Origin of the sequence: Fluviicola taffensis DSM 16823 (genome assembly GCF_000194605.1) — a bacterium.
Taxonomy (GTDB): domain Bacteria; phylum Bacteroidota; class Bacteroidia; order Flavobacteriales_D; family Crocinitomicaceae; genus Fluviicola; species Fluviicola taffensis.
The window spans coordinates 2,768,232-2,883,574 of record NC_015321.1 but is presented as its reverse complement, the minus strand read 5'-3'; the positions used below and the strand labels follow the sequence as shown (position 1 = coordinate 2,883,574).

96 protein-coding genes, 1 tRNA gene and 3 rRNA genes (2 of these 100 cut by a window edge) are annotated in these 115,343 nt (G+C 37.1%); 44 read left to right on the top strand and 56 right to left on the bottom strand.

Translation table 11 applies throughout. The annotated features are described in order from the left end of the window. Together FLUTA_RS12540 and FLUTA_RS12535 are read right to left on the bottom strand one after the other, a co-directional pair. On the bottom strand, positions 1 to 284 hold the start of the coding sequence (locus FLUTA_RS12540; protein WP_013687253.1) for a metal ABC transporter solute-binding protein, Zn/Mn family. The gene continues 619 nt to the left of window position 1, outside the view; 284 of the gene's 903 nt are visible here — the first part of the coding sequence; its start codon is at positions 282 to 284; the stop codon falls past the left edge of the window. Then, positions 281 to 946 (bottom strand): metal-dependent transcriptional regulator, encoded by a 666-nt coding sequence (locus FLUTA_RS12535; protein ID WP_013687252.1) that lies wholly within the window; start codon positions 944 to 946, stop codon positions 281 to 283. Before FLUTA_RS12535 ends, FLUTA_RS12540 begins: the two co-directional genes overlap by 4 nt. A 131-nt stretch (positions 947 to 1,077) precedes the next feature. Here FLUTA_RS12535 and FLUTA_RS12530 point away from each other — a divergent pair, with 131 nt between their 5' ends. Beyond that, positions 1,078 to 1,497 (top strand): nucleoside-diphosphate kinase, encoded by a 420-nt coding sequence (locus FLUTA_RS12530; protein WP_013687251.1) that lies wholly within the window; start codon positions 1,078 to 1,080, stop codon positions 1,495 to 1,497. 807 nt (positions 1,498 to 2,304) lie between these two features. Here the strand turns inward: FLUTA_RS12530 and rrf are convergent. From rrf to pfkA, 5 genes are all read right to left on the bottom strand, one after another. Next, positions 2,305 to 2,418, bottom strand: a 5S ribosomal RNA gene (gene rrf, locus FLUTA_RS12525). A 123-nt stretch (positions 2,419 to 2,541) separates the two neighbouring features. Then, positions 2,542 to 5,419: ribosomal RNA gene (locus FLUTA_RS12520) — 23S ribosomal RNA — on the bottom strand. Between the two features lie 107 nt (positions 5,420 to 5,526). Continuing rightward, a tRNA-Ile gene (locus FLUTA_RS12515) sits at positions 5,527 to 5,600 on the bottom strand. A gap of 99 nt (positions 5,601 to 5,699) precedes the next feature. After that, a 16S ribosomal RNA gene (locus tag FLUTA_RS12510) occupies positions 5,700 to 7,224 on the bottom strand. The 16S, 23S and 5S rRNA genes sit together here with 1 tRNA gene alongside, the layout of an rRNA operon. A 731-nt stretch (positions 7,225 to 7,955) precedes the next feature. After that, entirely contained in the window at positions 7,956 to 8,939 is a 984-nt protein-coding gene (gene pfkA, locus FLUTA_RS12505) for a 6-phosphofructokinase (RefSeq protein WP_013687250.1), read from the bottom strand. 48 nt (positions 8,940 to 8,987) lie between these two features. On the opposite strand from pfkA, the gene FLUTA_RS12500 reads away from it, so the two are divergent. The 4 genes from FLUTA_RS12500 (at position 8,988) to FLUTA_RS12485 (ending at position 13,099) form a co-directional block, all read left to right on the top strand. Further along, positions 8,988 to 9,593 carry an RNA polymerase sigma factor gene (locus tag FLUTA_RS12500; RefSeq protein WP_083800556.1) on the top strand — a complete coding sequence of 202 codons (606 nt, stop codon included), beginning with the start codon at positions 8,988 to 8,990 and terminating at the stop codon, positions 9,591 to 9,593. Further along, positions 9,583 to 10,629, top strand: coding sequence for a tetratricopeptide repeat protein (locus FLUTA_RS12495; RefSeq protein WP_013687248.1), 1,047 nt, complete (start codon positions 9,583 to 9,585; stop codon positions 10,627 to 10,629). The genes FLUTA_RS12500 and FLUTA_RS12495 overlap by 11 nt, the downstream gene beginning before the upstream one ends. A gap of 72 nt (positions 10,630 to 10,701) precedes the next feature. After that, positions 10,702 to 12,603, top strand: coding sequence for a hypothetical protein (locus tag FLUTA_RS12490; RefSeq protein ID WP_013687247.1), 1,902 nt, complete (start codon positions 10,702 to 10,704; stop codon positions 12,601 to 12,603). A gap of 85 nt (positions 12,604 to 12,688) precedes the next feature. Continuing rightward, positions 12,689 to 13,099, top strand: coding sequence for an OsmC family peroxiredoxin (locus tag FLUTA_RS12485; RefSeq protein WP_013687246.1), 411 nt, complete (start codon positions 12,689 to 12,691; stop codon positions 13,097 to 13,099). A gap of 40 nt (positions 13,100 to 13,139) precedes the next feature. Here the strand turns inward: FLUTA_RS12485 and FLUTA_RS12480 are convergent, their stop codons facing one another. Next, positions 13,140 to 14,276 (bottom strand): 3-hydroxyacyl-CoA dehydrogenase NAD-binding domain-containing protein, encoded by a 1,137-nt coding sequence (locus tag FLUTA_RS12480; RefSeq protein ID WP_043024298.1) that lies wholly within the window; start codon positions 14,274 to 14,276, stop codon positions 13,140 to 13,142. 18 nt (positions 14,277 to 14,294) lie between these two features. Continuing rightward, on the bottom strand, positions 14,295 to 15,068 hold the full coding sequence (locus tag FLUTA_RS12475; RefSeq protein ID WP_013687244.1) for an enoyl-CoA hydratase-related protein: 774 nt from the start codon (positions 15,066 to 15,068) through the stop codon (positions 14,295 to 14,297). Between the two features lie 495 nt (positions 15,069 to 15,563). Between FLUTA_RS12475 and FLUTA_RS20825 the strand changes: the two genes are divergently transcribed. Together FLUTA_RS20825 and FLUTA_RS12465 are read left to right on the top strand one after the other, a co-directional pair. Then, positions 15,564 to 16,529 carry a hypothetical protein gene (locus FLUTA_RS20825; RefSeq protein WP_245545445.1) on the top strand — a complete coding sequence of 322 codons (966 nt, stop codon included), beginning with the start codon at positions 15,564 to 15,566 and terminating at the stop codon, positions 16,527 to 16,529. Between the two features lie 229 nt (positions 16,530 to 16,758). Beyond that, the gene (locus FLUTA_RS12465) at positions 16,759 to 17,853 is read left to right on the top strand and encodes a hypothetical protein (protein WP_013687242.1); all 1,095 of its coding nucleotides are present in this window, start codon (positions 16,759 to 16,761) and stop codon (positions 17,851 to 17,853) included. A 1-nt stretch (position 17,854) separates the two neighbouring features. Here FLUTA_RS12465 and FLUTA_RS12460 read toward each other — a convergent pair whose 3' ends face one another. The 5 genes from FLUTA_RS12460 to FLUTA_RS12440 all read right to left on the bottom strand — a co-directional run bounded on the left by FLUTA_RS12460 (position 17,855) and on the right by FLUTA_RS12440 (position 24,154). Further along, the gene (locus FLUTA_RS12460) at positions 17,855 to 18,865 is read right to left on the bottom strand and encodes a helix-turn-helix transcriptional regulator (protein ID WP_013687241.1); all 1,011 of its coding nucleotides are present in this window, start codon (positions 18,863 to 18,865) and stop codon (positions 17,855 to 17,857) included. A gap of 34 nt (positions 18,866 to 18,899) precedes the next feature. Then, on the bottom strand, positions 18,900 to 20,690 hold the full coding sequence (locus FLUTA_RS12455; protein ID WP_013687240.1) for a sensor histidine kinase: 1,791 nt from the start codon (positions 20,688 to 20,690) through the stop codon (positions 18,900 to 18,902). 156 nt (positions 20,691 to 20,846) lie between these two features. After that, entirely contained in the window at positions 20,847 to 22,274 is a 1,428-nt protein-coding gene (locus FLUTA_RS12450; RefSeq protein ID WP_043024296.1) for a hypothetical protein, read from the bottom strand. Between the two features lie 48 nt (positions 22,275 to 22,322). Then, positions 22,323 to 23,402 carry a cytochrome-c peroxidase gene (locus FLUTA_RS12445; RefSeq protein ID WP_013687238.1) on the bottom strand — a complete coding sequence of 360 codons (1,080 nt, stop codon included), beginning with the start codon at positions 23,400 to 23,402 and terminating at the stop codon, positions 22,323 to 22,325. Beyond that, the gene (locus FLUTA_RS12440) at positions 23,399 to 24,154 is read right to left on the bottom strand and encodes an MbnP family protein (RefSeq protein ID WP_013687237.1); all 756 of its coding nucleotides are present in this window, start codon (positions 24,152 to 24,154) and stop codon (positions 23,399 to 23,401) included. Before FLUTA_RS12440 ends, FLUTA_RS12445 begins: the two co-directional genes overlap by 4 nt. 116 nt (positions 24,155 to 24,270) lie before the next feature. Here FLUTA_RS12440 and FLUTA_RS12435 point away from each other — a divergent pair, with 116 nt between their 5' ends. Then, entirely contained in the window at positions 24,271 to 27,408 is a 3,138-nt protein-coding gene (locus FLUTA_RS12435) for a UvrD-helicase domain-containing protein (protein ID WP_169312084.1), read from the top strand. Positions 27,409 to 27,474: 66 nt separating this feature from the next. Here the strand turns inward: FLUTA_RS12435 and FLUTA_RS12430 are convergent, their stop codons facing one another. From FLUTA_RS12430 to pyrH, 3 genes are read right to left on the bottom strand one after another with little or no spacing between them, the layout of a single operon-like run. After that, on the bottom strand, positions 27,475 to 27,837 hold the full coding sequence (locus FLUTA_RS12430; protein ID WP_043023803.1) for a hypothetical protein: 363 nt from the start codon (positions 27,835 to 27,837) through the stop codon (positions 27,475 to 27,477). A gap of 1 nt (position 27,838) precedes the next feature. Next, complete coding sequence (gene frr, locus FLUTA_RS12425; protein ID WP_013687234.1) at positions 27,839 to 28,402, bottom strand: ribosome recycling factor; 564 nt, start codon at positions 28,400 to 28,402, stop codon at positions 27,839 to 27,841. Positions 28,403 to 28,428: 26 nt separating this feature from the next. Beyond that, positions 28,429 to 29,136: a UMP kinase gene (pyrH, locus tag FLUTA_RS12420; protein ID WP_013687233.1), complete on the bottom strand. Its 708-nt coding sequence runs from the start codon at positions 29,134 to 29,136 to the stop codon at positions 28,429 to 28,431. A gap of 109 nt (positions 29,137 to 29,245) precedes the next feature. Between pyrH and FLUTA_RS12415 the strand changes: the two genes are divergently transcribed. Next, positions 29,246 to 29,662, top strand: coding sequence for a putative signal transducing protein (locus tag FLUTA_RS12415; RefSeq protein WP_013687232.1), 417 nt, complete (start codon positions 29,246 to 29,248; stop codon positions 29,660 to 29,662). Positions 29,663 to 29,812: 150 nt separating this feature from the next. On the opposite strand, the gene tsf is transcribed toward FLUTA_RS12415, so the two are convergent. The 4 genes from tsf to rplM all read right to left on the bottom strand — a co-directional run bounded on the left by tsf (position 29,813) and on the right by rplM (position 32,459). Next, positions 29,813 to 30,643, bottom strand: a complete 831-nt coding sequence (gene tsf, locus FLUTA_RS12410; RefSeq protein ID WP_013687231.1) for a translation elongation factor Ts — start codon at positions 30,641 to 30,643, stop codon at positions 29,813 to 29,815. A 67-nt stretch (positions 30,644 to 30,710) separates the two neighbouring features. After that, the gene (gene rpsB / locus FLUTA_RS12405) at positions 30,711 to 31,481 is read right to left on the bottom strand and encodes a 30S ribosomal protein S2 (protein WP_013687230.1); all 771 of its coding nucleotides are present in this window, start codon (positions 31,479 to 31,481) and stop codon (positions 30,711 to 30,713) included. 130 nt (positions 31,482 to 31,611) lie between these two features. Next, positions 31,612 to 31,998 carry a 30S ribosomal protein S9 gene (gene rpsI / locus FLUTA_RS12400; RefSeq protein ID WP_013687229.1) on the bottom strand — a complete coding sequence of 129 codons (387 nt, stop codon included), beginning with the start codon at positions 31,996 to 31,998 and terminating at the stop codon, positions 31,612 to 31,614. Positions 31,999 to 32,003: 5 nt separating this feature from the next. Further along, positions 32,004 to 32,459: a 50S ribosomal protein L13 gene (gene rplM / locus FLUTA_RS12395; protein WP_013687228.1), complete on the bottom strand. Its 456-nt coding sequence runs from the start codon at positions 32,457 to 32,459 to the stop codon at positions 32,004 to 32,006. 381 nt (positions 32,460 to 32,840) lie between these two features. On the opposite strand from rplM, the gene FLUTA_RS12390 reads away from it, so the two are divergent. The 4 genes from FLUTA_RS12390 to FLUTA_RS12375 all read left to right on the top strand — a co-directional run bounded on the left by FLUTA_RS12390 (position 32,841) and on the right by FLUTA_RS12375 (position 35,923). Then, the gene (locus tag FLUTA_RS12390; protein ID WP_013687227.1) at positions 32,841 to 33,494 is read left to right on the top strand and encodes a T9SS type A sorting domain-containing protein; all 654 of its coding nucleotides are present in this window, start codon (positions 32,841 to 32,843) and stop codon (positions 33,492 to 33,494) included. Positions 33,495 to 33,529: 35 nt separating this feature from the next. Then, on the top strand, positions 33,530 to 33,967 hold the full coding sequence (locus FLUTA_RS12385) for a hypothetical protein (protein ID WP_013687226.1): 438 nt from the start codon (positions 33,530 to 33,532) through the stop codon (positions 33,965 to 33,967). A 77-nt stretch (positions 33,968 to 34,044) separates the two neighbouring features. Then, positions 34,045 to 34,584: an RNA polymerase sigma factor gene (locus FLUTA_RS12380; protein WP_013687225.1), complete on the top strand. Its 540-nt coding sequence runs from the start codon at positions 34,045 to 34,047 to the stop codon at positions 34,582 to 34,584. Beyond that, positions 34,571 to 35,923 (top strand): hypothetical protein, encoded by a 1,353-nt coding sequence (locus FLUTA_RS12375; protein ID WP_013687224.1) that lies wholly within the window; start codon positions 34,571 to 34,573, stop codon positions 35,921 to 35,923. The genes FLUTA_RS12380 and FLUTA_RS12375 overlap by 14 nt, the downstream gene beginning before the upstream one ends. Before the next feature lie 15 nt (positions 35,924 to 35,938). On the opposite strand, the gene dinB is transcribed toward FLUTA_RS12375, so the two are convergent. Beyond that, positions 35,939 to 37,033, bottom strand: a complete 1,095-nt coding sequence (gene dinB, locus FLUTA_RS12370) for a DNA polymerase IV (RefSeq protein ID WP_043023800.1) — start codon at positions 37,031 to 37,033, stop codon at positions 35,939 to 35,941. A gap of 64 nt (positions 37,034 to 37,097) precedes the next feature. Between dinB and FLUTA_RS12365 the strand changes: the two genes are divergently transcribed. Beyond that, positions 37,098 to 38,165: a DUF2891 domain-containing protein gene (locus tag FLUTA_RS12365; protein ID WP_013687222.1), complete on the top strand. Its 1,068-nt coding sequence runs from the start codon at positions 37,098 to 37,100 to the stop codon at positions 38,163 to 38,165. A gap of 47 nt (positions 38,166 to 38,212) precedes the next feature. Here the strand turns inward: FLUTA_RS12365 and FLUTA_RS12360 are convergent, their stop codons facing one another. The 6 genes from FLUTA_RS12360 to FLUTA_RS12335 form a co-directional block, all read right to left on the bottom strand. After that, positions 38,213 to 38,986 carry an enoyl-CoA hydratase/isomerase family protein gene (locus tag FLUTA_RS12360; RefSeq protein ID WP_013687221.1) on the bottom strand — a complete coding sequence of 258 codons (774 nt, stop codon included), beginning with the start codon at positions 38,984 to 38,986 and terminating at the stop codon, positions 38,213 to 38,215. A gap of 12 nt (positions 38,987 to 38,998) precedes the next feature. Further along, positions 38,999 to 39,565, bottom strand: a complete 567-nt coding sequence (locus tag FLUTA_RS12355; RefSeq protein ID WP_013687220.1) for an RNA recognition motif domain-containing protein — start codon at positions 39,563 to 39,565, stop codon at positions 38,999 to 39,001. Between the two features lie 124 nt (positions 39,566 to 39,689). Beyond that, the gene (locus FLUTA_RS12350; RefSeq protein ID WP_013687219.1) at positions 39,690 to 40,664 is read right to left on the bottom strand and encodes a coiled-coil domain-containing protein; all 975 of its coding nucleotides are present in this window, start codon (positions 40,662 to 40,664) and stop codon (positions 39,690 to 39,692) included. Between the two features lie 98 nt (positions 40,665 to 40,762). Continuing rightward, entirely contained in the window at positions 40,763 to 42,322 is a 1,560-nt protein-coding gene (locus FLUTA_RS12345) for an aldehyde dehydrogenase (NADP(+)) (protein ID WP_013687218.1), read from the bottom strand. A gap of 3 nt (positions 42,323 to 42,325) precedes the next feature. Beyond that, positions 42,326 to 42,577, bottom strand: coding sequence for a phosphoribosylformylglycinamidine synthase subunit PurS (gene purS / locus FLUTA_RS12340; RefSeq protein WP_013687217.1), 252 nt, complete (start codon positions 42,575 to 42,577; stop codon positions 42,326 to 42,328). Then, the gene (locus FLUTA_RS12335; protein WP_013687216.1) at positions 42,574 to 43,476 is read right to left on the bottom strand and encodes a CDP-alcohol phosphatidyltransferase family protein; all 903 of its coding nucleotides are present in this window, start codon (positions 43,474 to 43,476) and stop codon (positions 42,574 to 42,576) included. Before FLUTA_RS12335 ends, purS begins: the two co-directional genes overlap by 4 nt. Before the next feature lie 138 nt (positions 43,477 to 43,614). Between FLUTA_RS12335 and FLUTA_RS12330 the strand changes: the two genes are divergently transcribed. Together FLUTA_RS12330 and porU2 are read left to right on the top strand one after the other, a co-directional pair. Continuing rightward, positions 43,615 to 44,718, top strand: a complete 1,104-nt coding sequence (locus tag FLUTA_RS12330; RefSeq protein WP_013687215.1) for a putative type IX sorting system protein PorV2 — start codon at positions 43,615 to 43,617, stop codon at positions 44,716 to 44,718. 9 nt (positions 44,719 to 44,727) lie between these two features. Further along, on the top strand, positions 44,728 to 49,926 hold the full coding sequence (gene porU2 / locus FLUTA_RS12325; RefSeq protein WP_013687214.1) for a putative type IX secretion system sortase PorU2: 5,199 nt from the start codon (positions 44,728 to 44,730) through the stop codon (positions 49,924 to 49,926). 178 nt (positions 49,927 to 50,104) lie between these two features. Here porU2 and FLUTA_RS12320 read toward each other — a convergent pair whose 3' ends face one another. From FLUTA_RS12320 to FLUTA_RS12290, 7 genes are all read right to left on the bottom strand, one after another. After that, a complete protein-coding gene (locus tag FLUTA_RS12320; RefSeq protein WP_013687213.1) occupies positions 50,105 to 51,664 on the bottom strand; it encodes an NHL repeat-containing protein in 1,560 nt (519 codons plus the stop codon). Positions 51,665 to 51,694: 30 nt separating this feature from the next. Beyond that, positions 51,695 to 52,945, bottom strand: coding sequence for a PP2C family protein-serine/threonine phosphatase (locus FLUTA_RS12315; RefSeq protein WP_013687212.1), 1,251 nt, complete (start codon positions 52,943 to 52,945; stop codon positions 51,695 to 51,697). Then, positions 52,942 to 53,865 (bottom strand): UDP-3-O-(3-hydroxymyristoyl)glucosamine N-acyltransferase, encoded by a 924-nt coding sequence (locus tag FLUTA_RS12310; protein WP_013687211.1) that lies wholly within the window; start codon positions 53,863 to 53,865, stop codon positions 52,942 to 52,944. The genes FLUTA_RS12315 and FLUTA_RS12310 overlap by 4 nt, the downstream gene beginning before the upstream one ends. 86 nt (positions 53,866 to 53,951) lie before the next feature. Then, on the bottom strand, positions 53,952 to 56,042 hold the full coding sequence (locus FLUTA_RS12305; protein ID WP_083800598.1) for an alpha-ketoacid dehydrogenase subunit alpha/beta: 2,091 nt from the start codon (positions 56,040 to 56,042) through the stop codon (positions 53,952 to 53,954). Between the two features lie 95 nt (positions 56,043 to 56,137). Further along, entirely contained in the window at positions 56,138 to 57,181 is a 1,044-nt protein-coding gene (locus tag FLUTA_RS12300) for a Fic family protein (RefSeq protein ID WP_013687209.1), read from the bottom strand. Positions 57,182 to 57,275: 94 nt separating this feature from the next. Next, positions 57,276 to 59,408 carry a S9 family peptidase gene (locus tag FLUTA_RS12295; protein ID WP_013687208.1) on the bottom strand — a complete coding sequence of 711 codons (2,133 nt, stop codon included), beginning with the start codon at positions 59,406 to 59,408 and terminating at the stop codon, positions 57,276 to 57,278. Positions 59,409 to 59,410: 2 nt separating this feature from the next. Continuing rightward, entirely contained in the window at positions 59,411 to 60,085 is a 675-nt protein-coding gene (locus FLUTA_RS12290) for a DUF2461 domain-containing protein (RefSeq protein WP_013687207.1), read from the bottom strand. 141 nt (positions 60,086 to 60,226) lie between these two features. Here FLUTA_RS12290 and FLUTA_RS12285 point away from each other — a divergent pair, with 141 nt between their 5' ends. The 7 genes from FLUTA_RS12285 (at position 60,227) to FLUTA_RS12255 (ending at position 67,852) form a co-directional block, all read left to right on the top strand. After that, positions 60,227 to 60,703, top strand: coding sequence for a hypothetical protein (locus FLUTA_RS12285; RefSeq protein WP_013687206.1), 477 nt, complete (start codon positions 60,227 to 60,229; stop codon positions 60,701 to 60,703). A 1-nt stretch (position 60,704) separates the two neighbouring features. Beyond that, positions 60,705 to 61,112 (top strand): hotdog fold thioesterase, encoded by a 408-nt coding sequence (locus tag FLUTA_RS12280; RefSeq protein WP_013687205.1) that lies wholly within the window; start codon positions 60,705 to 60,707, stop codon positions 61,110 to 61,112. Between the two features lie 75 nt (positions 61,113 to 61,187). Beyond that, positions 61,188 to 61,637, top strand: a complete 450-nt coding sequence (locus tag FLUTA_RS12275; RefSeq protein ID WP_013687204.1) for a MarR family winged helix-turn-helix transcriptional regulator — start codon at positions 61,188 to 61,190, stop codon at positions 61,635 to 61,637. Between the two features lie 63 nt (positions 61,638 to 61,700). After that, a complete protein-coding gene (locus tag FLUTA_RS12270) occupies positions 61,701 to 64,106 on the top strand; it encodes a 3-hydroxyacyl-CoA dehydrogenase/enoyl-CoA hydratase family protein (protein ID WP_013687203.1) in 2,406 nt (801 codons plus the stop codon). A 97-nt stretch (positions 64,107 to 64,203) separates the two neighbouring features. Beyond that, the gene (locus FLUTA_RS12265; RefSeq protein ID WP_013687202.1) at positions 64,204 to 65,385 is read left to right on the top strand and encodes an acetyl-CoA C-acyltransferase; all 1,182 of its coding nucleotides are present in this window, start codon (positions 64,204 to 64,206) and stop codon (positions 65,383 to 65,385) included. A 212-nt stretch (positions 65,386 to 65,597) separates the two neighbouring features. Continuing rightward, complete coding sequence (locus FLUTA_RS12260) at positions 65,598 to 66,656, top strand: AI-2E family transporter (RefSeq protein ID WP_013687200.1); 1,059 nt, start codon at positions 65,598 to 65,600, stop codon at positions 66,654 to 66,656. After that, positions 66,653 to 67,852, top strand: coding sequence for a WG repeat-containing protein (locus FLUTA_RS12255; RefSeq protein ID WP_013687199.1), 1,200 nt, complete (start codon positions 66,653 to 66,655; stop codon positions 67,850 to 67,852). The genes FLUTA_RS12260 and FLUTA_RS12255 overlap by 4 nt, the downstream gene beginning before the upstream one ends. Before the next feature lie 25 nt (positions 67,853 to 67,877). On the opposite strand, the gene FLUTA_RS12250 is transcribed toward FLUTA_RS12255, so the two are convergent. From FLUTA_RS12250 to FLUTA_RS12185, 13 genes are all read right to left on the bottom strand, one after another. Beyond that, positions 67,878 to 68,738, bottom strand: a complete 861-nt coding sequence (locus FLUTA_RS12250) for a hypothetical protein (protein WP_013687198.1) — start codon at positions 68,736 to 68,738, stop codon at positions 67,878 to 67,880. A 569-nt stretch (positions 68,739 to 69,307) separates the two neighbouring features. Next, positions 69,308 to 70,870 carry an OstA-like protein gene (locus tag FLUTA_RS12240; protein WP_169312083.1) on the bottom strand — a complete coding sequence of 521 codons (1,563 nt, stop codon included), beginning with the start codon at positions 70,868 to 70,870 and terminating at the stop codon, positions 69,308 to 69,310. 43 nt (positions 70,871 to 70,913) lie between these two features. Beyond that, complete coding sequence (locus FLUTA_RS12235) at positions 70,914 to 72,185, bottom strand: adenylosuccinate synthase (RefSeq protein ID WP_013687195.1); 1,272 nt, start codon at positions 72,183 to 72,185, stop codon at positions 70,914 to 70,916. After that, on the bottom strand, positions 72,182 to 72,535 hold the full coding sequence (locus tag FLUTA_RS12230; RefSeq protein WP_013687194.1) for an STAS domain-containing protein: 354 nt from the start codon (positions 72,533 to 72,535) through the stop codon (positions 72,182 to 72,184). Before FLUTA_RS12230 ends, FLUTA_RS12235 begins: the two co-directional genes overlap by 4 nt. Further along, entirely contained in the window at positions 72,535 to 72,990 is a 456-nt protein-coding gene (locus FLUTA_RS12225; RefSeq protein WP_013687193.1) for a Fur family transcriptional regulator, read from the bottom strand. The genes FLUTA_RS12230 and FLUTA_RS12225 overlap by 1 nt, the downstream gene beginning before the upstream one ends. 430 nt (positions 72,991 to 73,420) lie before the next feature. Further along, entirely contained in the window at positions 73,421 to 75,631 is a 2,211-nt protein-coding gene (locus tag FLUTA_RS12220) for a RelA/SpoT family protein (protein ID WP_013687192.1), read from the bottom strand. A 152-nt stretch (positions 75,632 to 75,783) separates the two neighbouring features. After that, entirely contained in the window at positions 75,784 to 76,212 is a 429-nt protein-coding gene (locus FLUTA_RS12215) for a hypothetical protein (RefSeq protein ID WP_013687191.1), read from the bottom strand. 149 nt (positions 76,213 to 76,361) lie between these two features. Beyond that, positions 76,362 to 77,642: a fumarylacetoacetase gene (gene fahA / locus FLUTA_RS12210; protein ID WP_013687190.1), complete on the bottom strand. Its 1,281-nt coding sequence runs from the start codon at positions 77,640 to 77,642 to the stop codon at positions 76,362 to 76,364. Between the two features lie 124 nt (positions 77,643 to 77,766). Then, a complete protein-coding gene (locus tag FLUTA_RS12205) occupies positions 77,767 to 78,429 on the bottom strand; it encodes an SGNH/GDSL hydrolase family protein (RefSeq protein ID WP_013687189.1) in 663 nt (220 codons plus the stop codon). A 119-nt stretch (positions 78,430 to 78,548) separates the two neighbouring features. Next, positions 78,549 to 79,325 carry a dienelactone hydrolase family protein gene (locus FLUTA_RS12200; protein WP_013687188.1) on the bottom strand — a complete coding sequence of 259 codons (777 nt, stop codon included), beginning with the start codon at positions 79,323 to 79,325 and terminating at the stop codon, positions 78,549 to 78,551. Between the two features lie 138 nt (positions 79,326 to 79,463). Beyond that, entirely contained in the window at positions 79,464 to 80,504 is a 1,041-nt protein-coding gene (locus FLUTA_RS12195) for a DUF4407 domain-containing protein (RefSeq protein WP_013687187.1), read from the bottom strand. An 81-nt stretch (positions 80,505 to 80,585) separates the two neighbouring features. Beyond that, on the bottom strand, positions 80,586 to 81,305 hold the full coding sequence (locus FLUTA_RS12190; protein WP_013687186.1) for an aspartyl/asparaginyl beta-hydroxylase domain-containing protein: 720 nt from the start codon (positions 81,303 to 81,305) through the stop codon (positions 80,586 to 80,588). Continuing rightward, positions 81,302 to 81,778, bottom strand: a complete 477-nt coding sequence (locus tag FLUTA_RS12185; RefSeq protein WP_013687185.1) for a hypothetical protein — start codon at positions 81,776 to 81,778, stop codon at positions 81,302 to 81,304. Before FLUTA_RS12185 ends, FLUTA_RS12190 begins: the two co-directional genes overlap by 4 nt. 376 nt (positions 81,779 to 82,154) lie before the next feature. On the opposite strand from FLUTA_RS12185, the gene FLUTA_RS12180 reads away from it, so the two are divergent. From FLUTA_RS12180 to FLUTA_RS12170, 3 genes are all read left to right on the top strand, one after another. Beyond that, on the top strand, positions 82,155 to 85,691 hold the full coding sequence (locus FLUTA_RS12180) for a fibronectin type III domain-containing protein (RefSeq protein WP_013687184.1): 3,537 nt from the start codon (positions 82,155 to 82,157) through the stop codon (positions 85,689 to 85,691). Between the two features lie 252 nt (positions 85,692 to 85,943). After that, positions 85,944 to 86,270, top strand: a complete 327-nt coding sequence (locus FLUTA_RS12175; RefSeq protein ID WP_013687183.1) for a hypothetical protein — start codon at positions 85,944 to 85,946, stop codon at positions 86,268 to 86,270. Between the two features lie 349 nt (positions 86,271 to 86,619). Further along, entirely contained in the window at positions 86,620 to 87,024 is a 405-nt protein-coding gene (locus FLUTA_RS12170; RefSeq protein ID WP_013687182.1) for a hypothetical protein, read from the top strand. A gap of 77 nt (positions 87,025 to 87,101) precedes the next feature. Here FLUTA_RS12170 and FLUTA_RS12165 read toward each other — a convergent pair whose 3' ends face one another. From FLUTA_RS12165 to FLUTA_RS12155, 3 genes are all read right to left on the bottom strand, one after another. Then, a complete protein-coding gene (locus tag FLUTA_RS12165) occupies positions 87,102 to 88,376 on the bottom strand; it encodes a serine hydroxymethyltransferase (RefSeq protein WP_013687181.1) in 1,275 nt (424 codons plus the stop codon). 148 nt (positions 88,377 to 88,524) lie between these two features. Next, complete coding sequence (locus FLUTA_RS12160) at positions 88,525 to 89,280, bottom strand: C40 family peptidase (RefSeq protein ID WP_013687180.1); 756 nt, start codon at positions 89,278 to 89,280, stop codon at positions 88,525 to 88,527. Further along, positions 89,277 to 89,855, bottom strand: coding sequence for a DinB family protein (locus FLUTA_RS12155; protein WP_013687179.1), 579 nt, complete (start codon positions 89,853 to 89,855; stop codon positions 89,277 to 89,279). The genes FLUTA_RS12160 and FLUTA_RS12155 overlap by 4 nt, the downstream gene beginning before the upstream one ends. A gap of 99 nt (positions 89,856 to 89,954) precedes the next feature. Between FLUTA_RS12155 and FLUTA_RS12150 the strand changes: the two genes are divergently transcribed. Together FLUTA_RS12150 and FLUTA_RS12145 are read left to right on the top strand one after the other, a co-directional pair. Continuing rightward, entirely contained in the window at positions 89,955 to 93,494 is a 3,540-nt protein-coding gene (locus tag FLUTA_RS12150; protein WP_013687178.1) for a DUF7948 domain-containing protein, read from the top strand. Between the two features lie 133 nt (positions 93,495 to 93,627). After that, entirely contained in the window at positions 93,628 to 94,191 is a 564-nt protein-coding gene (locus FLUTA_RS12145) for a hypothetical protein (RefSeq protein WP_013687177.1), read from the top strand. Between the two features lie 3 nt (positions 94,192 to 94,194). Here the strand turns inward: FLUTA_RS12145 and FLUTA_RS12140 are convergent, their stop codons facing one another. Continuing rightward, on the bottom strand, positions 94,195 to 94,617 hold the full coding sequence (locus tag FLUTA_RS12140; protein ID WP_013687176.1) for a TerB family tellurite resistance protein: 423 nt from the start codon (positions 94,615 to 94,617) through the stop codon (positions 94,195 to 94,197). A 91-nt stretch (positions 94,618 to 94,708) separates the two neighbouring features. Next, complete coding sequence (gene lpcA, locus FLUTA_RS12135) at positions 94,709 to 95,275, bottom strand: D-sedoheptulose 7-phosphate isomerase (protein ID WP_013687175.1); 567 nt, start codon at positions 95,273 to 95,275, stop codon at positions 94,709 to 94,711. A gap of 114 nt (positions 95,276 to 95,389) precedes the next feature. Between lpcA and FLUTA_RS12130 the strand changes: the two genes are divergently transcribed. Next, a complete protein-coding gene (locus FLUTA_RS12130) occupies positions 95,390 to 95,812 on the top strand; it encodes a hypothetical protein (protein WP_013687174.1) in 423 nt (140 codons plus the stop codon). A gap of 41 nt (positions 95,813 to 95,853) precedes the next feature. Here the strand turns inward: FLUTA_RS12130 and FLUTA_RS12125 are convergent, their stop codons facing one another. Beyond that, on the bottom strand, positions 95,854 to 97,020 hold the full coding sequence (locus FLUTA_RS12125) for a sensor histidine kinase (RefSeq protein ID WP_148235437.1): 1,167 nt from the start codon (positions 97,018 to 97,020) through the stop codon (positions 95,854 to 95,856). Between the two features lie 199 nt (positions 97,021 to 97,219). On the opposite strand from FLUTA_RS12125, the gene FLUTA_RS12120 reads away from it, so the two are divergent. The 3 genes from FLUTA_RS12120 (at position 97,220) to FLUTA_RS12110 (ending at position 99,998) form a co-directional block, all read left to right on the top strand. After that, positions 97,220 to 98,020, top strand: a complete 801-nt coding sequence (locus FLUTA_RS12120) for an SDR family oxidoreductase (protein WP_013687172.1) — start codon at positions 97,220 to 97,222, stop codon at positions 98,018 to 98,020. Between the two features lie 416 nt (positions 98,021 to 98,436). Then, complete coding sequence (locus tag FLUTA_RS12115; protein ID WP_043023797.1) at positions 98,437 to 98,655, top strand: T9SS type A sorting domain-containing protein; 219 nt, start codon at positions 98,437 to 98,439, stop codon at positions 98,653 to 98,655. Further along, positions 98,655 to 99,998, top strand: a complete 1,344-nt coding sequence (locus tag FLUTA_RS12110) for a hypothetical protein (protein WP_013687171.1) — start codon at positions 98,655 to 98,657, stop codon at positions 99,996 to 99,998. The genes FLUTA_RS12115 and FLUTA_RS12110 overlap by 1 nt, the downstream gene beginning before the upstream one ends. 113 nt (positions 99,999 to 100,111) lie before the next feature. On the opposite strand, the gene FLUTA_RS12105 is transcribed toward FLUTA_RS12110, so the two are convergent. Both FLUTA_RS12105 and FLUTA_RS12100 read right to left on the bottom strand, forming a co-directional pair. Beyond that, positions 100,112 to 101,068, bottom strand: a complete 957-nt coding sequence (locus FLUTA_RS12105) for a phosphoribosylaminoimidazolesuccinocarboxamide synthase (RefSeq protein WP_043024288.1) — start codon at positions 101,066 to 101,068, stop codon at positions 100,112 to 100,114. Between the two features lie 25 nt (positions 101,069 to 101,093). Continuing rightward, a complete protein-coding gene (locus tag FLUTA_RS12100) occupies positions 101,094 to 102,092 on the bottom strand; it encodes a PhoH family protein (RefSeq protein WP_013687169.1) in 999 nt (332 codons plus the stop codon). Between the two features lie 102 nt (positions 102,093 to 102,194). On the opposite strand from FLUTA_RS12100, the gene FLUTA_RS12095 reads away from it, so the two are divergent. From FLUTA_RS12095 to FLUTA_RS12040, 12 genes are all read left to right on the top strand, one after another. Continuing rightward, positions 102,195 to 103,043 (top strand): SAM hydrolase/SAM-dependent halogenase family protein, encoded by an 849-nt coding sequence (locus FLUTA_RS12095; RefSeq protein ID WP_013687168.1) that lies wholly within the window; start codon positions 102,195 to 102,197, stop codon positions 103,041 to 103,043. Between the two features lie 4 nt (positions 103,044 to 103,047). Continuing rightward, a complete protein-coding gene (locus FLUTA_RS12090; RefSeq protein ID WP_013687167.1) occupies positions 103,048 to 103,371 on the top strand; it encodes a putative quinol monooxygenase in 324 nt (107 codons plus the stop codon). A 70-nt stretch (positions 103,372 to 103,441) separates the two neighbouring features. Next, on the top strand, positions 103,442 to 104,197 hold the full coding sequence (locus FLUTA_RS12085; RefSeq protein WP_013687166.1) for an ABC transporter permease subunit: 756 nt from the start codon (positions 103,442 to 103,444) through the stop codon (positions 104,195 to 104,197). A gap of 4 nt (positions 104,198 to 104,201) precedes the next feature. Continuing rightward, the gene (locus FLUTA_RS12080) at positions 104,202 to 106,016 is read left to right on the top strand and encodes a GldG family protein (protein ID WP_013687165.1); all 1,815 of its coding nucleotides are present in this window, start codon (positions 104,202 to 104,204) and stop codon (positions 106,014 to 106,016) included. Between the two features lie 5 nt (positions 106,017 to 106,021). Further along, the gene (locus FLUTA_RS12075; protein WP_013687164.1) at positions 106,022 to 107,071 is read left to right on the top strand and encodes a hypothetical protein; all 1,050 of its coding nucleotides are present in this window, start codon (positions 106,022 to 106,024) and stop codon (positions 107,069 to 107,071) included. 93 nt (positions 107,072 to 107,164) lie between these two features. Further along, positions 107,165 to 108,283: a DNA polymerase III subunit beta gene (dnaN, locus tag FLUTA_RS12070; RefSeq protein WP_013687163.1), complete on the top strand. Its 1,119-nt coding sequence runs from the start codon at positions 107,165 to 107,167 to the stop codon at positions 108,281 to 108,283. Positions 108,284 to 108,379: 96 nt separating this feature from the next. Then, on the top strand, positions 108,380 to 109,084 hold the full coding sequence (locus FLUTA_RS12065; RefSeq protein ID WP_013687162.1) for a proline and serine-rich protein 1 family protein: 705 nt from the start codon (positions 108,380 to 108,382) through the stop codon (positions 109,082 to 109,084). A 144-nt stretch (positions 109,085 to 109,228) separates the two neighbouring features. Next, positions 109,229 to 110,176 carry a 1,2-phenylacetyl-CoA epoxidase subunit PaaA gene (gene paaA, locus FLUTA_RS12060; protein ID WP_013687160.1) on the top strand — a complete coding sequence of 316 codons (948 nt, stop codon included), beginning with the start codon at positions 109,229 to 109,231 and terminating at the stop codon, positions 110,174 to 110,176. Positions 110,177 to 110,187: 11 nt separating this feature from the next. Next, the gene (gene paaB, locus FLUTA_RS12055; protein WP_013687159.1) at positions 110,188 to 110,475 is read left to right on the top strand and encodes a 1,2-phenylacetyl-CoA epoxidase subunit PaaB; all 288 of its coding nucleotides are present in this window, start codon (positions 110,188 to 110,190) and stop codon (positions 110,473 to 110,475) included. Between the two features lie 85 nt (positions 110,476 to 110,560). Beyond that, positions 110,561 to 111,313, top strand: coding sequence for a 1,2-phenylacetyl-CoA epoxidase subunit PaaC (gene paaC, locus FLUTA_RS12050; protein WP_013687158.1), 753 nt, complete (start codon positions 110,561 to 110,563; stop codon positions 111,311 to 111,313). Further along, the gene (gene paaD / locus FLUTA_RS12045; protein ID WP_013687157.1) at positions 111,307 to 111,795 is read left to right on the top strand and encodes a 1,2-phenylacetyl-CoA epoxidase subunit PaaD; all 489 of its coding nucleotides are present in this window, start codon (positions 111,307 to 111,309) and stop codon (positions 111,793 to 111,795) included. The genes paaC and paaD overlap by 7 nt, the downstream gene beginning before the upstream one ends. A 276-nt stretch (positions 111,796 to 112,071) precedes the next feature. Beyond that, positions 112,072 to 115,343, top strand: the 5' portion of a protein-coding gene (locus tag FLUTA_RS12040) for a T9SS type B sorting domain-containing protein (protein ID WP_013687155.1). Its footprint extends 721 nt past the window's final position; only the first 3,272 of its 3,993 coding nucleotides appear in the window; its start codon is at positions 112,072 to 112,074; its stop codon lies off the right edge, out of view.

Genomic DNA, 115,343 nt, shown 5'->3' with positions numbered 1-115,343 from the left:
ATAAACAATTCTGCCATCTTTCCTTCCAAATGAAACCCAGTATAAACAACCAATTTCGCATCATTCAAAAGAACAATATCACTTGGTCTTGGGTTATAAGTATGGGGATCAACTCCAGGCCCCATTAGAGATTTCACGTCAAGCTTTTCTCCTACAACTTGTTTTACACAATCAGCCAAAATAGAAGTAGAGCAAACGATTAATTTCTCATTTTCCTTTTTCTTTTGAACCTTACAACTAAGTAATGTGAAAAAGAGAATTGCTATATAAGTAAACCCTTTCATAGAGGTTTGATAGAAATCTGTTTCGTAATTGCAGTTGAAAATTGAATTTCCTTTTGATTCATTTCAATCAGAATTGACCCATCGAAGGTTAATTTATCCAATACATGAATTTGCGTACCCAGATTTAATCCGATTTTACTTAAATATTGTAAAAACTCTGTTTGATCATCTTCCACTCCCATAATAATTGCCTTCATTCCGATTGAGGCATCTGAAAGCAAGATCCGATTTGTTACAGATTCAATTTTCCCATCTTTGTTTGGAATGGGCTCTCCATGAGGGTCCACTTTCGGAAATCCTAAAAACTCATCCAATCTATCTGTCAATTCTGTAGACTGAATATGCTCCAATTGCTCTGCGATATCATGTACTTCATCCCAACCAAAATGGAGCGTACTTACCAAAAACGTCTCCCAGAGTCTATGTTTACGAATAATTGCTAGTGCAAATGAATTCCCCAAAGTAGTCAATTCACATCCTTGATATTTTTGGTATTCTAGTAATTGTTTCTCTGAAAGTTTCTTGAGCATATCAGTAACCGACGATGCTTTTGTACACATTTTCTCCGCCAAATCATTTGTAGATATTGCGCCTGTATCTTCCTGACTTAGAGTAAATATAGCTTTCAGGTAGTTTTCTTCACTTTGCGTTAACCGGAGCATATTTAAGATTATTTTTACAAATATAAAAATATTTTTTTAGATTAGACTAAAAATTGAAATTCACACTTATTGGCAATGCTAAAATGCAGAAATAGTTGTACTTTTGCACCGAAATTCAAATCACAAATAAGATGTCAGGTAACAGAACATTTACTATGTTAAAACCAGATGCGATCGAAAATGGTCACATGGGTAAAATTATTGATATGATCATCCAAGCAGGATTTTCTATTAAAGCGATGAAATTGACTCGTTTAACTGAGGATCAAGCAAAAAAGTTTTATGAAGTGCATTCTGAACGCCCGTTTTATGGTGAGTTAGTTGAATATATGACATCTGGACCAATTGTGGCTGCAATCTTAGAAAAAGACAATGCTGTTGTTGATTTCCGTAATTTAATTGGAGCGACAGATCCTGCAGAGGCTGCAGAAGGTACAATTCGTAAGTACTATGCTGAATCTAAAGGTAGAAATGCTGTTCACGGGTCTGATTCTGATGAAAATGCTGCGATCGAAGGAAAATTTCATTTTGCTGATTCAGAGGTTTTTTAATTAATCTCTCAAAATAATTTAGATGCCCTTTCATATATGTGGAAGGGCTTTTTTATTGAATATTTTTTATCTTTTATGAATAACAATGAGTGAGCAATTGAATTTAGTTGGATAACTCTTGTGTGAGTATCTCCTAATTATCGAACCTGAAGCAAAAATTGTGAATCAATTAATCAAATTTAAGAGGTTCCAAATCAGAAACAATAAACGATTCATTAGAATCAAAACCTCCTACTAGTCTTTTCGATTTTAAATAAAAGTATTTTTCGGATAGTTAAGTTAATCCTTGGAAAAAGCAAACGTGCTATCTAAGTTAAACCTTTTTATAATCATCATAATTGGCTCTAAAACATAGATTTTTAATAATTGATCAGGAGATTGATATAAAATTTACAAATCTATCAAAAAGCATAAAAACAATACATACCACTATTTGTAGAAATATCACAACTAAATTATAAATAATATTTCCTTGGAAGAATTTCAATATCAGGATTCATTTATATTCAAATCAATTATTGTATAAAAAACTGCTAATATGTCTTATAAAACACTTTTTAGATATCCCACTAGTTAGATCTATTAATAATTTCGCTCATAAATTCCGGATAGAAGGGGGTATAAACACAAAAAGCCATTTCTTTATGGGTAATGGCTTTTATAAAAGTATCATCGTTCTGATAGTTATCAGGGTTTCTTCCATCAATTAGGCCACTGATAGTAGCTTATGATCAAGAACGAGGTATAACATTACCTACAAAAAAAGGTCACAAAAAAACCCTTACAGAAAACTGTAAGGGTTTATAAAAGTGGCATCGACTTACTCTCCCACCCTCAAAAGGGCAGTACCATCAGCGCTAACGGGCTTAACTTCTCTGTTCGGAATGGGAAGAGGTGGACCTCGTTGCTATAGACACCTAAAATCGTGGAATGATGAGTTATGAATGTTGAATTATGAGAAGTTAATCTCTGCATTCTTGATTCATCATTCTTAATTTCTTAAGATCTTGACGAATTGGCGATTGAAGTAATAAGAAAAAGAGGTATTATAAGTCTACGGGTAATTAGTACTACTCGGCTTTGACATTACTGTCTTTACACCTGTAGCCTATCAACGTGGTCGTCTTCCACGACCCTTAAAAGAAATCTCATCTTGAGGTGAGTTTCGTGCTTAGATGCTTTCAGCGCTTATCTCATCCGAACATAGCTACCCTGCGATGCAGCTGGCGCCACAACAGGTACACCAGAGGTTCGTCCACCCCGGTCCTCTCGTACTAGAGGCAGGTCCTCTCAAATTTCTAACGCCCACAACAGATAGAGACCGAACTGTCTCACGACGTTCTGAACCCAGCTCGCGTGCCACTTTAATGGGCGAACAGCCCAACCCTTGGGACCTTCTCCAGCCCCAGGATGTGACGAGCCGACATCGAGGTGCCAAACCACTCCGTCGATGTGAGCTCTTGGGAGTGATCAGCCTGTTATCCCCGGAGTACCTTTTATCCTTTGAGCGATGGCCCTTCCATACGGAACCACCGGATCACTATGCTCTAGTTTCCTACCTGGTCGACTTGTCGGTCTCTCAGTCAAGCACCCTTATGCCATTACACTCTACGCACGGTTACCAAGCGTGCTGAGGGTACCTTTAGGAGCCTCCGTTACTCTTTTGGAGGCGACCACCCCAGTCAAACTACCCACCACACAATGTCTTCCCCAGAGGAGAATTAGACATCAGATAATTCAAGGGTTGTATTTCAAGGACGACTAATCTACGCCTAGCGACGCAGCCTCAAAGTCTCCAACCTATCCTACACATGAATTACCCAATATCAATGTGAAGCTATAGTAAAGGTTCACGGGGTCTTTTCGTCCCGTTGCGGGTAATCGGCATCTTCACCGATACTACAATTTCACCGAGCTCATGGCTGAGACAGTACCCAGATCGTTACACCATTCGTGCAGGTCGGAACTTACCCGACAAGGAATTTCGCTACCTTAGGACCGTTATAGTTACGGCCGCCGTTTACTGGGGCTTCAATTCAATGCTTCGCCGAAACTAACATCTCCTCTTAACCTTCCAGCACCGGGCAGGTGTCAGGCCTTATACTTCATCTTTCGATTTTGCAAAGCCATGTGTTTTTGATAAACAGTCGCCTGGGCCTATTCACTGCGGCCACATTGCTGTGGCGTCTCTTCTCCCGAAGTTACGAGACCATTTTGCCTAGTTCCTTAGCCATGAATCACTCGAGCACCTTAGGATTCTCTCCTCGACTACCTGTGTCGGTTTACGGTACGAGTTGCTTTAACCTGAAGCTTAGAGGTTTTTCTTGGAAGCTTTTAGGGACACTATCCACTTGGCCGAAGCCGCGCGGTACTATCGGTCTTTGCCATTCTGAACGCATTTAACTATCCAAAATATAGCTACAACCTTCAACGCACTATTCCGTCAGTGCGCGGTCCTTTCAATACTCCGTCACCCCATCGCAGTTAAAGCAAGTACGGGAATATTAACCCGTTTGCCATCCACTACCCCCTTCGGGTTCGCGTTAGGTCCCGACTAACTCTGGGACGATTAGCGTCGCCCAGAAAACCTTAGTCTTTCGGTGTGCAGGTTTCTCGCCTGCATTATCGTTACTTATTCCTACATTTGCTTTTCTAGCCGCTCCAGCACACATCACCATGCACCTTCGACGCTGACTAGAATGCTCCCCTACCAGACGTAATAAATTACGAATCCATAGCTTCGGTAATACACTTAATGCCCGCTTATTATCCACGCACGATCGCTCGACTAGTGAGCTGTTACGCACTCTTTAAATGAATGGCTGCTTCCAAGCCAACATCCTAGCTGTCAATGCAACCGCACAACGTTAGTTCAACTTAGTGTATATTTGGGGACCTTAGCTGATGGTCTGGGTTCTTTCCCTCTCGGACATGGACCTTAGCACCCATGCCCTCACTGCTGTGTATATCATATAGCATTCGGAGTTTGTCAGGATTTGGTAGGCGGTGAAGCCCCCTAGTCCAATCAGTAGCTCTACCTCTATATGACTCTACCACAACGCTGCACCTAAATGCATTTCGGGGAGTACGAGCTATTTCCCAGTTTGATTGGCCTTTCACCCCTACCCACAGGTCATCCGGAAACTTTTCAACGTTTATCGGTTCGGTCCTCCATTCCATGTTACTGGAACTTCAACCTGCCCATGGGTAGATCACAAGGTTTCGCGTCTACCCCCACTGACTAAAGCGCCCTATTCAGACTCGCTTTCGCTTCGGCTCCGGTACTTAATACCTTAACCTTGCCAATGAGGAGTAACTCGTAGGATCATTATGCAAAAGGCACGCCGTCACCAATTAAGGCTCCGACCGCTTGTAGGCACACGGTTTCAGGGTCTATTTCACTCCCTTGTTCAGGGTTCTTTTCACCTTTCCCTCACGGTACTCGTTCGCTATCGGTCTCTCAGGAGTATTTAGCCTTACCGGATGGTTCCGGTTGATTCAGACAGGATTTCACATGTCCCGCCCTACTCAGGATACTACTAGGTAATTATACTATTTCGAGTACAGGCCTTTCACCTTCTATGGAGCGAATTTCCAAACGCTTCCTCTATAATATAATAGTCCACATCTTAGTCCTACAACCCCAGATCTGCCGAAACAAACCTGGTTTGGGCTATTTCCATTTCGCTCGCCGCTACTCCGGAAATCACTATTGTTTTCTCTTCCTACGCCTACTTAGATGTTTCAGTTCAGCGCGTTCGCCCACTTACGTGTAACTAGTCTTCAACTAGCTAGGTTTCCCCATTCAGAAATCTACGGATCAAATCTTATTTGCAAATCCCCGTAGCTTATCGCAGCTTATCACGTCTTTCTTCGCCTCTGAGAGCCAAGGCATCCCCCGTGTGCCCTTAGTAACTTATTAATATCTCTACTAATTATTCTTATTACTTCAATCAATTCCAATATGTCAAAGAACTTTATAGGATATATTATTTTTTCGTTAAAAAACAATATATCAAAGTTTGTTTGTAGTCCCGAGCGGATTTGAACCGCTGACCCCTACATTATCAGTGTAGTGCTCTAACCAACTGAGCTACGGGACTGTTTAGTCCCTCCTACTTTCTGACTCCTGTAAGGGGAGGACTTTTAATTTCAATAGATTAAGAAATGGAAACAACGTTTACGACTAAACGAGCCTCTAGAAAGGAGATGTTCCAGCCGCACCTTCCGGTACGGCTACCTTGTTACGACTTAACACCAGTTACTAGTTTTACCCTAGGCAGCTCCTTACGGTTACCGACTTCAGGCACCCCCAGCTTCCATTGTTTGACGGGCGGTGTGTACAAGGCCCGGGAACGTATTCACCGCGCCATGGCTGATGCGCGATTACTAGCGATTCCAGCTTCATAGAGTCGAGTTGCAGACTCCAATCCGAACTGAGATCGGCTTTCGAGATTCGCATCCTATCGCTAGGTAGCTGCCCTCTGTACCGACCATTGTAGCACGTGTGTGGCCCAGGACGTAAGGGCCGTGATGACTTGACGTCGTCCCCGCCTTCCTCACTACTTGCGTAGGCAGTTTCTTTAGAGTCCCCGACATGACTCGCTGGCAACTAAAGATAGGGGTTGCGCTCGTTGCGGGACTTAACCCAACACCTCACGGCACGAGCTGACGACAGCCATGCAGCACCTTGTAGACGGTCCGAAGACTATAATGTTTCCACTATATTCCCTCTACATTTAAGCCCTGGTAAGGTTCCTCGCGTATCATCGAATTAAACCACATGCTCCACCGCTTGTGCGGGCCCCCGTCAATTCCTTTGAGTTTCAACCTTGCGATCGTACTCCCCAGGTGCAATACTTATCACTTTCGCTTGGTCCCCAACCCCTAAAGGGCTGAGAACGAGTATTGATAGTTTACGGCGTGGACTACCAGGGTATCTAATCCTGTTTGCTCCCCACGCTTTCGTCCCTGAGCGTCAATCCAGACCTAGTGAGCTGCCTTCGCTATCGGTGTTCTATGACATATCTAAGCATTTCACCGCTACATGTCATATTCCGCCCACTTCGATCGAATTCAAGTCTTACAGTATCAATGGCAGTTCTACAGTTGAGCTGTAGGATTTCACCACTGACTTATAAGACCGCCTGCGGACCCTTTAAACCCAATGATTCCGGATAACGCTTGCACCCTCCGTATTACCGCGGCTGCTGGCACGGAGTTAGCCGGTGCTTATTCATTAGGTACCTTCAGCTCTCTACACGTAAAGAGGTTTATTCCCTAATAAAAGCAGTTTACAATCCATAGGACCGTCTTCCTGCACGCGGCATGGCTGGTTCAGGCTTGCGCCCATTGACCAATATTCCTCACTGCTGCCTCCCGTAGGAGTCTGGTCCGTGTCTCAGTACCAGTGTGGGGGACCACCCTCTCAGGCCCCCTACCCATCGTCGCCATGGTGAGCCGTTACCTCACCATCTAGCTAATGGGACGCATGCCCATCTTATACCGTAACCTTTAATTATCAAACCATGCGATTCAATAATACTATGGGGGATTAATCCGAATTTCTCCGGGCTATACCCCAGTATAAGGTAGGTTGCATACGCGTTACGCACCCGTGCGCCGGTCGTCAGCAATAAAGCAAGCTTTATCCTGCTACCCCTCGACTTGCATGTGTTAGGCCTGCCGCTAGCGTTCATCCTGAGCCAGGATCAAACTCTCCGTTGTAAAAAACTTTGAATTTGTTGATGTGCTCGTTTAATTTTTCTGTTTACGCTGTTTCCTTATTTCCTAATCTGTCAAAGAACTTTTTTGTCGTTACTAAGAGGGTCAACTCTTTATTAACTGTAAGACTTAATTTTATAACCGTTGTTAATTTTGTCTTTCTTTATATAAAAGCTAAGCTTTCGTTTTCAATTTTAAAAGCGAACCGTTGTTCTCTTTTTTATTTCCCTTTAGTGTTTCAGGGTTGCAAAGGTAAGCAAGTTTTTCTTTTTAACAAGTGTTTGTGAAAAAAAAATTAAACTTTATTTTCAAACCCTTAATCTTCCTAAACCGCTCGCTTGCTGGCTTTCCGTTGTTAAGCGGGGTGCAAAGGTAATCATCTTTTTTATACTTGCAAGCTTTTTAAAAACTTTTTTTTGATTACTCTTTTTCCTTCTTCTCAACTCCTTTTCTGGATTGCTCCATGCTTAGCGTTCTAAGCGGGGTGCAAAAGTAATCATCTTTTTTATTTTAACAAGCTTTTCTTAAAAACTTTTTTTTGATGACCTTTCTAGCTTTTCAATTCCCTCCGTTTCCGAAGTGCTTATCGTTCTAAGCGGGGGCAAAGGTACCCACTTCTTTTACTTTTACAAGCTTTTTGTAAAGTTATTTTTGAAGGAAATCCTTACGATAGACTTAACACATTGATAACTTATGTTTTAAATCGAAAACTTTTTTTTAGAAAATTATTAAGTCTACCCCTTTGTCAGTAACAATTTGAGTAATCCAATGCCTGAGTCGTCTTTTGAAACGTGATCTGTTGTTCCCTCTAATATATTGTGAAAGACTAAATCTCTTCCAATTTGACCGATCATCATTGATTTTTTTCCTTCAAAAAGTAATTCAACTGCCTTTACCCCCATTCTTGTTGCAAGAATTCGGTCGAAAGCAGATGGACTCCCACCACGTTGGATATGTCCAAGAATGGAACACTTCAAATCATAAGTTTCAAGATAAGGCTTTACCTTTTTCATGATTTCTTTTGCACCTCCCTCTTCATCGCCTTCAGCAACTATAATAATAGAACTTCGGATTCCTTTATTTTGATTTCGGATTTGATCTGCCAATAAAGGAATGTCCGTAACTGTTTCTGGAATTAGTACTGACTCAGCTCCACTAGCAATTGCCGTATTCAATGCGATATAACCAGAAGCTCTTCCCATTACTTCAATGAAAAACACTCGATGATGGCTTGAAGCAGTATCTCTAATTTTATCCACCGCCTCTACAACTGTATTCAAACAAGTATCATAACCTATCGTAAATTCTGTGCCGTGGATATCATTATCTATTGTACCAGGAATACCTATAATAGGAATATCGAATTCATTCGTTAATGTCATTCCTCCAGCAAAAGTTCCATCACCACCTATTAATATAAGTGCTTCGATTTGGAGTTTTCTTAAATTAGCAACTGCTTTTTCTCGCCATTCCTTCAATTTGAATTCCTCACTCCTTGCAGTTCCTAAGATTGTACCTCCCAAATGAATGATATTATTAACGTCTGTATAGGTTAATTCTCGAATTCGATCCTCAATCATTCCTTTATATCCATCTTCAATCCCAAATACCTGTATCCCTTTTCCGATTCCAGCTTTCACCACTGCACGAATACACGCATTCATTCCTGGTGAATCTCCACCAGAAGTCAAAACTCCAATTCTTTTCAGCTCACTCATATAGTTGTAAATTTAAGTGCTTACTTTTATATATAGTATAACTATTTTATGGAATTGTTTCATTTAATGCATCTCTATGTCATGATGTTGTTTCAACGTAGGCATAAGAAGTACAATAATCTGTCGGATTTGGATTTAATCCAGCTTTACAAGCAAGAAGAAAACTTGTTTACGATACCTCTATTATATGAACGTTACGGACATTTGGTTTTAGGAACATGCCTAAAATACCTCAAACGTTATGAAGATGCAGAAGATGCAACCATGAAAATATTCGGAGAATTGAATCAAAAAATAGAAAAACATACGATTCAACATTTCAAATCCTGGTTGTATCAAGTGACCAAAAACGAATGTTTGATCCATCTTCGGAAACAAAAAACACATCAAACACCCATTCATGAAAACTTATTGCAAGATCAAAGCCATGAAATAGATGAACAAAAGGAACGAGAAATTAAACTTACCAAACTAGAACAAGCCATTACACATTTAAAAGATGAGCAGCGTATTTGCATTGAATTGTTCTATTTACAGGATAAAAGCTATCAAGAAATTAGCGAAGAATTGAACATCCCATTAAATACAGTGAAGAGTTCAATTCAAAATGGAAAACGGAATTTAAAAATTTGGATGGAAAGTCATGAAGAATAAAGATCACATATCTCGCACGGAATTTGAGAAAATTCTTCGCGAATTCTCGGAGAAGAATCCAAATGAAAAGTTGGATGACTTTGATCGTGATGCGCTCGAAGGATGGAAAAGTTCAGGGATTCCTTTGTCTCAAATGAAACAAATTGATCGAAAATTGAATTTACCTAAAAACAACTTCACCCCTTATATTATAGGATTATCTGTAATTGTTCTTCTTGTAATTACTTTTTTTGTAGTTTCAAAAAACAACAATTCACCCAAAGACAGCAATCCACTTTTAGTAAAAGTAGAAAACACAGACCTGAAGATCCCAGAAGAAATAGACACATTGATTGTTATTCCTAGAGCAGATCAAATTACAGTACGAGAAATAAAGACTACTCAAACAGAAATCAAAAATTTGCCTGCAACGGAAAAAAAGGAAGAAAACGTTGAAATTCCTTTCCCTGAATTTGTTTTAGAACCACTTCCAGCTATGGTTGAACAAAAACCGGTCACTGTTTCGAAGCAAAAAATAGCGAAAGAAATTTACAAACACGACTTAAAAGCGATTGATTATTCTCAATATAGAAGTAAGCCGACAGTACAAATTGAACAAATAATCTTAACTGGTATTCCTGCAAATCAAGAAGATTCAAACGACGTTGTACAGGAAGAGCCACAGGTAAAGCTGGTAAATATTCCTTACATGGATTATTTGGACAAATCGTTAAATTATACAAATCGCGGAAAGTGGAAACAAGCTTTATCTCGCTTCAATGAAATCATTAAAACGTATCCAGATGATGTGAATGCCCGATTCTATGCTGCTTGGTGTTATTACAATTTAGGCCAATACAACGATGCATGTGTTAACTTTTCTGCTTGTTTACAACTTGAATTCTCTAATTTCAATGATGAAGCAGAATGGTATTTAGCCGAAAGTAGGTTAGCAAATGGAGATAAACACAGCGCAAGGGAATTATTCTCGAAAATCAAAAATCAAAAAGGCTATTACAGCAAACAAGCCGAAAAACGATTGAAAGAATTGAAATAAAGCTTTCCGCAAATAAATCTACTCTAGATAAACTCATTTTGATTAGTACATTTGCCGAACCAAAATCGGTGTATGTTTGAAGTGAGTGAATTCCAAAAGAAAATTATTTATTATGTCGGATTATCCATAATTATTATTCTTTCATACTCCCTATATTCATCTACAAACTATCCGTTTTTAAATTCAGATGATGGGCTGAATATCTTAATGGCTCATTATTATAAATTACCAGAAGATCATTATTGCTGGGGACAAGATAGAGGAGGGACAATTATTCCGTTGATTAGTCAGTTTTTTATAAAAGTATTTGGGTATTCTGCAATAAGATCCGTTTCTTTAACCAATTACTTGATTCTAATTCTAGGATACATTGGTTTTTCTTCCATTTTACAAAAACGTTCTACCAAACTATTGTTTGCGTGTATTTTATTTCTTCCATTTCAACGATTTATTGATATTACAAGATACCCAATAGGAGTTCAATATAGCTTTATCGCATTTTCGATTTATCTAATCAAAAAATTGAATTTTAGCCAACACTCATTTTTTTATTGGAAAAATCACCTCCTATTAATAGCTATTACACTTCTTTTTGGAATTTCCATTTGGGCATCTGACTTAGCCATTCCTTCTATTTCCCTTTTACTATTAGCTATACTTGCACATCATATTTATCGGACGCGATCTATGAAAATCAGACCAGAAGTTTGGTTTTATCTAATTATTGGAAGCTTTACCTGTACTCGTTTTATTGTTTATGCGAAAGCATACGCGACTCAAAAAACCGAAAATTTCTCATCGATTAATCAGTTTGATGATATCCTAAATGGACTAATCATTGTAAAAAATGCTATTTGGGACTTTCTCGCCTTTCGCGATGAGAGCTATTTCATGGGCCTATATGCTTGGTCTGTTATTATAATTGTAGGTCTTCTAATTCTATTTCTCGTTCAAAAGAAAATTAAAATTCAAAAAAATCAAGAAAAATGGCTTCTTTATTTCCTTTTTGATTTTATTGGAATACTTGGTGTTATTTTTCTTTCCCATTGGGTTTTTCTGAATGGAATGGGAAATAGGTATTTCATTGGAACCTATATTGCTTGCTCAATGATAATTCTTATTCTTTTTGAACATGTGGAGTTAAGTAAATTAAAAAAGATTGCATTTAATGTGTTTGTAGGTTTAACCGTTTTAATTGGAACTGTAAGTACAATTCATCTAAACAAATATCTCAGACCAGAAGGATTAAAACCAGCTGCAGAAACCGCCAGAGAATTTGACCGATTGGGTAAAATTGGAATAATTGCAGATTATTGGTGGGCATTTCGAGCTGCCTCTCCGAATCCTGACCAAATAAAAGCGACTCCAAATGATCTTTCACCTATTAGAAAGCAAATGATAGTTGATGATGTTCTAGCACAAAAAAAAATCTACCTCATTCGAGATGCTTGGATGGATAAATTTCCTGATACTGTTCGTCAATTTGGATTTACCTTACTTAAATCTGGTAAAGAATTCTTTTTAGGAGGAGGGCATATTTGTCGTTATAAGAGACTTCCAATTACTCAAACAATAAAAATCCCTCAATTACTTTCAGAGTATATTGCAACAGAAAACAACCAGAAAATTGTTCGACTAAAACCCGATTTGAAAAATAAAAGTGAAAAAATCATAGCATATGGTCCTTATATTACTTTGCCTCCTGGAAATTATACCGTCCGTTATCACATAAAGGCAATTGGTGAAAAATCTGATCAATATCTAGGTGTAATTAATATTGGTGCAAATAATCCTCAAGAAACACTCCTGAATGAACAAGTTTTCGAATCGGAAATGAATGATGATTACAACTACTATACTGTCAAAATAAAAACATCTCAATTTATGAGAGGTGTTGAGTTCCGGTTTATAAATAACTCGAACTTGACGAAAACACTCTCAATAGACCATATTGAATTAATCGAAGAAAACTAATTTCAATCAGTCTTCTCTTTTTTTGTGACAATTATTTCTTTCTTGATTTTGTTTATCCTTAAATTAACATCAAAACTAAAATTCCATGAAAAGAAAAGCAGAAGCCGTTTGGAACGGAACCATCAAAGAAGGAAGTGGATATATAACAACACAGAGTACTACTTTAAATAAAACTCAATATTCATTCGGTTCGCGTTTTGAGGAAGGTATTGGAACAAATCCAGAGGAATTACTCGCAGCGGCGCATGCAGGTTGTTTCACTATGAAACTAAGCGCAGACCTAACAGAAGCGGGTTATACTCCTGGAGAATTGAAAACAAGTTCAAGTATTACTTTGGACAACGGAAAAATTACACTTTCAGCATTGAAACTAACGGCAAAAATTCCTGGGATTTCTGATGAGGAATTTCAACGTATTGCAAAAGGTGCAGAAAAAAACTGTCCAGTTAGTGGGGCTTTTAGTTTTGCAATCACCTTGGAAGCTGAGTTGATATAAAATAAGTAGGGGCGAAAAATTTTTCACCCCTACTTATTTTTCATTTTGCTAATCGTTTCAACAACGGATTCGGACGATACCTGTCTTCTCCATATTCTTGAAACAAATCTTCTAATCTACTCAAAACGGTTTTCAATCCTATTTCTTCCGACCAAGCCAATAATCCTTTTGGATAATTCACTCCTTTGGTCATCGCCAAATCAATGGCTTCTCGACTCGCAATATTCAAAAACAAAGCATCGTAAGCTTCATTAATCAACATTGCCAAGATACGATCCACAATTTGTTGTCCTAATTTCTCATCCTTGTTTGGAGCTGGCAAAGCAATACCTTCCGAATAATCATAAAATCCACGGGCTGTTTTTCTTCCTAAGAACCCAGCTTCCATGTGCCTTTTTTGAGTAAAAGCGGGTTTGAAACGTGGATCATAGTAAAATGCTGCAAAAACGGTTTCGGTTACTGTATAATTGATATCGTTTCCAATGTAATCCATTAAGGTAAATGGTCCCATTCTAAATCCGGCTAATTCGGTCATTGCCCAATCGATTGTAGCAAAATCCGCAATTCCTTCTTCATAAATACGCAAAGCTTCTCCATAAAATGGTCGAGCAACTCGATTTACGATAAATCCGGGTGTGTCTTTACAAACAACTGTCACTTTATTCCAAGAATCAATGATTGATTTTGCAGTATTCAAGGTTTCAGTGTTGGTTTGAACCGCTGGAATAATTTCTACCAATGGCATTAATGGAGCTGGATTGAAAAAATGGATTCCTATTACCCGTGAAGGAACTTTTAATACGGAACCAATCGATGCAATTGACAAAGAAGAAGTGTTCGATGCGATGATACAATCTACTCCAACGATTTCTTCGATTTCTTTAAAAACAAGATGTTTTACTTCTATTTTCTCTACAATTGCTTCAATAATCAATCCTGAACCTTTGAAATCAGTTACCTGAGTAGAAAATTGCATTCTTCCTACAATAGCAGTTTTTCCAGTGTCATCTAAGCTTCCTTTTTCAATCATGCGATCAAGAATCTTCATCAAAGCGATTTTTGCTTTATCTAATTGAACCTGATTGACATCAACTAAAACAACTTCATGCCCAGATTGAGCTGCTACTTGAGCAATTCCTGCTCCCATTGTTCCGGCACCTAGTACGCCTATTTTTATATTCTTCACTTCTTAAAATTATTTCCCCTTAAAAACTGGGCTTCTTTTCTCCATAAACGCATTTACTCCCTCTGTGAAATCTGCTGAATTTCCTGCTAAAGTTTGTAATTGCTCTTCCAAAGCCAATTGTTGTGTTAGATTATTTGTGAAGCTTACATTCATTGCTCTTTTGGTCAAACCTAAACCATAGGTTGGCATAGAAGCCATATTTTCAGCCAATTTTGTCAATTCTTCTTCAAAAGAATCATCTGAAACTGCTTTATAAATCATATTCATTGCAACGGCATCTTTTGCTGAAACTTTCTCTCCAGTCATCATCAAAGCCAATGCTTTTTGTGTTCCAACTAAACGAGGCAAGAAGAAAGTTCCTCCAGAATCTGGAATTAATCCAATTTTTGAAAATGCCTGAATAAAGGATGCAGATTCTTTTGCTATCGTTAAATCACAAGCCAAAGCAATATTTGCTCCTGCACCTGCAGCAACACCATTTACTCCAGCAATAATTGGCTTTTCTATACTTCGGATTCGTTCTATAATCGGATTGTAATGATCTTTTACTATCGATTGCATTTCTGGCCCATTGGGATCCGTAGCTTCTGCTAAATCTTGTCCTGCACAAAATGCTTTTCCTTCTCCTTTAATAACAATTGCGCGAACAGAATCATCTTTTTCACATTCGTCTAAAGCATTCTGCAAAGCAAAAGCCATTTCTTTATTGAAACTATTAAAAACCTGTGGTCTACTCAATGTAAGTGTACAAACTCCATTCTTGAATTCTTGAATCAATGTCATTCTTTATTTTTTTAGCTAAGATAAGAAAAAGTGCAACTTTTGAAGACCGAATCATGACAAACGTTAGTGCGAAAGTGATTTGGGAAAAGTGCAACTTTTGAAGACCGAATCATGACAATCGTTAGTGCGAAAGTAAAGAGGGAAAAGCACAGTCTCCGGAGATGTAAAGAATGGTTTAAGATCAGCCGCAGCCCGATCAATTCGCCAGTAACTATGGATAAAACAATTCCCAGTACTCCTTGTCAAGATAATTCTTCCTGGTTGTTCGAATCTACGTTGAAATTTGAATAAGACTTTCAAAATCAGCTATTATTCTTAAAATTCAACTAAATTTGCCCACGTTATAATATACTTATGTTCAGGTTCACTATTTTCACTATTCTCACAATTCTATGCTCTGTTATCATTATTAATCAAAGAGCAATTGCCCAGTGCACTTTGTCCGGCACGAGCTTAGCAACATCATATGTGAGTAACAATTCCAATAAAGGCGAAATGTTCAACATCGTAGCAACGAATACCGTAACTATTCTTTGTTTTGATCTCAACCTGATTCTTGGCTCCAACGGGAGTTATGAAATTTACTACAAAGTTGGAAGTTATGTCGGATCTGAAAGCAATGCAGCAGCCTGGACATTAATCGGTTCCAATCCTTCTATACCATGTGTTGGTTTTGACATACCATCTCCAATGGATATCCCAATTAATATCGTTATTCCGGCAGGTCAAACCTATGGCTTCTATATTACCGCCAGTGATGTTGCGCAGACAGCCGCCATCCGTTATACCAACAATGCCGGGTATACCACCATCGCTTCCGATCCGAATATCAGCATTGCAGGAGGAATTGGAAAAGCCTATCCGTTCAGTACCAATTTTGCCAATAGAAGCTTTAACGGAACGGTGCATTATGCTCCGGGGAATGTGCTTCCTGTAGAGTTTAAGGACTTTACTGCAACCGCAATAAATCAATCGGTTTTATTGGCATGGGAAACCGAATCCGAAAAAAGTAACAACTATTTTGAGATTGAACGCTCAACAAACGGAACTCATTGGCAAAAGCTTTTCACCACAAAAGCAATTAGTGAAAGCAGTTCGCCTACATCTTATCAGGAAGTAGATGCCAATCCGCTGAAAGGAACAAGTTATTATCGATTAACCCAAACGGATCTGGATGGAAAAAGCTACCTGCTGAAGACGATTTCCTGGAATCAACAACCGCTAATAGAATTAAACAAACTTCATCTGTTCCCAAACCCAACAACAAATTTTGTAAGTGTATCTGGAGAATCTGTTGAACTGGCGGAATTGGTCGTTTTGAATCAAATCGGACAAGACATTACTTCCCAACTAAAAATCACTGCCCATTCAGGTTACACCGTGATCGATTTCAGCAATCAGCAAAAGGGCGTTTTTATACTGAAATCTAAAACTTTAGCTCAAATCCTCGTGAAGGAATAAGTCTCCGAAAAGGCAATTATTCCCTTTTAGTCAAACATTCCAAAGAATTCTATTTCTTTTTCAACCAACCTTCCTTCTTACGGATCCAATCCCTCTAAACAGCGCGAACCAGGGGTAATTGATTGATATATCAAGTGTTTAATTGTTAAAATTAAATTTTAATGTATTAAAATTCAAAAACATCAATCTAATTTTACTAACTTGCAATTAACCATTATTTATTTAGATCATGTTGAAATCCACTATTCTCTCATTCACATGCTATCTATTAATTGGTTCAAACACTTTTGCACAATGTACAGGTCTTGGATCAAATTTAGTAGCACCCTATGCAAGCAATGCTCTAGACAATGGAGTCATGTTTGACATCTCTGCCACAAATACAATTACCATTTACTGCTTTGATGTAAATCTGCCACCTCTTTCTATCGGAGACTATGAAGTTTATTACAAGGCTGGAACGTATGTAGGATCAGAAAACAGTCCAGGAAACTGGACATTTATCGGATCTGCTGGTTCCATTGTAAGTATCGGGTTGGATTTGGCAACACCTTTAACAATTCCGGTTAATGTGGTCATTCCATTAGGTGAAACCTACGGATTCTACATCACTGCATCCAATCCAATTCTCTCTACCGGAGTGTTCACCACCACGAATGCTGGTTATTCGACCGTTTCCTCAAACGGAGACATCGCGATTATGGGTGGAATCGGGATTGCTTATCCGTTCAATACCATTTCAGCGAATAGAAGTCTCAACGGAACCATTCGCTATACCCCTGGTAATGCACTTCCAGTAGAATTCATTGATTTTTCAGTCATAAAGAATGGAGAAAGTGCCATTTTGGAATGGGAAACGGAATCTGAGTATAATAGTGATTATTTTGAAATTGAACGCTCAAAAAACGGGATTGATTGGAACAGACTTTTACTAATACAAGCTACGGGGGAAATTAATTCACCAACAATCTATCAAGAGACTGATTTAGCACCTCTCGAGGGAATCAGTTATTACAGACTCAATCAATATGATATAGACGGCACAAAAACATTTTTAAAGTCTGTTTCTTTTAATTATGAATTGGAAGTCGAAAGGAATGAAATACGCGTATTCCCGAATCCAATAGCAGATCGTGTAAGAGTTTTCGGGGATCAATCCGAAATTGAAAATTTGATTGTTTTCAATTCAATTGGTCAGGACATTTCTGATAATTTGACTATCATAAAACACAACGGATATTCAGAAATTTATTTCAGGGATCAGCAGGAAGGACTTTTTATTCTGAAATCCAAAACTAATTCTGAAATCCTGATTAAAAAATAACTTATTGGTAATTTTCTACCATCAATTTAATCCTATCAATGATGTGTGTTCTCAGTAATTCAGGTTCTGCTACGACTACTTCTCCTCCGTAACTCAAAATACTGCGGATTAATTCTTCTGAGATAAAAACGGTCATCTCAAAAGTTGTCTTATTCTTTCCTTCTTTGACGATTCTTTGAGAAGCATGAAAAGGTTGTGATTCGATATATTTTGCGGCAATATTATCTGCTTTAAAAACAACTGTTTCAGGTTTCCCATTGCTTGCAGTGATTCCAATTGCATGTTCAAAAAACTGATCTGGATTAAATGAAATAGGTGATTGAAAAATCTCTTCTGATTCTTGTAAATCAAAAATTCGATCCAAAGCATATGTAATAATACCTTCTTTCACAATATCATAGCATAGTAAATACCAGCGATTCCTGTATTCTTTCAATAAAAGAGGAAGCACTTTTCGTGCTTTCCGTTTTTGGGTTTGAAAACTTTCGTAATCAAAGTAAACCACTTTTCCCGCTTTAATCGAATTTAAGATTGGATTCAAAAACTCACTTCCTCTCGAAGAAACTGGAGTTTCAAATTCTACAAAACGCTCTATCGACTTGTCATTGATATCATTCGAAATATTTACACGATCTACAATTTTATCAATCGCGAAACCAAATTGCTTAAACATTCCAACGTCCTTAAACTGACTCAATGTATTTGCTGCAAAGCGGATTGCTTCAATATCAGATTCATTCAGTGGGATTTCATCCAAAGAAAAATCTGGATCGCTATAGTAATACCCATTGTGTCTTTTGGAATATTTGATTGGCGCATCGTGTTCCATCTTCATGGCAAACATATCCTTTTCAATAGTTGAATCGCAAATATTAGCGCCATCCATACTGCCAAATAGTGCTTCTTCACAAGCCTCACGTAATTTCGCTTTTGTAGGATATGGACTATAACTATTTCGCAAAGCGCGATCAATGATTCGAAATCTCAACAAGGCATTCTTAATATGCGGCATAATTTTTCTTTGAATCTAAGGTAGAGAAAATTAATTAATTGTCTTTAGAATGTCGATCAGCAATTGTAAACTGGATGAACATTCCAAAACCATCTTCTTGATTTATGTAAGAATAATTTGCGTCTAATTGTTGGATAAATGCACCTATGATTTCAACTCCTGTTGATGATTGTTCTAAGAATGCTGTTTTTCCAGAATACCCAACTCCATTATCTTTGAATTGAAGTTCATACTGCAAACTTTTTTCTGGATTATTCTTTAACTCAATTTCAATAGTACCCTCTTCGCGATTTTTAAACGCATGTTTATACGAATTTGAAAGCAATTCACACAAGATTAATCCTACAGGAACCGCATAATCAATGGCTAAATTGATTTCCTCTACATTCACTTTTACGACAATTTTCTTGTTGTAACTTGAAAATGATTCCCCCATTTGATTGATTAATTTGTTCAAATAGCTTCCCATTTCAACATATGCAGAATCATCGTTCAAATGCAGTTGATTGTGAATCAGTGCGATGGCCCGAATACGCTCTTTCCCTTCTTCAATAATTCGTAATGCTTCGGGATCTTTTACATTTCTTGCCTGTAAATTCAAAATACTGGAAACAACTTGTAAGTTATTCTTGACCCGATGATGAATTTCCTTCAAGAGGCTTTCTTTGATTGATAATGAATTTGAAATCTCTTTGTTTTTTTGATCAATTTCAGCTTTTTGTTGATATAACAGTCTATTTGAGTCACTTTTCTGACGAATAAACAAATACGATACACTAATGATTATAACAATACAAATTAAGATTAGTACAAGAATAAATCGAAGTTGTTGATTCTTATTTTTTTCTTCATCGAGCAAATACTTTTGTGATTCCAACTGGAAATCTTTTTCTAATTCAAATACAAGGTTCTCATTTCGAAGATCCTCTAATAAATCGTCTGTCTCGTTTCTTTTAATCGAATAATAATACGAAGAATCTGAATTGTTCTTCAATTCATAATAGTACTCCAAGCATCCATAAAGCTGGTATAAATCTCTTAATTCTGTCTTTTCTTCATTCTTTAAGACGAGATCAAAATAACTCTTTGCTATATCCAATTGTCCTGAATACAAATAAACTTCACCAATACACGAATTCGAATATTGCTCCAAGTATTTCCACTTGTTTTTCTGAGCCATTTTTTTTGCAGCTTCAAACTCCACCAATGCGTTCTTGATCGAATTTTTAAAGAAATAGATTTGTCCTGCTGAATTAGAAACATTATACTCAAATGCTTCATTGTTTAATTGACCAGCTATTTTTTTGGAAGATTCTATTTCTTGAATAGCGTGATCGAAATCACCCAGTTCATTGTAACTACTCGCAAGAACTAAATGACATTGCATTAAAAAATAACGATCTATGGGGTCAGATTTATCAATCAGAATATTCACCTTACGAATTAACTTCGAATAGTCTTTATTCGCATTCTCGTAAACTAAAGTATATAAATCAAGGTATAGTTTATCTTGTGCCTTGGCCTTGAAGAAAAAAAGAAATCGCTTTGCTTTATTGATTTCAAATTTCACCCGCGCTAAATCACCATAAGCTCCGTGAAACTTGATCTTTTTCAGAGCAAGTAGGTAGCTAATTTCTGGATTTCTCAACTGTTTATAAGTACTGTCAAGTTTCCGAATTCTCAAATTTGCTTTTGAGATATCAATGATTAACTCGTTTTGTAAGGTATCAATTTCTTGATCGAAAACACGATGGTCGAATGCCTTATTTTGACCACAAACAGAAGTTGAAGCAATAATAATCAAAATGGTTATTAATTGGTTCATTCTTGTTTTTTCAAAAACTTTCTTTGCAAAAAGAATTATAGGCATGTATATCAATTTGACGATACAATGTAATCAATTAATAGTGAAACACATTAGATTTATGGCCCAATAATTTTTCGCTTTATTCGAAAATAACGGAATTTCAAAAAACAAAGATTAAACGTTCACAACACTATCTTTCTTCTTTTCATAGCCGAAAAGTTCAAAATGCTTAATCGCCTTGACTACATTTTCGGGAACATCTTGTTCCCAACTCGTAACTCCAGATCGAATTTTAGAAAGCACATCGTCAGATAAAATCTTCAATGAATCCATATCGAATTCTGAAATTGCTGCTAATTTGTTGTTATCTTTTAAAAATTGAACCAATCCATTTAAATGTTTTGGAATGGCCAATTCATCTAATGTGTATAATTCGCCTGTATCCACATTGATTGCGGGATAAACGTACATTTTTACGTTGTGACCAAATCCGATACCAAAAGCTTCCAACAATCCGCCAGGCAAATTATCGTAATAACGCTCATCAAAAATGGTATGTAGGTTATAAATTCCAGCAATTACTCCCATTTTTTGTCCGCGAGCAATTGTAGCTAAATAATCCAACATTTTGTAATGTTTCAAGTAATTTGAAATCATTACAGTATATCCTAAAGATTCCAATAATTCAGCGCGATCAATGAAATCTTTATCCGAAATTTTACCATCGGCCGTTAAATCTTTCAATGTCAACTCAAAAATCACCGACAAATTATCTTCCCGAACCCCCTCTTCTTTTAAGAACTGTTCTGTTCCGTGGGCAATCATGTCTAAATGCACTTTCGTTACTGGTCTGAATCGACCACGCATCAAAAGTATATTCTTTTTATAAAGTGCTGCTGCTGGCTGAAGTACTGTTCCTGACAAATCAAACATCGTAGCATCTGTCATTCCTCTTTTCACCAAATTCAAGGCGATTATGCGGTTGTCAACCAATCCTAAATCTGGACCAGAAACGCGCAACATATCTACTTCAACACGATCTCTTGGAATCCGGTGAACCAAGTTCGTTAGGAATTCTTCCAAATCATCTGTTGAAAAATAAGCTGCATGGATTAAATTCACACCTAAAATCCCTAAAGCTTCTTGTTGTGCTTTATGAGAATTATCATGCATTTTTACGTGCAAAATGATATCATTGAATTCACCACCTTGCACTAGCTGATAACGTAGCCCAACCCAACCATGTCCTTGGTTTGTTTTGTGGTAATTTAAAGATTCAACCGTATTACAAAAAGCAAAAAAACGTGCTACTTCCTGTTTTTTAGGAAGACGCTCACACAAAGTATTGTATTCCGTTGTAAGCATTGTAACCAAACGTTGCTCACACACATACCGAGAAGCTGCGCCATACATTGCATCTGACACTTTCATGTCATAAGCCGATTGGGTATATGCAATGGTTCCAGAGCTACCGCCTGCTTTAAAAAAGTTAGCTGCAACCTCTTGTCCCGCACCAATTTCTGCGAAACAACCATAAATGTCACTTGTTAGATTAATTTTCAAGGCTTTCTCCTCGGTCGTTAATCTTCTTTCGTCTACCATTTCTTCCATATCACTTGTACAAATGTACTAACAATTAGACTTACATCGTTAAGGGTTTAACGGTTTAAAATCAGGATTAGTTACAAAATGTTGATCTGTTAACGTTAATAAAAAGGCTTTCAACTGATTACGTTGTTCAGGATCCAATTGAACCCCGCCTTGACTAGCAAATTCTATGAGTGGATCTATCGTTGCAGAATGTTGTATTCCAGTTGAATAATGCTCAATTACATCATCCAATGTGGCAAATCGCCCATCATGCATAAAAGGTCCTGAAAGTTCAATATTACGCAAGGTAGGAACCTTAAATTTCCCATTGTCATTCGGATTATTCGTAATTGCTCCTCGTCCCAAATCGGAAAACGCAGCATCTAATCCATTGTTGGAAAATTTCTGTACCTGCATAAGTGCTCCATTGTGGCAATGAAAACAATCTGCTCCATTCAAGCTTTTAAATAAATCGAATCCTGCCCATTCGTCAGAAGTAACCGCGTTTTTTATCGCTAATTCAGAAGAATTGAGTGGAATATTATTGGCAAATTTGTACATCACATCGTATTTTGATTGCCCCGAAATCATCGTTCGAAGAAACTGAGCCAACGCTTTTGCAACATGGGTAGAATCAAATTCCACTACTCCAAAGGCTTTGTAAAACTGATTGCGGTAACCAACATTCGATTTTAAACGCACAATTGCTTCTTTCCATTGCAAATGCATTTCTACGGGATTCGGAACTGGCTCTAAAATTTGTTGTTCCAATGTTTGAGCTCTTCCATCCCAAAAAAAGCTTGTTTGCCATCCCAAATTAATGAGTGCCATCGAATTTCGGGTTCCCATTGTTCCGTTTACTCCTTGGGAAAATTGATTCACATCTGAAAATGAAGCATCGGGTGCATGGCAAGAGCCACATGAAATGGTATTATTTAGTGATAATTGCTTTTCGTAGAATAACATTCTCCCTAACAAAACTCCTTCTTCCGTCATTGGATTATCTGAAGGAATATTCATTTGAGGAAAGTGACTCGGTATTTTTAGCACATACGGAGTAGGTTCATATCCCACCTTTTCCTTCGTACAGGCTAAAAACAAAAGTATTAAAGACAATATTCCAATCAAAAATCGATTCATAATGCGCTAATAGATGCTGCGAAGTTTTGTCTCGCCTTTTCGGTTAAAGCACCTTGTGATTGTGCGCTATGAGTTGATGTCTCTGTTTTCACATCAATGGTGTTTCCTGAATTCTCAAAGAAATTTTTCAAATCAAGTTTTAACCAAGCTTCTTTTAAATTTGAATTTATTGCTGACCACGTGAGATTTGAAATTGTTTTAGCTGTATAATACGAATCGGTTCCAACATGATAAGTCAAATTAAGATCGCAATTCGTTATCCCATCCACTAGTGTATCCACTTTTGCTTCTACTTTGAAAAAGATATAGCCCGGATTCCAATCCCAGTGCATGTCATTCGCACTAGCAATATTCAGAGGATTAGAAGACGGAAAAAGACTTGGATCATTGTGGTTAATGGCACTTGGAACTCCAATTCCGAATTGAATAGATGATGGGTTCGAGACAACTTGATTGGCTTGAAAAACAAGATTACCTGTTTCCCTAAAATTGAATAGAGCTGCATCTTTCATTACACTCCCATTTGACTGAATATCTGAAAAATAAGCTTTCAACTCAACAAATTCAATTTTGAAACCATTACTCATCGTGTAAACAGAATCTAACTGCAGATTTTCGGTTCCAAACATTGGTTTTAATGAAATCCTACTTTGATTAATCACTGGTAAATCGATAGGCTCTTCCACTTTTTTCTTAGAGCAAGAGAAAAATCCAGTGCAAACAAGCAACGCAGGAATTAGAAAATGTTTCATTCAGTTGTTTTACCAAATTTAAAACAATGCGAAGAGAATTCCTAAAATACTAGAAATCACCAACGGAATTTTAGGTAAATTCGACGTATTATTGAGTAAGCTGTATGAATTCGGATGTGAGTAAACCATTATTGATAGTAAATGCCTCAGCAGGAAGTGGGAAAACCTACAACTTAGTACGCAACTATTTGCGTTTACTTTTAACCGAAGAGTTCGATAGAGCAGAAATTGGCCAAATAATGGCTATGACTTTCACCAACAAAGCAAGTATTGAAATGAAATCACGGATTATGAGTGATTTGAACAAACTGGCGCATGGGAAAGAAGAAAGTCGAGATTACTTAATCGAAACTGCCCAATTCGTAGGAGCAAGTCCTGAGTCAATTCAAAAGAAAGCACAAATTGTACTTAGTAAAATTTTACACCAGTATGAAGATTTCAATGTGATGACCATTGATAAATTCAACCTAAAATTAATTCGTTCATTTTCCAAAGACCTCGATTTACCTGATAATTTTGAAATTTCCCTAGATGATAGTTTGGTTCTTGAAAAGGCAATTGATGAACTCTTAAACAACATCGATTCTAAAAACCAAACGAAACTGTATCAATTAGCACTCAATTTTGCTAAATCCAATTTGGAGGATGAAAACGATTGGAATTTAAAGAAAATTCTTCTTTCCAAAGCAATCGTACTGACCAATGAAGGCTATTTTCAAATCATCAAAACACTTACTAAAACAAACTTTAAGAAAGAACAACTAGACCTTTGGAAAACCCAATTCAAAGCTGAAAAAGACGAATTAATGATTCGCTTGAATTCCTTGAATCGTTTGCTGTTGGAAACTGGAGTAAGTGCCGATGCTTTTGCTGGAAAAACGACCACTTTCAAAGCCATTATTTTTAACCTAAAACTAAATTCTGACTTAATCTTCTTTTTGAAAGAAAGTAAACGAACAGAGGCAAATGAGGCAAATATCTTAAAAACCATTGAAGAAGGAAAAGAAACACAATTTGCACCCGCTTATCTGGACTTCCTTCAATTTATTAGTAAAAAAAGTCCTTTTTGGATCGAATTGGATTTTAAAATTCAACAGTTTCATTTACTCGCAATCCTGAAAGAGTTGGCTTTGAGCATGGATGATATTCGAAACAAAGAATCGATTATTCGGGTAAGTGAATTCAATAAATTGGTTGCTGAATTGGTTCAGAACGAGGATGCACCATTCATTTACGAGCGATTAGGTTCTCGATTCAATCATTTTTTCTTAGATGAATTTCAAGATACTTCGCGCTTGCAATGGCTCAACATTGTTCCTTTGATCCATAATTCACTGGGTAGCAACTACTTTAATTTCATTGTTGGCGATCCCAAACAATCCATTTACCGATTTAAAAATGGAGTAGCCGAACAATTTGTTGCATTGCCAGCAATCTTCAATCCAGAAAACGAGCCATCCATTCACCAACGCTCACTCTTTTTTCAAGAAATGGGAATCGTTAAGGGACTCGATGATAATTGGAGATCAGCAGAAAAAATCGTTGCATTCAACAATCAATTCTTTCAAGAGTTATTGCACTTTATGCCAGAGAATGGACAAGAATTTTACAATCAATTGAACCAAAATCCGAAAGGAAAAAAAAACGGATATGTAGAACTCATTCTTAACAAACGAAAAGATTTAGACACCATTGAGTATACCAATAGCCAATTGCTTACTTGGATTCAGCAATGCATTTCAGATGGATATAAACCTTCCGATATTTGTATTCTTGGACGAAGAAAAAAAGATTGTAATCAATATGCGAACTTTCTAAAATCAAAAGGCTATCAAATCGTTTCTTCGGATTCCTTATTGGTAAATAGCGATTTATTTGTTCAATTGACTCTCACCTATTGCAAGTGGAAAGTCAACCGTTTTGATTCCCAGCGAGCGATGCAGTTTGCTTACTTCTACTTTGATCATTTTAAGAACGAAAACAATTTTGCCACTTACGATAGCTGTTTCAAAACACTAGATAATAACTCATCAAAGGTTTACTTTTCGGAACAACTTTTCTTTGACCAGAGTAAATTAGATGCCAATTTCTTAGATGCCAGTTTTCAAAACATCTATTCCTTATTGGTTGATTTCATGAAGCTTATCGATGTCGATCCAATTGAAAACAATTATTTGCAACAATTACTGGATTTAGCCTATCAATTTGATATGTCGAATGGTCCAGATTTGATGGAATTCATTCATTACTACGAGAAAAACGAAGAAAAATTTAGCGTTCAATTAACTGAAAATGAACAGGCTATTCAAATCATGACTGCTCATAAATCAAAAGGATTAGAATTTCCCGTTGTAATGATTCCATCCTTTAATTTTTTCAGCGGTGGCGGAAATTTTGATACTTACTTGATGGAAATCAATGAGTATGTCGTTGAAACGAAAATGAGTCAATTTGAAGCAGTCATCCCAGAAATTAAAGTAGAAGCGGAAAAAGAAAATGATGCGAAAACCATGGATGCAATCAATTTACTGTATGTTGCATTCACTCGTCCGCAAGATCGTTTGTACGGAATCAATATCAATGGATCAAAAAATAGTTTTTTCAGAAATTTTGAAGGTGTTTTCTCCAAATTATTCCCCGAAGCAGTTCAAGAAACTGAAATTCACGTGAAATTTGGTGAAGCTCCAGAAATCAAACACCAGTCAAAGAAACAAACGACTGATTTTAGTCCAGAATCAATCCAAAACTTTTTATGGTTTCCTGAAATTAGCATTCAATCTACTAAGGAACAAGAAACGGATAGTTTAACCACTGCACAACGAATTGGAAAGCAATTTCATTTCATCATGGAAAAATCAGACTCCAAGGAAACAGCATTTTACGCTTTGATGACAGGGCTTTTGAAAGGGCAAATTGAACAAGAATTTGAAGGAATATTAAAGCAATTACTTGAAGAAGCATTCAATGACAAACACTTAATAAACCTCTTCGAAAATGGAAAACATTTGAATGAACGAACATTGATTTTTGATGTAAAAACAAGATTACGCCCTGACAAATTAATTGTTTCCGAAAAACAAGCCATTGTTATTGATTTCAAAACAGGAGAAAAAAGCCAAAAACACGAAGAACAGGTTCTGGGCTATATGACAGTCTTACGTGAAATTGGCATGACTGAAATCCGAGGATATTTGTATTATACTGGAGGATTGGGATTGGTGGAGGTTTCTGGTGTAGATTTATTAAATTCCTAGTAAAAAATACGCATAGACATGTATCTATTCAACCAGTGATAATAGGCGCTTCAAGCAAAAAAATAATCACTCTTTATCCAAAAACACAACTCCTTGTTCAATGCGAAAAACCAAGGAATTATCATCCCTGTCTTCTACCAGCCAATCAATTTCTTTTTGAGTGAAATCATCCTTTATTTGAATAACATTCTTCTTGGTCACTTTGTAGGTTCCATGAGTAGTGTCTTGCCCATAAATAACAAAAGGGAGACCAGACTCTTCATCTTTATCTCCCCCTGTAAATTCATAAACTTCAGTGTGATTTACATATTCACCATTATTCAATAATATTTTTGTGTATTTCCATCTTCCTTCAAGGCGATTAACCATTCGTTGTTTTGCACAAGAAAAAAGGAGAAAAAACGATGAAATAATGAGAATGAAACGCATCTTAGATAGTCATAATATCTTTTTCTTTCAAATCAACTAATTCGTCTATCTTTTTGATAAATCCATTGGTTAGATTTTGAATCTCAGTCTCAGCATCTTTGGTCATGTCTTCCGAAAGACCGTCTGCTTTCAAGCTTTTCACCATGTCGATAGCATCTTTGCGATTATTTCTAATCCCCACTTTCGCGTGTTCAGCTTCTGCTCTTGCTTTTTTCACCAAATCGCGTCTGCGCTCTTCTGTCAAAAGTGGTATTTGAATAATCAATTGCTCCCCATTATTTTGAGGATTCAATCCCAAATTTGCATTCATAATTCCTTTTGCAATCTCGTTCAACATGTTTTTCTCAAAGGCCTGAACAGTTAAAGTTCGAGCATCCATTGAGTTCACGTTACCCACTTGATGAATAGGAGTTGGAGAACCGTAATAATCTACCAATACTCCAGAAAGCATAGAAGGCGTTGCTTTACCTGCTCTTACTTTCACCAATTCATTTTCTAAGTGATCTATTGATTTTGCATTCGATGACTTCAGTTCATCATAAATTAGTTCTAACTCTTCGGTCATAATTTATCTAATTGAATCTTTCGCTATTAATTTCTTACAATTGTTCCTACTTGCTCGCCGTCCATCAATCGTTTCAGATTTCCTGGGGAATCCATATCGAAAACAATAATGGGTAAATCATTCTCCATACACAATGTAAAAGCAGTCATATCCATCACTTTCAATCCTCTGCTATACGCATCTTCAAACGTAATTACATCGAATTTTGTTGCTGTTGGATCTTTTTCTGGATCTGCCGTATAAATTCCGTCTACACGTGTTCCTTTCAAAATCACATCTGCATTGATTTCAATTGCTCTGAGCGATGCTGCTGAATCGGTTGTGAAATAAGGGTTTCCTGTTCCTGCTCCAAAAATAACTACGCGACCTTTTTCCAAATGTCTCACAGCCCTTCTTCGAACATACGGTTCCGAAATTTCTTTCATTTCGATAGCCGATTGAAGTCTTGTTTGAAGACCAGCCGACTCAAGAGCGGCTTGAAGCGCCATGGAATTAATCATTGTTGCCAACATTCCCATGTAATCTCCATGCGTACGATCCATTCCACCTTCTTCAGCCTGAACACCTCTAAAAATGTTTCCACCTCCAATAACAATTGCAACCTCTGCTCCTAAATCATGAATTTCCTTTATTTGCTCAGCGTAAACACTAAGTCTCTGGTTATCAATTCCAAATTGTTTGTCTCCCATGAGAGATTCACCACTTAATTTGAGAAGAATGCGACGGTATTTCATATTTATAGAAAGAAGTTGCGCAAATATAGCGCGAATCTTTGAAGTTCTGAAAAGGAAATTGGATTTGTAGATGAATAATTCGCTATTTTAGAAGATAAATGCAATTTGAATGGGACTGATTACTTTCAAAACTTTTGATAATTCGATGGATGCTCACATTCTAAAAATAAAATTAGAGAGTGAAGGAATCGTTTGTTTTTTATTTGATGAGCACATCGTTTCAGTGAACCCATTGTATTCCAATTTGGTAGGAGGAATCAAATTAAAAATCAATGAAGAAGACCTCATTCATGCTAAAAATATTGTCTTGGAACTTGAACAAACTCCATATACAACAGACGATGAAAAAATAATTGCTTGCCCAAAATGTGAATCTAAACACATTGAATCAGGATACAAATCGATGAAAAGTATTGGTGCTGTTTTTTCTGCCATTACTTCTTTCCTTCTATTCATTTTTCCAGTCTACCGAAAAACAGTTTACAAGTGTCTGGATTGTGGGAATGAATTTGATCTGAAGAAATAATAACGAATTATAAATTTAGAATACGATGTCGCTCTGTGGTATAGTATATATTGAACCACAGAGAGCAGATAGAAACACATTGTATATAAAAACAAAAATCCTACCACAGTGTGATAGGATTTTCAATTATTTGTAATCTTTAGAAGCTAATTAGCTCAAAGAAAAACGTTTGAATTCAGTAACTGTCAAACCATTCTCAGTAGAATCTAAGAATTGCTCAACTGTCAATTTGTTATCACGGATGAATTCTTGGCTCAACAAAGTGTTTTCTTTGAAGAATTTAGACAAACGTCCTTGAGCAATTTTGTCAGCCATTTCAGCAGGTTTTCCTTCTTGGATAGCCAATTCTTTACCAACTTCAATTTCACGCTCAATTGTACGTGCATCAACACCATCCTTATCCAAAGCGATTGGGTTCATCGCAGCAACTTGCATTGCAACTTGACGACCAGCTTCAGCAACAGTTTCACCTCCTTTGTTCAAAGCAACCAAAGTAGCCAATTGGTTTCCTGGGTGGTTGTAAGCAACAACAGTGTCACCTTTTACAACAGCATAACCTGAAAGATCCAATTTTTCACCGATAACACCAACTTGCTCAGTAATTTTCTCCTCAACAGTTAATTTATCATCATACTTCAATCCTTTCAACTCTTCAGAAGTCGCAGGCAAATTGCTCATTGCGATATCAACCAACGATTGAACGAAATTTCTGTAAGTATCATTTTTCGCAACGAAATCTGTTTCACAGTTCAACGTTAACAAAACACCTACTTTGCTGTCTGCGCTAGTTTGAGCGAAAACCAAGCCTTCTGCAGCTTCATTTTCACCTCTTTTCGCAGCAACTTTTTGACCTTTTTTACGCAAGATATCTACAGCAGCTTCGAAATCGCCGTCTGCTTCTACTAATGCATTTTTACAGTCCATCATACCAGCACCTGTTTGCTGGCGTAATTTGTTTACATCTGACGCAGTAATTGCCATGACTATAAGTTCTTTAAATGATTATACAAATGTATGCCCTGACTGTTACGCCAGGGCTACTTTGTTATTATTCTTTTGTTTCTTCCACTTTAGCTACAACTTCTTCAGTTGCTGCAGCTGGAGCTTCATCTTTATCTTTCGTTGCAGTAGTTTTGCGATCGTCCAAACCTTCTTTGATTGATCCACAAATAGCATCTAAGATAATTGCGATTGATTTTGTAGCATCATCATTCGCTGGGATAGGAAAATCAACCAAGCGTGGGTCAGAATTCGTATCTACCATTGCAAATGTTGGGATACCCAAACGTTTCGCTTCAGCCAATGCAATATGCTCTTTCAAGATATCAACGATGAAAATCGCTGCTGGTTGACGAGTCATATCCGCGATTGAACCGAAAGTTTTCTCCAATTTGTCACGTTGACGAGTTTTGAATAAACGCTCACGCTTGTTCAATGTCTCCCAAGTACCATCCGTTTTCATTTTGTCGATAGACACCATTTTACGAATAGACTTACGTGTTGTTTGGAAATTTGTTAACATACCACCAGACCAACGCTCAGTAACATAAGGCATGTTAATTGGAGCTACACGATCAGTGATAATTTCCTTTGCTTGTTTTTTAGTAGCTACGAAAAGTACTTTTTTACCCGACTTAGCAATTTGCTTCATTGCCGCACAAGCTTGATCAAGATGTGCAATTGTCTTATTAAGGTCAATAATGTGGATACCTTTTTTCTCGTCAAAGATATACGGCGCCATTGCCGGGTTCCATTTTCTTTTTAAGTGTCCGAAGTGAACACCTGCTTCTAATAAACTATCAAAATTTACTTTAGACATAATCTTTTTTCTTTAATTGTTTACGTTCCTTAGTAGTCAGCTAACAAAGGGGTCAGTCAACTGACTGATAATACTTTGTGCTTGGATACTAAACAACCTTTCCGACAAAGCCGGAAAAATAAAATCCAAATTAACGTTTCGAGAATTGGAATTTCTTACGTGCTTTCGGTTGACCTGGTTTTTTACGCTCAACCATTCTTGGATCACGTGTCATTAAACCTTCTGCTTTCAACAACGTTTTAAAATCTGCTGAAACCTCTACCAAAGCGCGAGATACTCCTAAACGAATAGCTTCCGCTTGTCCGTTAATTCCACCACCAGCTACATTTACTTTAATGTCATACTGACCTAAAGTATCAGTCAAGTTGAACGGCTGCTCAACTTTCCCTTGCAAAATAGCTACTGGAAAGAACTCTTTGTAATCACGTTTATTAATTGTCATCTTGCCCGTACCTTTCATCAAGTACACACGAGCAACTGAAGTTTTTCTTCTTCCTAATGCGTTTACTACTTCCATATCCATTATTTATAAGCGTTTAAGTCAAATGCCTCAGGTTTTTGAGCCTCATGTTTGTGATCTGCTCCAGTGATAACTTTCACATTTCTAAACAATTCGCGACCCAAAGTATTCTTTGGCAACATCCCTTTAATTGCTTTTTCGATTACACGCTCAGGATTACGCTTCAATAATTCTTGCGCAGTCAATGAACGTTGTCCTCCTGGATATCCAGTGTATCGAACGTATTCTTTGTTCTCTAATTTCGTACCAGAGAACGACACCTTCTCTGCGTTGACAACGATCACGTTATCACCACAGTCAGCGTGCGGAGTGAAGTTAGGCTTGTGTTTTCCACGTACTAACTTCGCTACCTTACTTGCTAAACGACCAACTGTCTGGCCTTCAGCATCTACTAACAACCACTTTTTATTCGCAGTTTCCTTGTTAGCAGAGACAGTTTTGTAACTTAAAGTATCCACTACCTTTTAATTTTTAAATAAGACAATATCCCCAATTTGGGGGTGCAAAGATAGAAACTCTATTTTTTAATAACAAGGGAATTCGAAATAAATCTGAATATTAATCCATTAGATTCCATATTATTATTCATTTTCAGGAAAATCGACCATTTAATTGAAAATCGAGAAGTGAAAATTCAAAAGTTAGAAGTCTTGAATTAATAGCAATTAATTTTAAATTTGACTTGAGAATTTCCCCCCGATTTAAAATAATCTTTCCTTTTCAATTATCCTCCCAATAGCTATCAGGATTAAATTTTCAATTTCTGTTCAGGCAACCTTTCATTTTTCAGTTTTGTATTAGAGAAAACAACAAAATAATCATTCTCAAAAAAACACAATATGAAAGAACTTATATTCAACCAACTCCTTATTTTAAGCTTGATACTAATGAGTCAAAAAGCTTTTGGACAAAATCCAACAATTGACAGCTTGAAGATCATTCCAGAAAATGCAAACACAAATGATGAAATCAAAGTGATTTGCTACACAACATTTCCTTCCGGAGGATGTGAATTGGTAAATCATTCCCTTATCGCTCAAGGAAATCAACTCACATTGAGTTTGGAATACGAGTTTGGATTTTTGACCTACATTTGTCACAGTGTTGACACCATTTCATTGGGAAATTTGGATGCAAACAATTATCAGTTACATGTCAATTTAATCATCCATCCAATGGATCAAATTGTAGACAGCGATAATGTCAATTTTTCCATTGACACCCCGCTAAGCATTAACAGTCATTCAACCAAGTATTCCTTAACCGTTTTTCCAAACCCTTTTGAAAATGAATTACAAATCAAAACAGATGCAACCATTGAAAAAGTAGAACTAAGCACTTTTTCTGGTCAAAAAATAATTTTAAAAGAAATCACTGTTCCAAATGATACAATGATTGATGTATCCGAACTGAAAAACGGAATTTATCTACTCACAATAACAGATAATAAAGGAAATAAGTACACCAAAAGAATCGTCAAAAACAATCAGTAAACAAGTCTCTAAATTTCATTTTTAATCTAAAAAATATGAAAAAGTTAATATATAGCTCTCTTCTAGCACTTTTAGCGCTTGGGTCATTCACTTCTTGTAAAAAAGATGTCTGCTCTAAGCGTCAAACTAATCCATCAACAAGCACGATTGATGGAAAATGGAGCCTAGTTCGTCTTTACGGCGGAATAGCAGGAGCAAATGAAACCCATTCAATAGGTGAGATTGAGTGGACATTCAACACTCAAAACAACACTTTAACGGTTGATAATACAGCTGGAAATTCCACGTATTATTACCTGCCTTCTGGAACTTATAACTTCCAAGAAATTCCTGGTTCAACACAAAATTACTTGGTAATCGACGCAAATGAACTCGGACAATTTGTTATTTCAGGAAATCAATTGTCGATTGATGAAAACAAGAAGTCCACTGGAGAAGGTGCTTGCGGATTTTACATGGTATTGGAACGCTAAAAAGAAGTTGGAAAATTTTCAGCTAAAGTGCTTTACTTTTGAGGAAAAGGGATTCATATTAAATCCGAAAAATCGGGATGGAGGAAAACATAGAAGAATTTATCAAAGGAAATAAAAAAGCTTTTGACGGGGTTTACGAAAAATACTCCCCTTCTATGTTTGGTATTTGTATGCGTTATGCAAACTGTAGAGACGATGCGCAAGAAATTCTGCAAGAAACATTTATCAAAGTCTATCTAAACCGAGAGAAAATGAATCCCCAACTCCCAATCGGACCTTGGATTAAAACAATCACCATCAGAACTGCAATCAATTTTTTGAAAACTCAAAAACGAATGATCTTAACCGAAAATGAAGACTTTTTTGAAGCTCCTCATGAATGGTTTCTTCCTGAGAAAGATCCGAAAGATCAGAAAAACTTGCTACTGAAACTAATGTCAGAAATGCCTCCGGGTTATCGAACAGTGTTTAATTTATTTGTTTTGGATAATCTCACACATAAGGAAATTGCGGAATACTTGGATATATCTGAAGGAGCCTCAAAATCACAATTGGCGAAGGCAAAAAATTGGATTAAAATAAATCTAGAAAAAAAAAGAACCAATGAAAGAGCTTGACGAAATAGACCAGTTGTTTCAAACAACATTCGAAGAATTTGAGTTAACTCCAGATCCAACAGTTAAAGCGAACATCGATCGCGCCATTGCTTCCAAAAAGAAGCGAAGAAGGTTTCTATTCGTTTTATTGCCAATTCTTTTCGGCTCAACACTCTTAGCCGCAACTTTTCACTTCTATTCTTTTTCTAAGGAAACGAAAAACAACAAACACATTCTGTCACAAAGTCAATTCAATCAAAATAAAACGATTAAACAATCAGTAACAACAAGTAATCTATCCTATTCAAAAGAAAACAAACAGGCAAAAAATATAACTAAACACCAAGAAACAAATTCCAGTTCGAAACCATTACGCAAAAGAATGAGTTTTGAAAACAATCACTCTTCTGGAGAAACAAAATCAGCAAATGATTCAAACAACAAGTCAAAATTAACTTCAAAATCTAACCTTATTTTTCCGAATGTTTCAGAGCTTGGTTCATCGCAAACAAATCCACAAAATGTTTCATCCAACGCTGTTGTAAGACAAGCAGAAAATCAAACAAAATCAGTATTGAAGGAAAACGCTCTTACCGAAATTAAAAGAGACAGCATAACGACCTATCTTTTAGTCGATTCAATAAAAGACAACATCGCAGAAACTCCACCCCGCTCCAGTCTAACAAAAGAAATTAAAGAAAATCCAAGAAAATGGTCTTTGTCTCTTGTAAGCGGCTGGGAAAATGAGGCAAAAAAACGTTCTGAAAGATTCGATAGCACTACCTTTTCTGGCAATCCAATAGAATTCGCACAGATTCACGCTTCTACTTTTTATGGGAAAATAGAATTGAATCGAAAACTAAATACTCGATTTGATGCAATTATAGGACTTGGGTTTCGCTCAAGTAAAGTGAAACAAATTGGCTCTCTGTATAGCTTGGATAGTTTTGTTGTATTTGAAGGAGTGAGCAGTACTCCAGTGCCCGATTCAATGGGTTATTTTATTAAAAACCAACGAGAAACGAGAACGTATCATGTAAACTCGATTATTGTTCCCCTAGGAATATCCTTTTCACTACCAATGAGCAAAAATTTCGATGTACGTATATCTGGAGGTACCGAATTTGCTTATGGATGGAAGACTACTAATAAAATCGCATCCGTTTTAAGCCCACCAAAATTTCGTCCGTTCGGTTGGAATATTTGGTTCCGTCCTGAACTTCATTACACTTTTGGAAAGCTTCAATTAGTTGGTTTTGGAAGTTTCAATCAAACGCTAATCCAGCAACTCAACTGGGATTTTAAGGTTCGTAGAAACCCATCATTTGGCGCTGGAATTGGAATACTCATAAACTTGTAATCATGCTTTCTTACATCAAAACTGAAGAGTCAATTGTTTGTCTTGATCTAATTCAGTTTCTTCCGTATTCAATTTGGAGAAAGAGATCCCCAATAATCGAACAGGTTTATTGATTTCTAAATGTTCCACTAAAAGTTCAATAAGCGGAAAAAACTCTTCTTTTGTCGACATGTATTCCAACACCGTTTTTGCTCGAGTTTGTTGCGTAAAATCGGCGTACTTTATTTTAATCGATACACATTTTCCTGAAACGGACTTCTTTTTCATCCGACGCTCCAAATCAAGTGCAATTTGTTCCAAATTCTCTAAAATTTTCCGCTTGGAATAAATCTCTGAAAAATAAGTATGTTCAACAGCAAACGATTTTCGAATGCGATTCGGTTTTACTTTACTGTATTGAATTCCGCGAACAATGTTGTAAAAGTGTAGCCCTTGTTTTCCGAAATGTTGATTTAAAAAATCGATACTCTTCTGCTTCAAGTCTTTTCCAGTTCGCACACCTAACTCTTTCATCTTGGTAGCGGTTACTTTTCCAATCCCAAAAAACCGATCAATGGGTAATTTTTCTAGAAAAGTCTCAACTTCTTCCGGAATAACTGTTAGTTGTCCGTTTGGCTTATTGACATCTGAAGCTACTTTGGCAGTAAATTTATTGATGGAAATTCCAGCACTTGCTCTTAATCCTACTTCTTGATAAATGCGTTCCCTAATCTCTTTTGCCAATAACGTTGCTGATTGAATTCCTTTCTTATTGGTTGTCACATCTAAAAATGCTTCATCCAAAGAAAGCGGTTCAACCAAATCGGTATATTCGTAAAATATTGCTCTGATTTGGTGTGAAATTTCTTGGTAACGGTCGAAACGCGGTCTAACAAAAATCAGTTCCGGACATAATCGTGCAGCCATCGAACTTGGCATTGCTGACTTCACTCCAAACTTTCGTGCCTCATAACTCGCTGCAGCAACAACACCCCTTAATTTACTTCCTCCAACCGCAATTGGCTTACCGATTAAGTCTGGATTATCCATTTGCTCAACAGAAGCATAAAAGGCATCCATATCTACATGGATAATCTTCCGTACTTCATTCGCACTCTTATCTTCAGACATTTCACAAAGATAATTCATTCCATTCTAAGTTTATTTCAATAGTTTTATGCAAAAGTCAAATCCCATGAAACACTTCTTGTTAGCAATATTTTTGTATCCAATTTTTGTCCATGCTCAAGAACTTAATCTTGCCCAAGCAACCCGATTGATTCATCTGCCTATCAAATGTATGCAACAAGAATATCCAAATAAAATGGGCCAGGTTTTGAATGATTCTACAGATTTACATAGTCCTAAACAGCTTCATCCAGCATTCTACGGCTGTTTTGATTGGCATTCTTCCGTTCATGGACATTGGCTAATTATACGTTTGTTAAAAGAGTTTCCTTCTTTGAAGAATGATAGTCTCATACAAGCCTTGCATACCAACATTCAGCCAAGTACAATTGAGCAAGAAATGGCTTATTTCAAAACCAAAAACAACGGGTCTTTTGAGCGGACCTACGGTTGGAATTGGGTATTGAAATTACAACTAGAACTAGACACTTGGCAAGATCAAGATGGTCAAAAACTGGCAGATGCCTTACGCCCTCTGAGTAATCTTCTGGTCGAAAAATACTTGGAATTCATTCCCAAATTAAACTACCCTATTCGCTCCGGAGACCATATAAACACAGCATTTGGACTCACTTTCTCTTTTGATTATGCCGTTTACACCAAAAACGATTCACTTCAAAAACTGATTACTCAAAAGGCGCAACTATTTTACGGAAACGACCAAAAGTATCCATTGTATTTAGAGCCTGGTGGGTATGATTTTCTTTCTCCTGGAATGGAAGAAATTGATTTGATGCGACGTATTTTGCCAACAAATGAATTTAAAGTGTGGTTGAAAAAATTTGCCCCTCAATTATTCAGCAAAAAGTTCACTTTGGAACCTGGTGTAGTTAGCGATAGAACCGACGGACATTTGGTTCATCTAGACGGATTGAACTTCTCTAGGGCATGGTGTTTATTCGGATTAGTACGCACTTTACCCGAATTGGCACATTTGGAAAAAATCGCTGTAAATCATTTAAACTATTCTCTTCCTAATATTGTTGATGGCGATTACATGGGCGAACATTGGTTGGCAAGCTTTGCTGTACTTGCCTTGTTTGAATCACGAATGGAGATCACCATTAAAAACTAAAAAGGTCATCCACTATAGTGAATGACCCTTTCATTATTTACTTAGATTTACTTTTTCTTAAACGAATTAATCGCATTCACAGTGAAATCAGAAAGAACCAAGGTTCCGCTGATTCCTGCACGCTCTGCAAGCAATTGATCCCAATTTTCAGTTCCTATCCAGAATATTTTTTTCAACTCAGCCATTGCTTCAGGACTTGATTTAGCTAAAACAGTTGCTAAACGAGTTATTTCCTCATCCATTTCATGCTCACTATCGAAAACGTCTGCATATAAACCATTTTGCATAGCCCATTCAGCTGTTCTCCATTCCGTAGCATTAATAGCCAATTGCGACATTGCTGAAAGTCCCATTTTACGCTCCACAGCTGGACCAACCACAAAAGGGCCAATTCCTACTGCAAGCTCTGAAAGTTTCACTTCCGCAAAACGCGTTGCATAACAATAATCTACTGCGGAAGCAATTCCTACTCCACCACCAACTGCTTTTCCTTGAACACGACCAATGATCAGTTTCGGGCATTTTCTACACGCATTAATTACTTGTGCAAATCCGGAAAAGAACACCTTTCCTGTTTCTAAATCTTGAATCGAAATTAATTCATCAAAGCTGGCTCCAGCACAAAACGCTTTATCTCCAGCTGATTTTAAAACAATCACTTTTACTGCTGAATCTTTTCCAGCATCCGTAATTGTTTCAGCTAATTTTCGAAGAATTTTTCCTGGTAAGGAATTACTCATTGGATGTCCGAATTCGATTGTAGCAATACCGAATTCATCTACATGCATTTCTACATGGCCTTGATTAACTGCTTCTGACATGTATTAATTAACTTAATTATCGAATTTTCTACGAGGACGCATTTGACGATCAGTAGATCCACTTGATCCCGATCCCGAGCTAGAACTTGATCCTGAACTAGAACCTGATTCTGAACTAGAAGGTCTAGGATTCGGTTTATAAGTTCCTCCACCTGATGATGCTCCTCCTTCACGTTTGAAATTTGGATTTCGATCATTTGGTCTGTACGATCCACCACCACCTTGTCCGCCCGGTCTTGGTCCGTTATTATTAAACTTTTTCTGTCCACCAAAGCCACCTGGTTTATTACCAAATGCTGGTTTTTTTGGTTTGTCTTCTGGTTTCGGACGATTTGCTTTTGGAGATGCGATTTTCACATCTAACTTCCGGTCATTAACCTCAAAGCCATTTAATGCTTGAATTGCATTGATTGCCTCCTCTGCACTTTCCATTTCGACATAACCAAAGCCTTTTGATTGTTTTGTCTTTGCATCAAACACTACATGTGCTAGATGAACTGCGCCAAACGCTGAAAACGTTGCTAGCAAATCTTCTGAAGTAATCTCCCAGTCAAGATTTGCGATGAAAATATTTGTCATTTACCTAACTTTAATTTTGAACCTAAGGTTCGAATCTAATTTACCTAAAACGTTTCAACGTTTATTCTTTATTTATTAAAAATAGCTCCAGATTTATTAAAACCCGGAGCTAAGTCTTTATTACTTATTTTAATGTAAAGCTATCAGAACCGATAACTTGTCCATCACAGAAAATTTTCACTTTGTAATTCCCTTTCACTGGCTCTTCACCATTGAAATCATAGAAAATTGTCAAATCAATTGCTTTGTTACCGTACTGAATATCGCGTTTCGCTGAGTAAACGAAATTACCGTCAGCTCCAGTTGCTGTTCCACCTGAACGACCTTGCAACGTTTTGCCATCTGGATCAATAATCTGAAGGTAAACTGCACGATCACCAGCAGCTGCAATCGTATTTTCACCAATTGTGAAAGTAGATTTAGCTTGAACACAGTTACGCGCTTTCGTAGTTGGCTCAGTTGTGTCGTTCAACTTCATTCTTAAACCTGTTGAACTAAACGCATAAGCAGCCAGTTTAGAACCTTTTTTCACTTGTTCTGCACTTTCTTCCGCTTGATCTTTATAAGTATCTCGCTCATTTTTAGTCTCAGCCAATTGTGTAGACGTTTCATCCAATTCTGAAGTCAATTTCAGATTCATGGTGTTCAACTGATCAATTTGCTTCACATAACTAATCATGATTTGACGCAACGTTTCATTTTCACGTTTCAACTTAGCAATCAATGAAGCAGTTACTTTTCCGCTCTTTTTAGCTGATTCCAACTCAGTCATCAATCCCTGAATTTTCTCTTTCTGAGCATTCAAACTGTCAGACTTAGATGCATCTTTTTTCAATAAGGCATCATACGTGTCCATCATGTTGTTGAAATCCGACATTAAGTCGTTTGTTGTCTCACTTCCTAAGAAAGGAGCCATCATTTTGTTCATTTCTGCAATGTCTGCTTGAAGCTCTTCATTTTTGGCTGTTGCTTCCTTTAAAGCACCATTTTTTGAACTCCACAAGTAAGTCATTGTCCCTAACAATACTACCAACAAAACAATAATCGCTGTTAATGCTGGAGTCATGTTTTTCTTCGAGCCTGATTCTAATTCTGACATAATCTAAATTTTAAGTACAAATATAATAATAGAACGAATGAACGATAGGGAATTCATCTTGGCAAATAACGCATTTTTAATTTGACCTATCAATACATCTATTCATATTTTCCGTTAAGAAAATGTAAAAAAAATGTGTTTTCGTTGAATAATCTCTTTTCGGAACTAAATTCTTGAGAGAAGTTTTGAAATGCAACCGGTCTTTGGAATCGTTTAATCGCATCCCAACCTACAGAAGTGAAATAGGAATTTAAGCTACTGGGAAATGGTCCTCCATGTTGTTGAGCAAAACTCACTTCTACTCCTGTTGGAACTCCATTTAGAATAATTCGCCCTGATTTAGCAGATAAAATTGGAATTAAATCCTCAATCTCTACAGATGTTTCAGTATACAAACTGGTAGTCAGTTGTCCTTGCAAGGTTTCCAAACATTTTTTCAGTTCCGATTCATCCCGACAAACAACAATCGTTAGATACGATCCAAAGATCTCTTCTTGAATTTGGGGATTGGAACAAAATTCAGAAGCCGTTGTTTCAGCCAAAGATGGCTGGATGAAGTTACCTTCCTTTTTCCCTTCATAAAGCACATTTACCAAAAGAGCGTGTTCTTTTGCCCGTTCAAAATACCGTTTCGAAATTCCAGGATGCAACATACATTGTAAGTCACTTTCAGAAAAAGATTGGATAATGGACACTTTAAATAGGTTGAAATTTGCGGTTTCCTCTACAAACAACAAGCCTGGAGAAGTGCAAAACTGACCAGCATTCAACAAAACAGATCCGCTAATTTGTTGCGCAATCTCTTCAGGGCGCTTTTCCAATGAACTTTTTGTAATGACGATTGGATTCGAACTTCCCATTTCTGCATAAAGAGAGATAGGCTCTTTCCGCTCATTAATTAATTTCTGCAACGCCATTCCTCCACCGATACTTCCTGTGAATCCGACAGCTTTTACACGAGAATCTTGAACCAATTGTTGTCCAACAGTAAAATCTTCAGCTAGTAAATGAGAGAAAACACCTTCAGGCATTTCGTACTCTTTTGCAACATCTATAATAAACTGAGCAGAAATAGAGCTCGTATGTGGATGCATTGCGTGCCCTTTCACAATCACGGAGCAACCTGCAGCAAGTGCCGAAGCAACATCTCCTCCTAATGTTGAATACGCAAAAGGAAAATTACTTGCTCCAAAAACAACCACTGGTCCAACTGGAACATTCATTTTCAACAACGAAGGTTTTGGATTGGGTTTTCTTTCTGGATCTGCTGAATCTTCTTTGATTTCAAGTGCGTAACCCGATTCAACCGCTTTGGCATAATACTCAAATTGAAAACAAGAGCGTTCCAATTCAGTTTCTGCGCGATTTTTAGGCAAACCGCTTTCAGCACAAAACCAATGGATTAATTCGTCTTTATTTGCTCTTACTTTTTGAGCAATTGCTTGGAGAAACAAAACACGCTTTTTGAGGGAAATCAAACGATACTTCTCAAAAGCCATTTGAGCTAGTTCAAGAGCTAAGTTTACTTCTTCCGAAGTTGCTTGGTAAAAAGGCGTTTCGAATGGCTGATTGTTTGTTGGGTTAATCCCAAAAAAAACATGGTTACCAAGATTGCTTCCTTGATAACCAATGTGATTTTTACCTAAATACGGATTCATGGCTTACGCCTCCTCAACCGTATACGAATAACTTTCCATGATTTGGTTTGAAAGTAATTTCTTACAAGCCAATTCCACTTTTTCTGTAGCTACATCTTTAGAAGGTGCATCTACAAAAAGACGTACGTGTCTTCCAACGCGCACTCCAGTAATTTCAGGCAAACCAATAGTTGGCATACTGTTAGTAACAGCTTTTCCTTGAGGGTCTAACAATGCCTCTAATGGCATCACATCGATTTCAGCTTTGAATTTCATGCGTTCGTTTTTTTCCGAAGAATGTGTTGAATAAATGATAATAACAGGTACAAAAGTACAATAATTGGAATGGACCAAATCAATAAAGTGGAAATAAGTATTCCACAACTTATTAAGAAAATATACCGCGTTCCATTTCCTTTCCACTTGAAGTTCTTGAATTTCAGTGCGAAAAGCGGCAATTCAGAGACCAAAAGTACCGACATAACCACAATAATCGGAATCAAAACGATTGGTTGAATGAGCCACATAATCAAATCGTGTTCCCAACCTGTGGTCCCACCGTATTGAGTAAGCAACAATGGAAAAGCCATGAAGAAGATCGTATTTGCGGGAGTTGGGAGTCCAATAAATGATTCCGATTGACGCGTATCAATATTGAATTTTGCGAGACGGAATAAGGAGAAGAATGGGATAATTAATCCAACAAAAGGCAGCCAGTTAATTGTTCCCCAATCAAAAAAATTGCTTTTCCAGTTGCTAATTGCCATCGCCACCCGGAATGTCAGCGGGACGCCATTATCCCCCATTTCCACTATCGTATTGGTAGTAATGAACTCTCCGCTATTCCACAACAAGCCACCGAGCTCTCTGTTATCCCCAAATAATAAATTATGTGGATCCAATGCTGTAGTAGCAAAAATCAATGTAACCAGTATGATTAGACCTGGAGCCAAACCAAACGAGATCATATCCGCCAACGAATCCAATTGTTTTCCCAATTCTCCTTGTTGTTTGAGCAAGCGCGCTACGAAACCATCGAAAAAATCGAGCACTGCGGCTAGGAAAATAAAATAGGGTGCTATATCAATTCTACCTGCAAAAGCCAAAATAATAGCGAAGACTCCGCAAAGCATATTGCTGGCAGTAATCAAATTAGGGATGTTGAACATTTTCATCTGGGGAATGAATATTTTGTTAGTCTTTATAGTTCGAAAAGCTGTAAATTTACACTTCGAATTTATCAATTATACAAGCAGATGCACAATTTTTTATAAAAGATGCAGTTAATAGCATTCGTGAGGAACTTAAATACTATGAAATTTTACCTAATTGTTTGCATCTTTTGCTACACATTCGTTTCGTTTGGACAAAGCTCAGTTGCACCCAAATATTCGAATGAATTCTTATCCATTGGAATTGGAGCTGATGCACTTGGTCTTTCAAATGCCGTAGTAGCCCAAACAAGCGGTGTTAATAGTGGATATTGGAATCCAGCAGGTTTGGCAAGAACAAATAAATGGTTAGATATCGGCCTAATGCACTCGGAATATTTTGCCGGAATTGCGAAGTATGATTATCTAGGATTAGCACATCAAATTGACGAGAAAAGTGCGGTTGGACTATCCATTATTCGATTTGCTGTAGATGATATTCCGAATACGACTCAATTGATTGATAACGAAGGGAAAATCGATTACGATAAAATCACCACATTTACTGCTGCAGACTACGCATTCTTATTGTCTTATGCGCGAAAACTGAAAATAAAGGGATTAGCTGTTGGTGGAAACTTTAAAGTGATTCACCGAAAAGTGGGAGATTTTGCAAAATCTTGGGGATTTGGAATTGATGCAGGTCTTACTTACGAGAAAAGTGAGCGCTTGAAATTTGGAGCTGTCATTCGCGATGTAACATCCACTTTCAACGCATGGATGTTCACATTGGATGAAACGACCAAACAAGTATTTACTTTAACAGGAAATGAGATTCCTAGAAACGGATTGGAATTGACACTTCCTCGGATTATTTTAGGAACTTACTACAAACAACCACTTGGAAAAAAGGGAATTTTTGTTTCTGGTGAATTGGATTTAGACATCACAACAGATGGTAAGCGAAATACGATTTTAAAGACAAACGTTGTGAGTTTCGACCCGCATATCGGAATCGCTTTTGGATTTAAAGAGTTGGTTACTTTGCGCGGAGGAATCTCTAATATGCAATACATCAAAAATTTCGATGACTCAAAGAAGCTTACCATTCAACCAAATATTGGTATTGGATTACATTTTAAAGCGATATATTTAGATTACGCATTTACAGATATTGGCGATGCCTCAACAGCACTATATTCCCATGTCATTTCATTGCGACTGGCATTGAACAAACCAAAAAATGCCGCAAAAAAAGATGAATAAGAAGAGCCTATGAAAAAACTCTACTTAATACTACTTACACTTTTACCTGTTGTTTTCGCGTGGAGTCAACCATACGGAAATGAATGGATTGATTATTCCCAAAAATTTTACGGTTTCAAAATCGTACAAAATGGATTGTATAAAATCGATTATGCAACACTTACAGCCAATGGAATTCCAATTTCAGGACTAAACCCCAACACTTTTCAAATCTTTGGTAAAGACAAAGAAGTTCCTGTTTACATGGTTGACAATGGTGACAATTCATTTGACCCCGGAGATTTTCTCTTATTTTACGCCTACAAAAATGATGGTTGGCTAGATTCCACCATGTTTGCAAGACCCAATCAAATGGCTAATCCAGGCTACAGTTTAATTAATGACACGATTACCTATTTTTTCTCTTGGAAAAGCACAGGAACTGGTCTTCGATTTGCGCTTCAACCAGATCAAAATTATTCCAACTATACGCCCAGTAACTTTGTTCGTTCAGAATTCCGAAGCACTTATGGAAGTTCTTACTGTGAGGGAATTGTTGAAGGCGATGCCGCTGGATCTATGTATTCTAGAGGAGAGGGTTATGGATTACCCGAAATAAGTTCATTTGGATCAGATTATCTATCAGAAGTTCCAATTCCTACTCCAAGTGTTTATACCGGTGCTGGAGCTTTACCTGTAAAACTAGAATGCCGGGTTTCCTCAAACTCTTCTGGATTGGGAAGTACGAATCCACTTGCTCACAATCATCACACCAAATTATCCTTTGGAACAGGAAACTTATTAATCATTGACACAACTTACAGAGATTATTTTCAAGTCAAAACAAGCAGCACTTTTTCTGCTAGTAATTTGAGCAATGGAACGACTAATATTCACCACGAAATCATTGCGGATTTAGGAGTTACTGTCGATCGACAAATTTTTACTTATGCAGCCCTTTCATATCCAAAACAAACCTCCAGTAACAATCAAAGTTTCGATCGCTTTTTTGTTCAAAATGGAGCTCTAAAAAGCCGTATTGACTTAGCTAACTTCAGTGGAACTTCTCCTCTAGTTTTGAGTCTTGGTTCAATTCCAAGATATGAAATACCTACTCAAAATGCAGGTATATTGCAGTTCATCGTTCCAAATAACACCTCATCGAATGAAACGGAAGTAATGGTACTCGATATCAATTCTTCGATTCCAGTAAATATACTTACTCCTGTAAATGGAACTGGAATGTTCACCAATTTCAGTGCATTAAACATTGATTCCGCCTTGCTTTTCGTTTATCATCCAAGTTTAAGCAGCAGTACGGAATCTTATAAAAACTACCGTGCTTCAAGTGCTGGCGGAGGCCATAATGTAATCAAAGCAAACATCGAAGAATTGTATCTACAATTTAGCTCGGGAATTTTAAAGCATCCAGTTTCTATTCGTCGATTCGCGGATTTTATTTACGATAACAGTACTCAAAAACCAGAAGGATTATTTCTTATTGGAAAAGGGTTAAACTTTAGTGAAACTCGTTATTCAGACCCCGGTTTTGTAGCTTGCTTGATTCCTCCATTGGGCTATCCGGCAAGTGATAATGCCATTACCGCGGGTTTAATTGACCCGTTTACTTGGGAGCCACTTATTCCCACTGGGCGCCTTTCTATGCGAACCAATACAGAGGTGGAGAACTACCTTTCCAAGGTGGAGCAATATGAGGACGCTCAAAACAACACTGGTCTAAATTTTTCAGAAACGAAGAAATGGCAAAAACAAATCTTGCATTTTGTAGGAGGCTCATCTGTCAATGAACAGAACTCATTTCAAGGACAGATGAATATCATGAAAGGCATTGTTGAAGACACTGTTTTTGCAGGAAATGTTACGAATTACTTTAAAACATCCAGTAATCCTTTAGATCCAAATGTCGTTTCTACTGTAACCCAAAAAATTGAAGATGGTGTCTCAATTATGACCTTTTTCGGTCACGCTGCTGCCTCTAACAATGGTTTTGAAATCAATATTGACGAACCTAGTAATTGGGATAATTTCGGGAAATATCCAGTTGTTATTGGCAATTCGTGTTACAATGGAAACATCTTTTCTTCGGTTAATTCTACTTCTGAAAATTTCGTCAATATTCCAAATGAAGGAGCAATTGCATTTTTATCAAGTATTTCAGTTGGTTATGAATACTATCTTGCTATTTATTCAAAGGAACTTTACCGTCAATTTTCTTATAAAAGCTATGGATCAACATTTGGAAGTCAAATAAAAAAGACCATTAAAAAAATGTATACGGATTATGGAACATCAACTCCAATGTCTGGTCAAGCTTATCTTGAATCTACTTGTACGCAAATGACCCTCCATGGAGACCCGATACTTCGAATAAATTACAGCACAAATCCTGAGATAGATATTCAAGTAAATGATTTAAGCCTAAGCCCAAGCAATATAAATTTATCCGTAGATAGTATTGAATTAACCTTCACCATTCGCAATATTGGAAAATCAATCATAACACCCATCAATGTTGAAATTAGAAGAAACTTCCCTGGCTCTACTGTAGATTCATTAAAAACGTTGTTCTTACCGAGACTCAATTACGATACAATTATCAAACGAAAATTCCCATTACAAGCCGAATTTAGCGCTGGAGTAAATACTTTTACCGTTTCAGTGGATATCCCCAGCTTTTATCCAGAACAATATGAAGAGATTTCAAATAATCAGGCCAGTGCTAATTTCTTTTTAAATATTGACGGAATACTTCCTGTTTGGCCATATAACTATGCCGTAATTCCTCATGACACGATAACTGTTAAAGCATCTACCATCAATCCAATTGCTGGAATAAGAACTTATCGTTTTGAATTAGATACCACTGATACTTATGATAGCCCTCAACTTAGACGCTTTTCAGTAACTGGTTTGGGCGGAGTAAAAAGTGTACGACCTACTGAATGGCGCTCCGCATTTGGTTCTGCTTTCCCATTGATTTGTACAGATAGCACCGTTTATTTTTGGAGAGTTGCCGTAGATAGCATAACTCCAAACTGGGCGGAATATTCTTTCCAATACATTCCAGAGAAAAGTGGCTGGGGCCAGGACCATTTTTTTCAATTCAAAAACAATGGCTTCTCAAATATAAACTACGATAGAACTACCAGAAAAAGATCTTACCTTCTAAATGATGTCCATACTATTGGCATCATAAACATGAAATCAACTGCTCTATTTGACACCTACTACATTGCTTGGTCAATTGACAATCAAACAATGGATTACGCGACGTGTGATTACAACCCATATATATACGTTGGTGTAGTTGATGGTACCACATTAGAAGCATGGAAAACACATTGCCCAGGATGTGCAGCGAGTAATAATGATCCTTCGATGAACTTTGGAAATTTAAACAATCTTGGAAACCAAGGCGGACAGGGTTGCAGAAATCGCTATGAATATTATTTCACGTTTAATCAAACGGATCCAGCGTCCATGGCTAATTTCCAAAACATGATTCAAAATGGGATTCCTGATAGCAATTATGTTATCATCTATACACCATATAGCACCTACTTTGATTTATGGAATACAAACAATCCAAGTGTGTACACGATGTTTCAAAATTTAGGTTTTTCATCCGTGAATGCAACTCAGCCTAACGATCCATTCGCACTATTCTTTAGAAAGGGAACTACCGCATTTAATGAAGTTAAATTTTGGACAGATAGCCAGCCGACGAATGATATTCCAGCAGGAGTTCCAAAAATAAAAATTCTGGCAAATGTTGTAAAACCAGCTTATATCGGGGTAGAAAAAACACCCCAAATTGGACCCGCTTTCAAATGGGAAACCCTTTATTGGAGAAGAGATTCTTTGGAATCACCGTCAACAGATAGTGTTCGTATACGTATTGAAAAATATGACCTTACAAATTCATTGGCTGGTACTATCGATACCTTGTTTACTCCCATTGACTCCATCATTAATCTGAACAGCTTAGTTGATGCTACCATTTACCCCAGAATAAAAATTGGAATCTATAACTCAGATAAAATTAATCTAACACCTGCACAAATAGACCGCATTCATGTTCTTTACCAACCAGTTCCAGAAGCTGCCATTGACGGATCATCTGGATATTATGCTTCGGTAAGTGGCGACACCTTGTATGAAGGACAGGATTTCAGTTTTGCAGTTGATGTTACAAACATCAGTGAATACGATATGGATTCACTATTAGTCGATTACTGGCTCGAAGACGCACAGCACATTAAACATGTGATTCCTTATCCCAGACAAGATTCTCTGCGTGTTCATCAGTTCATTCGGGACACCATTCAATTCAGCTCCATAGAAACAACTGGCTATAACATTCTTTGGATGGAAGTAAATCCCTATGTAAATGGTTCTTTGGTTCAAACAGATCAATTGGAACAATATCATTTCAACAATATCTTACAATTACCTGTTTTTGTAGTCGCAGATGATCAAAATCCCATTTTAGATGTCACTTTTAATGGACAGCACATCTTGAACGGAGATATTATTGATCCTACTAGTGAAATATTAATTACTCTAAAAGATGATAATCCATACTTGGTGATGGATAATATTTCGGATACAACACTCTTCGGGATTTACTTGACAGGGCCTGATGGCATTCAAAAACGCATTCCGTTTATTGATGCTTCTGGAAATACAATTATGCAATGGTATCCTGCAACTGGGCAAAATTTGAAATTTAAAATCGTTTATCCAAAAGAATTTTTAAGCGATGGAATCTACCAACTTTTTGTTCAAGGAACTGACCGATCAGGAAATGTTTCAGGAGATTATGAATATAAAGTGCGATTTGAAGTAATTCGTGAATCATCCATTACTCAAATGATGAATTATCCAAACCCGTTCTCAACAAGTACACGCTTTGTTTTCACATTAACGGGTACAGAAGTTCCAGATGACATTATTATCCAAATCATGACCGTATCTGGACGCGTAATTCGTGAAATTACAGAAGATGAACTTGGGGTTATTCGTATTGGAAGAAACATTACCGAATACGCCTGGAATGGAACCGATGAATTTGGAGATCCACTCGCAAATGGCGTATACCTGTATCAAGTGAAAGCGAAAATACTAGGTGAAGATATCAAACACCGAGAATCTGGAGCTGATCAATACTTCAAAAAGAATTTTGGAAAGATGTATTTGATGCGGTAAGAGAAAGCACTGCTTTCGATAATGAGCAAACGTTAGTGCAGCTCAACAAACTACAGTTTCCGATGAATTAAACAATTTTGTTAGGATTCTAGCATATTAAATAGTCAGATTATTCTTATTTCAACAAAAAAGACTGCTTCAAACGAAACAGTCTTCCACCAATTTATGGTTTGTTCACTTACTCTTCAAAAGTCACTTTAAACATCATATCGCTTTTCTTTTTGATATAAAGTTCAATTGCAAAAGAATTGTCTGATAATCCAACAACTCTATTCAGAGCATATTGATAAACTTTAATTCCGTCAATTTTATCTAAATTGAATAAAGGCAAATACTTGCGTTCTGCAGTATTATTATCAAATTTATGAGCAGTTACATAAACTCCTTTTGAAGAGCTAGTTGACCTACCGTCTGCTGTCATAGATGCATTACTTACATAATCTGAAAATAAGATATAGGTGTTTTTATCAGTAGTCATTAATCTAAATGATTCAAAAATGGATCTCTTATAACACTTTTCCATCCAGCCCAATTCACCATCAGGATTAATTTTCACCACAATAACATCATCATAATGATAAGTTGTATGAGTATTTCCTTTAGAATCAGTATAAGTGGTCACGTAAAAGATTTCACCAGCCAAAACAATACTACCATCTGAGAGAACACGTACATCTCTCATAATAAGATTTCTCAAAGACAAAATATCATTTTCTTCTGCCTTTTCCATTTTTTTCTTCGCACGTTCAGATATATTTTGGTATTTCTTGATAAAATCTAATGAGAACTCATAGAATTTTGGTTCACTTATATTGCCTTTACTATCTAAAACAGAAACAAAAGCACCATCAATTCCATTAGATTTTGGTTTACGATAATATCCTGCACAAATTATATCACCTTGTGGATTCTCTTTCATAACAACGGTACTGACCAAATTATTACCTAGACTAAACTCAACTTCATTTAATGCTTTATCACCATTACTAATCAAAAAAGCAATTGATTGATTGTCTGTATCTTGACGATTCGACCGGTTTAGTTCTTCTTTGAATTTTCTAATCAAGAAGTAAGCGTTTCCTTCAGAATCAATAGAAAAATCGAGATTATCCATCATGCTCTCAGTCTGAGGCATTGTCAAATCTGATTTCCACAATTCATTTAATGCTCCATCAAAAACATGAACTCCAAAAACATCCGTATTCTTTGAATCATCTTTTATAGATGGTCGATAACGATAGCTAATTGCAAGAATTTTCCGGTCAGCAGAAATATCAAAATTAAAAGAAGTAATATCCTTTTCAATTGTCAACAAAAGTTTTGGAGTAGAGCTAAAACCACCGTTTTCCGAGTTGATTGTTTGCGCGTAATAACTGGTGGTTTTTTGACTTTTCTCATAGATGGAATACATTAATACTAATTTTGAATCAATGTTGTAAATTCCTTTAAAATTTGTTTTTTTAAATTCAAATGGCTCTGTGATTGTGTTTTTTATATTCAATTGTTCACCTTCAAACTTTTGAAAAATGAAGCCTGTTTTCACCTGCTTAACTGCTAAAACTTGATTTTCAGCTACCCTAAAATACATCTTGGACGAAGCATCAACAACGGGATAAGCTTCACTTTTTGTAAGATTAACTTCCGCAGGACGTTCAATTTCATCGTCTTGAGCAAAAAGCTGGGAACTAGTTACTAATAGCAAAAGTTGTAGTAGGAGTGTTAAATTGATTGATTTCATGTTAGTCTTTTTGCGAAAGTAACCAAAAACTTAGAAGAATCGACAGGAGAAAATTGCGGTGTCGTCCACTAACTTACGATTCCCTCTCCACTCGTCCAATTTTGAAAATACAATGTTATTCATATCCTCCATACTCAAACGGTAGAAATTATGATAGATTTTGATCAAACGTTCCAATTCGAAATGCTCATTTTTTTCATCCTCTAACTCAACAACGCCATCCGTATACAAAATCAGCGTAGTATTTGGCTTAAGAATTTCTTTCCCTACTTGGATGAAGGGCATTTCTTCAAACATTCCCAGTCCAACACAACCAATATCCAATAGTTTCTTCTCTTTACCGTTTGTGATAATGGGTTGATTATGCCCCGCATTTACGTAATCTAGCTCGCGCGTTTCTGCATTGTAAACGGCGATGAAGAAAGTAATGAACTTCTCCCCTTTTGCACTAGTCATGACTTTCTTGTTGAGTTCTTCAATTAAAAACTCGAGTGAAAACGGGCGGATTTGATGAACTGTCGAATAAAATGTACGAATAGTTGCTTGAAAATTTGCCATTAACATTGCAGCACTGATTCCTTTTCCACTAACATCAGCTATACAAATCACGTATTTGCTTTCTCCCAAAGGAATGAAATCGTAATAATCTCCACCAACTTCATGACGCGGAATATATTTGGCAGAAATATCCATTTGTTTGTTGGACGGTAAATCAGAAGGAAACAAAAGTTTTTGCATCTCAGAAGCTACTTCCAGCTCTTTTTTTAGACGCTCTCTCTTCAATTCCTCACGCGCCATTCGCTTGTTTTCAATCGCCATTACAACCATATTGGTTAGCGTTTGAACAAAGCGCATATCTGCCAAAGTTTCCGATTTTTTGATTCCAGTTCCCTCAATCCCTGCTATTAACAAATAGGCTAAAGGTTTGTCTTTGTGAAAAACTGGAACAATGATGTCAAACTCATCAATAATAGGGGAATAACTGGATTCTATGACCGTAATTTCGCGAAAACGATACAACTCTTTTTCAACGGAAATATCTTTGACTTTGCTTTTTAATCCAATTTTCAAAAGTGGACTCCACTGATTTTCCTTATTAAAAAGCAAGAAGTGATCGAACCCTAATTGCTCACGCATCACGAATTCGAACATTCTAACAATTTGCTCGATACTTTGATTGATCGCAATAGCGCGTGTTAGCTCCAAAAGCGAATTGAGACGAAACTCTCCCAATTCAACTTGTGATTCTAAACTTGCTATGCGTTTTTCAATCTTTATCATTTTCGTCTATTCTCCACTAAGTTTTTTATCGTTGCCAACTCACGCATTTTTTGCTTCGCTTCTTCACATGGACTTCCGAAATACACTTTTCCACCTTCTAGGGATTTTGAAATTCCTGATTGAGCCAAAATCACTGCTCCTTCTCCGATAGTCACATCAGAAATACAGCCAACTTGTCCCCACATGGTTACACGATCTTCTAAGGTTACACAACCAGCAATTCCAACCTGTGCCGCAATCAAACAGTGTTTCCCAATGATGGTGTCGTGACCAATTTGGACTTGATTATCGATTTTTGTTCCTTCACCAATCCGAGTGATAGCACTCACACCAGCATCAATGGTAGTTCCAGCACCAATCTCTACATTTTTTTCAATGTAAACGAATCCACAACTATGCATGCGGTCATAACCGTTTGGTTTTTTCTTATAATAAAAAGCGTAATGTCCAATGATTGCATTCGGACCAATGATTGTGTTTTCTTCGATGACTGTCCCATCGCCAATATAAGCGCCAGGATGAATGGTTACATTTTCACCAATTGTGACATCATGTCCAATAAAACAATTAGGAGAAAGGTGTGCAGATTCTGCAATTTGACAATTTTCTCCCGTCATCGACATTTGCGGTCTGTAGGGAGAAAATTTACGCGTCAATTTATTGTAATCATCAAAAGGTTCTGGCGAAATAATCAGCGCTTTACCCGCTGGAACTTCCACTTCTTTGTCAATCAAAATAAAAGTTGCAGCTGAATGAACCGCTTTATCATAGTATTTTGGATGATCTACAAAGACCAAATCTCCCGCTTCAACACGATGAATTTCATTTATTCCAGTAACAATCAAGGATTCGTCCCCAACTACTGTTCTTCCCAAAAACTGCGCAATTGCGCCAATTGTATGTATACTTCCGATTTTCATAGACTTACTCTCTATAAAAGTAAGCTCAGATGAAGTCCCTTTTCGGATATTTTGAATTAATTATAAAACGAGTGATGTTTACAAGTTTAATAATTTAGGAGGTTATCAAGTCCAGTTTTCACTTTATCCGCATTTGGCAACAATTCAGCCTCTAGTATGGAATTCAATGGAATTGCAGGTGTATCAATTGCACCAACTAAACCAATTGGAGCATCTAGATGAGTAAAGCAATCACGTTGAATACGACCAGCCAAACCAAGTGTAAATGAGGCTTCAACGGATTCTTCCGTAACCAACAATACTTTTCCATGTTTTTCAACAGAAGTGTAAATTGCCTCCATATCCAGCGGATTTATGGAACGCAAATCCAATATTTCCACGCGTCCTTCGTACTGTTTTGCAGCTTCTAAAGTCCAATAAACTCCACGTCCGTAAGTGATTACTACGCAAGACTCTCCTTTTTCAATTGCAGAGTCTGAAGCCTCCTGCACAATACGCGCTTTACCAATCGGAATAATATAATCTTCATCTGGCTCGATTGACATCGCCCCTTCAGTACCAGCTATTTTCGACCAATACAAACCCTTGTGTTCTAAAATAACAACTGGATTTGGATCGTAAAATGCAGCTTTCATTAAACCTTTTAAATCAGCTCCTGTTGAAGGATAAACCACCTTAATTCCACGAATATTTGCCAAAACAGACTCTACACTCGAAGAATGGTAAGGTCCACCAGATCCATAAGCTCCAATTGGAACGCGAATCACACAGCTAACAGGCCATTTTCCGTTTGATAAATAATTGGATCGAGAAACCTCTGTAAACAACTGATTCAATCCTGGCCAAATATAATCTGCAAATTGAACTTCCACGAAAGGCTTCAAACCAACTGCCGACATTCCGACCGTTGATCCAATAATAAATGCTTCTTGGATTGGAGTATTAAACACGCGATCATCTCCAAAGGTTTGAGCCAATGTTGCAGCCTCTCTAAAAACACCACCCAATCTTCCACCAACATCTTGTCCATATAGCAAAGCTTCCGGGTGTTGTGACATAATTTCACGAACAGCAAACAAAGCGCTATCCACCATGACCGTTTTTTTCTTTCCAGCAGGTTCACGTTCACCTTTCTCTTCTGTAACTGGAGTTGGAGCAAAAATAAAATCTGTAACACTTGAAGGGATCGGATCTTCAGCGTTCAATGCTTTCTCATAATCTTCATCCACTAATTTCCGAACTTCTGCTTCGATATTGATAACATCCGCTTCACCTTCCAGTTCACGAATAATTTCTTTCAATTTCGGATAAGGATCTCTTGTAGCAGCTTCTTCCAAATCATCTCTGTACCATTCTTTGCGAACTCCAGACGTGTGATGTCCCAAAAGCGGAACTTTCGCATGAATTATAAAAGGTCTTCTTTCCTTTCGAACGATTTCAAAAACCTCTTGCACCGTTTGAAAAGACAAATCGAAATCGCTTCCATCAATCGTTCTAACTTCGATTCCTTTAAATCCCTGTGCATAATGTGTAATATCCTGAGCCCTTGTCTCAGCTGCATTCGCTGAAATATCCCAACCATTATCTTGAACTAAATATACGATTGGAAATTGCTTTAGCGCTGCCATTTGGAAAGCTTCTGAAACTTCTCCTTCGGTACAAGAAGCATCTCCTAAAGAGCAAACCACAACCGGGTTTTCACCCTTGTAATCTTCTGCAATTCCCGTTTTTTCTTTGTATTGAATCCCCATCGCTATTCCAGTAGTTGGAATAGCTTGCATCCCAGTTGCTGAAGATTGATGAGGGATTTTTGGCATATCATCCCTTTTCAAAGATGGATGAGAATAATAGGTTCTTCCTCCGGAAAATGGATCATCTTTCTTTGCAAAAACTTGCAACATCAAATCATAAGGTGTCATTCCTATTCCAAGAAGAATACTATCATCTCGGTAATACGGTGAAACCCAATCTTGTGGCTTCAACTGTAATCCAACAGCCAATTGAATGGCTTCATGGCCACGAGAAGTCGCATGCACATATTTGGCAGTAATTTCTTTATTTGCTTCGTATTTTTCGGCCAATGTTTTTGCTGTAGCCATCAAACGAAAAGCCTTCAATAAAACTTCTTTACCTGTTCTTAGTGTAGATCCCATGGTCTTTGTAAGAATATCTGACATTTGGATTATTTTTCCAACAAAGATAAGATTCAAAAAGGAAATGAACCGATTAATCGAAGAATAATCAGGTTCATTTTCCAACAAAATTCTGTTTTTTACTTCAAAATTGAAAGATATCTTTCAAGGCTTTGTTTTTCAATTTCGGCCACATAACGAATAAATGAATCTTTTTTTCCTGAAGACTGCACGGACTCAAGAGCCTCATAATAAGCGTAGCGCGAAGTATTATCTCCTTTCATATTTGCAATGACTAAGCCATTTTGTAAAAGAATCATGTTCATAATCAAACGAGAAGTTCTTCCATTCCCATCAATAAAAGGGTGAATCGTCACTAAACGCTCATGCATCTCTGCTGCCAAAACTACCGGATGAAGATTTCCTCTATTTCTTTCGTACCAAATGAAATAATCTTCCATTTGTTTTTCAACCAAATAAGGTGGCGGTGGAAGATGACTACTTCCTTGAATCATCACTTGAATTCTGCGAAATTTACCTGCTTCAGATTGATTTATTCCACGAAGAATTAGGTTATGAATACTTAATAATTCGCGCTTGGTGAGGATTGAATTTTTAGAAACCAACTCTTTTACATAATGAATTGCATCACCGTGATTGATTGCTTCTAAATGCTCCACCAAACTTTTCCCTGAAACTGTTAATCCTTTATTGACTACCATATCCGTTTCACGAAGAGTTAATGTATTTCCTTCAATGCGATTACTCTCATAAGTATATTCCAATTCCAGTGCTTCCGTAATTCGATAATTTTCAAATTCACGGACTTGATCGAGATTCTTTTTCATTGAATCTATTTCATCCAATGTTTTCTCAATCGATAAATCTTCAAATTCTCTTTTTGGAGCATAACTAGCAAGCGCTTCATTGACCATGAATAAAACCTCTTCGGCAAATGTGTACTTCTTCACATCCCCTAGAATTTTCTGCGTTAGCCAAGCTTTTTTCAATTCATCTAAGTTGATCGAAAGAACATTTGACAGCTCAATCAATTGTTTTTCAGAGGGCAATCGTTTCCCATTCTCAAATTTACTAATCAAAGATTGATCAACACCCAATAAGTTTGCAAGCTCTCTCGAAAGCAACCCTTTGGCCTTTCTAGCATTTTGAAGAATCTCTTTCATATGACATTAATTATCATGACAAATTTAGTCATAATTTATGATGGTTCAAAAAAAAAGAGAAGCGAACTTCTCTTTTCAATCTAAATTGTACTTTCTATTTATTATGTTCAATAATATAATCCAATACCTTCTGCATCAAATGAACACGATCTTTACCAATCACATTATGTTTATGCATCGGATAATGGAAGAAATCGATTTGAATTCCCAATTCAATAAACTTTTTCAACAATGCATCATTGTGTTGAGGAACAACTACATCATCAACCGTTCCGTGAATCAACAACAAATCACCTTTTAATTTACCTGCATGAGTCATTAAGGAAGCTTCTTCGTATCCTTTTTCATTTTCTTGTGGTCGATCCATATAACGTTCTCCATACATGATTTCGTAATACTTCCAATCCGTCACTGGTCCACCAGCAACTCCAACTTTAAATGTTTCAGCTTGCTTCAACATCAATGAAGTTGTCATAAATCCACCAAAAGACCAGCCATGAACAGCAAACCGATCAGAATCTACATAAGGCAACGATTTCAAATACTCAATCCCTTTCATTTGATCGTTGATTTCAACAACACCCAATTGTCTGTGAATTTGATTTTCAAAAGCAAAACCACGTTCTCCAGAACCACGATTATCCAAGGTAAAAACTAAATAACCTTGTTCAGCCATCCAATACATCCATAAATTTGCACCATCTAACCACGAATTTGTAATCATCTGGGCATGTGGACCTCCATAAACATAAACCATTACTGGATACTTTTTAGTTGGGTCGAAATTGCTTGGTTTAATCAATCGCGTATACAAAACAGAACCATCTTCTGCTTTTATTTGTCCAATATCTGCCGTTCCTATTTGTATTTCCTCCAATTTATTTTTTGTTGTCAAAAGCGTCTTTACCGCTTTACCAGTTATTGTTTTCAACTCATATTTACCAGGAACAGCATGCGAAGAATATTGATCAATAAAATAAGTTCCCGACTCATTGATTGAAATTCCATGAGTTCCTTCTTCTAAAGTCAAGCAGCGTTGTTTTCCATTTAAATCAACAGCATAATACAAAGTATTCAATCCGCTGGTTCCTGTCGCTGAAAAAACAACATCTTTTCCTTTATTGATTGACTGCAAAATATCCTTCACTACAAATTTATTTGCAGTAAGCTGCTTCATTAATTTCCCTTCAATGGAATAATAGTATAAATTATTGAATCCATCCTTTTCTGAAATCCAAATGAAATTATTAGAAGTACTCAATGGAAAGAAAGCTGGATGCTCAGGCTCTACCCATTTGTCATTTTGCTCTTCTAAAATAGTTCTAACAAACGCTCCCGTTTTTGCATCGTATTGATTTAGCCACATGTGATTTTGATCTCTATTGACTTCTGCAATTAGAACAAATTGTTCATCTGGTGTCCAAGATAAGTTTGTCAAATAGCTATCAGCTGTACTTTTTGGCGAAATGAAAACCGTTTTCCCAGTAGAAATAGAATAAATTCCCACTTTTGGCTTTTCAGAACCTTGACCAGCCATTGGATATTTGATATTCATTAATTCGGCTGGAGTTTTTGTGATATCAACAAGTGGATACGATTTTACATCTGTTTCATCCTTTTGATAAAATGCCAAATACGCTCCTTTTCCCGACCAAAAAATCCCATCAGTAATTCCAAATTCACTTCGAGCATAAGTCTGACCAGAAACGATACTTTTATCTGTATTAGAAGTAACCGCAATCTTTTCGCCCTTTGCATTAATTATCCACAAATTATTTTCTAGGGTATAAGCAGCACTTCCAGTTGTGATTTCGAATTCTGCTCCACCACCTTCTTCTTGAACAGTAACTAATTTTGAACCCGTTTTTGTTTTCAGATTCAATTTGTAGTAATTGTTTCCATCAGTCAATAATAACTCATCGCTATTAATGAAAGAAAAACCATAGAAACTATACAATTGAGCTCCCAAAACCGTATTTGCTTCTTGAATTGTTAAGAGTTGCTCAGGAGTCGTTTTCTTCACCGAAGCTTGATACAGGAGTTGATAATTATTACTCACATACACATACGAATCTGTTCCTGGAATCCAAGCAACACCATTCATTTGTTCATCCCTAAAAGACCTGTATTGTTGCAAAACAGCATCAGAAAGAGATAATTGTTTCTTCTGAGCAAAAGCGTTTACCCCAAGAATAAAGAAAACTAAAAGTGACAAATACTTATTCATAATTATGATCTTTGAATGAATTTATTAAAAAATGTTTCGAGTGGCAAACCTACCTGCAAGCAATTATCTAAAGTTTCCAAAAGAGTATCTTGCAAAATAAGTTCCGCATCAAATTTGGTAAAGAAATACCATTGTTTATTTAAAATATAAGGCTGATTTCCGGCCTCTTCTTTGAATTCTTTGGGGGCAATTTTATTTCGTTCTCCGAGAACTTCCCCAAATAATTCTACAAACTTTTTATCTGAAATAAGTGAATTAAATTCCTTCGCGTTTTGAGCAATACCTTCTCGAACCAAGAACAAATCTTCCTTTTCAATTTCATATACACCACCATAAACACGCACTTCTTCAGGCCCGAATTCAAAATAAACTCCGTGAATACTTTTCGATTTCTTTCCATTTGGTGCAACTACAGCTGAGCACATTAACTTATAAGGTGTTTTATCTTTAGAGAAACGAATGTCTCTATTGATTCTAAAGATACATTCTGATGCCGTAAGGTCTTTAAATGCCGGATTTGTTTTAGCAACGTGATTAATAAAAATCTGCACAAACTCAGCAAATGGTTTCTTTACCGAATTTTCGTAGCGTTTTCTATTTATATCAAACCAATCTTTATTGTTGTTTGCAGCAAGCTCAATAAAGAAATCCAGATAATCTTTTGTAAAATATGCCATGTTTCAAAGATAGTATTTATCCAATTCACGAGCTTGCTGATTTTTTCAGATTTTTTTTAAGAGTAATTTATGGTTAAATCAAAAGCCAATTCGGAAACATATCTCTAAAGATTACAGTACATTTGCTTAAAAAAATAAAACATGGCACAAGTCTCAATAGGACACATTGAAGCGGCAATCCAAAAAGTTGATGGATTAGATGATAACGCTTTAGACAGATTATCAGAAGCTCAAACAGCAGCTCAACCCGTTCTTTTGGGATACATTATGTCTGCTGCGCAAGAATACCAAAATGAAGGATTAGAAAGTTTATTGATTTACTATTACACCGTAGTTTTGGAAGCTTATGCTCAAGCAGGATTACATCCAAAAAGTGTAAGCGAAGAGTTAATTGATGGATTTGAAGAACCGTATTTTCAATTATTGGATGAGTACTTTGAAAATGAAGATGATGGTATTTTAGAAGATTTTTCCGACCAACCAGATTTAGTGAAATTCTTGGCAATGGAAATCGGAATGGAAGATGCTGAAGGAGTTACATTGGACGATGAAACTGCAACACAGTTATTCATAGTGATTTTAGCAATGATTTCTTTGCTTTCAAGATCTTTAGATTAAGATGAAAACACCTCAAGATATTGTCACTGAAATGATGAATACGGATGCCTTTTCCCAATGGTTAGGCATCCGAATTCTTGAGATAGAACCTGGTTTCTGTAAACTAACCATCACTGTTCGACCAGAAATGGTCAACGGTCATCAAACTGCTCACGGCGGTATTTCCTATTCCATTTCAGACTCTGCTTTAGCCTTTGCAGCCAATAGTCGCGGACAAAAAGCAGTAAGTATCGAAACTTCAATCGCGCACATTGCCCCCGTATTTGTAAACGATGAACTCCTTGTAATCTGCAAAGAAATCAATTGCGGAAAAACAATTGGACGCTATGAGTCAATTGTTTACAACCAAAATCAAAAAATTATTGCTAAATTTAACGGAACCGTATTCCGTCACCCAGAACTCTGGTAATTCTTCCCCAAAAAAAATAGTTAAAATATTATGCACACATAATATTGTTTTGTATATTCGTGATAAGTTCACAGTATGCAAAATAAGCCCCAATACCTCATCGACTTAGATGTCCGATTAACATGGCACAAAATGTCGCGCATGTACAACCAACGAGCAAACAGCTATGGAATTAGCATGTCTGTTGGTTTTATCCTTCTCCACATTGATCGGGAAGGAACTCCAAGCACTCAGTTAGGTCCACGAATGGGAATGGAGCCAACCAGTCTTTCTAGGACATTAAAAACCATGGAAGAAAATGGATTCATTCGCAGAGAAGAGGATAAATTGGATAAACGAATCGTTCGCATTTTCCTTACAGAAGAAGGATTGAAAGCACGCTACATTGCACGCGATGTTGTTTTTGAATTCAATAATAAAGTCATCGAACGAATTCCAAAAGAACACATCGACATTTTTGAATCTGTTATTGATCAAATTCAAGCTATCATCGATGAAGATGATTTTATAAACTCGGAAGAATAACCAAAAAATAAACGCAATCCACTTTGGAAATTTTCAAAGAATTTGCATAAAGAATAAAGTAATATGAACAGACACATTAAAAAAGTAGCAATTCTGGGATCAGGTGTAATGGGATCTCGAATCGCTTGTCATTTTGCCAATGTTGGATGCGAGGTTTTACTCCTCGACATTCTTCCAAAAGAGCCCAATGAAGCTGAAAAAGCAAAAGGACTTACACTTGAAAGCAAGGCTGTAAGAAATCGTATTGTAAATGAAGCTTTGCAATTTGCATTAGCCTCAAATCCTTCACCGATTTACAAAAAGTCTTTCGCCTCAAGAATTCAAACGGGAAACTTTGAAGACGATATGGCAAAAATTGCCGATGTTGATTGGATTATCGAGGTAGTTATTGAGCGACTTGACATCAAACAACAAGTCTTCGCAACAGTAGAGAAATTCCGCAAGCCTGGCACATTGATTTCTACCAATACATCTGGTATTCCAATTCACTTGATGTTGGACGGAAGATCTGACGATTTCAAAAAGCATTTTGCGGGAACCCACTTCTTCAATCCGCCAAGATACTTGCCTTTATTGGAAGTCATTCCTACCAAAGAAACTTCTCCTGAGATTATTGACTTCTACATGACTTTCGGCTCTAAAATTTTAGGAAAGAAAACTGTACTGTGTAAAGATACTCCTGGATTCATTGGAAACCGTATTGGGGTTTATTCGATGGCAAAAGTGATGGAATTAGCACAAGACCTTGGTTTAAGCATCGAAGAAGCAGACTCATTAACAGGTGCAATTTTGGAACGACCTAAAACGGGAACATTTAAGCTAGGCGATTTGGTTGGCTTGGATACTGCATATAACGTTACCAAAGGTTTACAGGCCAATTTACCAAATGACCAAATGGTAAAGGATTTAAAAGAGTCGAAAGTCTTAAACTTCCTCATTGAAAATAAATTCTTGGGTGACAAAACCAAAAAAGGATTCTACTATAAGGAAAAAGATGCTTCGGGTAATGTCAATCGATTTGCGCTTGACTTAGAAACATTGAAATACCGTCCGCTAGAGAAAGCTAAATTCCCTGTATTGGAAATGGCAAAACAAGCTCCAGATTTAAAAACCCGCTTAGGGATGTTATTGTCAGACAAATCTAAAGCAGGAGATTTATTGAGAAAACATTACGCTTCTTTATTTGCATATATTTCTCAACGAGTACCTGAAATTTCAGACGTACTTTTCAGTATTGATGATGCCATCCGTTCTGGTTACGCTTGGACCTATGGGCCATTCGAAAACTGGGACATGATTGGGGTTCAAAAAGGAATTGAATTGGCGGAAAGTGAAGGATTTGTTGTTGCAGAATGGGTGAAAGAACTTGTTGCTACAGGAAATAAGTCGTTCTACAAATCCGAAGGTGGTAAAAAATACTACTACGATATCGTTTCAAAAACGTATCAAATTATTCCAGGAACAGAACATTTGGTGATTCTAGATGCATTACGTGAAACGAACAAAATTTGGGGTAATTCTGATGCTACTTTGGTAGACTTAGGAGATGGAATCCTAAACCTTGAATTCCACACGAAAATGAATACAATCGGCGGTGGAGTGATTGAAGGAATCAATAAATCCATTGATTTAGCGGAAAAAGAATACAAAGGATTGGTAATTTCCAATACAGGTGGAAACTTCTCTGCTGGTGCAAATGTGGGAATGATTTTCATGATGGCTGCAGAACAAGATTACGACGAATTAAACTTCGCCGTGAAAGCATTCCAAGATACGATGATGCGCGTTCGTTATTCAAATATCCCAGTAATTGTAGCTCCGCATAATATGGCTTTGGGTGGTGGCTGTGAACTATCCATGCATTCGGATAAAGTTGTAGCTCATGCGGAGCTTTATATGGGCTTAGTTGAATTTGGCGTTGGATTGATTCCTGGTGGAGGAGGTTCCAAAGAATTCGCAAAACGATTCTCAGAAGAATTGAAAGATGGTGATATCAAAATTAATAGATTACGTGAACGTTTCCTTTCTATCGGACAAGCGAAAGTTTCTACTTCCGCATACGAAGCATTCGATTTAGGCTATTTACGACCTGGAACAGACGAAGTGGTTGTTTCGCGCGAATATCAATTAACAAGAGCAAAAGCAGCCACATTGGAATTAGCAGACAAAGGATACATTGCTCCGAAAAGAGAAAAGAACATTACAGTTCTTGGTCAGGAAGGACTTGGAATCATCTACGTTGGTGCAAACTCTATGAAATCTGGACACTACATGTCGGAACACGATCAAGTCATTTCAGAAAAGCTTGGCTGGGTTCTTTGTGGCGGCGATTTAAGCGAAAACACGGTTGTTTCTGAACAGTACTTATTGGATCTCGAACGAAAAGCATTCGTGGAATTGTGTCAACAGCGTAAGACCTTGGAGCGCTTGGAGAGTTTGGTGAAATCGGGGAAGATTTTGAGGAATTAAAACGGCTTCCCCCTTCAAAGGGGGACAGAGGGGGATGGCCACCCTCCTGAATCCTCCCTCAAGGGAGGAATTTGAATCTCAAATAAAAATTAAAAACATGTCAAACAAAGCATATATCGTAGCGGGATTCCGCTCAGCAGTAGGAAAAGCAGGAAAAGGAGGATTTCGATTCTTCCGTCCAGATGATTTAGCAGCCCGTGTGATTGAACACTTAGTTGCCAGCGTTCCGCAAGTAGAAAAAACACGCATCGACGACGTAATCGTTGGGAATGCAACCCCAGAAGCAGAACAAGGATTGAACGTTGGTCGTTTGATTTCCTTAATGGGATTGAAAACCGACAAAGTTCCAGGAATGACGGTAAATCGTTACTGTTCATCTGGCTTGGAAACCATTGCATTGGCGCAAGCAAAAATTGAAGCTGGAATGGCTGATTGCATTATTGCGGGTGGCGTTGAATCCATGTCAGTTATGGCAATGGGAGGTTGGAGAATTGTTCCGAATCCAAGTGTTGCGAAAGAAAACCCAACTTGGTATTGGGGAATGGGATTAACGGCAGAAGCTGTGGCAACGCAATTCAATGTAAGCAGAGAAGATCAGGATATCTTTTCGTTAAAATCGCATGAAAAAGCATTGAAAGCAATCGCTGAAGGCAAATTCAAAGAAGACATTGTTCCGATTGAAGTGGAAAATATCTTCTTAGATGAAAACGAAAAAAGACAAGTCAAAAAATACAATGTCGACACGGATGAAGGCCCACGCGTTTCAACGCTTGAAGGACTTGGTAAATTACGTCCCGTTTTTGATGCGCAAGGCAGTGTAACAGCTGGTAACTCTTCTCAAACTTCAGACGGAGCTGCTTTTGTGATGGTCATGTCTGAGAAAATGGTAAAAGAGTTGAACATTGAACCAATTGCGCGCTTGGTTAGTTACGCAGTTGTTGGTGTAGAACCTCGAATCATGGGAATTGGGCCAGTAGATGCGATTCCGAAAGCATTGAAACAAGCTGGAATGAGCTTGAACGACATCCACTTATTTGAGTTGAATGAAGCATTTGCATCTCAATCATTGGCAGTTATTCGCGAAGTTGGCTTAAACCCTGATATCGTGAACGTAAATGGTGGAGCAATTGCCTTGGGGCACCCGCTTGGATGTACTGGAGCAAAACTAACAGTTCAAATGATTAACGAATTGCGCAGAAGAAAGCAAAAGTACGGAGTCGTTACCATGTGTGTGGGAACAGGACAAGGTGCAGCTGGTGTGATTGAGTTGTTGAAGTAAATTGGTCTAACCAAAATCAATAAAACGAAACGGCGCTTTTTTAAGTGCCGTTTTTCAGTTTACAACCAAGCGAACAGGTTTGGAATCTAAACCAGAAACTTTCACCAAATAGATACCTGAAGGCAATGTCGTATTTAGAACATGCTTATTATTCGATTTTTTTAGCATAAATTAAAAATTAGCATGTGCTTTTTCTTAATTTCGAGAGAAATATGGAAAACACTCCCAAAAGAATAGCAAAAATTCAAACGACAAGTCATGCCTTGATTATTCTAGCGCTACTTGTGGTGATTCTTTATTTGGGAAGAAGCTTGATTATTCCACTCATTTTCGGAGTGATTTTGTGGCTTTTGATGCGCAAAGTTCGATCCTTATTTTATGTCATTGGGCTTAAAGACAGGTGGTTTCCAAAAGCATTGAAAACACTTCTGAGTACCGGAATTCTTTTTTCCTTGGTTTGGGTAATTGGTTTGATTTTCGAGCGTAATATTCAAGAACTCATTAAGTATTACGATGTTTACAACACCAATTTAACCTCAATTTTAAAAGATTTCGATAGTTTATCCTCTTATAAAATAGAAGACATCACCAAAAGCTTCAACTCCAATGACCTGATAACAAAATACTTTTCATCTGTACTTATGTCATTGCAGACAATCATTTCAAATGTTGTCATTGTATTGATTTACATGCTTTTCATCATTTTGGAAGAATCATCATTCAAATTCAAGGTAAAAGCTTTATTCCCCAATCCAGTTATGTATGACGAACGAATACTGGTTATTCGCCGCATTGAGAAAGCCATTACCGATTACTTGGGAATTAAATCATTGATTGCATTGGTTTCTTCTGTGATTGCTTATTCCCTTCTTACTTTAATGGGATTAAACGCACCATTTTTCTGGGCATTGCTCATTTTCATGTTTAGTTTTATCCCATTCTTCGGAGTTCTCATCAGTTCCTTTTTACCCGCCTTGTTTGCAATTGTACAATTTGGATCTTACAGTGAATCGCTTATTATTCTTTTCAGTCTTGGTTCTGTACAATTCATTGCTGGGAACATCGTAGAACCAAAAATAATGGGAAATACGATGAATGTGAGCCCGCTAGTTGTCATTCTTTCACTCGGTTTTTGGGGATTCATTTGGGGATTACCAGGAATGTTTCTCAGTGTTCCAATCACGGTAATTATGGTGATTGTGTTTTCCAAATTTGAATCTACGCGTGGAATCGCGATTATTTTATCCGAGAAAGGAGAAATCGAACATTGATCCGGCTTGTAGTTATAGCAATCACTTCTTTTTTATCGTTGTTTTCTGCCGCTCAATTTGAGGAAGAGATTGATAACAAAGAAATTTACGGCGGAGCATATACCATTTCAAAAAATGCTGCCGGACAATATGGTGTAACATCTAGAAAGGGAGAAATCAAAGTTCCTTTTGTTTACAGTCGCATTATTGAAAATGATTTGGGATTGTTTGTCTTCAAAATCAATAAATCGAATGGTTTTGAACGCTCCTATTCCTTAGGATATTACGATCATCAATTCAAAATGGTACTTCCTTGTCAATACAACAGCTTATTGTCATTAGAAGATGGCTTAATCATTGGGTCTCAAAATTTGGATAAAAAATTTGGGCTAGTTGACACCTTGGGAAGAATCATCATTCCTTTTGAATACGATGAAATGTTCGCTCCAACAGAATCGCTTTTTCTTACTAAATTGAATGGCAAATACGGTTATATCAGCAAAAAAAACAATGTAATCATTGACCATGAATTTACCTTTGCAGCTCCTTTTTCGGAAGGTTTTGCTGCGGCCAGTAAATCGAATCTCATTGGTTTCATCGATCGAAAAGGAAATTTCGAAATTGAGCAAAAATTCACTTCTGCTGATGAATTTCATTTTGGATATGCACAAGTTTTCTTCCACAACCAAACGAGTCTCGTAGATCAAACTGGAAAGATTCTATTTCCATTCATTTTTAGAAGCATTGAAGCTGTGGGTAACAACCAATTTGTTTTTGAAGCAAATGAAAGTCTTCGTGCAAACATTGAACGAAATCTTCCCAAATTGCAAATCGCACAGAAAATGGAAGAACTTTCTATGTATGATACTTTAATCACAGGTATGGATTCTGAAATTGATTCAGAACCGTTGGAAGAGCGCTTTATGGGAGTTATGGATCTCACCGGAAAGCTCATTGGGGGAAATGGGTTTCAACAAGTGATTCCTCTTTTCTCCGTAGGAACAAACCAATTATACGCGGTGCAAAAAAAATCTGACTCAGAAGACGATTCCAGTTCCAATTACCTTTTTGCATTGATGGATGAAACAGGAAAATTACTCAGTGAATATCGCTTTTTTGAAGTAAAAGCAGACGAAAAAATAGTCGTTGAAGAAACCGAAAAAGGGTTTATTGATTACCGAGTAGATGCTAATGGGAAGTTGGTGAAGATTCAATAGGGGTGAGACTCAATTAATTCAAATTTCATGTTGCTTTGCCACCTTCAAGCAAGTACTTCCCAGAACGTATTTGACCATCTTTAACAATAACTGGAAATAAGTTGTTTTCTGGAATATGATTGAAATCATCTATTAATATACTAATTGGAACTAATAAAGGCATTCCAAATTTTGAACCATGCTCAACACTTACAGTAATTGAAACCACTTTAAAAGTATCTATTTTCCTTAAATCAACACATAAATCCCTTTTGTTTTCTACTACAACTTCACTTATAAAATTTCGATTTATTCCATCATAAGAATTGATTGTAATCATAGCTCTTTTATGGATACCTTTAAACCAACTTGGTTTTAGATATAGGAGGTTTCCTTTCCTATTAACATTTAAAAAATCAGTATTTTCTAAGTCTATTATTTTGTTTTCTGTGCAAGAAATCTCTGAAATCTTTCTTTTAGTTAATTCACCATAGAAAACTTTTCTAAAAACATTTAATGTGGAATCACAATAATAATGAGCTAACACTGTATAATCTGAATTTAGAATTTTCCGGGATTTTAAATTTCCTTTTGAATCGAAATATTTACAATCCACATAACTAAAATTAGTATTCGTTTTATCTGGATATCCAATAGCAGATTCTTTTAGTGCTCCAAATTCATCATAATAAAAAATCTTATGAATCTTTGTGTTTAGATTTTCATAATCTTTTGAATTCAACTTTTCATTAGAATCATATCTATTTATCAAAATTATTGAATCGTTTAATTTCACTTTTGTTTCAAATGTACCATCAATAAGTGGAGTCTTTTTTAATTTCCCTTCACATGACATGAAAACAAGTGCTATAATGGAAAAGAAAACCGCAATATTCATTTTAGTCATATTCATTTTTTTAAGGAAAAGTCGAAATTCTCAAGGAATAAATCTAAACATATGATAATTTGATTCACTTCTATACTGTCTTATCCTGATTACTATAAATCAAAAGTAACAACAAACATCCAACTAAACCATGTGAAAATAAAGTATGAAAACACGTAAATACTCGATTTAAGCTTATCGTATTTTGTTTCCAGATGTTTCGCCTGATTAAATAATAATATGTTATTCAAAATTAATAGTGAAGTAAACATCAATAGTATCCATATATTATAATTCTTAACAAAGTCCACTAGTGCTTCAGGTAAATTCCTTCTGAAGAAAGACTTGTTTAACATGATCAAATTAGATACTGTTATCAAGTTCATAATGTTGTGAAAACTAAGAATAAAAACTGAAACAAACCCATACATTTCAGGAAGTTTTGAATCATGTTTAGTCATCAATATTAAATGTGAATAATATTTTATGTAAGCTTTTTTCAACGTATTGGAGAATTAATTACTGTCTATTTGGTATGCTTCCACAATTAGTTAGCTCATAATCTTAAAGGAATGAATCTATAGATTTTATCACTTATTCCTTCCAGTAGGAGTTTTTTCTTCTTCTTTGATGATTGGTTGAACTCTGGGTTTCAGCAATTCTTGCCACGTTTTAGGGCGCAAAAATGGATTCCATATAAACTCTTTCAGAAATTGTTCATCTGGATTTATTTTATCCATTGGGTAGAACTTACCATCAGGCAAGGTGATGTAGGAAATCCCCGTTACTTCACCACTGTCTAAATACACATTCAAACTGGATGAAAATATCCGATTCAACCCCATTCTTTTCACCACAATTGCAGTATCTGTTTTTTGCTCATCTTCCGGGTAGAAAATGGTTTTTGCTTGGCCAATTACTTCAGACCTTACCAATTCATTATTCTTGAAATACGACCAAATTTCTTTCCCAGCAAGCTGATTGTAATATTTTCCGGAATCCAGCTCATTGGCGGCAAAAGCATGCGGAAATAGGTGCGCTTTCTCAATCAAGGTGTCATTTTTTATAAACACGCGAATCGTATCTCCTATCAATTCAGAATTATAGCTCCAAAAATGTGCATTCCCCCATAAATCCATGATTCCATCGGCTTTTTTGTAGTCTAACGAATCAGAAACGCCTTGCACTTTCTCTTGAAATATACGCACATCTTTCCCTCCTCGAATCCGCAGGGTCTTTTCCAAGGTATCTCTGAAATGAACCAAAGTATCTGCTCGAATGAACATGGTATCTTTTGATTTCATGATCCGAATCAATGGGAAATCGGTTAACACATCTTTCAAAGTATTTCCATCAGAGGTGAAAAATCCAGCGTTGAATTGTACTTTTTGAGCCGTGTCCAACATTTGTACATTTCCTCTTCCTTCTGCAAATTTACGTTTGGGGGCGTAAAACAAACTATCTCCAGTAATGATTCTTGGAGCTTGTTCAATCTTTGCATGATTGGTCAAGAAACCTTCTTCTTTCTGCACATGATACCAACCTTTGTCACAATAGAACTTCGAATCTTTGGTTGTTCCAACCGTTGGTCCGTAGAAAAACACTTTGTGAACCAAGTAATTGTAATGTAGAGTATCTGTCGTCAATTTGAGCTCATCACTTTTATAAACAACATTTCCTTTAAAAAAACTTTCCTCTGTATTTGGGTAGAAATAACCGAAAACGCTGGTTAAAACTTCATTGGTTGTAATATTCTCAATGCGGCCTTTGTTTCGGTAAATTGCTTTCGAACTTTTGGCATCATAATCCAATGAATCGGTGGTTAGTTTATACTCTCTATCACGAATTCGAACATGTCCCCACAATTTTGCCAACCTCGTTTTCCCATTGTAATACATGGAATCACAAAATAGGTTTAGCGTATCCGCTTTATTGATTTGAACCTTTCCATAAGCCCAAACCTCATTTGTTCGCTCTTTGTAATGCGCAGAATCGCAAAACATGACATTTCCTTGGTATTTGAAATTGACGAATCCAGTCAATCGTTGTTTACCCGTTTTTTCGTCGTAGGAAAGCTTTTTAGCTCCAGGCAATAATTCCAGCCATGAGCTTTGACCGTAAGAAATTTGAGCACACACAAAAATTGCGCTCAAAATAAGCGCAATTTTCAAATGATCTATTCTCTTTATTTTCAAATTATTTCGTTGTCAATGTTTGCGTACGATCTGGTCCTACAGAAACTGTTGTTACAGGCACTTGCAAATGTTGTTCCAAATAATCCACATATGATTTTAACGCCGCTGGAGCATCTTCATAAGACGTCAACTTTGTTAAATCTGTGTTCCATCCTGGAATATCTTCGAAAACTGGCTCAATGGTTACCCCATCAATGTCGTAAGGCATGTAATCTTGTTCAACACCATCTACTTTGTATTTGGTACACGCTCGAATTGTGTCAAATGTATCCAAAACATCTGCTTTCATCATTGCTAATTCAGTAACGCCATTAATCATAATCGCATATTTCATAGCAGGAATGTCTATCCAACCACAACGACGTGGTCTTCCAGTTGTTGAACCAAACTCACGTCCTTCTTGACGAATTTTTTCGCCAACTTCGTCTTCCAATTCTGTAGGAAATGGTCCTGACCCAACACGTGTACAATATGCTTTGAAAATACCAATCACATCTCCAATTTTAGAAGGCGCAATTCCAAGTCCAGTACAAGTTCCAGCAGTTACCGTATTGGATGAAGTTACAAATGGATAAGTTCCAAAATCGATATCTAGCATTGTTCCTTGAGCACCTTCCGCTAAAATTTTCTTACCAGCTTTCAATGCATCATTCAAGTAATGCTCGCTATCAACAGCAGGCAAACCTCTTAGAACCTCAATTCCTTCCATCCATGGACCTTCCAATTCAGCCAAGTTGTATTCAAAACCTTCGTAATGCTTCAACATATTCAAATGTTTCTCTACCAAAGCTTGATATTTCTCTTTAAAAGAAGGCAAGAAAATATCTCCTACACGCAATCCGTTTCTTCCCGTCTTATCCATGTAAGTTGGTCCAATACCTTTTAACGTACTTCCAATTTTATTTTTTCCTTTTGAAGCTTCAGACGCTGCGTCCAATAATTTATGCGTAGGCAAAATCAAGTGTGCTTTTCGAGAAACAACTAAGCGTTTTGCAACATCAATTTTGAACGGAGCCAATTTTTCCAGTTCTTTTTGAAAAACTACAGGGTCAATAACCACTCCGTTACCAATCAAATTAATCACATTTGAATGAAAAATTCCAGAAGGAATTGTATGCAAAACATGTTTTACACCCTCAAACTCTAAGGTATGGCCAGCATTTGGTCCACCCTGAAAACGAGCAATAATATCATATTGTGGAGTTAGGACATCAACAATTTTCCCTTTTCCTTCATCTCCCCATTGTAATCCTAAAAGAACATCTACTTTCATGTGATTTTATTAAATTTCGCTTCAACCTCATCTGTAGAATTGAAGCAGCTAAAAATTTCGTTTAACTTGGATATTTCAATCAATTTCTTGACTGCTGGCTGTAAATTCACCAACACACAGTCTAATCCAATTTTTCGGGATCTTGTCAAGACACGAACAAAGAAGTTCAACCCAGTGCTGTTGCAATATTCCAATGCAGAGCAATCGCACAAAACGGCTTTCAATTCACTCGACAAAGCTTTATCAACTTGAATCAACGCTTCTGCCAAGCCTTCGTCAGAGATAATTCTCCCTGAAACTTTGACCAATACAAAATTCGACGACCTCGTTATGTCAAACTGAGCGCTCATTAGTTCTTTTTTTCATTCTCTTCGTTTCTAACGCCGTAGAAATAAAGTGAATGATGTTGGATATTTACCCCGAAGATTTCTTCGATTGTAGCTTTGATACTTTGTACGCGAGGATCACAAAACTCAATCACTTCTCCCGTATCTGTCAGGATAACATGATCGTGTTGTTTGGAACCGTGAGATTTTTCAAACTGCGCCAAATTTTTACCGAACTGATGTTTTCGCACCAAGTTACAAGCCAATAACAATTCAATTGTATTGTATAAAGTTGCTCTCGAAACACGGTAATTTTGATTCTTCATTTTGATATACAAAGATTCGATATCAAAGTGTCCAGTATAATTATAGATTTCAGCCAAAATTGCAAAGCGCTCGGGAGTTTTCCGGTGCCCATTTTGCTCCAAATATGCTGAAAAAATGTTTCTGACTGTTAACTGCAGATCTTGTTGTTGCATCTGACAAAGTTGAAAAGGCAAAAATAGTCATTTTTTTCTTTTAGAGCATCGACAAAACCAGTCACAAAAAGAAGTTTTCAACGAGTTATTAGGATTTTTAACACGAATTGGAAAAGCCATTCCAATTTTATTGTTTCATTAGAGCCAAATCCACTGAGAAAACCCGTACCACTAGTGAGCAAATAGATGGATGTCTATGCGTCTTTCTAGTGGATGAATCATCCTTAATTTAGAAGTTTTCTATGCTGGAAACAATTACAAACTGATGAACGATACTACTGATAAGTTGAAAAAATCTAACAATTCACGTAAAAACCCTTGCCACCACTGAGCAAATAGATACATGTCAATATGTATTTTAGGTAATAATCAGAAAAGTTGAGACGGATTATAGGCTTTATTGAGCCAATCCTGAAATTTTTGAATCCATCTAATCCTCCGTTGTGTCATAGCGCTCTACTCGTTTCACTCCTTCAACCTGCTCAAACTTCCGCATCAAGGTATCCAAATGCTCTGTATCGTATACCAATACATGAATTCTCCCTTCAAATAATCCATCGTTGGCTTCAAATGAAATCGACTTCATATTTACATTGAGCTCCTTCGAGATCACTTCCGTAATTTTATTCACGATTCCTACATCATCAATTCCAATCAAACGAATAGCTGCTACACGCGCCACTAAATCCTGACTTCTCCAGCGCGACTTGATACAGCGATAAGCCATTTTAGATTGTAAATGTTCCGCATTCGGGCAATTGATCCGGTGAATTTTGATTCCCTCCGAAATAGTAATAAACCCAAAAATCGGATCCCCAGGAATTGGATTACAGCAACGAGCCATTTGATATTGGATATTTTTGAAATCTTCTCCAATAATAATCGTATCGTCCTTCTTATTGATTTTCGGATAAACATCCAACTCGTGCTTATCCTTATGTACCGTTGTTTTCTTCTCTAACTGAAGTAATCCATTTACATTCTCCAATTCTCTCAACTTCGACAAGTCCAGTTTCCCTTTAGCAATACGGATATATAAATCCGTTGCAGAAGAAAACCCATAAAAACGCTCTAAAACAGTAATATTTTCTGACTTAAATTGAATGTGAAGCTGCTTAAATTTCCGTTCAAGAATCTCTTTCCCGTCTGCTGCAATCTCTCTTCGTTCATCGTTTAAAGCAGATTTAATTTTTTGACGTGCTCGAGCCGTGCCAGCCAACCTCAACCAATCTTCCGAAGGTTTTTGTTTGGACGAAGTGATAATTTCTAGCTGATCTCCATTTTGCAATTGATAACTCAATGGAACCAATCGGTTATTCACCTTCGCACCGATACACTTATTCCCAATATCACTGTGAATATCATAAGCAAAGTCAAGAATTGTAGCTCCAACAGGAAGAACACGTAAATCTCCTTTTGGCGTAAATACATAAATCTCCTCGTGGAATAAATTCATCTTAAACTCCTCCACGAAATCCATCGCGTTCACATCTGGATTCTCCAACAAATCACGAATTTCTGAAATCCATCGGTCAAATTTATTGTCGTCCTTTTGATTTTCCTTGTAGCGATAATGCGCAGCTAACCCTTTCTCTGCGATTTCATCCATTCGTTTGGTGCGGATTTGAACTTCGACCCACTTTCCTTGTGGAGACATCACAGTTGTATGTAATGATTCATATCCATTCGCACGAGGCGTGGAAATCCAATCTCTCAACCGGTCTGGACTAGGTTGATAAAAATCAGTAACAATCGAATAAACCCTCCAACAATCTGCTTTTTCCAGTTCTATCGGAGTATCTAGAATAATTCGAACCGCAAACAAATCAAATACTTCTTCAAAAGGCAAATCCTTGCTTTGCATTTTACGCCAAATCGAAGAAATGGATTTCGTACGAGCCTTCATATCAAAATGATATCCTTCTTTATTCAATGCCTCACGAATTGGATTTACAAAACGACGGATAAATCTATTTCGAACATCTTCTGTAGACTTTAATTTAAGCTGAATATCTTGATAAATAGCAGCCTCCGTATACTTCATTGCCAAGTCTTCCAACTCTGTTTTAATGGAATAAAGACCTAAACGATGTGCTAATGGCGCATACAAAAATTTGGTTTCCGAAGCAATTTTTATTTGCTTATCGTGACTCATACTTTCCAAAGTCCGCATATTATGCAAACGATCAGCAAGTTTGATGAGCACCACACGTAAATCATCCGAAATGGTCAGAATCATTTTACGGAAATTTTCCGCTTGTATGGATGTGTTTTGATCAAAAACATCTGGGATTTTGGTCAAGCCATCAATGATTCTTCGCGCTTTTTCACCAAATAAATCCTCTACATCTTGCAAGGTAATGTGCGTGTCTTCAACGGTATCATGTAACAATGCACAGGCAATGGAAGTAGCCCCCAACCCCATTTCTTCCACACAAATGCGGGCAACAGCAATTGGATGATAAATATAAGGTTCACCCGATTTTCTACGCATGTCTTTGTGTGCCTCCACTGCAACATCAAATGCTTTTCGAATGTAGGCTGTATCCTGACGCGTTCTATTTTTAGTCGCTTTTAAAAGTCCTTTAAATGCACTTAAAATTTCTAATCGTTCTTTTTCTAAATCTATCTGCGCTTCCATAAAACTGGGAAATCAATCTTTTAAGATACAAAAATAAGAGGAAATAGCCTGTGTTTTCAATTGGTTTTAGGAAGTGTTAACATTCAAAAGTGAACTACAAAAAAAGCCACTCCTTGTGAGAGTAGCTTTTCTTAAATAGCGTGAGAACTGAATCACTGTTCCATGTGATATGTATACGTTTCCTTTTCGTTCGAATCAGGATAAGAGTATGTTTCTACCAAAACCAATTTACCTTTTTTGGGACCATCAGTAATCTTCAGAACACTTGGCTGCCCATTTGCAATTAAGGTAATTTGATCTTCCGTATTTGTCCAAGTTCCCGAGGAAGTAAGAGGAACAACACCCAAAAAAATATTCAGGAAAAACGATCCGTTCTTTTTAAACTCCATAGTTCCGGTTGCAGGATAATTATCCGATTCTTCAACCGAACCGTCAAGGTAATATTTATAGTCTACCGATTTAACATCCCATTTACCCTCTTTTTTAGTCAATTGATTTTCAACTCTTTTCACTTTAGAGCAAGAAGCCAAACCAACAAACGAGACAACAATAACAACTAAAATTCTAGTAAAAATTTTCATGAATCAAGATTTAATTTTAAACAAAACTAGCACTTAATCCAAGCTGAAAAATCAACCTTTTGGTGGATTTTTTAATATGTAAGAACCAAAAAAAGTCGCACCAAAATGATGCGACTACTTCTATTTTGCATTAATTAGAATTTCTTTTTTTAATCAAAAGCAGGCAAAATCTTTCCAGAAACTTCTCCAAAACCGATTCGAACCCCATCTTTTGAAGAAAATCCTCGCATGATTACATTGTCTCCATCTTGAATGAATTTTCTTTCACTTCCGTCTTTCAAATGAATTGGTTTTGTCCCTTTCCAAGTCAATTCCATCATTGAACCAAATGAATCAGGTGTCGGACCTGAAATAGTTCCAGAACCCATCAAATCTCCACATCGAACGTTACAACCATTCACTGTATGATGTGCCAATTGCTGGGCCATGTTCCAATACATATACTTGAAATTCGACGTACAAACTTTTGTCTCCTGTCCATTTTCAGGTTCAATATATGCTTCCAATTGAATATCGTATGACAATTGTCCTTCGTATTTCAAATAAGACAAAACCGCTGGATCTTGAATTGGACCTTCTAATTTAAAAGGTTGTAATGCATCCAAAGTAACAATCCAAGGAGAAAGTGATGAAGCGAAGTTCTTCGCCAAAAAAGGTCCAAGTGGCACGTACTCCCAAGCTTGAATATCGCGGGCAGACCAATCATTGAACAAAGCCATCCCAAAAATATAATCCTCTGCTTCTGTCGTTGAAATAGACTCTCCCAACGGTTTTCCATCAAAAGTGATAAAGGCCGTTTCCAATTCGAAATCGAGACTCCTACACGGAGCGTAAATTGGTGGTTCTTCTGGATTTGGTTTAATTTGGCCTTTCGGTCGTCTTACTGGTTCACCAGAAATAATAATCGAACTCGACCTTCCATGATAACCGACTGGCAACCACAACCAATTCGGCATTAAGGCATTTGCTGGATCACGCAACATCATTCCGATATTGGTAGCATGTTCCCTACTCGAATAAAAATCTGTGTAATCGCCAATCTGAACGGGCATACACATTTTCACATGCTCCAATGGAATGAGAACCTGAGCCACATGCTGTTCATTTTGCTGCAAATCAGGTTGATTTACATCGAATAATTTGGACAAACGATTTCTTAAGTCACGAACCGCCTTCTTTCCTTTTTTCATCATTGGATTCAATGAATCTGTATCGAAATCTGAAAGTTCGAACGGCAAATTCTCCATATACCCCAACACGTGAAGTGTTTTCAAATCAACCACTTTATTTCCAATTCTCGATGCAACGTGAGGTGCTAAATCTTCACTTTGAACAACTCCAAAAGGAATGTTTTGAATGGGGAAATCTGAATTCGAAGGAACTTCAATCCATGATTTTAAAGCGGGATTATTTGCTGGTATTTCTGACATTATTCATGATTTTAATAGAAGCAAAGATAAGACTTTAGACAAAAGACATTAGACAAAAGACTTGAATTCACAAAAAAGATCAAGTCTGTTGTCTTTGGTCTTTAGTATTGTGTCCTTTACGATCTTATTTAACCTTCACCTTTTTCAAAATCTCTCTCACCCAAAGCGCATACATCTTCGCACTTGGATGCAATCCATCATCGGCTACTAAATCAGGTTGTTCTAGTCCTTTTCGAGAAATGTCCGTTATCTCCACGTAATTCAATCCCAAAGAATCAGAAATCCGCTTATTGGAAGCATTAAAGACATTAATCCGTTCTGAAATTTGATTCATCGTAGTCTTTCCATAGGGTGTGAATCCATAATCAGGAATAGAGAGAATGTAGAGGTTCTGTTTTTTATTTCTGGTCAACTCCAATGCCTTCTTACATAGCATCGTAAAATCGTTTTCATACTGATTGATTGATTTTCCTTGGAATTCGTTATTTACACCAATGAGCAAAGTTACCAAATCGTATTCCTTTTGAAGTGAAGAGGAATTAATAGCATCCATCAATTGATCCGTCCTCCATCCAGTTCGAGCAATTATTACCGGACTAGCAAAATTTTTCCCTTTCAAACTCAACGAATCCACTAATTGATACGGAAAGTTCAAACTTGTTTCAACACTTTCACCAATTGTGTAAGAATCACCCAAAGCAATATAAGACAAGCTTTCTTTGGAAGTTATACAACCGGAAAACGAGGAAATCAGAATGGATCCAAGAATAATTTTTGTCAATTTCATCCTTCAGATACGACTAAAAATCCATTTTGGATGTTAGGTCTATAAGATAAAAGACAAAAGACTTGATCTTTTTGGGGAATTCAAGTCTATCGTCTTTTATCTAATGTCTTAAGTCTCTCTTATTTAACCTTCGTCTTCATAAACTGATTGAAATCAATCCAGCTTTGTTTGTCAGCAGCGGCATTGTACGAAATCGGCATGGAGAATTTCTTTCCAGTTGCAGTTGCATTCGGATTCGTAAATGCATGTGTTGCTTCTGGATAATCGATAAAAGTCAGGTCTGCACCAGCTTCCGTCATTTGCTTTTTAAATTCGTTGATTTCTTCTACTGGAACAAATGAATCGGCAGCTCCGTTGCAAACAAGAACGGCAGCTTTTAACTTGGATTTGTCCACTGGAATCCCTGCCAATCCACCATGAAAGCTAGCAACACCGTCAATTGGCGCGCCCATTTTAGCTGCATTCAAAACTACAGAACCTCCGAAACAATATCCAATCGCCACAATTTTAGATGAATCAACGCCTTCAATTTTCAACGATTGATTGTATCCCGCCATGAAACGATTGAATGAAAAATCGGAATCTTTGTAAAATGGTGTTGCTAAAGCTTGTGCATCTTTTGGGTTCGCAGCAATTTTACCTTTTCCATACATATCGATGCAAAAACCAATATTTCCTTCTCGGGCAATTTGAAGCGCTCGTGATTTGGGATAATCGTTTAATCCCCACCATTCGTGAACAATGAGAATTGTTTTTGTTTTCTTGGTAATTTTAGTTGGTTTTGCATAAAACGCAGTAAATTTTTGTCCGTCAATGGAATATTCTACCGAATCGAGAACTTGCGAAAAGGTGCTGCTTGCTGCAAAAAGGAGTGTAAAAAGAATGAATTGTTTCATGATATGACTATTTGTAAAACTCAAAGATACTTCAAGATCAAATTAATTATCAATTATAAATGGCAGAATTATCAATACGGGTTGAGTAGAACACAAAAATCCTCTTGATAATTAATAATTAACCGCTGATAATTCTTCTTAAATCAACTCTCTTTCTTTCTCTTTAAACTCTTTTTCTGATTCCAGCGTTGCAACTTTCATTTCAAAATCTTCGCGTAAAGCAACTTTGGTATCGTAAGCTCCAGATGACATGAACAATTTGCTGATAATCGGAATCAACTCAAATAAAGTCAGGATTACCATCAATAAATAATACTGATTTTGGAGTCCATGCGTTTTGTCTTTATCAAACAAGGATTGAAGGGCTTCTTTTTTGATCAAAAAACCTTTTCCATCCAATGTCTTTTCGAAATCGGAAACACTCTTAGTTACTTTAGCATTGATTTCATCCAATTCCTTGGTAATCTTTTCCAATTCGGTTTTAGAATCCTTTTGCATTTTATCCAGATTGTCTTTGGCGATCATGTAACCGTTCTGCTTGGCTTTCGCAATTCCTGCAATACCGAATTTCCCAGAACCACCCGTTCCATCGATTTCTTTCAGGTAATCATTTTGTTTTTCAATTGCTAGTTCACTTTTCTCTTTCAATTCATCATCCAACTTCTTTTTATTCGCTAGCAATTCATCTTTTCGAGATTGGTAAACTTGTTCCACCTCGATTTTCTTTTCGGCCAGTTTTTTATCTAGTAAAATCGGAACTTCACGATCAATATCGGAACTAAAAATGAATAAAATGATAGGCTGAGCCAAAAATGCACCTATGCACAGAGCCATCACTACCCGAAGTGCAATCGCCACAATATTGGTTCTTTTCTTATTGATGGAAGAAACCAAAACCCGATCAATAGAAAGGACAAAGCCCCCCATAAAAATTCCAAGAGAAACAAATAGAAACGGAGAATCCGAGTTTGTACTCCAAAAATACCCCCATGCTAAAGTTGCATACAACCACGTGAAAAGCATTGCAGACCCTAAGATTTTATACCTGTTTCGATCAACCGTACAAACTTCAATCAGTTCTTTTATCGCTGTGGAAAACCACCACAATACTTCAGACATTTGATCCGATTCTGAATCTGGTTCTTTCTTTTGTTTTGTATCTATTGAATTCTCTGCCATGTTCGTGTTTATTCCACATAAAGTGAGCAAATATAGTTCAGTTACAAAAGCAAATGATTTTTTTATGAATTTTAGGATTTTTCAACTCCAGCTTTTCAACTTCCTTTCCAATTCTTCTACTATCGGGTGGTTTGCCATCAACGGATTGCTTCTCAACTCTTCCAACATACGGATAATGGTTTCGTCCGAAAGTTTTTCTTCCCGATCGGTTTCAAAACTTGATTCTGGAGCAAGTGAGAAAAAAAGTTCGTCTGTCCAGGCATTTCGAACGCCATCAATCACCAAATGAACCCGGTCAATTGTTCCTCGATTCGCTACCGAATGAACAAAATTCACATTGGTGTACCAACATTCTCCAGGAAGCATGGTCAGTCTTTCTCCATCCAGAATGAATTCAATTTCTGGATTGGTTACAATTGGAATATGCAAACGAAACTGCCCGTCTTCATAACCTAATTCATGATCAGTATGTGGTTTTATTTCTGCACCGACCTCCAACCTCAATAATCGAGCTGAAAGGATATCGCATTTAAACTGATTAAGTACTTCTTTGAAATAAGCACATTCTTTCATCAAGGGTGTTTCAGAAATAGAAGTGTAATCTTGTAGATGTGCAAAAATATTTTGTTCGTTTCCATTTGCCGCATACAACGAAACAGCTTTCCAATTCCCAGTATAACCCCCTGTATTGAAATGCGAAATCCATTCCCCCTCCATGGCACGCTTGAGATCCGAAACTAACAGCTGCTCATCAAACTGAATGGGAAACTTCAGGTATTTTGTTACTTGTTTTATACTCATCTCAACCATTTTAGCATGTGAGGATATGGCTTTTCTGTGCCTTTTTCGGAACTCGAACAAAATCCCATCCATTTAAATAAAGGAAGTCCGATGTAATTTCCATTTTGAAATTGCTGAATGAGCCATTCGGATTCATTTTTGTAGCCATCCGGATGAAAAACCACTTCAGGTTCCAGCCCCAAGTGTTTCAATGCAGCATAAGACCAAAGAATAGCGGCTAATTCATCGCCGTCACTCGGCCATTCGGGATCCATTTCGTTGGTTCCTATCAATGGTCGCAGTTCTGCCTCTGTCACTGCTAAATGTCCAGCTTCATGCAACAAGTCTCCTGGAAATTTTAATCGCTCAGAATCCAGTAGAATAGTGTTTTTTTCAATGGCCAACCCAGGCAGAAAACAATCATCTGGAAGCTCTGTTTCCACAACCTGAATTCCAATTTCTTGTATAAAGCAAATAATTTTCTCGCGTTCCATTTGAAAGTGAATAGTTTCAGTGGATGAAGATAAAAAAAATCACCCAACGAAACACAGGAAACATTCGAGCGGCTATTTCGCCTTAAAATAAGCTTATGTTACCAAGAAGACTTTGTTCTGTAGTTTTTTGACTGTTTTAGATTCCAAATTTGAACACCTAGAACTAATTTTTCACACAAGGACTCAAAACTTATTTTTTCTTAAATACTAAATCGATTAACTATCTGTAAAAAACATTCAGTCAATTTAATGCTTATTTGACACGTCCTTAATCCACTTCGAAACTCACGAACCTAACTTTGTACTAAACTTTAGTAAAAAACATCTTGCAAACTCTTTGAGCTAAAAATCAATCAGTAACAAATAAATTCTAAACATGAAAAACAACATTTTTACAACAATTAAAACCTGTCTTCTCATCCTTACTTTGGGATTCTGGCAAACAGGATTCTCACAAGTGAGTATTAACGCTCACAACACAGATTTCAACACCAATTTGAACGGTTGGAACGGAACACTTCCTACTGGATTTACAAGACTTACCAGTCTTACATACCAAGGTAATTCATCCAGCTCAATTACTGGCGGAGTCTATGCCGTTTCAAATAGTGGATTTGGATATAAACCGAGCGGAAGTGCTACAAGTTGTTGGATAGAAGGTACTTTTCAAAACACAACAGGAAGCACAATCACTGAGGTTGTAATTAGCTATCAGGCTTTTAGTATTGCTTCCGATTCACGAATTCCAACTTGGACAGCAACTTCAAGTCTTGGAAATGTATCAGCATTGAACTGGACATATACAGCAACGAATACTCCCGCTTCACCTGCAAATAAAACGGTTACTTTAACAGGCCTGAATGTAGCTAACAATGCTACGTTCACACTTCGATTCACATCAGACCGTGGAACAGGATCAGGTGCTTCTCCTATGATCGGTTTGAATAACATTAAAGTAAAATCAGTACTTGCCGTATGCGATATCCCAACCAATCTTGCTGAAAACAACGTAACGGCAACAACTTCAGATTTCAATTGGGATGCTGATGGTTCCAACAACTTCCAATATGTATTGAGTCAAACAGCAACCTCTCCAACGGGAGCTGGAACGGCAATTAACGGAATATCTTTCAGCACATCATCATTAACTCCTTCTACTACCTACTTTTTTCACTTGCGTCAAAATTGTGGGAGTGGAAATTTCTCCAACTGGACATACGTCAACTTTACGACACCTGCTTGTCTTTCTCCAACCGGATTAACTGCCAGTAATACAACAACCAATTCTTCTGATTTATCATGGAATGCACAAGGAAGCAATGGATTTGAATACGTAGTTGATCAAACGGCAACAAACCCAACAGGTTCAGGAACAGCAACAACAGGAACAACTTATAATGCAACATCATTGAATCCATTGACGACTTATTATTTACATGTCCGTACAAATTGTGGAGGAGGTAATTTTTCTGCATGGGAAACGATTTCATTTACGACTTTAATCGAACCATGTATTGCGCCAACTGGATTGACAGCTGCAAATACAACGCACAACTCTTCTGATTTATCGTGGAATGCGCAAGGAAGCAGCACTTTCGAATATGTGGTTGACCAAATCAATACAGATCCAGCAACGGCGGGAACTTCAACGACTGGAACAACTTACAATGCAACTGCATTAACTCCATTAACGACGTATTACTTACATGTTCGCACAAACTGCGTTCAGGGAAATACATCTGATTGGGAAACGATTTCTTTCACAACGTTAATTGAACCATGCATTGCACCAACAGGATTGACAGCTGCAAATACAGCGCACAACTCTTCTGATTTATCGTGGGATGCACAAGGAAGCAGTACTTTCGAATATGTGGTTGACCAAATCAATACAGATCCAGCAACAGCGGGAACTTCAACGACTGGAACAACTTACAATGCAACTGCATTAACTCCATTAACCACTTATTACTTACATGTTCGCACAAACTGCGTTCAGGGAAATACATCTGGTTGGGAAACGATTTCTTTCACAACGTTAATTGAACCATGTATTGCGCCAACTGGATTGACAGCTGCAAATACAACGCACAACTCTTCTGATTTATCGTGGGATGCACAAGGAAGCAGCACTTTCGAATATGTGGTTGACCAAACATTGACAGATCCAGCAACAGCGGGAACTTCAACGACTGGAACAACTTACGATGCAACTGCATTAACTCCATTAACCACTTATTACTTACATGTTCGCACAAACTGCGTTCAGGGAAATACATCTGATTGGGAAACAATTTCTTTCACAACGTTAATTGAACCATGTATTGCGCCAACTGGATTGACAGCTGCAAATACAACGCACAACTCTTCTGATTTATCGTGGAACGCACAAGGAAGCAGCACTTTCGAATATGTGGTTGACCAAATCAATACAGATCCAGCAACAGCAGGAACTTCAACGAATGGAACAACTTACAATGCAACTTCATTAACTCCATTGACAACTTATTACTTACACGTTCGCACAAACTGTGTTCAGGGAAATACATCTGATTGGGAAACAATCTCTTTTATAACTCTGGTTACACCATGCATTTCACCAACAGGATTAACTGCCGCAAATACAACTCACAACTCTTCTGATTTATCTTGGGATACTCAAGGAAGTAATACGTTTGAATATGTCGTTGACCAAATTAATGCAGATCCAATCATTTTAGGAACACCAACAACTGGAACGAGTCACCATGCAACATCACTAAATCCGCTTACAACTTATTACCTGCACATTCGCACGGATTGTAGTGGAACAAATTTCTCTCCGTGGGAAACGATTTCTTTCACAACGTTGATTGAACCATGTACGGCACCAACTGGATTGGTTGATGCAAATACAACACATAACTCATCTGTTCTGTCGTGGAATCCACAAGGAACGAATGATTTTGAATACGTCTTTAATCAAACAGCAACGGCTCCAACTGGTTCGGGAACAGTAACTTCAGACACAAGTTATGAAGCTACAAGTTTAAATCCTTCTACTATGTATTATCTACATGTTCGTGCGAACTGCATTCAAGGAAACACTTCTGACTGGACTACTTATTCGTTCACCACACTCGTTGAACCATGTATTGCGCCAACTGGATTGACAGCTTCAAATACAACGCACAACTCATCTGTTTTGTCATGGAATCCACAAGGAATGAATGATTTTGAATTTGTAGTTGATGAAAATGCGACTTCTCCAATGGGTTCTGGAACTACAACTTCAGATACGAGTTACAACGCAGCAGGGTTGACTTCTGAAACAACTTATTACATCCACGTTCGTACGGATTGTGGAAACGGAAACTTCTCTCCATGGGAAACTTTTTCTTTCACAACATTGGTTGGACCATGTGCTGCTCCAACTGGATTGACGGCATCAACTATTACAGGACATGCTGCAGACCTAAGCTGGAACACGCAAACTGGAAACACGTTTGAATATGTCTTAAATCAAACAGCAACAGCACCAACTGCAAGTGGAACAGCAACAGCAAACGCTGTATTTACTGCATCTGGCTTAACGGGTTCAACGATTCACTATTTCCACGTTAGAACCGATTGCGGAAACGGAAATTTCTCTCCATGGACAACACTTTCTTTCACAACACTTTCTACTGTTGGACTAGAAGAGCAAGAAACTATTAGTTTAAACGTTTATCCGAATCCAGCGAATGGATTGGTTACAATTTCAGGGCAGACAACAGGAATTGTAACACTTACAAACTTGAAAGGTCAACAATTAATGACTTTGGATTTAGAGCAAACAAATTCGTTTGATATTTCGAATCTAGAAAGCGGGATGTATTTCGTGATTTATGAAACCGGAACTCAAAATGCGCTTATCAAAGTGATTAAGGAGTAAGAAGAATTATAATTAACGGGAAAGGGATGATTCGCTGTGGCGGATTGTCCCTTTTTTTTAGTTATCCGGAAATCTATCAAAATCTCAATTGGCATCATCGGGAATATTTTTTGGTCTGTTGTGTTTTATAGTAACGAGCATTGAAAAAATTAGAAAGAGAACAATACTGGATAAAAACGAGTAGTGAGGCGGAAAAATTTCCGTTCCCTTTCTTAATTCTGCGTACCTTAGCCAAAATTTTTTACACGCAATATGGAGCAGGTTGAATTCTTAGAACAAAAAGTATTTAATGATTTGAAAAACATGAACGATGGGTTCGACAAGGCAGAAAATATTCATTTCAATGAATGGGATTTCGCAATCGTACTTCAACGCGCAGAATACTTTGGTATTGGAATCTATGAAATTCAGGCATGGCTTGATGGTGTTTTATACGATATTGAAATTCACGAGCATTTCAAAAAGAAAGCCACGGATGCAGCATGGTACAAAAAAGCATTACTCACTTTTTCAACACAACAAAAAGGACTTACGTTTACAGCAGCTTATAAAGTTTCTGCAAAGCTTTTGGCAAAATAGAACGAAATTATAGATAAACAAAAAAGTAAGGACGCAATTAATTGCGTCCTTTTTTATGCGATCATTTAATCCGTTCATGACATCAATCACCCGACTCGTGACAAACAACAATCTTCCTTCTGTAAAAACAAGTTACATTCGCTTCACACTATTCGCTATTTGCCTTTCAGACGGACTCGGCCGGGTCCGAAGAAAGGAAATGGAAATGTGGCGTGGAGTCAGCAAATCACGCTAAAAAACAGCCTGCCCCGATAGGATTACAGGGGGGCGTTTTCCGAAAAGCCTGAGAGTAGGAACCACAACACTTGCGCTGAAGCTAAAGCGAAGACGCATTCACATACTATTCACTATGACAACATTTAATGCAAACGCACCTGCAAGTATCCAATTGGGTAACGGTGCACAATTTTGGGTTTATTTATCGCCACAGAATGACACGGCGAAAATGATCACGACCTGGAAAGTAACTTTTTCACAAGGAAATTGGAGCGATTCTATTTCAAGTGAGGATCCAACCAAACAAATTCAAACACCAAATCTTTCCGGTATTTTTGATATTCAGGTAGAATTACTAAGTGGTTCAACAGGTACATGGCGTGCAATCCCTGCTCAGCAAGGAAGTACGAATCAAATCGGATGCAACAGCAATTGTTCATCCATGGTTGGTATCGTTGCAGACAGTACCAACCCGGCGCCGGGAGCAATCAATGCCCAGTTCTGGACAACGTGGGACGCACTTTGCAGCAGAGCATAAACAAAATCTATTTTGTTAAAACACGTAGGGGCGCGATTAATCGCGCCCCTACGTGTTTTAACTGATTTAATTACTATTTACCACGTAAACAAAGGTCTTGCACTCATTAGTGCATTCACCTCGGAACGTACTTTGTGAATCGTTTCTTCGTCGCCAATGTTCATCAATACACGGTCAATCAATTTTACGATTGTTGGGATTTCTGTTTCTTTAATTCCTCTGGATGTAATTGCAGATGTTCCAACACGAATTCCGGAAGTGATGAATGGAGATTCTGTATCGAAAGGAACCATGTTCTTGTTCACCGTGATATCTGCCAAAACCAAGTTGTTTTCTGCATCTTTTCCAGTTACTCCTTTTGATCGTAAATCGATTAGCATGCTGTGATTGTCTGTTCCTCCAGAAATGATTTTATACCCCAATTTCATGAATTCATCCGCCATCAATGCAGCATTCTTTTTCACTTGAGTCATGTATATTTTGTATCCGTCTGATAACGCTTCTCCAAATGCGACTGCTTTTGCTGCGATTACGTGCTCCAATGGTCCACCTTGAATTCCTGGAAACACTGCTGCATCCAACAAAGCCCCCATTGATTTCGGGTTTCCGTTGTTCCATTTCAAACCAAATGGATTGTCGAAATTATTACGCATCATGATGACACCTCCACGAGGGCCACGCAATGTTTTGTGAGTCGTAGTAGTAACAATGTGACAATAATCCAAAGGATCATTCAATAATCCTGCTGCAATCAATCCTGCTGGATGAGAAATATCTGCTAAAATGAGAGCTCCAACCTCATCTGCAATTTTGCGAATGCGTGCATAATCCCAATCTCTGGAATAAGCGGATGCACCACAAATAATCATTTTTGGTTTTTCGCGTTTCGCCACTTCTTCCATCATGTCATAATCCACTTGTCCAGTTTCTTGACTTACACCATAGAAATGTGGGTCGTATAATTTTCCAGAAAAATTTACCGAAGATCCGTGTGTTAAATGTCCACCATGAGACAAATCGAACCCTAAAATTTTATCTCCTGGTTTTAAACACGCCAAGAAAACAGCCGCATTTGCTTGCGCCCCCGAATGTGGTTGCACATTTGCCCAAGTCGCTCCAAATAATTTACACAAACGATCAATTGCCAATTGCTCTACTTTGTCAACCACTTCACATCCACCGTAATAGCGCTTTCCAGGAAGTCCTTCTGCATATTTATTTGTCAACACAGAACCCATTGCTTCCATTACCTCATCAGAGACGAAATTTTCAGATGCAATTAATTCAATACCATGCTCTTGACGCTGTCTTTCTGCAATAATTAAGTCAAATATTTCTTGATCGCGTTTCATTCTTATATTTTTTTAGTTCAAAAATTTAAACAGTTCAAAGGGTTCAAAAAGCTTAACCGGATCAAAATTGAACGATTGAACGATTGAACTTTTAAACCTTCGGTTTTCGTGCGCAAATATAATCTGATTCTAAAAACTATCATTGCTTTTAGAGTCTTTTGATCGAATGTAATTTGTGTGAATTCACTTCATCTATTTTTCGAATAATTCCTCGGGAATTAAAATCATCGATTCGCACATAGCCGTGAGCATGAATAATTTCATCTTTATTCACCAACAAACCAACATGATGAATCGTTCCTGAATCCGAAATAAAGAAAGCCAAATCACCTGCTTCTCGGTCTTCAAAATCAATCTCCAACCCCATTTCTACTTGTTGTGAAGCATCTCTTGGCAATTGGTAATTGAAAACGCGGTGAACTTGCTGCATCAATCCCGAACAATCAACCCCAAACATCGTTTTTCCTCCCCACAAATAAGGAGCGTTCAAATAGCTTTGAGCAAAATCAATGCGTGAAGTTGGCATTTCTTCTTCCTCATTTAAAAACGAATAGGTTGATTTACCAATCGTAAACGTTTCATCCGCATCTGCCGGACGAAAAAATCCCTTTGGTAAAATTTGTTTTCCCTCAGGTCCTTCTACTATTCGGAATTCGGAATGCTCAACTACCAGTCCATCTAACCAGCGAGAAAATTCTTTTTCCCTTAAGTCTTGAAGTTGTTTTGGGTCCATCCAACCTTCATATCCATCCATAAACGAACGGATTTTCAGCCAATTGTCTTGTACCTCCGTAATTTCAACCAATTCACCAAACAACAATTGCGTTACTAGTTCTGATCGATCGCTTGCTTCTGCTCGAACTGGAGCAATGCTCGCTTTACAAAATGCATGAATTCTACTCACTTTTTAGGAAATTGAGAATTTTTAGTCAAATTCAAAGCCTGTTCCAAATGTCGGTCATTGTGATACGCTACAAATAGCAAAGCATCCCCCAATCTCAATCGAACCAATTTCGACATCGAAAGTGGAACTTTGACTTTCTTTAGGCTGACAGAAACTGACTTTTCGATAATATCCAAGAACTGTTTTTGACCAACTAAGAGTGATTCAACCTCATTACCTGTTACTAATCCGGTTGTTACAGTTGGATTGTATTGGATTGGTGCATTAAATTTCCGTTTCACATTCCGTGCATTCCCCAATTTCATCGACATCCAAGCAGATTTTCCCAAGGGAGAAGATGTGTAATTGATTCTTGGAACTCGAAACCGTGTTCCATCAATACGCTCATTGAGAACACGATGATAGAATGTGGCGTAAGCATTCAAATGGGCAAAAATCTCCGTTAAACTCCAAGTTGTTGGATTCGGTTTCCAATTCATTTGACTTTCCGAATACTTGGAAAACTTGGATTTCAAGTGATGGATATTTTTCTCGGTAATAGTAGCCACTTCATTGAAGACCCATTGAGTTGTCATAATGCTTCGAATTTATATCAAATATAAACAGAGCAAATTGATTAACAAAAGTTATACCCTAAAATGCAACCTTTTTAAACATTTTCATATCTTTCATGTATGAAGCTATTGTTACTCTTGTTTTTTGGACTTGTTTTCGGTGGTCAATTTCTTGCTCAAGAGATCGAACACAAGCATAATACACATTATGCATTGATTGAAAACAAAGGGCAATGGGCCGAAAAAGTGTTATTTCAATCCAAGTCACAAGGAAACAATATTTGGGTTCAGCAACACGGATTCCTCTATGACTTAAGGGATTATTCCCCCATGAAACGCGCACACCTTGGAAACAGTACGGATACTTCGACAGAAATTAAAAGCGCATTATCGGCTGCCCATTTTCTAAATTCCAATGAGGTTTATGAAATAATCAAAGAGAAGCCTCTGCCCTATTATTACAATTACTTCTTAGGAAATGACTCCACAAAATGGACTTCAGACGTTAGAAGTTTCAACGAAGTAACACTCAAGAATTTCTATAACGGAATTGATTTGAAAGTTTTTGACACACCAGAAAAATTCAAGTATGAATTGTGGTGTTCACCAGGAAGTCCGATCAATAACATTCAGATTGATCTCATCCATTTCCAGCAGATTTCAATTGCTAAAAACGGTGATTTGATCCTTAAAACAAGTTTGGGCGAAATAATTGAACAAAAACCGATTGCATATCAACTTTTGAATGGAAAACTCACCGAAATTCTCTGTGCTTTTAAATTAAACGGTAGCATCTTATCTTTTCAACTTGGCAAGTACAATCCGCTCGCAAGTATTATTATTGATCCAGTTTTAATATTCGCGACCTATTCTGGATCTCCTTCAGATAACTTTGGAATGACCGCGACTTATGGCTACGATGGAACTGCTTATTCTGCTGGAACAATCTATGGCAATGCTTATCCTACTCCGGATAATTCTGCCTACGATATCACATCCACTTTTACAGCATTAAGTAATCCTACGTACGGAATTACAGACGTATTTGTATCCAAATATTCACCCGATGGCGAAGATATGCTCTGGACCACTTTTTTGGGTGGAGGAAGTCAAACTCAGGGAACAGAGACAGCACATAGTTTGATCTGTGATCGAAACAACAACCTTTATATCTACGGAGCAACTTCAAGCACTAACTTCCCAATGGTCAATGCTTATCAGCCAACACATGCAGGCGGAGCAGCGGGAGCGAACTTCACAAGCAACGGAGTTCATTTCAACTCACCTGGAACAGATATCTATGTTTCAAAAATCAGTGCCAATGGACATAACCTGCTTGCATCAACCTATGTGGGAGGTTCGCTCAACGATGGGGTAAATATGAAAAGTGGTGCGAATAATTATGATTCATTGACCACTAATTACGGAGACAATTTCAGAGGAGAGATCATGCTCGACTCCTTAGGAAACTGTCTCATTGCGTCCTCCAGTCGATCAAACAATTTCCCTGTACTGAATGCTTTTCAACCAACAAAAGCTGGTCAGCAGGATGGTGTTATTTTTAAATTGACCAGTAACCTGAGCACGATGTTGTGGTCGAGCTATTTTGGGGGAACAGATAACGACGCATGCTATTCCGTAAAAATTGATTCCAGCTACAATATTGTTTTTTCGGGAGGAACTTCCAGTACTAACATTCCTGGAACCACCGGTGGATTGAATCCCAATTATTTGGGTGGAAAAGCAGATGGTTTTGTAGGAAAACTCACTCCTAACGGTCAAACGTTGATACAAAGCACATATATCGGCGCCAATCAGTACGATCAGGCTTTCTTTGTTGAAATAAACCGCAACGATGAAATTTTTATTTTAGGACAATCTGTTGGTGGTAATTTCCCGGTAATTAACTCTCAGAGTTATCCCAACAGCAGCCAGTTTATCGCAAAATTAAATCCAAACTTAACGACCGTCTTAAATTCCACTGTCTTCGGAAATGGAAGCCCGAACATCAATATTTCTCCGGCAGCATTCCTGGTTGATATTTGCGGTAATATGTACGTTTCCGGTTGGGGAGCTAGCATTTTACAAGCCAACCCATTAAGCGGAATGCCGGTCAGTTCGGATGCCTATCAATCCAGTTCAGGTGACGGATTTAACTTCTATTTGTTCGTTTACAAAAGAGATTTCTCTGGCTTGCTTTACGGTAGTTATTTGGGTGGCGGACAGGCGCAGGAACACGTGGACGGAGGAACTTCCCGTTTTGATAAAAATGGTGTTGTTTACCAAAGTGTCTGTGGAGGATGTCAGGGATATAGTGATTTTCCCACTACTCCAAATGCCTGGTCAAACCAAAATCTCAGTTCCAACTGCAACAACATCGTCTTTAAATTTGATTTCCAGCTTCTTCCTAAAGCAGAATTTAACCCAAGTGGTTTAGGAGGATGTGAAGATTACACAGTTACACTTACTAATACAAGCTCCCCATCTGATTCCTATGAATGGGATCTCGGTAATGGAACAACTTCAACAGTCTTCTCACCAACAGTTACTTATACTGATCCAGGAGTTTACATTGTTAAACTGCGGGTAACCGATTCTATATGCTTAATTACAGACACGAATCAAATTACCATAACAGTACTTCCGGATATTCAACTTTCGGTTTCAAATGACACCATTCTTTGTTCTCCTTTACCAATGACTTTCACTGCAAATTCAAGTGGTTCTGCAGATTATTTCATTTGGTCAACAAATAGCCAATTTACAGATACCCTGAATGTTTCAGTAGCTGATTCTACTCTAACTGTAACACCTTCGCAAACGACAACCTATTATATCAACGCAGGAAATGCTGCCTGTTCAAAAATTGATAGTGTGACCGTTTATTTCGTGGGTGGAAGTTTGGTCATCAGCGGAAATGACTCTATTTGTCTCAATGATCCAACCACATTAACTGCTAACATAAACGTTCCTGGTATCACTTTCAATTATGTTTGGAGCCCACTGAATATTCTAACTACAACTGGTCAGCAAAACGTGGTCATTGCAAATCCGCCAACGAGTCAATGGGTATATGTCGATGCAAGTGGCTCAAACGGTTGTTTTGATCGCGATTCAATTTACGTAACTGTTGGAACTATTTCAGGTGCGGTGAACGCTCAAGCAAATCCAGAATACATTGTTCCAGGAGGGGCATCCACACTGACAGCATCTCCGAGTGGTTATTCTTACTTTTGGATTCCTCCAACCAATCTCTCCAACCCGTTAGGTCAAATCACAGAAGCAACACCTCCTCAAACAACTATTTACACGGTAAATATTACCGATGGAATTTGCACCAAATCAGCATCTGTAAAGGTGAATGTTCTGGAAGTTGTCTGTGATCGAACGTATGTTTTTATTCCAAATGCTTTTTCACCAAATGGTGATTTAGAGAATGATGTTCTCTATGTGCGAAGTGTCATTGCTACCAAAATTCTTTTCCGAATCTTTGATCGTTGGGGAGAAATGGTATTTGAAACAACCGATCAAAATAGTGGCTGGGATGGAACGTTTAGAGGAAAACTATTAAAACCAGATACTTATGATTATTATTTGGAAGCTACTTGTGTTCAAGGTGAACAAAAAATAATCAAGGGAAATGTGACGCTTATTCGTTAACTCATTTGTTCATTCCCTTCTATTTTCTATATCAAAGTCTTTGCAAATATTCTAATAATAGAAAACCATAATTTTATTCTTACAGCATTTCTTTTTAAGCAAATCAAGAAGTGAAAAATAGTATTTTTGCGTTATGAAATGGATAGGAAACCGCATTAGTTATTTGGACGAACAACAAAAAACAACGTTCATTATTACACCAGAACAAATTGGAGTAATTAAAGCATTAATGGGCGCTTGGTTTTTCATGTGGTTTGCAATTGGAGTCACTATCGGTTGGTCTTATTTCACGTTTACCTTCACACAACAAGAAAAGATTATACTTGGAATCTTTATGGCATTTTGGCTCTACTACTTTATTAGGGTTGGAAGAACATTCCTATGGATCCTTTATGGAAGAGAATACATTAAAGTTGATAAAATCTCGATGACTATCAAAACGAGTATTCGCACGTATGGCAAGGCGAAAGAATATTACTTAGAGAACATCAAAAAAATACGGGTTTCTGTTCCAAAAGAAAATTCCTTTCAAGCAGCCTGGGAAAATTCACCTTGGATTCGTGGTGGAGAACGCATCGAATTCGACTATTTAGGAAAGACAGTACGTGTTGGACGAAAATTGAATCAACAAGACGCGAAATTATTGTTCCAAGTATTAACGAAACGCATTGAAGACCAATTAAAGAAAAAGAATTGATTTTTAGATTACAATTCGAATAACCTCTTCCCTATTCATTCCTTTTCGCAAATGTTCCAAGATAATTGGAAACTTTTCGTCTATTCTTTCTGGTGTAAAGCCCAATTCTATCCCTAGTCTTCTCACCAATTTCGTCTCATTTTCATCCATATTTCCATCAACTCCCAACAGTTGAATTAACTGAATAAAGCGCTCGTATCTTTCTTCTCTTGTAACAGGTGGTATAAATGGGTAATCATCTGGGTTTTCGCAAATTTCAGCTACTTGTTCATCCGTTAATGAAAGTTTTGTTGCAATCCTCTTCAATAATTGATTTTCTGCTAAACTAACCTTCCCGTCTACTCTAGCCAGCATAACCAAATTTCTAAAATGACCTTTTTGACGTGCTTGTTCTCCTGAATCAAAAATGTGTGAAAATGAGCTCATATTGATAGTTTGTATTTTAATTGTTCAATAGGTTTTTAAAGGATTCTAGAATTAAATTGCAAAATCCATTTGGAAAGTGAAAGCAGAAAATCTATTTCAATTCCTGTTCTATAAAATCTATCAAGGAATGAATTACTTTGATATGAATTTCTTGAGCTCTGTCTGCAAAATCTGAATAAGGTGCACGAATTTCCACATCGCACAAAGTAGCCATTTTACCGCCATCTTTTCCTGTAAGGCCAACAACCAACATCCCTTTGCTTTTAGCAACTTCAATCGCTCGAAGTACATTTTTCGAATTACCCGAGGTCGAAATAGCTAATAAAACATCTCCTTTTTGCCCCAGAGCTTCCAAATAACGTGAAAAAATGAACTCATAGCCATAATCATTTCCGACACAGCTAATATGTGAGGGATCTGAAATACTCAAGGCCGGAATTGCTTTTCGATCATCCCGATATCTTCCAGTTAATTCTTCCGCAAAATGCATGGCATCGCACATGGACCCCCCATTTCCACAAGAGATTATCTTTCCTCCACTCGAAATAGCTGAAACCATTAAATTTCCAGCATTTTGAATCAATTGATGATTGGCTGCGTTGTTAAATTTTTGCAAAATCTCTTGCGCTTCGTTAAAATGGTCTGCTATTTGATTCATGCCTTTACAAATGGGATTGATTGTAAAAATAAATAATTATTGAGTGCGGTTACCATTTTAGATAAACTTGTTATATTTGAAAATCGGAGTTTGCTCCATAACACAAAAACAACTATGAAAAATATTCTACTTGCCATTCTAACCTTAACTTTGGGATACAGCGCATCCGCGCAAGATGATTGTTTTAAGAAATTGGAAGACGCTTTTGCAAAAAGAGGTTCATACACCGTTGCTGATGACATGCATCGAAATGTTATCGTTAGCTTTTTCACTCCTGAAGGTACGGAATGTCTTACTGGTAAAGCTAGAGTTGAAAATGGAGCAGTGGTTTCTATTTTCCTACAATACGATGATGGAACTTATTATTTATTGGAGAAAAAATTCTACAATGCAAAGAAAACAAATCCAGTTGTTACCAATGGAATTTCAGAAATGGTTTTCACCCCAGATGGAGAAAAATTTAGAGTGGTATTTATTGATAAATTGAAGCCAAAAGCAAAATCATACAAGCAAGCAAATTTGCCAGATGATTTGTAATAGAAAATAGAACAAAAAAAGGAGACCTCGGTTTCCTTTTTTTATGCAAAAATATCCATCTCTTCTAAGTTTTTGAGGTAAAACGAATAGCTAGTCCCTAGACTTTCTTTTTCAACCGTTTTAGTTCCCTCTAGTTGTTCCACCAATGTTTCGATAAGTATCAGTCCAAAAGAAGAAGTTGTCGCGCTATTCATTTTCCATACACCACTATCAAAGTAGGTTAAGTAAAGCCACCCCTCCTTCCCCTTCTTCATGGTTATTTCAATGCGAGCATCCTGAACCTCAAAAAACGCATGCTTTAAAGAGTTTGAAACCAATTCATTCACTAAAAGTCCAAGAGGAACAAGTGTTTTCAATCCAATTCGATCTACTTCAACATCAATTTGATAGTGAACATTCTCATCATTTATACTCAAACTTATGATTTCACGTACTAAATCATCCAAATAATCCCCAATTTTCACTTGCGACAAATTATTATTTTGATAGAGTTTTTGATGAATCAATGACATGGCCATAATCCGATTAATCGATTCTTGAAACAAAATTCGAAACTCTGGGTTATCCACCTCTTGACTTTGCATACGCAATAGGCTCACCACAATTTGGAGATTGTTTTTAACCCGATGATGGATTTCTCGCACCAAGGTAGTTTTCTCATCATTCTGAATAGAAATTCGGGCGTTTTGTTCTTTCAATTGATCAAAAGATTCAATTAATTTTCGCTCGGAATAACGATTCAGTTCCAAAAACAAGTAAAATAAGTAAAAGTTTATCGAAAATGCCGCTATCAATTCGATTAGTAAAGAAATCTTTTGATAGTTCGTAAGCTCCTTCAGTATTAGAATTTGGTTATTTAGGTGAAGAAAAATAAATAGCCCAATTACAGTAATGGATAAAAACAATAATAAATAGCCCAATTTGCGTCCCAATGTAAAAAATGCAAGAAAGACTACCGTCATCAACCACATTACATCGACTAAATGGATTCTACTGTGATAAACCATTAAAGCAAAAGCTACGATAATATAACCACAGATCGAATAAATATAAAAGACTAATAAATAATTCCTGTTATTCAATTTCATGATGATTAAACAGGTAGCACTGATGATTGTAGCAACAGCCATCATGCTAAAGCTTTCCATTGATTCAAAATAACGGGTATAAGAAAGAATGCTAAATGTGCACAAAAACATGATAGACATGCGAAATGCTAGTTTAACTCGTAATTCTTCAAGGTACGTTATGACTTCGCCGGAAATAGTGTTAGATTCTAAATTTTTCAATTCAATAGTAGTATAAATCGAATATACTGATTTTTTCCAATTTTTCAAGAAAATTAAACTCAAATCTAAATAACGTGAGATTGGGATAAGAATTCTAATTCCGATCTCACGTTAAAATATGTATTTTCGTACTACGATGAAACATGTAGCTTGGATTACAGGTGCTTCTTCTGGGATTGGAGAAGAACTCTGCAGACAACTGGCTCGAAAAGGATTCAAATTAATTCTGTCGAGTCGCAGTGAAGAGAAACTTCTCTCATTGAAAAAGGAACTTCCGAATCCAGAAGAGCATCTGATTGTTCCATTGGATTTAGAACATTCCGATCATTTTACCGAGTTGGTCAAACAAACTCTAGCACAAACAAAACGTATCGACTATCTGTACAATTGTGGTGGTTTAAGCCAGCGTGCGGAAGCTAGTGAAACAAGCATGGAAGTTGATAGAAGAATCATGGAGATTAACTATTTTGGAACCATTGCTCTTACGAAAGCAGTATTACCTTATATGCAAGCTCAGAAATCGGGTCATATCATTGCTATTTCTAGCATTGCTGGAAAATTTGGCTTTTACCTGCGCTCGGCATACAGCGCCAGCAAACATGCCATTCAGGGTTTTTTTGAGAGTTTACTTTTAGAAGAAGCGAAAAACAATATATCTGTCACGATTGCTTATCCGGGGAAAATCAATACACCTATTTCACTCAGCGCACTGGGGAAAGATGGGAAAGCTCATGGGGAAATGGATCACAATCAGGAAACAGGAATGCCGGTAGAGCAATGTGTAGCTATTCTTCTGAAAGCAGTAGATCAAAAGAAGAAAGAAATACTGATTGGAAACAAAGAAATCAAAGCGGTGACGCTGAAACGATTCTTCCCGAAGTTGTTCTGGAAAATTATTGCGAAGCAAAGTCCAACTTAGAGGATTTTAAGATGTTAGGACATCAAGAGAGATCTCGATGTACGTTCAGCGTTCTAATTACAGATTTATGTTAGACTGTTGGGGCGTGATCCATTTCTAATATCTCAATAGTATTTACAAATGAAAATTCCAAAAAAACAAAAACGAACCTAAAATTGGCAATTCACTTGCTAAACAAAAAGAGAAAACTACTTTTGCAAACATTAATAACTACGGTTCAAAATCCACTATACACATTTTGAACCCAATTATTTACTTATTAATAAGAAGAACTTTGCGCTATTACTGCGTTTGGTGATTCCTATGAGGATTTTATATTGCTAGAGGTTTCTCCTTCTATAACCATTATTAACTGTCTTTAAAACCAAGAGAAGACACTATTTACTGAATATGCCTATGACACAGAAGATATTGAATTGTATCCAAACCCAACCAGTTCAATAATCACCATTAAAGTTCCTGTGAATTTGAATCAACCGATTACTATTTTTGATTTGAATGGTAAATTGGTAAAACAAGTGGAATCTAATCAACTGAATTTTCAAGTAGACCTTTCATCTTTGGATAAAGGGGTGTATCTTGCTCACTTCTTGATTGAAGGTCAGGATTTGGTAAAACGTATTGTAATACAATAATGCTTAAACAATTATTTATTTTAACTGCATTTGGGATATTTATCTCAAATGCAGTTTTTTCTCAAAATAGTAACCGAATATCGGTTCAAACTGGGCTATTCAATTGTTTTTTTGATGGTTCACCAATTGTTAATTCCTTACCAATAAAAGGTAAAGGAAGAATTTTTGGAAACAGACTAATCGATTCACAAGGTATTGAATTGATGCACAGATTTAAAAAATCTCAAATTTCGGTAGAATACATGAAATTTTACGGAGTTTACAACTATACCTTAAATTATGGAAATGCTGCTGCTCCAGCACAGGAAATGTGGAAAAATCTTAAAATCATAAGTTGCTATTATAATCGATTTTTATCGATTAATGAACACTGGAATTTTCAATATGGTGCGGGGATTTCATATTCGTGGGGCAGTGGCTCGTTTCATCACTCTGCATTTGATAATGGTTTTTGGACCGAATCATTCAATACTGGCTATTACAGTGAGGATATAGGACTTAATTTAAAGGCAGGTATTGAATATACCCCTATCAAATGGCTCACAATTTACTCCAACTTTAACTTTCTAGGTTCAGTTTACCAAAAGAATGATATTGACTTCTCGCAGTCTTATACTGAATCTTATCACAAAAATATTCCTAGTAAATATTCAGTTTCATGGAGATTTGGGGTTGGATTTAACTATGGAAAAATTGCAGTTGACACTATTGTTGGCAAAGCAAAGAATAGAATAACAATACAAACAGGATTGTTTCACTGTTTTTTTGATGGAACACCAATGGTTAATGTAAACCATCGGAATAAATATGAGCCTTTTCGTAAATTACTATACAGTTCATTCGGAGGACAATTCAGACGCCAACTGAATACTAGAAATGCAGTGATGCTTGAATATATGTATCATACAAGATCTTATTGGAATGTAATTCCAGAATTAAAAAATGGGGTTACTGAAATAAAGTACAACACAATTAATGCCACTTATGAAAGATGCCTGCCTCTATCACAATTCTGTTTCACCTATGGTGGAGGACTGAATTATCGAACTGGTAGTGAGTCTATTGTGGTGGATTATTTGAAATTATACAATTATGTTAATCAAATATATTATGAACCTGTCGAGAAGAATCGAAAACTGAATGATTTTGGAATAAACATGAGAGCAGGTATAGAATATACACCAAGAAAATGTCTAACAGTTTTTTCAAAAGTTGACTTGCTTGGTTTCTTGTATATGAGCGATAAGAATGTAAGGAATGTCATACAGCAAGATTACGAGGTCAAGGGCTATCCGCGCCGTTTTGATCTGTCTTGGAGATTTGGTATAGGGTTTAATTTTTGAGCAGTGCTACTTAGAGGATTTTAAGATGTTCGGACTTTAAGATTTTAGGATATTAAGACTTGAAACTTTGATTAAAGTCTTAATATCCTGAAGTCCTAACATCTTAAAATCCATCAAATAATCCCTTTATCCATTAAAAAAACAGCTACATTCGTTTCAATCCGCTTGTTGATATTTGACGTATCTCCTTTTTCGAAAGTGTTTCCTGTAATTTTTTCGTAAAGCTCGATATAACGCTCAGTGATTGTCTCCACAAAAGAATCTGGCATTTCAGGCATTACTTGACCTTCCAAACCTTGAAATCCATTTTCAATCAACCACTGGCGCACAAATTCTTTGGAAAGTTGGCGTTGGTTTTCTCCTTTTGCTTGTCTTTCCTCATAACCGTCTGCATAAAAATACCGGGAGGAATCTGGTGTGTGAATCTCATCAATTAAGATGACTTCCCCATTTCTAATTCCAAATTCATACTTGGTATCAACTAAAATTAATCCTCTTTCTGCAGCCATTTCCGTTCCTCGTTGAAACAATGCACGCGTATAAGCTTCCATTTTTTCATAAATCTCTTGAGGAACAATTCCGTTTTTAAGAATATCCTCTCGAGAAATATCTTCATCATGACCTTCTTCCGCTTTGGAAGCTGGGGTAATGATAGGCTCTGGAAAACGGTCATTCTCTTTCATCCCTTCTGGAAGAACAACACCACACAACATTCTTTTTCCTAATGCATATTCACGAGCAGAATGTCCCGCTAAATATCCGCGAATAACCATTTCAACACGCACTGGCTCACAAGCATAACCAACAGCAACCGAAGGGTCTGGAGCTCCGATTAACCAATTTGGGACGATATCTCGAGTAGCCTCTAAAAACATGGTAGCAACTTGGTTAAGAACTTGACCTTTAAACGGAATACCTTTTGGTAAAATGTGATCAAATGCAGAAATTCGATCAGTAGCAACCATCACCATTGTGTCATTGTCAATGGTATAAACCTCACGAACCTTTCCACGATAAACATTTGTTTGCTTCGGAAATTTAAAATTGGTACTCGTAATTGTTTCGTTCAACATAATTTACAAATTTTGGAACTTTTTATTTTCTTTTTGACTTTGCTTCTTCCTCTTCTTTTTCAAATCGCTTAATCTTCTCCGCAGTCTCCGCTTTATCAAATGCATCAATGATTCGTTTCACCAAAGAATGTCGAATAACATCACTTTGAGTCAGTCGAATAATCTCAATTTCCTCCACTTCATTCAAAATATCTAGTGCATATGACAATCCCGACTTTTGGCGGTGGGGCAAATCTACTTGAGACATATCCCCCGTAATTACGAATTGAGCCGTTTGTCCCATTCTCGTCAAGAACATTTTCATTTGCATGACTGTTGCATTTTGAGCCTCATCCAAAATCACAAATGCCTTATCGAGTGTTCTACCGCGCATAAATGCCAATGGAGCAATTTCAATAATCCCGAATTCGAGCATGTCGGCCAATTTCTCTGGCGGAATCATATCACGAAGCGCGTCGTAAAGCGGCATCAAATAAGGATCTAATTTTTCCTTCAAATCTCCTGGAAGAAATCCTAAATTCTCACCTGCCTCCACTGCGGGTCTCGTCAACACAATGCGTTTAACTTCTTTTGCTTTCAAAGCGCGTACTGCCAAAGCAACGGCAGTATAAGTTTTACCCGTTCCAGCTGGACCAACGGCAAAGACCATATCGCTTTTATTGACAGCTTGAACCAATTTTCGCTGATTTAAAGTCTTTGCTTTAATTTTCACCCCGCCATTTCCATGAACCAAGGTTTCCGTTCCGTCGGATAAAAGCATTTCGGAACCATCGTCCAACATTAAATTGTCGATGTTGTTTTCTGTCAAAACATTGTATTGGTTGAAATGAGCCAAAATAAGTTCAAACTTACGTTCAAACTCCTCCATGACTTCAGAATCACCCAGAATCGTTAGCTCATTTCCGCGTGAATTAATTTTCAACTTCGGAAAGAAAGACCGAATGTGCTTCAAATTGGAATTGTTAACTCCAAATAATTCAGCAACATTAGCCCCTTTTATTTCAATTTTCTTTTCTATCAATGTGAATAAAACTTTTGTTTCTAAGTTTCGGTTGTATTTATAACCCGTATTTTTGAAACAAATTTAAGTATTTTTTCAACGGATAATGACAGTGTTCATAAGATGGGAATTATAACATTGATAACAGATATGGGTTTGACCGACTACTACGTAGCGGTTTTAAAGGGAAATTTATACAAATTGGCTCCTGAAGTATCTATTGTTGATATTACGCATCAAGTGAGACCTTTCGATATTGCAGACGCAAGTTATTACATTCAGTCTTCCTTTCAAGAGTTCCCAGAAGGAACAATCCACATCATAGGAGTTGATAGTGAACCTATTATTAATTCCAGTAATGGTGCTTATCCTTCTATACTTTTGTTTAAAGGCCATTATTTCATTTCAAATGACAATGGAATCTTCGCTTTAATTCTGAAAGGTGAAAGTCCGGAAGGTTTTTGGAGAATTGACAATGTGCTTTCCAACCCGAAGGGATTCCGCTTTCCAGTAAAGAACATTTTTGTGCCCACTGCGGCACGTATTTTAGCTGGAGAATCACTCAGCGACATTGGCTCAGAAGAAAGCTCTTGGCGTGTTGCACATACAGTGGCTGCAGTCATTGAAGAGAATTTAATCAAAGGCTCTATTGTACACATTGACCATTACGGAAACACGATTACAAATATTAGCAAAGAAATTTTTGATCGATTTGAAAATGCTCCTTTCACTATTTTATTTAGGAAACGAGAATATTACATTGACGAAATATCTACTACCTACAACGATGTCGCGCCAGGAGAACGATTAGCGTTTTTCAATGATAATAATTTTCTGGAAATTGCCATTAACAAAGGCGCTACTGGAAATGGTGGAGGCGCAGATTCCTTATTTGGACTCCGCATTTACGACTTAGTCCGTATTGAATTTACACCTCGCGGATCAGCAAAAACAATCGATTCATTATTTTAATTTTATGCTTACACGAATTGTTAAATTGACCTTTCAAGAAGACAAAGTTGGTGACTTTCTTTCTTTTTTTGACACAATCAACACCCGAGTAAGTACGTTTGAAAATTGTTTTGGAATGCGCTTGATGCAAGACATTCATCAGCCAACAATTATATTCACTTACAGTAACTGGAAGGATGAAAATGCGTTAAATTCTTACCGCGATTCCTCATTATTTGAAGGAGTTTGGTCTACTATTAAACCTTGGTTTGGTGGTAAGCCAGAAGCTTGGAGTGTCGACACCTATTTTGAAGATGGATCCTTTTCACCCAACCAAACGACAAAGTAAACGTTTATAGCACTTGAACAATAAACCAATTTATGAATATTGTTCTTATTTTTGCCGAAGTTAAATAGATATGAAAGCACTTTATTGGAAAGAGATTAGGAGTTTTTTAGGCTCCATAATCGGATATATCTTCATTGTTATTTTCTTGATTACTTCAGGGATTTTTCACTGGGTGGTTGCCGAAGACACAAACTTGCTCAACGGGGAGGAAGTTGATTTGATTCCTTTTTTCAATTTATCTCCCATTATCTTTCTGGTGTTAATTCCTGCTATTACAATGCGAATGATTGCTGAAGAGCGTAAAACAGGAACTATTGAGTTACTTTTCACACGCCCAATTACGGATTTTCAAATTATTGCTGCGAAATACCTTGCTGGAGTAACACTACTGATCATTTCATTGTTACCCACATTGATTTACTACTACAGTATGGTTCAACTAGGAGTTGATTCGATGGATGAAAATGGAATTTCTAAATCTGTCATTGATGAAGGAGCAACATTCACCTCCTACCTCGGATTAATTTTATTGGGATCTACATTTATTGCAATTGGAATCTTTTCATCAGCAGTAACTAGTAATCAAATCGTGGCATTTATTGTTGCGATGTTTTTATGCTGGTTGTTTTATGATGGATTTGAACTTCTTGGGTCTTTCAATTTAATGGGAGATTTCGACATTATTTTTCAATACATTGGTTTAACATCCCATTACAAAAGCATCATGAAAGGTGTTATCGACACTAGTGACCTAATCTATTTCTTCGGTATGATTGTCCTATTCTTAGCGGCAACACTCACTGTTGTTAAATCCTTGAAACGTTAATTCGATGGCTGAAAGTACTGGAAAAATGAAAAAATTCTACAACTGGATTCTTCTTGGAATCATCGTTGGAGTTGTAATATTCCTCAATATTATTGGAACCTTTGTCTATTCGAGGATTGACATGACGGAGGACGAAAGGTATTCATTATCGACTGGAACTATTGAATTTCTTGGTAAAATGAATGAGCAGAATTCAGTCAAGAAAAGTAAAAAAGCAAGTCGAATTTACCTGAAAATTTATTTGGAAGGAAAACTTCCCGCAGAGGTCAAGCGTTTTCGAAATGCAATTGAAGACAAACTAGATGAATTCAAAGAAATAGCCGGCGACCGAATTGAATATACATTCATAGACCCTTTATCTGGAACTGAATCGGAGCAAAGAGCTTTGTTTGAAATCTTATACAACAAAGCACAGGGAATTATTCCTCTAGAAATTGTTTACCAAAAAGATGGTTCTCAATCCCAAATGACACTGTGGCCAGGGGCAGAAATAGAATATGAAGGATTCACAAAAAATTACATTCAATTTCTTCCAGGATCTCCTCAAGGCCAACCCGTGCAATTATCTAAGGAGTTTTCAGAACAAACCATTCAAAATTCCATTAACAACTTGGAATACATGCTGGTTTCAGCACTTAAAAGAGTTATCCAATCATCCAGACCACGCATTGCCTTTATTAACGGACATGGTGAATTAAAAGAACGAGAAACTCAACGAGTACGCTCATTGCTGGAGAAATACTATTCCATTGAAGATGTCAATCTGAATGATTCCTTGAGAGTTCTTGATGGATTCTCAGGTGTAATTATTGCCCGACCACGAACGGCGTATTCAGACAAAGATTTATACCTCTTAGATCAATTTGTATTAAAAGGCGGAAGCTTGATGTGCTTCTTTGATAAATTGACATTCCCACAAGATTCTTTGTATAAAACAGGAATGACTCACACTGTCCGTACGAATTTAGGCCTCGACCGAATGCTATTTGATTACGGAATAAGAACGAATGATAATTATGTTGTCGACGTAAGATGCGCACCTATCCAAACACCTTTTGCTAAGCAAAGCCTTCTGCCCTGGTTCTTTTATGTAGCGGCAACACCAACCAAACACCCAATTGCTAGAAATATTGAGCCTGTTATGCTTCGATATGCATCTCAAATTCAATTAATTCCTGGCGAGCAACGCTTGGTTTCTCCTGTTTTGACCACATCAACCAATTCAAACATTACAGGAATGGCGCCACTTATAAGCTTAGGAATGCCTATGAATTATGGGAAAGTTCCTGTATTAGTGGACAATCCAACTTCTGAAAACAACAAAATATGTATCGCAGGAATCTCTGAAGGCCGTTTTGACTCCCACTTTAAAAACCGCTTAATTGACGAATTTGCGAAAAATAAAGAATCTGGATTTATTACCAAGAGCACCAAAGAAGGAAAAGTTCTTGTGGTCGCAAATGGATCATTTATCGCAAACTACTATGATTCGATGCCTAATAAAAAGGGGCAAATGATGTATCGTCCCATCTCATTCAATAATTTAAGATACGATGAAGTGATGGCTCAGATGCGCATGCAGCCGCTCATTTACGGGAATCAGGAATTTATTCAAAACATGGTGGATTACATGATGGGAGATAATTCCGTTTTAGATATTCGAAGCAAACAAATTGACATCCATCCAATTAACAAAGAAAAAGTAAAAGATCAACGAATTAAATACATCTTAATCAATGTTGCTCTTCCATCGCTTCTAGTTATTTTATTCGCTATTTTATTATTTTACTTGCGAAAACGACGTTTCGCACGTTCTTAAGCTATATGAAAAGAATTATCATCATCATTTTAGGAGTTGGACTTCTAGTAGGATTAGGAATCTACACTTCACAATTAATTAGTAAAAAAGGAACATCCGATGAAAATTTGGCTGCCTTCAATTTTGACATCAAGGATACCGCTTCAGTTGATAAAATCATTATAACGGAGCCTAACGGTATGGAAATGACCTTACTTCGATCGGGGACAACTTGGACAGATGAAAAAGGTCAATGTGTTCAATCAGCTCAAGTTTTTAATATTCTTGATGCATTGTACAATGTTCGATTTAAAGGATACATCCCTGAAAACGGGGTAAAGTTAGTCATCAACCGAATGGCTACAATAGGCATTAAAGTACAATATTTTCAGCATGGTGATTGGAGTAAAACGTGGTATATTGGAGGGTCAACCTCTGATCATCACGGCACCTTCATGTTGGTAGAATCTGAAGAAGCAGGAAAAAGTGATTTACCAGTTATTGCAGAAATCAAAGGATTGAAAGGAATTATTGAACCTCGTTTTTTTGCAGATTCAAGAAGATGGCAATGTTCGGGTATTTTTGCATACCAAATGTCTGAAATAGCTGAGGTAAATGTTAAATTCCCAGATAGAAAAGACCGTAATTTTGAAGTTCGCAAGATAAAGGACGATTACTTGGTGAAATTTGGAGGTAAATATTTAACGAGTTTAGACACAAACATGGTTTATCGTTATTTACTAAACTACAAACGAATTAATTTTGAAAATCCAAATTTTGAATTGACAAACAAACAAATTGACAGTCTGAAAAAAACAAAGCCATTTTGCGAGTTAAATCTGCGTACAGTTAAAAACGAAAAGAAAAAGTTACGTATGTTCAGAATTCAGGCTACTTCAACAGGTGAATCAGAAGTAGATGACTTTGGTGATAAAGCAACTTATGATGTTAACAAGTTCTGGTGTGAACTTCCTAATGGAGAGATTGTTAAATGCCAATATTTCGTATTTAACCCAATCATTATGGGACATATATACTTCAACCCGAATAGATACGCAACAAAACCTCAAGGTTAATATCTCGTTGAAAACTGGTTCTAAAGAGTTCGTTTTTCGAGTCTTTAGCGGATTTATAATTGGTATATTTGCTTTTCGTAAACAATCCATAGTATGAATTTTATCGTATCAAGTACGAATTTACTGCGTCACCTTCAAAGCATTAGCGGTGTTTTAAGCACGAGTAACACTTTACCTATTTTAGACAATTTCTTGTTTACTATTACAGATAGCCAATTAATTATATCGGCATCTGATTTAGAAACAACGATGCAAACAACCATGGAGGTTGAAGCAACAGATTCAGGCAAAGTAGCTATTCCAGCTAAAATGTTATTGGATGTACTGAAAAACTTACCAGATCAACCTTGTACTTTTAAGATTGATGATAGTAAGTATGAGGTAGAGATTGCTTATGATAACGGAAAATCAAAAATGGTTGGTTTTAATGGAGAAGAGTTTCCAAAAACACCAACGATTGAAAACAGTACAAGCATCCGAATTTCTGGTGAAATTATTTCAAGCGCAATCAATAAAACCTTGTTTGCAGCAGGAAATGATGATTTAAGACCAGTTATGAGCGGTATGTACTGCCAATTCAGCCCTTCCGATATTACATTTGTCGCAACGGATGCTCACAAACTGGTTCGATACAGAAGATCTGATGGACAAGCAACAAATGGAGCCGCATTTATTCTTCCAAAAAAACCATTGAATTTGTTGAAATCAAATTTGAGAGGTGATGAAGAAGTTCAATTAGAATATACAGATTCAAATGCAATTTTCACATTTAATGACATCGTTTTGATGTGTCGTTTAATTGATGGAAAATATCCAAACTATGAAGCTGTAATTCCGAAAGAGAATCCAAATATCTTGATTGTTGATCGTATGCAATTTTTAGGAGCAATTAAACGTGTTTCTATTTTCGCAAACAAAACAACACATCAAGTCAAATTGAAAATTGCTGGTAGCGAATTAAACGTTTCTGCTGAAGATTTGGATTTCTCCAACGAAGCAAATGAGCGTTTAACATGTAATTACGACGGTACCGATATCGAAATTGCATTTAACAGCCGTTTTTTAATGGAAATGCTAAACAACATCGATGCAGCAGAAGTGAAAATGGCCATGAGTGAACCAAGCAGAGCTGGTTTATTAATGCCAAACACATCAGAAAATGAAAGTGAAGACATTTTGATGTTGGTGATGCCAGTTATGATAAACAGATAAAAAAACAGATATATTATAGAAAAATCGTCCTTCATTTGAAAGACGATTTTTTTTTGGCACGAATTTTATTAGCTATTCTTTATAAAATTCAAAGTCATGAAAAATTTCTACATCACATTTGCCCTTGTACTTTTAACGAGTACTCTTGGACATGCTTCTGAATTCATTTTACGTGTTCAGGGAAACGGTCAATACATCGTTAGTGCTTCTAATCAAACACAAACGAATACTTACAACACTTATCAATTTTACAACTTATATGGAGGTTCTACTCAAGTAAAAGTTGTGAGTAAATGGAACAAGCAAATAATTTTCAAAAACACGGTTTCGATTCCCAATGAATCTCAAGTTGTTGCAGAATTAGATCCCTATGGAAACATGACAATCATTTCTACAAACCCTCTTTCAAATTCAAGCAATGGTTGGGGAGAAAATGTTGGATCAGTGAATTATGGAAACTCAGGAAATCACTGTGGAACAGTTTCAAATAACCAAAATGGATATTATCAAGGTCAAAATACAAGTAATGTATATTTCAATCAGTTTTTATCAACCCTAAAAAATGAAAGCTTCGATAGTAATCGGTTGAAAAATGCAAAAGTATATGCTGCAAACACCAATTTATCAGCGAATCAAATCAAAGAAATTGCTTCAACCTTCACTTTTGATAGTAACCGATTAGATTGGGCAAAATCAGCATACAGCTCTTGCTTTGACAAAGGGAATTACTTCTTGTTACAAAACACATTTACATTCTCTTCCAATTACAGCGATTTACAAAGCTTCATAAGCACTCAATGATAAACCCAATTTTGATGGTTTCATCAAAATAAAATCCAAAACCAATCCAGAATGTCGAATCTTACGGTTCGACATTCTTATTTAACTTAAGTTCGGGATAAATTTGATCAAAATTCACTATCTTTGATTCTCATAACTAGCTATATGAAAGAACTAGATTTAGTAGCATTGCAAGAGGCTTTTGACCGTAAACTAAAAAACGAGATTCGAATTGAGCCAAAAGATTGGATGCCCGATGCATACCGAAAAACATTGATTCGTCAGATTTCTCAACATGCCCATTCCGAAATTGTAGGAATGCTTCCAGAAGGAAACTGGATTACTCGTGCACCAAATTTACGACGCAAAGCAGTATTATTAGCGAAAGTTCAAGATGAAGCTGGGCATGGACAATACTTGTATTCAGCGATGGAAACCTTAGGTTTTTCTCGCGAACAAAGTATAGACGACTTACACTCAGGAAAAGCAAAATATTCATCCATTTTCAACTACCCTACTCTTACTTGGGCCGATATGGGCGCAGTAGGTTGGCTAGTTGATGGTGCTGCGATTATGAATCAAGTTCCATTGTGCAGAACATCATACGGGCCTTATGCTCGTGCGATGGTTCGTGTTTGCAAAGAAGAATCTTTTCACCAGCGCCAAGGCTATGAAATCATGTGCACTCTGATGAAAGGTACTGAAGCTCAAAAAGCAATGGCTCAGGATGCATTAAATCGTTTTTGGTGGCCTTCCTTGATGATGTTTGGTCCAAGCGATGCAGAATCCACTCATACACAACAATCTATCGATTGGAAAATTAAACGTCATACGAATGATGAGTTGCGTCAAATGTTTGTCAATGCATCGGTTCCACAAGCAGAATTGATCGGATTGACTATCCCAGATCCAGATTTAAAATGGAACGAAGCAAGAGGTGAATACGACTTTGGAGCTATTGATTGGGAAGAATTCAAACAAGTTGTGAGTGGAAACGGACCATGTAATGCCGAGCGAATCGCAGCACGCGTAAAAGCAAAGGAAAATGGAATGTGGGTAAGAGAAGCTGCAATGGCTCACGCAGAAAAGAAAAAAATTAAAAAAGCATCTTAATATCTAATAGAATGTCAGGAAAAGAATGGCCTTTATGGGAAGTTTTTATCAGAAGTAAAGTAGGATTAAACCACAAACATGTTGGAAGTATTCATGCTGCAGATGGCGAAATGGCTGTTGAAAATGCACGTGATGTTTATACAAGACGCAGCGAGGGAATCTCCATTTGGGTAGTAGAATCTTCTCAAATTTTTGCTTCTGATCCAGCAGATGCAGATGGTTTATTCGAACCAGCAGACAGCAAAATATACCGTCATCCAACTTTTTATGAAGTGCCAGAAGGTGTTGGACACATGTAAAATTTAGACATAAGACCACAGACAAAAGACTATAGACTAACTATTTGTCTTTCGTCTTGAGTCTTCTATCTTAAGTCTTCAAAAAATGAAAAATAACTTATTTACATATACTTTACGCATCGCCGATGACAGTTTGATACTTGGTCAACGTTTATCTGAATGGTGCGGACATGGCCCTGTCATTGAAGAAGATATTGCTCTAACAAATATTGCCTTGGATTTAATTGGCCAAGCAACTTCTCTTTTAGAATACGCTGCAAAAGTGGAAGGCAAAGGAAGAACTGCAGATGATTTAGCATTTTTGAGATTTGAAAATGAATATTTAAATGCTCAATTAATCGAACAAAAGAATGGCGACTTTGGGGTTACAATTGTTCGTCAATGGATTTTCGATACATTCAGATTATCGTTCTACGAGGCATTGCAACATTCTTCAGATAGCCAATTGGCAGCGATTGCTGAGAAATCTCTAAAGGAAACAAAATACCATTGGAAACATTCTTCGGAGTGGATGATTCGCTTAGGAGACGGAACAGAAGAATCTCATCTACGTGTAAACGAGGCATTAATCTCCCTTTGGAAATTTTCAGATGAATTGTTTTTCATGGATGAAGTTGACAAAGAATTAATTGCAGCAGGAATTGCCATTGATCTTGAAACTTTAAGACCTGCTTTCAATGAACGAATAAATTACGTTCTCAATGAAGCAACATTAGAAGTACCTGATTCAACATGGAAGTTAAATGGTGGTCGACTTGGAAGGCATACAGAACATTTCGGACATCTGATTGCAGAAATGCAGTACATGCAGCGTGCTTACCCCAACATGGAATGGTAACTGAATCAACAATTTGGTCTTATTTAGAAGAAGTTCCTGATCCAGAAGTTCCTGTACTTTCAATTATAGACCTTGGAATTGTTCGTGGGGTAAAAGTGATTTCAGATAGTGAAGTTCATATTACCATTACACCAACTTATTCAGGTTGTCCAGCGATGAATTACATCGAAAAATCAATCCAAGAAATACTGACAGAAAAAGGGTTCAAAACCATTCACATTGATACTATTTTAGCACCTGCTTGGACAACAGATTGGATGAGCGAAAACGGGAAGAAAAAACTACTGGAGTATGGAATCGCTCCTCCTGTAAATGAGGTGGATAAGCTGGTATTATTTGGTACCGCACCGACTGTAAAATGCCCTCAATGCGGCTCGAAAGATACCAAAATGTTGAGTCAATTTGGCAGCACTGCTTGCAAGGCATTGTATCAATGTACAAGCTGTTTAGAGCCATTTGATTATTTCAAATGTTTAAAGTAGACTAGAAATAAAAAGGTTTTTATCATTGTGTTATTTGTGAGTTACGGTTCGTAGCTTACAACATTCAACTAGTACACTTTCAAATAATTATGCCTTTAAATGTGTATCTTTGCATCGATTAATTAATCGACTACACATTTATGAAGACGGAATTTACCTATTCTTACGTAATTGATTTGCAGCAAGGTGATTTGTTAAATAGCTGTATCTCAAAACGTACAACACGTCTTAATCACTACTCAAAATATTCAATTTCTAAACTTAATTTTTCAAGTTATGATTAGATTGGGTTTATTTTCTATTAGCATTTGGGTCTTATTGATTCAATCAACTTTTGCTCAAACGCCAACCACTCCTCCAGCTGGCACCAGCTCAACTACGAATCCATTAACTTCATTTTCTTATGCATTAACAGGTGGACAAACGTTCTCCTACACCAATTCTTCCTGGCCTGTATTCAATACCAATTGCTATGCATTTTCGATTAATGACACATTATTCAATGTCATCAATGGATTCAACCCAACACCATCAGGTGGAACATGCTCTGGTATGACGAATGTCGTTTATAATTCGGGTAGTTCAAATTTAGCCGCAGGAAGCATTGTTTATACAGGGACAACAAGCTATCGATACCAAAATTTAAGTAGTGCATTTGTTATCAATAATTCGATTCCAGTTCGGATTACAATAACATTTTCGGCTCCTGTAACCTATTATCCAAACAACACATTTATTGTTCCTGTAACTGGAAATTTCAGTTATCATGTCATTTTTGAGTCATTTTCACCAACTGATGCACAATACATAAGTGGAGCTGGAAACACTTGGACACCTTCAAAAACATTGTTCAATAATATGATTACCGATGTTAACAATTCAATTTGTGTGAATTTTACTCCAGGTAATTTTACTCTTAATACTGTAAATGCCAGCACTGCCCCAACTGGAATAATCTGTCAAGGAGGAAATATTCAATTAACTGGAGGCGGAACAGGAAACAACCTTGCCTTTAATTGGACAGGTCCAAACAGTTTTAGCAGTACCAATTCAAATGTGACTATAAATAATGCAAGCGCAAGTAACTCAGGGACTTACTCTTTAACTGTCACGGATGATATTGGCTGTTCAAATACCGCGCAATCGGTCATTACTGTGCAACAAGGACCAATAGCGACAGCAGGTGGAACTTCTGTGATTTGCGTAAATAGTCCCGTAACAGTAAGTGGAGCTACTTCAGTAAATGGAACCATTTCTTGGACACATAACGGAAGTGGATCATTGACAAATAGCAATACCTTAACTCCAACCTATACTCCAGCAATTTCAGATGCAGCAAACACAGTCATATTAACATTGACAACTACGAGTAATAATTCCTGTGCACCTGCAACTGCACAAGCTATTTACACAATAAATGTCCACGGAAATCCAATAGCGACTGATGGGGTAACAACAGCTATTTGTTCAACATCTAGCTATACTGTAACAACTGCAACAGCACTCTTTGGAACAATTGGCTGGACGCACAATGGAAATGGAATATTAACGAATGGAAATACAGCTTCTCCAACTTATACCCCAAGTCCACTAGATAATGGAAATACCGTTGTCCTAACATTAACAGTAACAAGCAATAATGCATGTGCACCAGGTTTGTCTCAAACTTTCCATGTAATAAATATTGTTCCATTGCCACAAGCCGTTTCTGGTGGAACTGCCACCGTTTGTCAAAATGGATCTTTAACTGTTTCTGGGGCTTCAGCAAACTTTGGAACAATTAACTGGACTCATAATGGAAGTGGTGTATTAACAAATCCAACCGCTATTAATCCAACATACACCCCTAATCCTGCAGATATTGGAAACATTGTGACTCTAACGATGACCGTTACAAGTAACAATTCTTGTGCACCAGCTACCGCGAGTGCCGATTATTTAATTACAGTTCAAGGTTTACCTACTGCAACGATTTCAGGTTCTTCAACCATTTGCTCAAGTGGAACAGCTACAGTATCTGGAGCTTCTGTATCAAATGGTAATTTTTCTTGGACTCATAATGGAAACGGAAGTTTATCGAATCTCACGACTTTAACTCCTACTTATACTCCAAGCGTTCTTGATGCTGGAAACATCGTTTTATTGACCTTAAACGTTTCAAGTAATAATGCTTGTGCGCCTTCAACAGTTTCGTCAACTTACACAATTAATGTCAATCATTTACCTGTAGCCATTGTTCCTGTAAGTACAACGATTTGCCAAACAACTCCATTCACCGTTAGTGGAGCATCATTTAATTATGGCACAGCCAATTGGACACATAATGGTTCTGGAACAATAACCAATGGAACTACAAATAGTCCAACATACACTGCAAGCCCTGCTGATGCTGGAAACTCAGTAACCTTGATTCTAAATGTAACTAGTAATAATGCCTGTGCTCCACTTATTGGAAGCAACCAATTTATTTTAAATGTACAACATGCTCCAGTTGCACTAGCAGGTGGAAGCACTACCGTTTGTGTTACATCTACAGCCCCAATAACTGGTGCTACTGCTACGTATGGAACGATTAACTGGACACATAATGGCGGTGGAACAATTACTAATCCAACTACTTTAGGTCCTGTTTACAATCCTGTTGGCTCAGATATTGGGAATCCGATTACCTTAACTCTTACCGTAACAAGTGTGAATAGCTGTGCACCGCAGACGGCCACAGCAACATATACTGTAAACATTGACCCATTACCATTAGCTGTTGCTGGCGGATCGGATGCAATTTGTTCAAATGTTGGAGGATTCGTTTCAGGTGCAACTGCAAATCATGGAACGATTAACTGGACGGGGAATGGAAATGGAACAATCTCTGATGGAACAACGACAACTCCCTATTACACCCCAACGTCAAGCGAAATAGGCGATATCATTACTTTGACAATGACTGTCTCTAGTAATAACACCTGTATTCCTGCAAGTAGTTCAGCGACTTTTGATTTCATTATTGATGGTCCACCAATGGTATTAATTACTGATGACAAAGACACACTTTGTCCAGATGCAACTAAATTAATCCAAGGCGTAACCACTCAATTTGGAACAGTACTTTGGACACATAATGGTACTGGGACACTTATCAATGAAACTACCAATTCACCTAGCTACACTGCTGGGCCTGGAGATAACGGAAATACGGTTGTATTAACATTAACTGTTACAAGCACGAATTCTTGCACTCCTCAAGCTTTAACATCAACTATTGAAATTTTTGTAAAAGCAAGTGCAAACATTCCCAATATTAACATTACAAGTATTAATGATGTGAAGTGTAATGGCCAAAGTACAGGTCGTATACTTATTAATGTTACAGGAGGAGCTACACCTTACACTTATACTTGGAATCCTGGAAATATTCACACACAAAATTTAATTAATATCCCTGAAGGTACTTATTATGTAGATATCGTCGATCATCATGGTTGTTTTGCTTCCGACACATTTCAAATTGATGAACCTCCATTAATGACTTTATCGACAACGATTGTTCC

What these genes read in the sequence shown, in the direction of transcription:
- FLUTA_RS12535 (WP_013687252.1), bottom strand. Translation starts at nt 946, where the DNA reads ATGCTCCGGTTAACGCAAAGTGAAGAAAACTACCTGAAAGCTATATTT.
- FLUTA_RS12085 (WP_013687166.1), top strand. Translation starts at nt 103,442, where the DNA reads ATGAAAGCACTTTATTGGAAAGAGATTAGGAGTTTTTTAGGCTCCATA.
- pfkA (WP_013687250.1), bottom strand. Translation starts at nt 8,939, where the DNA reads ATGAGTGAGCTGAAAAGAATTGGAGTTTTGACTTCTGGTGGAGATTCA.
- FLUTA_RS12145 (WP_013687177.1), top strand. Translation starts at nt 93,628, where the DNA reads ATGAAATGGATAGGAAACCGCATTAGTTATTTGGACGAACAACAAAAA.
- dnaN (WP_013687163.1), top strand. Translation starts at nt 107,165, where the DNA reads ATGAATTTTATCGTATCAAGTACGAATTTACTGCGTCACCTTCAAAGC.
- FLUTA_RS12455 (WP_013687240.1), bottom strand. Translation starts at nt 20,690, where the DNA reads ATGAACCAATTAATAACCATTTTGATTATTATTGCTTCAACTTCTGTT.
- frr (WP_013687234.1), bottom strand. Translation starts at nt 28,402, where the DNA reads ATGACCGAAGAGTTAGAACTAATTTATGATGAACTGAAGTCATCGAAT.
- FLUTA_RS12170 (WP_013687182.1), top strand. Translation starts at nt 86,620, where the DNA reads ATGACAACATTTAATGCAAACGCACCTGCAAGTATCCAATTGGGTAAC.
- FLUTA_RS12120 (WP_013687172.1), top strand. Translation starts at nt 97,220, where the DNA reads ATGTATTTTCGTACTACGATGAAACATGTAGCTTGGATTACAGGTGCT.
- FLUTA_RS12485 (WP_013687246.1), top strand. Translation starts at nt 12,689, where the DNA reads ATGAAAAGAAAAGCAGAAGCCGTTTGGAACGGAACCATCAAAGAAGGA.
- FLUTA_RS12360 (WP_013687221.1), bottom strand. Translation starts at nt 38,986, where the DNA reads ATGTCAGAAGCAGTTAATCAAGGCCATGTAGAAATGCATGTAGATGAA.
- paaC (WP_013687158.1), top strand. Translation starts at nt 110,561, where the DNA reads ATGAAAAATAACTTATTTACATATACTTTACGCATCGCCGATGACAGT.
- rpsI (WP_013687229.1), bottom strand. Translation starts at nt 31,998, where the DNA reads ATGGAAGTAGTAAACGCATTAGGAAGAAGAAAAACTTCAGTTGCTCGT.
- FLUTA_RS12265 (WP_013687202.1), top strand. Translation starts at nt 64,204, where the DNA reads ATGTCAAACAAAGCATATATCGTAGCGGGATTCCGCTCAGCAGTAGGA.
- FLUTA_RS12080 (WP_013687165.1), top strand. Translation starts at nt 104,202, where the DNA reads ATGGCTGAAAGTACTGGAAAAATGAAAAAATTCTACAACTGGATTCTT.
- FLUTA_RS12460 (WP_013687241.1), bottom strand. Translation starts at nt 18,865, where the DNA reads ATGCCGCATATTAAGAATGCCTTGTTGAGATTTCGAATCATTGATCGC.
- FLUTA_RS12320 (WP_013687213.1), bottom strand. Translation starts at nt 51,664, where the DNA reads ATGAAATCAATCAATTTAACACTCCTACTACAACTTTTGCTATTAGTA.
- FLUTA_RS12165 (WP_013687181.1), bottom strand. Translation starts at nt 88,376, where the DNA reads ATGAAACGCGATCAAGAAATATTTGACTTAATTATTGCAGAAAGACAG.
- FLUTA_RS12250 (WP_013687198.1), bottom strand. Translation starts at nt 68,738, where the DNA reads ATGACTAAAATGAATATTGCGGTTTTCTTTTCCATTATAGCACTTGTT.
- FLUTA_RS12140 (WP_013687176.1), bottom strand. Translation starts at nt 94,617, where the DNA reads ATGAGCTCATTTTCACACATTTTTGATTCAGGAGAACAAGCACGTCAA.
- FLUTA_RS12365 (WP_013687222.1), top strand. Translation starts at nt 37,098, where the DNA reads ATGAAACACTTCTTGTTAGCAATATTTTTGTATCCAATTTTTGTCCAT.
- FLUTA_RS12355 (WP_013687220.1), bottom strand. Translation starts at nt 39,565, where the DNA reads ATGACAAATATTTTCATCGCAAATCTTGACTGGGAGATTACTTCAGAA.
- FLUTA_RS12375 (WP_013687224.1), top strand. Translation starts at nt 34,571, where the DNA reads ATGAAAGAGCTTGACGAAATAGACCAGTTGTTTCAAACAACATTCGAA.
- FLUTA_RS12230 (WP_013687194.1), bottom strand. Translation starts at nt 72,535, where the DNA reads ATGAGCGCTCAGTTTGACATAACGAGGTCGTCGAATTTTGTATTGGTC.
- FLUTA_RS12305 (WP_083800598.1), bottom strand. Translation starts at nt 56,042, where the DNA reads ATGTCAGATATTCTTACAAAGACCATGGGATCTACACTAAGAACAGGT.
- FLUTA_RS12200 (WP_013687188.1), bottom strand. Translation starts at nt 79,325, where the DNA reads ATGAAACAATTCATTCTTTTTACACTCCTTTTTGCAGCAAGCAGCACC.
- FLUTA_RS12220 (WP_013687192.1), bottom strand. Translation starts at nt 75,631, where the DNA reads ATGGAAGCGCAGATAGATTTAGAAAAAGAACGATTAGAAATTTTAAGT.
- FLUTA_RS12445 (WP_013687238.1), bottom strand. Translation starts at nt 23,402, where the DNA reads ATGAATCGATTTTTGATTGGAATATTGTCTTTAATACTTTTGTTTTTA.
- FLUTA_RS12315 (WP_013687212.1), bottom strand. Translation starts at nt 52,945, where the DNA reads ATGATAAAGATTGAAAAACGCATAGCAAGTTTAGAATCACAAGTTGAA.
- FLUTA_RS20825 (WP_245545445.1), top strand. Translation starts at nt 15,564, where the DNA reads ATGTTCAACATCGTAGCAACGAATACCGTAACTATTCTTTGTTTTGAT.
- FLUTA_RS12530 (WP_013687251.1), top strand. Translation starts at nt 1,078, where the DNA reads ATGTCAGGTAACAGAACATTTACTATGTTAAAACCAGATGCGATCGAA.
- FLUTA_RS12335 (WP_013687216.1), bottom strand. Translation starts at nt 43,476, where the DNA reads ATGAAAATGTTCAACATCCCTAATTTGATTACTGCCAGCAATATGCTT.
- FLUTA_RS12450 (WP_043024296.1), bottom strand. Translation starts at nt 22,274, where the DNA reads ATGGTAGACGAAAGAAGATTAACGACCGAGGAGAAAGCCTTGAAAATT.
- FLUTA_RS12280 (WP_013687205.1), top strand. Translation starts at nt 60,705, where the DNA reads ATGAAAACACCTCAAGATATTGTCACTGAAATGATGAATACGGATGCC.
- FLUTA_RS12215 (WP_013687191.1), bottom strand. Translation starts at nt 76,212, where the DNA reads ATGAAAATTTTTACTAGAATTTTAGTTGTTATTGTTGTCTCGTTTGTT.
- FLUTA_RS12385 (WP_013687226.1), top strand. Translation starts at nt 33,530, where the DNA reads ATGAAAAAGTTAATATATAGCTCTCTTCTAGCACTTTTAGCGCTTGGG.
- FLUTA_RS12130 (WP_013687174.1), top strand. Translation starts at nt 95,390, where the DNA reads ATGAAAAATATTCTACTTGCCATTCTAACCTTAACTTTGGGATACAGC.
- FLUTA_RS12155 (WP_013687179.1), bottom strand. Translation starts at nt 89,855, where the DNA reads ATGACAACTCAATGGGTCTTCAATGAAGTGGCTACTATTACCGAGAAA.
- FLUTA_RS12310 (WP_013687211.1), bottom strand. Translation starts at nt 53,865, where the DNA reads ATGAAAATCGGAAGTATACATACAATTGGCGCAATTGCGCAGTTTTTG.
- FLUTA_RS12125 (WP_148235437.1), bottom strand. Translation starts at nt 97,020, where the DNA reads ATGTCTATCATGTTTTTGTGCACATTTAGCATTCTTTCTTATACCCGT.
- FLUTA_RS12275 (WP_013687204.1), top strand. Translation starts at nt 61,188, where the DNA reads ATGCAAAATAAGCCCCAATACCTCATCGACTTAGATGTCCGATTAACA.
- FLUTA_RS12290 (WP_013687207.1), bottom strand. Translation starts at nt 60,085, where the DNA reads ATGGCATATTTTACAAAAGATTATCTGGATTTCTTTATTGAGCTTGCT.
- dinB (WP_043023800.1), bottom strand. Translation starts at nt 37,033, where the DNA reads ATGTCTGAAGATAAGAGTGCGAATGAAGTACGGAAGATTATCCATGTA.
- rpsB (WP_013687230.1), bottom strand. Translation starts at nt 31,481, where the DNA reads ATGTCTAAAGTAAATTTTGATAGTTTATTAGAAGCAGGTGTTCACTTC.
- FLUTA_RS12065 (WP_013687162.1), top strand. Translation starts at nt 108,380, where the DNA reads ATGAAAAATTTCTACATCACATTTGCCCTTGTACTTTTAACGAGTACT.
- FLUTA_RS12430 (WP_043023803.1), bottom strand. Translation starts at nt 27,837, where the DNA reads ATGCGTTTCATTCTCATTATTTCATCGTTTTTTCTCCTTTTTTCTTGT.
- porU2 (WP_013687214.1), top strand. Translation starts at nt 44,728, where the DNA reads ATGAAAAAACTCTACTTAATACTACTTACACTTTTACCTGTTGTTTTC.
- FLUTA_RS12440 (WP_013687237.1), bottom strand. Translation starts at nt 24,154, where the DNA reads ATGAAACATTTTCTAATTCCTGCGTTGCTTGTTTGCACTGGATTTTTC.
- FLUTA_RS12075 (WP_013687164.1), top strand. Translation starts at nt 106,022, where the DNA reads ATGAAAAGAATTATCATCATCATTTTAGGAGTTGGACTTCTAGTAGGA.
- purS (WP_013687217.1), bottom strand. Translation starts at nt 42,577, where the DNA reads ATGAAATTCAAAGCTGAAATCGATGTGATGCCATTAGAGGCATTGTTA.
- lpcA (WP_013687175.1), bottom strand. Translation starts at nt 95,275, where the DNA reads ATGAATCAAATAGCAGACCATTTTAACGAAGCGCAAGAGATTTTGCAA.
- FLUTA_RS12350 (WP_013687219.1), bottom strand. Translation starts at nt 40,664, where the DNA reads ATGTCAGAATTAGAATCAGGCTCGAAGAAAAACATGACTCCAGCATTA.
- FLUTA_RS12205 (WP_013687189.1), bottom strand. Translation starts at nt 78,429, where the DNA reads ATGAAATTGACAAAAATTATTCTTGGATCCATTCTGATTTCCTCGTTT.
- paaB (WP_013687159.1), top strand. Translation starts at nt 110,188, where the DNA reads ATGTCAGGAAAAGAATGGCCTTTATGGGAAGTTTTTATCAGAAGTAAA.
- FLUTA_RS12345 (WP_013687218.1), bottom strand. Translation starts at nt 42,322, where the DNA reads ATGAATCCGTATTTAGGTAAAAATCACATTGGTTATCAAGGAAGCAAT.
- FLUTA_RS12095 (WP_013687168.1), top strand. Translation starts at nt 102,195, where the DNA reads ATGGGAATTATAACATTGATAACAGATATGGGTTTGACCGACTACTAC.
- FLUTA_RS12295 (WP_013687208.1), bottom strand. Translation starts at nt 59,408, where the DNA reads ATGAATAAGTATTTGTCACTTTTAGTTTTCTTTATTCTTGGGGTAAAC.
- FLUTA_RS12175 (WP_013687183.1), top strand. Translation starts at nt 85,944, where the DNA reads ATGGAGCAGGTTGAATTCTTAGAACAAAAAGTATTTAATGATTTGAAA.
- FLUTA_RS12300 (WP_013687209.1), bottom strand. Translation starts at nt 57,181, where the DNA reads ATGAAAGAGATTCTTCAAAATGCTAGAAAGGCCAAAGGGTTGCTTTCG.
- FLUTA_RS12185 (WP_013687185.1), bottom strand. Translation starts at nt 81,778, where the DNA reads ATGGAACGCGAGAAAATTATTTGCTTTATACAAGAAATTGGAATTCAG.
- fahA (WP_013687190.1), bottom strand. Translation starts at nt 77,642, where the DNA reads ATGTCAGAAATACCAGCAAATAATCCCGCTTTAAAATCATGGATTGAA.
- FLUTA_RS12110 (WP_013687171.1), top strand. Translation starts at nt 98,655, where the DNA reads ATGCTTAAACAATTATTTATTTTAACTGCATTTGGGATATTTATCTCA.
- FLUTA_RS12190 (WP_013687186.1), bottom strand. Translation starts at nt 81,305, where the DNA reads ATGAGTATAAAACAAGTAACAAAATACCTGAAGTTTCCCATTCAGTTT.
- FLUTA_RS12495 (WP_013687248.1), top strand. Translation starts at nt 9,583, where the DNA reads ATGAAGAATAAAGATCACATATCTCGCACGGAATTTGAGAAAATTCTT.
- tsf (WP_013687231.1), bottom strand. Translation starts at nt 30,643, where the DNA reads ATGGCAATTACTGCGTCAGATGTAAACAAATTACGCCAGCAAACAGGT.
- FLUTA_RS12180 (WP_013687184.1), top strand. Translation starts at nt 82,155, where the DNA reads ATGAAAAACAACATTTTTACAACAATTAAAACCTGTCTTCTCATCCTT.
- FLUTA_RS12235 (WP_013687195.1), bottom strand. Translation starts at nt 72,185, where the DNA reads ATGAAAGTAGATGTTCTTTTAGGATTACAATGGGGAGATGAAGGAAAA.
- FLUTA_RS12270 (WP_013687203.1), top strand. Translation starts at nt 61,701, where the DNA reads ATGAACAGACACATTAAAAAAGTAGCAATTCTGGGATCAGGTGTAATG.
- FLUTA_RS12380 (WP_013687225.1), top strand. Translation starts at nt 34,045, where the DNA reads ATGGAGGAAAACATAGAAGAATTTATCAAAGGAAATAAAAAAGCTTTT.
- FLUTA_RS12225 (WP_013687193.1), bottom strand. Translation starts at nt 72,990, where the DNA reads ATGCAACAACAAGATCTGCAGTTAACAGTCAGAAACATTTTTTCAGCA.
- FLUTA_RS12195 (WP_013687187.1), bottom strand. Translation starts at nt 80,504, where the DNA reads ATGGCAGAGAATTCAATAGATACAAAACAAAAGAAAGAACCAGATTCA.
- FLUTA_RS12465 (WP_013687242.1), top strand. Translation starts at nt 16,759, where the DNA reads ATGTTGAAATCCACTATTCTCTCATTCACATGCTATCTATTAATTGGT.
- FLUTA_RS12285 (WP_013687206.1), top strand. Translation starts at nt 60,227, where the DNA reads ATGGCACAAGTCTCAATAGGACACATTGAAGCGGCAATCCAAAAAGTT.
- FLUTA_RS12500 (WP_083800556.1), top strand. Translation starts at nt 8,988, where the DNA reads ATGGAATTGTTTCATTTAATGCATCTCTATGTCATGATGTTGTTTCAA.
- FLUTA_RS12260 (WP_013687200.1), top strand. Translation starts at nt 65,598, where the DNA reads ATGGAAAACACTCCCAAAAGAATAGCAAAAATTCAAACGACAAGTCAT.
- FLUTA_RS12150 (WP_013687178.1), top strand. Translation starts at nt 89,955, where the DNA reads ATGAAGCTATTGTTACTCTTGTTTTTTGGACTTGTTTTCGGTGGTCAA.
- FLUTA_RS12415 (WP_013687232.1), top strand. Translation starts at nt 29,246, where the DNA reads ATGGGACTGATTACTTTCAAAACTTTTGATAATTCGATGGATGCTCAC.
- FLUTA_RS12390 (WP_013687227.1), top strand. Translation starts at nt 32,841, where the DNA reads ATGAAAGAACTTATATTCAACCAACTCCTTATTTTAAGCTTGATACTA.
- pyrH (WP_013687233.1), bottom strand. Translation starts at nt 29,136, where the DNA reads ATGAAATACCGTCGCATTCTTCTCAAATTAAGTGGTGAATCTCTCATG.
- FLUTA_RS12475 (WP_013687244.1), bottom strand. Translation starts at nt 15,068, where the DNA reads ATGACATTGATTCAAGAATTCAAGAATGGAGTTTGTACACTTACATTG.
- FLUTA_RS12090 (WP_013687167.1), top strand. Translation starts at nt 103,048, where the DNA reads ATGCTTACACGAATTGTTAAATTGACCTTTCAAGAAGACAAAGTTGGT.
- FLUTA_RS12330 (WP_013687215.1), top strand. Translation starts at nt 43,615, where the DNA reads ATGAAATTTTACCTAATTGTTTGCATCTTTTGCTACACATTCGTTTCG.
- paaD (WP_013687157.1), top strand. Translation starts at nt 111,307, where the DNA reads ATGGTAACTGAATCAACAATTTGGTCTTATTTAGAAGAAGTTCCTGAT.
- paaA (WP_013687160.1), top strand. Translation starts at nt 109,229, where the DNA reads ATGAAAGAACTAGATTTAGTAGCATTGCAAGAGGCTTTTGACCGTAAA.
- FLUTA_RS12490 (WP_013687247.1), top strand. Translation starts at nt 10,702, where the DNA reads ATGTTTGAAGTGAGTGAATTCCAAAAGAAAATTATTTATTATGTCGGA.